Consider the following 111,779-nt stretch of genomic DNA (forward strand, 5'->3'; position numbering starts at 1 on the left):
TGCTCGCCAGTTGCGTCGCCGGCTCGGTCCAACTGGTGCTGGCCGCCCTGCTGTGGACCGACAACCTGGTGCTCTGGCACATCTACCTGCTGGTGGCGTTCAGCTCGGTGGCCGGGTCGTTCCAACGGATCGCGTTCCAGTCGGCCGTACCCCAGTTGGTGCCGAAGCGCTACCTCGGCCACGCCATTGGCATCACCCAGCTCTCCACCGGCGTGGCCACGCTGCTCATGCCCGTCTTCGCCGCCGGCCTGCTCGCCGCGATCGACCTCAAGGGCATCCTGGTCATCGACGTGGCCAGCTACCTCGTCGCGGTGCTCACCCTGGCCGTGGTCCGCTTCCCCGACCTGCTCGGTTGGCGGCCCCGGGAACGGCTGCTGGTGGCCATCGCGAACGGCATGCGCTACTCCTGGCGGCACCGCGGGTTCCGGCTGATGCTCGGCTACTTCGCGCTCGGCAACGTCTTCCTCGCCCCGGCGCTTGTGCTCACCGCCCCGCTGGTGCTGTCGTTCGGCAGCCCGACCCAGGTGGCCCAGGTCGCGCTGGCCGAGGCGGTGGGCGCGGTGCTCGGCGGCGTGCTGATGGCGCTCTGGGGCGGGCCGCGCCGGCGTCGCATGATCGGCGTGCTGATCGGCAACCTCGGCACCGCGACCGGCTGCGTGCTGATCGGCCTGGACGCCTCCGTCGCGATGATCTGCGTCGGTTTCTGCTGGCTGGCCATGGCCATGACCACCGCACAGTCGATCTACGCGACGATCGTGCAGGTGAAGGTGCCGCAGCGCTTCCACGGCCGGGTGTTCAGCCTGAACCAGACCATCTCCTGGTCCACCCTGCCGATCGGGTTCGCGGTGCTCGCGCCGGCCGCCACCGCCCTGTTCGAGCCGATGCTCGCCCCGGGCGGCACGCTCGCCGGCACCGTGGGCGAGGTGATCGGCACCGGTCCGGGCCGCGGCATCGGCTTCGCGTACGTCTGCTTCGGGGTGATCCTGATCCTGGTGACGCTCGGCGGCTTCGCGATCCGGTTGCTGCGCCGGTTCGACCTGGAGGTCGAGGACTCCCTGCCCGACGACCTGATCGGCGCCCAGGAGCGGGAGAAGCGCCTGGCCGCCACCCGCCCCTGACCCGCCCGACCCGCCCGACCCGCCCGACCCGCCCGACCCGCCCGACCCGCCCGTGCGGTTGATCAAGGAGTTCGCGTCGGTTTCCGTCCTCGGGGCCGACGCGAACTCCTTGATCGCTCTCGGTCGGTGCGGGTGTCGGACCGGGGTGGCATGGTGGGGACATGTGCCGGAACATTCGCGTGCTCCACAACTTCGAGCCGCCCGCCACCGACGACGAGATCGAAGCCGCCGCCCTGCAATACGTGCGCAAGGTCAGCGGCGCGACCCGACCGTCCGCGGCCAACGAGGAGGCGTTCGACGAGGCGGTCCGCGCGGTCACCGAGGCCACCCGGACGCTGCTGGACCAGCTCGTGACGAAGGCGCCGTCGCGCGACCGTGAGGTGGAGGCGGCGAAGGCGAGGGCGCGCGCGGCCGATCGGTACGGCCCCCGGGCGGCGACGTCCTGAGCCGAGCCGGCTCCCACCACCACCGGCGGTCCACCATCGCGTGATCGCGGTCCGCCCCTGCCCCGGGCCGTCGCGGTCCGGTCGCTCACGGGTGCGCCGGCGTCCCTCCGGTCGCTCGGCGGCTTCGCGATCCGGTTGCCGCGCCGCTTCGACCTGGCGCCTCGGCCTGGTCGCCGAAGGCCGCCGCGAACGCCTGCGTGATCAGGTCGCCCAGGTCGTCGCGGCCGTCGTCCTCCGCCCACCGGACCAGCGCGGTGTGCATGGCGGCGAGGCAGGCGCTGGCCGCCGCCGCCGCGTGGAAGGCTGCCTCCGGGTCGTCGCCCTCGCTCCCGAGGCCGTTCACGATGGCCTGTTGCAGCAGGTGGTGGTTGTCCAGGTGCCGGGCGCGCAGGGCGGGTGTCGAGATCATCAGCCGTAGGCGGGCCAGCAGGAACCGGTCGTCACCCACGGTCAGCGCGCGGGCCGAGTCGACGAGCGCGGCGCCGATGCGGCGGACCACCGGTTGCCCGGCCGGCGTCGCGGCGATCCGCTCGGCGACCAGTGGGCCGTTCTGGTCGAGCAGCACGAGATCCTCCTTCGTCGGGAAGTGCCGGTAGACCGTCATCGGTGACACGCCCGCCGCCTCGGCGACGTCGTTCACGGTCGTGCCGTCGTACCCGCGCTCGACGAACAACCGCACCGCGTGCGCCTGGATCATGCGCTGCGTCTCGGCCCGCCGTTGCTCCCGCAGGGTGGAGTGTCGCCCGTCCATGTGGTAGACACTACCACGCCGTTAGTCACTAACAGTTTGGGAGCAGCTACCATCATGAGCGACTTGAGCGGCAGGACGGCGCTCGTCACGGGTGCGTCGCGCGGGATCGGGCAGGCCATCGCGGTCCGGCTGGCGGCGCGGGGAGCGGTCGTCATCGCCCACCACGGCACCGGCGCGGGCGGCGCGACGGAGACGGTCGACCAGATCACGCGGGGCGGTGGCGCGGCGTACGCCGTCGGCGCGGAACTGGGCGTGGACGGCGACGTCGACACGCTGTTCGCGGGCGTCGAGGAGCACCTGGCCGGACGTCCGCTCGACATCCTCGTCAACAACGCGGCGGCACCACCCGCCGGCCCGCTCGGCGCCACCACGCGAGCCGCGTTCGACCACCTGTTCGCGGTCAACGTGCGGGCGCCGTACTTCATCATCGAACGTGCGTTGCCCCTGCTCCGCGACGGCGGCCGGATCATCACCCTCTCGTCCGTGGCGACCCGGATGGCGAACGCCACCCAGACCTCGTTCGCCATGACGAAGGGCGCGGTCGAGACGATGACCCTGACCCTGGCCAACCAGCTCGGCGCTCGGGGCATCACCGTGAACGCGGTCGCTCCGGGCGCCACCCGCACCCCGACGAACGGGCCCGTCTTCGAGACGCCCGGCCTGGTCGAGCTGATCACCGGCATGACGGCACTCGACCGGCTGGGCGAGCCCGGAGACGTCGCCGACGTGGTCGCGTTCCTCGCCTCCGACGCCGCACGCTGGATCACCGGCCAGGTCATCGACGCCAGCGGCGGCCTGTTCCTGGGCGTGTAAGGAGGGGGCCCCTATTAACGCCTCCGGTAGAGGCGGGGGCCCCTGTTAACACGCCCGGATCCGGCTCGATCCTTGCCCTGCTGGTTGACTGGTGTTCTACTTAAGCATCACAATCGGAGGGCCGTCAGGTGATCAACTTTCATGTCGACCGGTCCAGCAGCGTTCCCGCGTACGCCCAACTGGTGCGCCAGGTGCGCGAGGGTCTGCGGATCGGGACGCTGCGGCCCGGGGATCAACTCCCCACCGTGCGCAGCGTGGTGACCTCGTGCACGGTCAACCCGACCACCGTGCTCAAGGCCTACCGGGAGTTGGAGTTGTCCGGCCTGGTGGAGGCGCGGCAGGGTGCGGGCACGTTCGTCAGCGGCACGCTCGGCAACGCCGATCCGCACGTCATGGCCCGGCTTCGCGGCAGCCTGGCCCGCTGGCTCGACCAGGCCCGCGAGGCCGGGCTGGAGGACGAGGACGTCCAGGCGCTGCTCGCCTCGGTGATCGCGGAGAGCTCCACGCGCCGGGCGGGAGCGCCGGTTGCGGGCCCTGGAAAGAAGGAGGGCGCCGCATGACCGAGCGCACCGAGCGGAGCGAGGGCCGTGAGGGCGTGCCCGGCTGGTACGGCATGACCGAGCGCACCGAGCGGAGCGAGGGCCGTGAGGGCGTGCCTGGCGAGTACGGCATGACCGACCCGGCCGTGGCGGTGGAGGCCCGGGAGGTGGGCCGGCGCTACGGCGGTGTCTGGGCGCTACGGGAGTGCAGCTTCCGGTTGCCCGCCGGCCGCATCGTCGCGCTCGTCGGCGCGAACGGCGCGGGCAAGTCGACGCTGATGAGCATCATCGCCGGCACCTTGGCGGCCACCTGCGGCTCGCTGCTGGTCCACGGCCGGCCGGTGGCGCGGGGCAGGTCGGGCGGGGGCGGTGCGGCCGGGAGCCGGGTCGCGATCCTCGCCCAGGACAAGCCGCTCTACCGGGACTTCAGTGTGGCGGACATGCTCCGTTTCGGCAGGTCGACGAACCGGGCGTGGGACCAGCGGCGGGCGCTGTCGTGGCTGGACCGTTTCGACATCCCCCTGGACCGCCGTTGCGGCAGGCTCTCCGGCGGGCAACGGGCGCAGGTCGCGCTGGCGGTCGCGCTGGGTTCCCGCCCGGCGGTGCTGCTGCTCGACGAGCCGCTGGCGAACCTGGACCCGGTGGCGCGCACCGAGGTGACAGGCGAACTGATGGCGGAGGCCGCGGACGGTGACATGACCGTCATGCTGTCCACCCACATCATCGCCGAGCTCAGCGGTGTCGGCGACCATCTGCTGCTACTCGACGCGGGCCGGGCCGTGCTCACCGGCGACGTCGACGAGTTGCTCGGCAGCCACGTGCGGCTGACCGGGCCGCGCGCGGACCAGCCACCCGGCCCGGGCGTGATCGTTCAGGCGCGGCACACCGACCGGCAGTCCACGTTCGTGCTCCGGCAGCCGGCGGCGCCGGCGACCCACGCCGTGGTCGCGCCCGGGTGGGCGGCGCAGCCCCTCACCCTGGACGAGCTGATTCTGACCTACCTCAGGGCGTCGGCCACGGAATCCCGCAGTCTGGAGGCGGTCTCATGAACGTGGTCGTCGACACGGCCCCCGCGCTGCGCCAGGAGGATGCCAGGTCCGGCGTGGGGCTTCACGGCCTGCTGTGGCTGACCTGGCGCCAGCACCGCTGGACCCTGGTCGCCACGCTCGTCCTGGCGGGGGTCCTGGTGGGTTGGATGAGCTACCTGTCGATGGAGTTGACCGACCTGTGGCACCAGTGCCACGAGACGTTCTGCCCGGAGGCGTCCCCGCAGGGCCGGCGGCTCGGCGGGTCCGCACCCCTGAGTCTGACCCTGGCCGCCCTGGAGCGGCTGGTGCAGTACATGCCGCTGCTGGTCGGCATGTTCATCGGCGTGCCGGTGCTCAGCCGGGAGCACGAGCAGCGGACGCTGCTGCTGGCCTGGAGCCAGGACGTGTCCCCGACGCGCTGGCTGTGGACCAGGCTCGGCGCGCTCGGCCTGTTCGTGGCAGCGGTGACGGCGGTCGTCGGCGTCGTCAGCGACCATCTCCAGCGGACGACCGCCCTGGTCGCCCCGGTGCCCCTCTTCGACTATTTGCCGTTCCTGAACACCGGGATGCTGCCGGTGGCGATCAGCATCGCCTGGTTCGCGGTCGGTGTCGCGCTCGGCGCCGTGATCAGACGCACGCTGCCCGCCGTGTTCGTGGTGATCGTGGGCTTCCTCGGCCTGAACTACCTCGTCCAGTGGCGCTATCCCACCCTGATGGAGCCGATGTCCGCGCACCGACCCATCGGCGGACCGAACCTCGATGTGCTGCGCCACAACGCGCTGGTCGTCGAGGGCGGCATGATCGACTACGGCATCGACGGGCCGTCCGGCGCCTTCGACGCCGCCGGCCGCCAGCTCACCGGCGTCGAGCTGCAACGCCTCTGCCCGCCCGACAACGGCACCGGCGAGACGCTCGCCTGCTTCGCGGACAACCACCTTGAGCAGCACCTGCTGTACCAGCCGGGCAGCCGGATCCCCGACTTCCACCTGATCGTCGCGACCGGCTACCTGGGTCTGGCCGCGGTGGCTCTGCTCACCGTGTGGTGGATCGTCCGCCGCACCGACCTCAGCGCGGGCTGAGCCCGGTCCGCCGACAAAAGGGGACCCTCGCCGGGACGACGGTCTGGAATGCTTCGCTCATGCCCTCCTTTCCGCCCACCTTCGCCGACCGGGTCGTCGCGCTGCCGGCCCGTGAGCAGTTCGAGGCGTTCCTCGACGAGCACCGCGACGCGCTCGACGCCTGCCTCGACGGGTTGACCGAGGAACAGGCACGCCGATCGTTGGTGGCGTCCCGGACCACGCTGCTGGGCCTGGTGAAACACGCGACCTTCGTGGAGCAGGTCTGGTTCGACCAGGCGGTCACGTGCCGCTCGCGCGCCGAGATCGGCATCCCGGAAAACTCGGAGGAGTCGTTCGTCCTCGACGCCGACGACACGATCGCCGCCGTCCGGCGGGCGCACCGCGACGCCTGCGAGGCGTCCCGCCGGGCCACGTCCGCCCTGGGGCTGGACGACGTCCTCCGGGGGCACCGGCGGGGCCCGCTTCCGCTGCGGTGGGTGTATCTGCACGTGCTGCGCGAGCTTGCCCAGCACTGTGGACACGCGGACATCCTCCGCGAACAGATCCTCGACGGCGGTCGTCAGCCCGCCTCGTCGGCCGGCACGTCCTCCGGGTCGGCGACCCAGGCGGAATAGACCGGAAGGCCGTGCCAGGGGCCTCCCGCCGCGTCCGTGGCCACCGCGACCACCGCGTACGGGTGGCCGAAGCGCAGGTCGGCGATGCGGGCCACGCCCTCCGGCGGCAGCCCGGCCACCATCCCGAACGCGGTCACCGCGGCGGCTTCGAAGCCGTACCGGCCGAACCGCGCCATCGTGGACTGCGCCGCGGCGAACGGCGGCTCGACCAGCCCGAGCAGCTCACCCAGCGCGCGGGCCGCCGCGTCGAAGCCGAACCCGGGCGGCGTGAGGTCGTGTCGACTCCGCGCCGCCCAGCACGGCAGCACGGCGGTGGCGCGTTCCTCCCGGCCGTCCCGGGCGAACGTGCGGGTCGGCTCCTCGCGTACCGCCCACAGTGGGCTCTCGCCCAGCGGCAGGTCGAACAACGAGCGGCGGCCCGGCACCGGCCCGTCCGGCACGGTGGCGGCGGCCACGGACAGGTCCCACGCGGCGGCCAGCACCTCGCCGGCCGGCACGTCCGGCGCGGCGGCCACGGACACCACGAGCATTCCCGCCCCGTCGTCGTCCGCCCGCGCCGGCGCCACGTGCACCGCCACGTCACCGGCCCGGTCGGTCGCCGACACCCAGCAGCGGTGCCCGACCGGCGGCGTCCGGAGCACCTGTCGCAGCCGACCGGCCCAGACGCTGCCCGCGCCCAGCTCCGTGCCCGGCGCCACCTCGAACGGGTCGGCCCAGGACACGCGCGTGGCGAGCGCGCTGGCCAGCACGAGCAGCGTCTCCGGGGTGACGTCGACCGGGAACCGTTCGATCAGCCCGCCGGTGCGCTCCCGGGCCCAGGCGTCGAGCGCGGCCCGGTCGGGCAGTGGACCGCGTGCGGTGTACGCGGGGAGTGCGGCCCGCCATTCGGCCAGTTCCTCGAACGGCGTCCGCTCCCACAGCGCGGTGGCCGCCGCGACCATCGGGTGCGGCGCGGCGAGCAACGCCCGGGCCGCCGCGGCGGCGTCGTCGGGGTCGACGCCGAGTGCCTCGGCCAGCGCCGACCGGGCCGGTCCGGTGGCGGTCGGGCCGGTCAGCGCCAGCAGCAGCCAGGCGCCGAGCGGCGAGGCGACGTGGTGGGTGGCGCCGGCGGCGCGGTGCAGCCGCTCGGCGTAGCGGGCCAGGGGGGCGTGGAGAGGAGTCACCGCTCCACTCTGCCCGCTGACACGCCCACCGGCACGCCGGTCAGGACCACAGCTCGAACGGCTCGTCGATCTCCTCGCCGGCGAGGAACGCCGGCAGCAGCTCCGGCAGGCGGCCGGGATAGCAGCGCGGTCGCTCGGCGAGGACCTCGGCAAGTGGCCACCAGCGGAACCCGAAGTAGTCCTCCACCTCGTAGTCCAGCCGGTACGTCCCGTCCATCTCCGGACCGGGCCCGGGCAGCCGCACCGGCACCACCACCTCGTCCTGGAGGTGCCGCCGCTGCCGGTGCCGGAAACTGGCTCGTCGCCGCCAGTTCGGCGCGCCGATGTCGGCCGGCGTCACCACGATGCCGGTCTCCTCGCGCAGCTCGCGCACCGCCGCCTGCCGGTACGTCTCGCCCGGGTCCAGCCCGCCGCCGGGTAGCTCCCACCACACCCCCAGGTCGGGGTGTTCCGGATCGCGGGTGTGGAACAGCAGCACCCGGTCGGCGACGTCGAGCACCACCACCCGCACGGCGCTTCGCTCGAACAACGGCAGATCGTTGGGCAACTCCATGCCCGCAGCCTAAGGAGGGCCCGCTCAACGCTTCCGGTGGAGGAACGGACCCCCTTCCACTTTGGGCTCGACGACGGGCGCGACCCGCTCCGTGCCGCAGCGGGGGCAGCGCACCCGGACTCCGGCCGGGGCGCCCGGCGCGCGCAGCCACTGGCCGCACCGGCACGCGAACACCACCGACCGCACCATCCGCAGGTACTCCGCCCGGTCCCGGCGGGGCCACCGGCCGTGACAGCGCCGGCAGACCCGCGGCGGGAAGCTGTGGTACCAGGCCATCCCGGCGGCGCCCGCCACCATCACCGTGCCGGACGCCACCAGACCCAGCGGCGCGGCCAGTCCGGGCAGCGCCGCCGTCAGGTCACCCGCCCCGGCGTCACGCACCCCGAACACGACGAGGAGCACGACCACGGGTACGCCGAGCACGGTCGCGGTGAATCCCCCGACGAACCCGAGCACCGAGAGCGCGAACACCGCCGTCGCCGACGGTGGGGCCCACCGTGCCACGCCGTACCCGCCGCAGCGCGGGCAGTCCGGCGGGGCCGGCTGCGGCGCCGACCGCAGCACCTTCGGGACGACCCAGGTGAGGAGCATCTTCACCAGCTCCTCGGCGAGCTTCTTCACCAACTCCTGCGCCAGAGCACCCACGGCTGTCCTCCTCACCTGCGCCTATCGTCGCCGCCGGGCGACGGCCCGGCGGGCGCGGCGCGTGACGGGCATCCGACATCGCCCGAACCTGGGAGGATGGCGGTATGTCGCAACTGTTCGGGGAGACGGCCGACACCTACCACGAGGCGCGACCGGGCTACCCGGTCGAGGTCGCCGACGCCGTCCGTGACTACCACGGCGGGCCGCCCGACACCCTGGTCGAGGTCGGTGCCGGCACCGGCCTCGCCACCGCGGCGTTGCTCACCCTCGGCGCGGCCACCACCTGCGTCGAGCCGGACGTCCGGATGGCCCGGGTGCTCGCCGAGCGGTTCCCGGAGGTGGACGTGGTGACCGCGAGCTTCGAGCGGTGGAGCCCGCCGGCCGGTGGCGTGGCCGCGCTGGCGTGCGCGATGGCGTGGCACTGGCTCGACCCGGCCACCCGTAACCAGCGCGCCCGTGACGCCCTGCGCCCGGGCGGCACGCTCGCCGTCCTCGGCCACCGCTACGCCTACGTCGAGGCGGAGCAGGCCGAGGCGATCCGGGCCGCGTTCGCCTCCGCCGACCCCGGCGACCGGGGTGACCGGCCCGACGGCTGGTTCCACGACGACGTTGCCGACAGCGGCTGCTTCACCGACGTGCGGCGGTCCCGGTTCCGTCGCGCGGTGCCGCTGGACACCGCGGCCTATCTGCGGCTGGTCGACACGTTCTCGCCGCAGTTGCGCCGCCCGCCCGAGCTGCGCGAGCGGGTCCGCGCCGCGGTCGCCGCGGCGGTCGACGGCTTCGGCGGCACCGTCGTGCTGGACCTGCGGACGACGCTGGTCCTGGCCCGCCGTCCGGCCTGACCCGGGGTCGGCCACCCGCTGCGCCCGGCGCGGCCGGGCCGCGCCGACCCGATAGGCTGCCCGCCGTGGCAGGACTGTTTAAGAACGTGGCGTCCCGGCTCGGCCGGATCACCGGGGGCGCCGCCGCGCCGACCCGCGGCGGCCGGCCGATTCCGGCCCAGGTCGCGCGGCGACGCCAGGTCAGCGCGTTGCAGCGCCGCGAGCTGTCGTACGCCCCGGAGCCGGACGGGCAGGCGGATCCGGGCGAGATCGTGTGGACGTGGGTGCCCTACGAGGACGATCCCCGGCAGGGCAAGGACCGTCCGGTGCTCGTGGTGGGCCGGCACAGCCGCACGCTGTTCGGGCTGATGCTGTCCAGCCAGAGCGACCGGGACGGCCAGCGGCACTGGTTGTCGCTCGGCCCGGGGGAGTGGGACCGGGAGAAGCGGCCGAGCTGGGTGCGCCTCGACCGGGTGCTCACCATGCGCGAGGACAGCATCCGCCGGGAGGGCGCGGTGCTGGACCGGCCCCGGTTCGACCGGGTCGGCCAGGCGTTGCGCGCCGGCTACGGCTGGCGCTGACCGCGGCGGCGCGCCCCGGTCGAGTCAGTGCTCGGCGACGAGCTGGCGGTGCACGGGGGCGGCGCCGAGCGTCTTCGCCTCGTACATGGCGGCGTCGGCGCGGCAGAGCGCGTCGGTGAGCTGGGCGGGGCTGTGCACCGGGGCGAGCCCGACCGAGGCGGTGACCCGGATGCTGCGACCGCCCAGCGGAATCGGCGCGGCGAGCGCCTCGCAGAGCCGGCGGGTGGCGTGCTCGATCCACCACCGGTCGGCGGTCGGGCTGGCCAGCAGGCCGGCGAACTCGTCGCCGCCGAGCCGGGCCACCAGGTTGTTGCCGGCGAACGCGGCGAACCGCTGGGCCACACTGATCAACACCTGGTCCCCGGCGGCGTGCCCGAAGCGATCGTTCACCTGCTTGAACCCGTCGAGGTCGAGGATCACCGCCACCAGCGGTTGGCCGCCGGGGTCGGTGAGCAGGGTGGCGGCCAGCCGGAAGAAGGCCCGGCGGTTGGGCAGGCCGGTGAGCGGGTCGTGGCTGGCGGCGTGCCGTTCGGCGGCCAGCTCGGCCTCGAGCAGTTTGATCTCGGCCTCGGCGCGCACGGCCCGCCGACGCATCTGCCAGGCGGACACCAGGGCGCCTGCGGCGGAGACGCCGGAGGCGACGGTCATCGGATCCGGCACGCGCCCTCCTCACCGCAGTCCCCGGCCGCGCGGGGCGGCTTCCGGGGGCCGGGTTCGGGTCACCGAACGTGAGCGACCCGGCACACCGTACGTTCGGTTATCATGCTCGCAGTCCATTGCAGATGCAATAGCAGATGCACGTGCATCTCATTCCTCAGTCGACAAACGTCGCCACCCACCGCTCCTCCCCGCGGTCCCGGCTGGCCTTCCCGAAGGACGCCCATGCAACCGCCTCCCAACGGCGTACCCGTGCCACACCTGCCCCCGATGAGGTGGTTGAAGAGCCGCCGCAGCAACCCCAGCGGCAACTGTGTCGAGCTGGCCGAACTGCCCGGCGGCAGCGGCATCGCGGTGCGCAACTCCCGGCACCCCGAGGGGCCGGCGCTGATCTACACCGTCGACGAGATCGCGGCGTTCGTGCTCGGCGCCCGGGACGGGGACTTCGACCACCTGATCCCGCCGTCCCGTACACGGGACTGATTCGTCCGTCCGGGGGAGTTCACCTCACTGTCGGTCCATGGCATGCTTACTCGTCGGCCGGGGCGGGCGCCCGGTCCGGAAGCGGTCGGGATGCGAGGGGCGGTCAGGTGACGACGGTGCCTGTCGAGGGCGGACCGACAAGCGGTCCGACGGTGCTGCGCATGCTGCTCGGGGCGCAGCTGCGCCGCCTACGGGAGGGCGCCGGGGTCAGCCGGGAGAGCGCCGGCTGGGAGATCCGCTCCTCCGAGTCGAAAATCAGCCGGATGGAGCTGGGCCGGGTCGGCTTCAAGGAGCGTGACGTGGCCGACCTGCTCACGCTCTACGGGGTCACCAAGCAAGGCGACCGCGACGCGCTGCTCAAGCTGGCCCGGGACGCGAACAGCCCGGGCTGGTGGCACCGTTACAGCGACGTGCTCCCCGCCTGGTTCCAGTCCTACCTGGGGCTGGAGGCCGCCACCGCGCTGATCCGCACGTACGAGGTGCAGTTCGTGCCCGGCCTGTTGCAGACCGCCGCGTACGCGCGGGAGGTGATCCTGCTCGGGCATCGCGGCGCGACGGCGGCGGAGCTGGACCGCCGGGTCGACCTGCGGATGGAACGCCAGGGGCTGCTGCGCCGCGCCAACCCCCCGCAGTTGTGGGCGGTGTTGGACGAGGCCGTGCTGCGCCGGCCGATCGGCGGTGCCGCGGTGATGCGCGAGCAACTGGACGCGCTGATCGAGGCGACCGCCGCGCCGCACGTGCGGCTCCAGATCGTCCCGTTCACCGCCGGCGGGCACGCCGCCGCCAGCGGCGCCTTCAGCATCCTGCGCTTCGGCGACGAGGACCTGCCCGACATCGTCTACATCGAGCAGCTCACCAGCGCCATCTACCTCGACAAGCGCGACGACCTCGACTACTACGCGGAGGCGATGGAGCGGTTGTGCGTCGAGGCCGCGCCCCCGGAGCGCACCCGCGAGTTGCTGGCCCGCATCCGCGACGAGCTCTACCCGGCCTGACCGTCGCGGCGCGGGTCGTGGAGCCCGAACTGACCGCACAACCGGCACGAACCGGGTGCGGGGTTGGTGCGACCCCGGCCCCGGTGGGCAGACTGGGGAGCATCATGTCGCCGTTCACGCCCGGACTCCGGCTGCACGACCGGTACGTCCTGCGCGAGCGCATCGGGCTCGGCGGGATGTCCGAGGTGTGGCGCGCCGACGACGAGGTGCTGCACCGCCCGGTCGCGGTCAAGGCGCTCGCCGGCCGCCTCGCCGCCGACCCGCAGTTGCGCGCCACCATCCAACGCGAGGCCCGCGCGGCGGCGCGGCTCACCCACCCGCACGTGACCCAGGTGTACGACTACGGCGAGGCGACCCTGCCCGGTGGTGTGGTGACGCCGTACCTGGTGATGGAGCTGGTGGACGGGCAGACGCTCGCCGACCGGCTGGCCGGCGGGCCGCTGGCCTGGCCGGACGCGGTCCGGACCGGCGGCGAGGTGGCCGCGGCGCTGGCCGCCGCGCACCGGATCGGCGTGGTGCACCGCGACGTCAAGCCGGCCAACGTGATGCTCACCGAGACCGGCGCGAAGGTGCTCGACTTCGGCATCGCCGCGCCGGCCGGCCCGCACCAGCCGGTCACCGGTCCGGCCGGTGAGCCGCTGGCCGGCACCCCGGCATACTTCGCCCCGGAGCGGCTCGATCCCGGTCCCACCCACCCGGCCGGTGACGTGTACGCGCTCGGTGTGCTGCTCTACCGCAGCCTCACCGGCCGCCCGCCGCTGCCGGTGCGGACGTGGGACGACGTGCTCGACCTGCGGGACCGGCGACCCGCGGTGCCGCCCCTACGGGTGCCCGGGCTGCCCGCCGACGTCGCCGCCCTGGTCCTGGACTGTCTGGCCGTGGACCCGGCCCGGCGGCCCACCGCCACCCAGGTCGCCGACCGGCTCGGCGCGGGCCGACCGGTCGACCCGCCGACCGCGTTCCTGTCCGCGGTGCCCGGAGCCGAGCGCCCGGCCACGCGCGTCGAGCGGCGACCCACGCCGGCCCGTCCGGCCCGGCCGGAGGTGTCGCCGAACCGGCTGACCGGCGTGCTCGTCGCCGGCGCGGTGGTGCTGCTGCTCGGTCTGGTCGGCGCGCTTGTCTTCGAGGGCCGCTCCGGCCCGTCGCCCGCCGCCGCCCCGCCGACCGCGTCGACGAGCACCGCCCGTTCCGCCGTCCGGCCCGCGCCGACCCGCCCCGCACCGACGACCCGGTCACCCCAACCGGTCACGGCGCGTCAGCTCGCGGACCGGTTCACCGACCTGCTGGACCGGGCCGAGACGGCCCGGCTGATCGACCGCAAGACCGCCGAAGAGCTGCGGAAGAAGGCCGCCGAGCTGGGCCGGGGCAAGCCGAGCAAGCACGCCGAGCGGGTCGAGGACCTGCACGAGCGGATCGAGGACGCCGCCGACGACGACAAGATCGACGGCGCCACGGCGGCGGCCCTGCGGAAGATCCTCGACGCCTACGACCGGTTGCGCGGCGCCGCCCGCGACGAGGGCTGATCCCCACCGGCGCGGTGTCCTCCGTGCAGGGTCGCGGCGACCAGCTCGCCGGCGGCGGTGCCGGCCCGCACCACCGCCTCGCCGGCCGGCGACCAGACGCCCGAGCCGCCGGCCGCGCGCGCGTACCCGCCGCCGGTCGACCCGGCGAAGCTCGCCATCGCCACCCACACGCCGTGCGCGGTGGCGATCCGACGGGCGCGGTCGTCCGGCACCGCCGCGTCGTGCGCCGACTCCAGCACCCCGGCCAGGTAGGCGTCCGCGCCCGCGGCGACGGTCGCCGCCGCGTGCGCCGGCACGCCGGTGTCCTTGCAGACGGCCAGGCCCAGCCGCCAGCCGTCCACGGCGAGCACCGCCGGCTCCCGACCCGGGCGGAACCGCTGCGGCTCCGCGCCACCCAGCCACATCTTCCGGTACGCCACCCGCACGCCCCCGCCGTCGACCGCGAGCACCGCGATGTGCGGCCCGGCCACCGGCGCACCGGCGAGCGCCAGCGTCCCGGTGTCGGCGCACGCCGCCCGCAGCGGCGCGAGCCGGGCGTCGGACAGGTCCAGTTCGGCGGCGTCCACCTCGTACCCGGTCAGGGACAGCTCGGGGAAGACCACCACCCGGGCGTCGGCGGCCCGGACCGCGGCGGCGTGCCGTTCGGCGTTGCCGGCGACGTCGTGGGCGAGGGTGAGCGGCTGGGCGACCGCGACCCGCAGCGGCGTACGCATGCGCGGCAGCGTAACCGGCCCGGCCCTTCGTGGTCGTTGCCCACCTCGCCCCGTAACGTGGTCGGATGATCGGACACGCACCACTGCTCGCCGGGCCCCGGGCGAGCGCCGCGCGAGCCGCGGAGCCGGCCGGGGAGGGGCCCGTCGGCTGGGTCACCGGCCTGGTGGAACGGCTCGGCGGCCCGGGCGCCGGGCTCGCGGTGGCCCTGGAGAACCTGTTCCCGCCCATCCCGAGCGAGGTCATCCTGCCGCTGGCCGGGTTCACCGCCAGCCAGGGCCGGATGAGCCTGTTCGGCGCGATCGCGTGGACCACGCTCGGGTCGGTGCTGGGCGCGCTGGCGCTCTACTACGTCGGCGCGGCGCTGGGCCGGGACCGGATGCGGGCCCTGGTCGGGCGGCTGCCGCTGGTCAAGGTGGAGGACGTCGACCGCACCGAGGCGTGGTTCCTGCGGCACGGCGTGAAGGCCGTCTTCTTCGGCCGGATGATTCCCATCTTCCGGAGCCTGATCTCGATCCCGGCCGGCGTGGAACGGATGCCGCTGCCGGTGTTCCTGCTCTTCACCGCGCTGGGCAGCCTGATCTGGAACACCGCGTTCGTGCTCGCCGGCTATCTGCTGGGTGAGAACTGGCACGTGGTCGAGGCGTACGCCGGCACGTTGCAGAACGTGGTCATCGTGGCGGTGGTGGCCGGGGTGGGCTGGTTCGTGGTGAGCCGGGTCCGCCGGTCCCGCCGGTCCGTGACGCCGGACGCCCCACCCCGGCCGGGCACCGTCTACCGGGGCGGCTGGTACGGCGCCGACGAGGACTGACCGGGCCGGTCACACCACGCCGTGCGCCAGCATCGCCTCGGCCACCCGCCGGAACCCGGTGATGTTCGCGCCGGCCACGTAGTCGCCCGGCAGGCCGTACTCCTCGGCGGTCGCCCAGCACCTGTCGTGCACGTCCCGCATGATCTCGCGCAGGCGCTGCTCCGACCGGGCGAACGTCCACGAGTCACGACTGGCGTTCTGCTGCATCTCCAGCGCGCTCACCGCCACCCCGCCCGCGTTGGCCGCCTTGCCCGGCGCGAACCGCACCCCGGCCCGCCCGAGGATCCGCACCGCCTCCGGCGTGGTGGGCATGTTCGCCCCCTCGACCACCGTGCGGCAGCCGCCGGCCACCAGCGCGGCGGCCTCCGCCCCGCCGATCTCGTTCTGCGTCGCGCAGGGCAGCGCCAGGTCGCACGGCACCTCCCAGACGGTACGGCCGGCGACCGCGACGGCGTGCGGCACGTGCCGCACGTAGTCGTCGAGCCGGGCCCGGCGTTCCTCCTTCAACTCCCGTAGCAGCGCCAGGTCGATGCCCTTCTCGTCCAGCACGTAGCCGTCCGAGTCGGAGCACGCGACCACCGTGCCGCCGAGCTGGTGCACCTTCTCGACGGCGTAGATGGCCACGTTGCCGGAGCCGGACACCACCACCCGCTTGCCGTCCAGGCTGTCGCCGGTCTGCTTGAGCATCTCCTCGGCGAAGAACACCGCGCCGTAGCCGGTCGCCTCCCGGCGCACCTGCGCGCCCCCGTACGTCAGGCCCTTGCCGGTGAGCACGCCCGCCTCGTACCGGTTGGTGATCCGCTTGTACTGTCCGAACAGGTAGCCGATCTCCCGACCGCCCACCCCGATGTCCCCGGCCGGCACGTCGGTCTGCGCGCCGATGTGCCGGTGCAGCTCGGTCATCAAGCTCTGGCAGAAGCGCATCACCTCCCGGTCGGAGCGGCCCTTCGGGTCGAAGTCGGCGCCGCCCTTGCCGCCGCCGATCGGCAGCCCGGTCAGCGCGTTCTTGAAGATCTGCTCGAACCCGAGGAACTTCACGATGCCCAGGTAGACCGACGGGTGGAAGCGCAGCCTGCCCTTGAACGGGCCGAGCGCGCTGTTGAACTCGACCCGGAACCCCCGGTTGACCCGGACCCGGCCGTGGTCGTCCTCCCAGGGCACCCGGAAGATGACCTGCCGCTCCGGTTCGCAGACCCGCTCGACCACCCCGGCGTACTCCGGGTGGCGGTGCAGCGCCGGGCCGATGCTCTCCAGCACCTCCCGGACCGCCTGGTGGAACTCGGGCTCGCCCGGGTTCCGCGCGACCACCTTGGCGAACACCGTCTCGACGGTCTCCGGCATCACGGGCACGTCCCTCCGCCTCCGGCGCGGGCACCGTTGCCCGCGCCGCCCCCGGATACGGATCGTCACCGCCGTCCGGTTCACCGGCCGGGGGAACGACATGATCCGCACGCCGCCGCCCGCCGCCGGAATGAACCGCGACGGAGACGGAGACGTATGACCCGGTGGGGACCGGCGAGAGGGGACGACCATGACCGCACCGTCCGGGGACGACGCTGACCTGACCGACACACGATGGTCCGGCGCCGCGCGGCTGCTGGTGGCCGCCGCCGTGCTGGTGGTGGCGTTCGGCGCGGTGGCGGTCGCGGTGACCATGTCCAACCCGGCCCGCCTCGGGGTGGTCTTCTCCGGCGGCTCGTCCCCGCCGGCCACCGGCGGCGGCTCGGGCGGGGTGGGCGGCGCGGAGGTCGCCGCCACCGAGACCCTCACCGCCCCGCGCGGGGACCGCCGGCGGGCCGACTTCGAGCTGGCCGACGGCCTGACCAGCCTCACCGTGCGGGCCGCCGACCTCGGCGACGACCTCTACCGGATCGGCGCGCCGGACGGCGCCGGCGTGACGCCGCGCCCGCAGGTCACCGGCGACCGGGTCCGGCTGCGGATCGTCGAGAACGGCCGTCCCGGCCCGGCCGCCGTGGAGGTGGTCCTCAACTCCCGGCTGACCTGGCGACTGCGGATGGTCGGCGGCGTCCGCGAGCAGCAACTCGACCTGGGCGCGGCCCGGCTCGCCGGGATCGAGCTGATCGGCGGCGCGTCGCGTACCCGGCTGCGGCTGCCCCCGCTGGACGGCACGCTCGCCGTGCGGATGAGCGGCGGCGTCAGCGACCTCGCGGTCACCGTGCCCGGCGGGCCGCCGACCCGGGTGCGGGTGGCCGCCGGCGCGGGCTCGCTGAACGTCTACGACGAGAGCCACGGCGGGATCGCCGCCGGCGACGTGGTCAGCTCGCCGGGCTGGGACCGGGCGGGCGACCGGCTCTACCTCGACCTGGTCGCGGGCGCGAACACGGTGAGCGTCACCGCGGGCTGAGCGTACAGTTCGGGCGGTGGACCGTACCGAATCGTTGCCCGCGCAGACGCTCCCGCCCGGCGTCGGCGCCACCGACCCGGGCAGCGTGCTGCTGCCCGGGCACGACGTTCCCCTCGGCCGCTACACGACCGTGCGCCGGCTGCTGCCGCAGCGGCAGCGGCGGATGGTCGGCGCGTGGTGCTTCGTCGACCACTTCGGCCCGGACGACGTGGCCGAGCGGCCGGGCATGGAGGTGCCGCCGCACCCGCACACCGGGCTCCAGACGGTCACCTGGCTGCTCGACGGCGAGATCCTGCACCGGGACAGTCTCGGCAACGTGCAGCCGATCCGGCCCGGCCAGCTCAACGTGATGACCTCCGGGCGGGGCATCGCCCATTCGGAGCGGTCGCCGTTGGTCCATCCGCCGCTGATGCACGGCGTGCAGCTCTGGGTGGCGCTGCCCGATCCGGCCCGGGCCGGCGACCCCGACTTCGCCCACCACGCCGAGCTGCCCGCGGGGCGCGAGGGCGACCTGGACCTGACGTTGCTCGTCGGCGAGTTCGGCGGGGAACGCTCGCCCGCCGTCGCGCACACCCCGCTGCTCGGCGTGCAGGTCGAGGCGCGCGGGCCGGCGCCGGCCACGCTGCCGCTGCGCCCCGACTTCGAGTACGGGATGCTCGCCATGTCCGGGTCGGCCGAGGTGGACGGTGTGGCGCTCGCCCCCGGCGCGCTGCTCTACCTGGGCACCGGCCGGACGGCGCTGACGCTACGCGCCGCACCGGGCAGCCGGTTGCTGCTGCTCGGCGGCGCGCCGTTCGAGGAGCCGCTGGTGATGTGGTGGAACTTCGTCGGCCGCTCGCACGAGGAGATCGCCGCCGCGCGCGAGGACTGGATGGCCGGCCGCCGGTTCGGCACGGTGGCCGACGACGCGGCGCCGCCGCTGCCCGCGCCCGCGCTGCCCACCACCAGGCTCAAGGCCCGCGACCGCAGCGGTGGCGTACGCGGCTGAGACCGGCGTGCTACCCGACACACTTTCGCGAATCTCACCCGTTCGGCTGATGCCGCACCGTATGATGATCGTGGCAGTGATGCCAGCCCGGTTCGGGCGAACATCCACCGCCTGGTGATCGCGACCCGATTCGGGCGCGGACCGTCAGGCACAGGTGCTGCGTGGCGCCCCAGGTCGCGGTTCGCGACCCGGGGCGCCCGCCTGTCGACGGCAGACCCCGCCCAGCGCCGAGCCCGCCCAGCGCCGAGCCCGGCCGCGTCGGCGACCGTCGAGCCCGGCCGCGTCGGCGACCGTCGAGCCCGGCCGCGTCGGCGACCGTCGAGCCCGGCCGCGTCGGCGACCGGGCGCCCGCCACGCGGCTCAGATGCCGCGCAGGTGCTGCGCGACGCGCGTGTGGTCGTCCCTCGCCTGCGCCGCGCGCTGTGACCGATCCACCTCCGGCGCCGCCTCGATGCCGGCCGACCGGGCCACCTCGACGCCGTTGGCGTAGTCCACCGGCGGCAGCGCCCGCAACGCCCGCAACACGTCCGGTGGCGCGCCCTCCCGTTCGGCCTCGCGGATGACGTCGTCCTTCCCGGCCGGGTAGTCCAGCGCGGACAGGTACTCAAGGACGTCCGAATAGCTCGCCATGGGTCGGGCTCCTCGCGCCAGTCGTCGGGTCGTGACCGCGCGGCGGTTACCCGTCCCGTGGCGGCTCACGCCCGTGATCCTCCACCGTTTCCGCCGCGCCGGGACGGGTAGCCGCCCTGCGTGCACCGAAGGGGGTAGCAACCGATGGACCATCACACCTTCCTGGCCCGGGTCGCCCGGCTCACCGGCGCCGCCGAGGACCGGGCCGCGACGCTCACCGCCGCCACGCTTGAGACGCTCGCCGAGCGGCTGACCGGCGGCGAGGTGCTGGACCTCGCCGCGCAACTGCCCAAGCCGCTGTGGGCCATGCTGCGCCCGCACCCGCGCACCGAGGCGGCGGAACGGTTCGGGGCGGCCGAGTTCGTCGCCCGCGTCGCCCGGCGGGCCGACTGCGACGAGAACGCCGCCCGAGGCGCGGCGCGGGCGGTGTTCGCCACCCTGCGCGAGGCGATCAGCGGTGGCGAGTTCGACGACGTCGTGGTGCAACTGCCCCGCGACTACCGGGACATGGTGGAGCCGGCACTCGCGCCGGCCGCCGCCCGCCGGCGCTGACCGGAGTTGGCCGGGGTGCTCAGCCGATCGCGCCGCTGGCGCGCAGCGCGGCGATCCACGCTTCGTCCGCGCCCGCCTCGGCCAGCACCTCGTCGGTGTGCTCGCCCGGTCGCGGCGGCGGGCGGCGCACCGAGGTCGGCGTGGCCGAGAAACGCGGCGCCGGGGCCGGCTGGGTGACCCCCTCCGGCGCGACGAACACCCCACGGGCGGCCAGGTGCGGGTGGTCCGGGGCCTCGGCCCAGTCGAGCACCGGCGACACGCACGCGTCCGTACCGGCCAGCAACCGGGCCCACTCGTCCCGGGTACGGGTGCGGAACAGCCGCGCCCAGGCGGCCCGCAACGCCGGCCAGTTCGCCGGGTCGTCCCGGTCCGGGGCCTCGTCGCCGTCGAGCGGGAAACCGGTGAGCCGGACCAGTTCGGCGTAGAAGCGCGGCTCCAACGCGCCGACCGCCACGTACCGCCCGTCGGCGCACTCGTACGTGTCGTAGAACGGCGCGCCGCCGTCGAGCAGGTTCACGCCGCGCGGATCCTGCCAGAGGCCGAGTCCGCGCAGCGCGTGGATCTGGGTGGCCAGCACCGACACGCCGTCCACGATGGCCGCGTCGACCACCTGGCCGGGAGCGCCACCGCGGACCGCGTACAGCGCCGCGACCACGCCCAGGGCCAGCATCATGCCGCCGCCGCCGAAGTCGCCGAGCAGGTTCATCGGCGGCACCGGACGCTCGCCGGCCCGGCCCACCCCGTGCAGTGCGCCGGTGAGCGCCAGATAGTCGATGTCGTGGCCGGCCGTGTGGGCGAGCGGACCGTCCTGCCCCCAGCCGGTCATCCGCCCGTACACCAGGCGCGGGTTGGCGGCGAGGCACTCCCGCGGGCCGAGGCCGAGCCGCTCGGCGACCCCGGGCCGGAAGCCCTCGACGAGCGCGTCCGCGCCGGTGACCAGGGACAACGCCAGATCCCGCGCGTCCGGGTGCTTGAGGTCGAGCGCGACCGAGCGGCGGTTGCGGTTCAGCAGGTCACCGGGGAAGGCGCCGAAACCGCCGCCGCCCGGCCGGTCGATCCGCACCACGTCCGCGCCCAGGTCGGCAAGCATCATCGCGGCGAACGGCCCGGGGCCGATGCCGGCCAGCTCGATCACCCGTACGCCGGTCAGTGGTCCGGAGTTGCTCACCCGCGTCACCCTAGGGTCCTGGGCCCTCGGGGCGCCACGCCCGGTCCCGGCGCACAGCGGTTGACCAGGGCAATCATCCGTGCCCCGACTTGGCGTCCGGCCCCGGTTGGCCTAGCCTTGACCCACGAGGGGAGTACTTCCCACGAACCATTCCGGTCAGTACGGCGAGCCCCGGGGGCGAGCCTCGGGTGGTTGCCCACGAGCGGTGGGTGAAGGAGACCTCGAACATGACACGGTGTTCGAGGAGGCCCCATGACCGAGTTGTCCTACCTGTCCGCGGGTGAGCTGTCGTCGATCGGCACGCCGACGCTGTGGGCGGTGACGATCGCCGGCGTGCTCGCCCTGCTGGTGTTGGACTTCCTGGTCACCCGCAAGCCGCACGAGGTCTCCATCCGGGAGGCGCTGGCCTGGTCGGCCTTCTACATCGCCCTGCCGCTGGCCTTCGGCGCGTGGGTCTGGTCCCGTTGGGGCAGCCGGCAGGGCATCGAGTACCTCACCGGCTACCTGGTCGAGAAGTCGCTCTCGGTCGACAACCTCTTCGTCTTCATGCTGCTGCTGGCCGCGTTCGCGGTGCCGGCCGTGCTCGCCCAGCGGGTGCTGCTCTACGGCATCGCCGGCGCGCTGGTGCTGCGCGCGATCTTCATCGCGCTCGGCGCCGCGGCCCTCCAGACACTCGACTTCGCCTTCCTGCTCTTCGCCGTCATCCTGATCGCCACCGCGATCAAGCTGCTGCGCGACGCCCTCTCCGGGCACGAGCAGGAGGTCGACATCAACAAGATGCGGTCGGTGAAGCTGCTGCGCAAGGTCATGCCGGTGGTCGAGGAGTACCACGGCACCCGGATGACCATCCGCCAGCACGGCCGCCGGGCGCTCACCCCGTTCGCGCTTGTCGTGGTCGCGGTGCTGGCCACCGACATCGTCTTCGCGGTCGACTCGGTGCCCGCCGTCTACGGCATCACCGAGGACCCGTACCTCGTCTTCGCCACGAACGCGTTCGCCCTGCTGGGCCTGCGGGCGCTCTACTTCGTGCTGCACGCCGCGCTGAGCCGGCTGGTGCACCTCAGCTACGGCCTGGCCGTCATCCTGGCGTTCATCGGGCTCAAGCTCGGCCTGCACTGGGCGCACGGCATCTGGGCCGGCGTGCCGCAGATCCCCACGCTCGCCTCGCTCGGCGTCATCATCGGCGTCCTGGTGATCGTCACCATCACCAGCCTGCGCGCCACCCGCGACAGCGACCGCCCCGCCGTGCACGAGGTGCAAGGAGGGGGCCCCGCTTAACGCCTCCGGTAGAGGAGGGGGCCCCGCTTAACACTTCCGCACCGCACCGCACCGCGCCGAAGCGGTTCCTGGACGTCGCCGGGGGTGGTAGGACTGACGGGTGGGAATCGTGTCGCCGGGCTTTCAGGGCCGGCCCCGTTCGTCCGCCCCGGACCTGCCGCCGGGGCAATACCTCACCGAGGACTTCCCGGTGCTCTCCGCCGGCCCGACGCCCCGGGTGTCGCCGGACACCTGGGAGTTCGTGCTGACCAGCGAGACCGGCGCGGAACACCGCTGGTCCTGGGCCGAGATGATGAGCCTGCCGCAGGACACCCCGACGGTGGACCTGCACTGCGTCACCCGCTGGTCCAAACTCGGCACCACCTGGCAGGGCGTCTCGCTGGACACGCTGCTCGACGGCGTCGACACCGCCGCCCGCTACGCCCTCGCCCACTCGTACGGCGGCTACACCACGAACCTGCCGCTCGACGACCTGCGCGGCGGGCGGGCCTGGGTGGTGCACACGTACGACGGGGGACCGCTGCCGGCGGAGCACGGGGGCCCGGCCCGGCTGCTCGTGCCGCACCTCTACCTGTGGAAGTCCGCCAAGTGGGTGCGCGGCATCCGGTTGCTCGCCGAGGACCGGCCGGGGTTCTGGGAGACGGCCGGCTACCACGACTACGGCGACCCGTGGCGCGAGCAGCGCTACCAGGGCGACTGAGGTGACCGCGCCGGCCACCGGGAGCCGGATCGTGCCGCTGACCTGGCGGGTGGCCCGGCTGGTCGAGCGGCGGGTCGAGACGCCGACCGCGCAGACGCTCGTGCTCGACGTGCCCGGCTGGCCGGGGCACCTGCCCGGGCAGCACGTGGACGTGCGACTGACCGCCCCGGACGGCTACCAGGCGGCCCGGTCCTACTCGCTCGCCGGCCCGGCCGACGGCGAGCGGATCGCGGTGACCGTCCAGCGGGTGCGCGACGGCGAGGTGTCGCCGTACCTGGTGGACACCTGGGCCGAGGGCGACCCGGTGGAGGTCCGCGGCCCGGTCGGCGGCTGGTTCGTCTGGCGTACCGACGAGACCGCGCCGGTGCTGCTCGTGGCCGGCGGCTCCGGGGTGGTGCCGCTGATGGCCATGGTCCGGGCCCGACGGGCCGCGGGCAGCCGGACCCCGTTCCGGCTGATCTACTCGGTGCGGACGCCGGACGACGTGATCTACGCCGACGAGCTACGCCGCCGGGCCCGCGACGACCAGGGCTTGGACGTCGCGTACGTCTACACCCGGGCGGCGCCCGAGGGGTGGCGGGGTGAGCCGCACCGGATCGGGCTGGCCGATGTGAACAGTCACGGCTGGCCGCCGGACCTGGAGCCGCTCTGCTACGTCTGCGGCCCCACCGGGTTCGTGGAGACCGTGGCCGACCTGCTCGTCGGGTTGGGCCACCCGACCCGGCGGGTGCGGACCGAGCGGTTCGGTCCGACCGGCTGACGACCCGAGGAGGACGCGTGACCGACCTGTCGTACCTGGACGGCAACATGCTCGACGGACCGCTGCGGGAACTCCTCGCGGTCGACCTCAGCGCCACCACCGGGCGCTGCGACAACTGCGGCACGACCGGTCCGATGGCCGGCCTGCACGTCTACTCGCACGCACCGGGCCTGGTCGGGCGCTGCCCGGCCTGCACGGGGGTGATGGTGCGCCTGGTCCGCGCGCCGGAGCGGGCGTGGTTGGACCTGCGGGGCACCACCTACCTCCAGGTCCCCATGCCGCCGTTCGCTGACGTCGGGAAGTTCTACGGCTAGCGGGTGACGGTCAACCGTTCCACCGGGGTCGGCGCCGGCTCGACGTGGCGGCCCGGCCCGGAACGCGGCGGGGTGGCCGGGACCGGGGCCGGCCGGGGCGGAACCGTCGGCGGGCTGCCCCGCCAGCGGCGGCGCAGCCGGCCGACGAGCTGGCCCACGGTCACCGGGACCACCGACAGCACGAGTTGGCCGTTGCGCGGGTCGACGGTCGCGGCCACCCCGTACAGCCGGGCGCCGTGCCGCAGCAGGCGGGGCCGGCCGGTGGCGAGCCGGGGCGCGCGTACCGGGGCGGCGCCGCGACCGTGGTCGCCGTCCACCTCGGCGCGCACCGGGTGGCGCTGGCCGCTCGACGCGCTGGCGGCGAGGAGCAGGTCCGCCGGGAAGTCGGTGCGCACGGTCCGGCCGGTCGGGTCGCGGGCGTCCAGCCGGGTGGCGCCGGCGACCCGCCCGGCCACCAGCCGGACCGGGCCGGCCTCCGCGGCGAACCGGGGGTACGGGCTGCGCGCGGTCACCGTCACGGTCTGACCGTCGACCCAGCTCACCTCGACGGCGTCCAGCCGGGCCAGCCAGTCGGCGCGGACATCGGTGACGTCGGTCCACGCGGCCGGCGCGCCCCGGTAGCCGGCATGCCACCGGCCGCCCGTCACCACCGTGTCCGGTACGCCCCGCCGGGTGTCCTGGTCGATGACGGCGAGCAACTCGTCGACGCCGCCGCCGGTCACCGCGCCCAGGCGCAGCCGGGCCTCGATGTCGAGCCGGTTCCGCAGGCCGTCGGTGACGTGCCGCTCGACCAGCCGGCGGACCGTCGCGTGCACCCGTTCCTGCGCGGCCCGGTCCAGCCGGCGGAAGTCGTCACCGACCAGGTTCGCCAGTTCCAGCCCGACGTGGCGGCGCAGCACGGCGTCCCGCCGCGCCCCGGCCGGGATCAGTTCGGCGACGAAGGCGAACAGCCGTTCCACGCTGACCAGGCGCTGCTCGATCCGGCTGTGGTAGGTGATGTTGCCGGCGTCCAACCGGCGTACCGCGTGGTAGTAGTCGTAGTCGGCGAGCGCCGAGATCCGCCGGGCGTGGTAGCAGGCGGCGAGCGTGAACGGCTGGTCGCTGAGCACCGGCATGTCCTCCGGGAACCGCAGCCCGAGCCGGTCGACGAGGTCCCGCCGGAACAGTTTCGTGTTCGCCAGCGACCATGGCAGCGCCGAGTCGAACAGGTCCACGTCGACCGCGTTGCCGGCGGCGAACACGTCGGAAAAGACGTGCCGGCCGTTGACGCCGACGACCTTGCCGAGCACCACGTCCGAGCCGTACCGGTCGGCGGCGGCGACCAGCCGTTCCAGCGCCTCCGGGCCGAGCCGGTCGTCCGAGCCGAGAAAGAAGACGTACCGGCCGGTGGCCAGGTCCAACCCCCGGTTGCAGGGCGCGGCCGGGCCGCCCGAGTTGGGTTGGTGCACCACCCGGACGGTGCCGGGGTGCCGGGCGGCGAGCCGGTCCAGCAGGCGACCACCGCCGTCGGTGGACCCGTCGTCCACCGCCACGATCTCCATCCGGTCGAGCCCGATGGTCTGCCGCAGCAACGAGTCGAGGCAGGCCCGCAGGTAGCGCAGCGTGTTGTAGACCGGCACGATCACGCTGACGTCGGGGCGTGAGGTAGGTGGGCGGTCCGTCGCCTCCTCGGCTGCCACTGCTGCTCCTCCGCTGGTAGACCGTCCGGTGCCACCCAGCGTGGTGGGGCGAGCGGTCCGGGTGACGACGCCGACATGACCGCGAGGTGACCGGAAGGCAGCGGTTCGATGCGTGAGAGGGCCCGACCCCGGGTGGTGGGGTCGGGCCCTTGTCGTTGGTGGTGGGTTAGCTGGTGCTGTAGCCGCGGGTGGCGATCCAGTCGGCGAGGTGGTCGATGGTGATGTGGTAGGAGGCGGTGTTCGGGTTGGCGCTGTCGGCGATGGTGACGGTGTGGCCGTTGTTCTGGTAGCCGACGATGCTGATGTAGTGGCCGCCTTCGAAGGCGTGGGGGTTGCCGTCGGTGTCGGTGGTGGTGCCGGCGATGTTGGCGACCACGGCGCGGCCGTCGTCGATCGTGCGGACGATGTCGGTGCGTAGGGTGTCGGTCTGCTTGTGGTCGGCCTTGGGCGTCTTGATTTCGACGGACCGGTAGGTTTTGCCGGTTTCCTTGTTCAGGACGGGGGTGATGTCGTTGATGCTGTTGGTGCCGTTCTCGGTGGTGCCCATGTCCTTGGCCATGGTGTCGACGTCGATGTTCTTGCCGAGGACGCTGATGGCGTTGCGGGCGGCGGCGGGGCCGCAGTAGTAGAAGTTGGGTTGGGCTTCGTAGCGCACGTCGAGTTCCCGGTCGCCGTTCTTACGGTCGGCGAGCACGGCCTTGTCGGCGTGGGCGGGGGTGGCGTGGGCGGCGATGGCGGGTGCGGCGATGCCGCCGGTGGTGGCGGCGATACCGGCGGCGGTGAGCACGGTCTTACGCAGCAGGGTGGTAGCCATGACGGGTGCCTCCCAAAGGGGGGTGGGGGATGACGCGGTGGTGCCGCGTGCGGGGAAAGACTGTGGGCGGGCCCGGCGATCGGGGGGACCTGCTCGGGCGGCCCGAGGGGATGGGTAACGACGGCCGGTGGCCGGTCATTGCGACCGGGGCTGCCTCGGCGGGGGCCGGGCTCCACGCGGTCTGCCAGGTATAACGCCTGACCCCCGGCACCGATTCCGCGCCGGCGGTGGCACCCACCACGCCTCACCCTCGCGAACCGGACACGCCCGCCTCGACCGTATTCCCCAACCGGACAGAACGCCCACCGCGCTCACCCCGGAGCCACCCGGCTCGGGCTGTGCGGGGGCGGTGGTCGAGAGTGGGATTCGTGAGATATCTGCGTAGCGATGAGCGGGTCGGGATCCGCCGGCCCCGACCCGCCGACCAGGCGGAGTTTGTCGCCGCCGCCCGGCGCAGCCGGGACCTGCATCACCCGTGGCTGTCCGCGCCGGACGACGACGAGCGGTACGCGGCGTACCTGCGGAAGATGCGGCGGTGGGACAGCGAGGGTTTCCTGTTCTGCGACCGCGTCACCGGTGCGATCGCCGGGTACGCGAACATCGGTGGCATCGTGCTGGGCGCCCTGCGCGGCGGCTACCTCGGCTATGCGGCATTCCGCCCCTACGCGGGCACCGGTCACGCCTCGGCCGGGGTGCGGCTGGTGGTCGCGCACGCGTTCGACGCGCTCGGGCTGCACCGGTTGGAGGCGAACATCCAACCGGGCAACGAGCCGTCGAAGCGGCTGGCCGGCCGCCTCGGCTTCCGGTTGGAGGGCTTCTCACCCGACTACCTGTTCGTCGATGGGGCCTGGCGGGACCACGAGCGCTGGGCGCTCACCGCCCCGCCGCCGACGCCCGTGGAGGGCCGAGACGTTTGTCGGAGGTCTGTGCGGGAACGGCAGCAGACATGACGAAACCACGTGTGGTGATCGTGGGGGCCGGGTTCGCCGGGTACCACGCGGCCAAGACGTTGCGCCGACTGGCCCGCGACCGGGCCGAGATCGTCCTGCTGAACACGACCGACTACTTCCTCTACCTGCCGCTGCTGCCCGAGGTCGCGGCCGGCGTGGTCGAGCCGGCCCGGATCTCGGTGCCGCTCGCCGGCACGCTCGACGGCGTCCGGGTGGTCGTCGGCGAGGCGGACCGGGTCGACCTGCAGAACCGCTGGGTCGGCTACCGCTCCGCCGAGGGTGACCACGGGCAGCTCGCGTACGACCGGTTGGTCCTCTCCGTCGGCAGCGTCAACAAGCTGCTGCCCATCCCCGGGGTGACCGAGTACGCGCACGGCTTCCGCGGTCTGCCCGAGGCGCTCTACCTGCACGACCACGTGGTCCGGCAGATCGAGCTGGCCGAGGTGACCGACGATCCGGCCGAGCAGCGGGCCCGCACCACGTTCGTGGTGGTCGGTGCCGGCTACACCGGCACCGAGGTCGCCGCGCACGGGCAGCTGTTCACCGACCGGCTGATGGCCCAGCGTCCGCACCTGAAGGTCCGGCCGCGGTGGATGCTGCTGGACGTCGCCCCGCGCGTGCTGCCCGAGCTGGACCGGCGGATGTCCGTCACCGCCGACCGGGTGCTGCGCAGTCGCGGCGTGGACGTGCGCATGGGCACCTCGGTCGCGGAGGCGACCCCGGACGGGGTGATGCTCACCGACGGCGAGTACGTCCCGAACTGCAGCCTCATCTGGTGCGTGGGGGTGCGCCCCGACCCGTTCGTGGCCGAGCTGGGGCTGCGTACGGAGAAGGGTCGGCTGGTGGTCGACGGGTACCTCAACGTCCCCGGCTACCCCGAGGTGTTCGCGTGCGGCGACGCCGCCGCCGTCCCGGACCCGACCCGTCCCGGCCAGGTGTGCGCGATGACCGCGCAGCACGCCCAGCGGCAGGGGAAGCTGGCGGCGCACAACATCGCCGCCTCGTACGGTCAGGGCGCCCGCAAGTCGTACAAGCATCACGATCTGGGCTGGGTGGTGGATCTGGGCGGCAAGGACGCGGCGGCCAACCCGCTGAAGGTGCCGTTGGCCGGCCTGCCGGCCAAGGCGGTCACCCGTGGCTACCACCTGCTGGCGATGCCGGGCAACCGTTCGCGGGTCGCCGCCGACTGGGCGCTCGACGCGGCCCTGCCCCGACCCGCGGTGCAGCTCGGCCTCGTCCCGGCCAACGCCGTGCCGCTGGAGAGCGAGTCGCCGGAGCTGGTACGCCGGGGCACCTGACCGGCGAGAGTCACCCGCCGGCCGGCGGCGGGTCCCCGGGACCGCTGGGTCGTTCCCCGTCGGCCGGTGCGGCCAGGACCGTCCGGCCGGCGGGCATGAACTCCCGCAGCAGCACCTGCACGATGCCGGCCGCGGGGATCGCCAGCAGGGCGCCCACCAGGCCGGCCAGCTCGGCCGCGAGCAGCACGCTCACCAGCACGGTCAGCGGGTTCAGCCGGACCGCGCGGGCCATGATGACCGGTTGCAGCAGATGGTTCTCCACCTGCTGGTAGACCACGAAGAAGACAAGCACCACGATGCCGGCGGTGGGGGAGCGCGCGAAACCCGCGCCGGCCGCGACGATCGCCCCCAGCGTGGCGCCGACCAGCGGGATCAGGTCCACCACGGCGACGACCAGGGCGATCACCGCGGCGAACGGCACGCCGAGGAGGAGCAGCACGGCGAAGGTCAGGCCGCCGCAGATCAGGCTGATCACCAGGTTGCCGCTCAGGTAGCCGGTGACGATCCGGGACGAGTCGCGGCCGATGCGCCGCAACCGCTCCGCCGGGCCGTCCCCCACCAGCCGCAGCGTGGCGGCCACGATCCGGGGCGCTTCCAACACCATCAGGTACGCCAGCACCACCACCGTGACCAGCGCGGCGACGGCCTGCGCCACGCCCCGCACCAGCCCGACGGTCGGTTCGCCGAGCTGGGAGCCGTACCGGCGCAGATGGCCCGGTTCGGCGTACCGCAGGAGGTGCAGGCGGTCCAGTAGCTGGCCGATGGGCCCCTGCCCGGCCTGCGTCTCGTGCACCACCTGCGGCGCCCGGTCGGCGAGCCGGCCCAGTTCGTCGACCAAGGGCAGGACGATCAGCGCCCCCAGCGCGGCCAGGAGCACGAACGTGGCCAGGAAGACGAGCAGGGTGGCTAGCGCCCGACGGCGTAACCGCCGCTCCAACCGGTCCACGAGCGGTTTGAGGGCGACCGCGAGGAACGCCGCGACCAGTCCCCAGATGAGCACCCGCCGGGTCGCCCAGACCAGCGTCAACCCGACCACGGTGGCCAGTACCAGCACGATCACGATCAACGTCCGGCGGGCGGTGGTCCGGTCGTCGGCGACGCTCATCCGCGCGGCTACCCGCCCTACCGGCCGGAAAACCCGCGCTCACCCCAGGTCGGCGTCGGTGACCGGCCAGGCGTCGGCGGCGAACGTGTCGAGCGCCGCCCCGTGCAGCACGATGCCGGGCACCGGGTCGCCGGCGACCCGGGCGGTGAGGCGGCGTACCGGCAGCCGCCCGGCGCGCAGCGCGCCGGCGAGCACCACGTTGCCGTACCGCCGGCCGCGCAGCATCCGCCGGTCGGTGACGAGGCAGACGTCGGCGAAGACCGCGCGCAGCGTGGCCACCTGCGCGCGGGTGTGCGCCAGGGGCGGCAGGTCGGTGAGATTGACCAGGTAGACACCGTCCGGGTGGAGCACCCGGGCCACCTCGGCGGCGAACTCGACGGCCGCCACGTGCCCGGGCATCCGGGCCGCCCGGTAGACGTCGCCCACCACCAGGTCGTACGTCTGGTCCGGCGTACCGGTGACCGCGTCGCGGGCGTCGCCGAGCGTGACGACCACCTCCGGCGGCACCGGCGGCAGCTTCCGGCGGACGAGGTCCACCACGCCGGGATGGCGCTCGACCACCCGCTGCGCCGAGCCCGGGCGGGTGGCGGCCAGCCAGCGGGGCAGGGTGAGCGCGCCGCCGCCCAGGTGCAGGGCGGTCCGGGGGTGACCGGCCGGCGCGCTCAGGTCGATCACCGTGGCGATCCGCCGGACGTACTCGAAGTGCAGGTGGCGGGCGTCGGCCACGTCCACGTAGGACTGCTCCACCCCGTCGGCGAGCAGCACGCGCCCGGTGGGTCGGGCCGGGTCCACGATGATCTCCAGCACCTCGGCGTCGCTCTCCACCGCGGCAACGCTACCGTCGTGGGCGCGGTGTTAAGCGGGGCCCCCGCCTATACCGGAAGCGTTAAGCGGGGGCCCCTCCTTACACCTCAGGCGGCGGTGTTGATGGTGGCGTCGACCTGGTGGGCCAGGTCGACGTCCGCGGCGGTCACGCCGTCGGCGTGCTGGGTCCGGACGGTGAGCACGGCGTTGTCCGGATCGGGGCGGCCGATCTGCGGACCACGCCCGCCCTCGGCCCGGAGCCGGTCCAGCCGGTCCAGCAGCCGGTCCAGGTCGCCGCCGGGCAACTCGATGGTGCGCACCAGCGACCGCCTGTCGCTGGACCAGTAGGGCAGCGACGCCAGCGCGTCCCGCAGCTCCGGCTCGGTCAGCGGTGGGGTGGCCGAGGCCGTGCCCACCAGACCGCCGCCGTAGTCGGCCGGTGCGAGCAGGTCCCGCAACCCGTCGGGTACGCGCAACGAGCCGACCAGCTCGGCGTCGGCGTCGGCGAGCGCGGCCAGGGTCGCCTCGGCCTGGTAGCGGGCCTGTTCCGGGGTGAGCCGGCTGCGCCGCCCGACCTCGGCCAGGAAGCCCGGCAGGTCGTGCCGCCGCGCGATGCCGTCCACCGGCACCACGTCGTGCAGCTTCACCGGCACCGCGTCGAGCAGCCGTTCCCGTTCGCTCTCGTCGAGTGCCCAGGCCAGGGCGAGCACCGTGGCCTCCGCCGCGATTTTCGCCTCGGCGAAGTCGACGCCGGCACGTCGGCTCACGTCGTCGACGAGATCCCGGTAGCTCATCGTGGTGGCCCGGTCGGGGGGCGGATCCGGAAGCGGGCGTGGCCGCTCGGCCACCCCGACGGGGGGTGGCGCGGGGCCGCCGCGCGTGCTGTCCGGCTTGTGCCGGCCGGCCGGCGGCGGGCCGGACCGGTCGTGGCGGTCCAGCGAGGTGACCTGCTTGGTCGCGCTCAGGCTGGCGCCGGTCTGACTCGGCCGCCGCCCCTGCTCGCGGGCCTGGCGGGCGAGGGCCCGGCGGCGCTGGTTGTCGCCCTCCATCTGCTTGCGCATGGTCGCACCTCGTTCCTGGTCGGTTGCGCCTGCGCCGGTCGCCTTCCCGGCGCCGCCGGGAAGCTAACGGGCGCCGCGAAAGCGGTGCGCTTCATTCGCTGGGGGTGAGGGACGGTCACCCCGTCGGGTCGCAGGATCGGGGGTGGACCGGACAACTTCCGACGCACGCGGAAGGGTAGGTCGTGATGAAACGGATCGTGGAGATCGTCCCCGCTCGTCCCGGTTGGTATGCCCGGTGGCGCCTCGGCCCGGACGCCACCCGGTGCTACCCGGTGACCCTCTGGGCGCTGCTGGAGCACCACGACGGCAGTGGACGCGAGGTGGTCGGCGTCGACTGCGTGGGACAGTGGCCCGGCGCGGACGACGACGGCACCGTGGACTTCGTCCGTTATCTGTTTCAGACGCCCGATTCCGGGGTGCCGGCGGACGCCGAACCACCCGCGACGGGTCAGACCCGCGAGACCGGGCCGGACGTCACGGCCGTGCCCGCCGCCTGAACCACCCTCCCCGGCCCCCGACCCCTGGTCCCAGGGTCGGGGGCCACCCCCTGCCCGGGATTGTGGGGACGCCTCAGCCCACCTCACGGGCGTCGGCGGCCACCGCCCGCGAGCCGGCCACGTCGTGGGCGTCGCCCGGCGCCGCGCGGGGGGCGACGGCCAGCACCTCCGCCAGGCCGGTGCGGTCGAGCAGCCGCTGGACCCGCGGATTCAGCCCGAGCAGGTGGACCGCGCCGGTGCCGGCGCGGTGGACGACCACGAGCGCGCTCAGGCCGGAGGAGTCGCAGAGCGTCACGTCGGCGAAGTCGAGCCACAGCTCCTGGTGACCGTCGCGGCGCAACGCGGCGGCGGCCTCGACGAGGTCCGGCGCGGTGTCGAAGTCCAGCTCCCCGGCGAGCCGGAGCCGGGCGGACCCGGCGTCGATCCGGTCCACCTCGATGGACAACAGCGGTGCGCGCACGGCCTCATCGTCCCAGCCGCCCGTGCCCGGGGCCACCCCCGGGCTCACGCGGACGCGATCGAGCCGGGGGCGGGCCGGCCGCCCACCGCGGGACGGTCCAGCAGAGCGGTGACGCCGGTCATGTCGAGGATGGTCGCCAGGAAGCGCGGGACCGCGCGGAGCTCGATCGTGGTGCCGGCCTGCTGCCCCTCCCGCCAGGCGTGCACGATCACGGACAGGCCGGTGCTGTCGAGGAAGACCAGGTCGGCGAAGTCCAGCACCAGCGTGGCCGGCCGCGCCGCGAGCAGGCGGTCCACCTCGGCCCGCAGCGGAGCCGCGGTGGTGTAGGCCAGGTCACCCCCGACGCTCACCACCGGGGCGGTGGGGTCGGACCGGTCCACGGAGAGGCTCAGCGGCGTCGCGTCGGGCTTTCTCCGTTGGGGCACCACCATCACGCCTTTCCGCAGGCTGTCGATCGGGCAGGCACGTCCGGATCGTAACAACCCGGCAACCGGACCGCTCGGCGCGCGCCCGCCATTCGGCGGCGCGCTCGGGTGGCGGCGAGGCCGGACCGGCGTAGGGTGGGTGACAAGACCTGACCACAGGTGCCGGTCCCGGCACCCGACGGATGTCGACGAGGAGAGTGGGGCTCCGCTGGTGACTGCTTCCGACGTCAGGGGCTCCGACCCGGGCGACGGACGGATCTCCACGACGAGCGCCGTACGGGCTCCGGGATGGCCCGCCGCCACGGCCACGTCCGACCTGCCCCCGCTGGCCCCCGATCTCGATGTCGCCGCCGTCCCCGAGTGGTCCGAGGTGGTGGAGCACTTCCGCGAGGGCCTCATCGTCTGCGACGCCGACGGCGTGGTGCGTCAGGTGAGCCCGGTCGCGGAACGCCTCCTCCCCGAGGTGGCGCTTGGCGAGGTGCTCGCCGCCGCCGGGCTGGAGCCCCTGCGCGGTGACGGCCCGGCCGAGTTCACCCACCACGGGCGGCGGCTGCGGCTGCGCCAGGTGCCGCTCTCCCGCGCCCGGCGCTGCTGGTACGTCGAGGACGTCACCGAGAGCGTCAGCCGGGCCGACGCGCTGCTCGCCGAGCGGGCGCGTTCGCTGTTCCTCGCCGTGGTCGGCGAGAAGCTCGGCAACCCGCTGCACCCCGACCGCGCTGCCGCCGCCGTGGCGCGGCTCGCCGTGCCCGCGGTGGCCGACGTGGCGGTGCTGGTGCTGGCCCCGCGTGCCGGTCGGGCCCGCTGGTGGCGGGCGGCGCGCGCGGACGACGAGACCCCCACCGTGGACACCGGCGTGCTGCCCGCCACGGCGCTGCCCGCGGCGATCGAGACCGGTCTCGCCGGCGCCGAGCCGCACACGCTGGACTGGCTGGTCGAGCAGGCCGCCGAGGCGGGTTGGCTGCCCGGCCTCGACGTGCCCGGCGCGACCGCCCGGGTGGTGCCGCTGCCCGGCCGGGAGGCGCCGGTCGGCGTGCTGCTGGTGGCCCGCCGGGCCGGTCGCTGGTACGACGAGGCCGACATCGACCTGGTCCGGGCGTTCGCGGCCCGGGCCGGCGCGGCGCTGACCACCGCGCTGCTCTACCGCGAGCAGGCCGAGGTCGCCGACACCCTGCAGGCCAGCCTGCTGCCGGTCGAGCCGGCCCCGGTCTCCGGCGGGCAGTGGGGCACGGCCTACCGGCCGGCGCAGGCCGGGCTGCGCATCGGCGGCGACTTCTACGGCTCCCACCGGCTCGCCGACGGCGGGTCGGTCTTCTTCCTCGGTGACGTGTCGGGCAAGGGCGTGGAGGCGGCGGTCTTCACCGGCCAGCTCCGCCAGTGCCTGCACGCGCTGCACCGGGTCGAGTCGCAGCCGGGCCGGTTGCTGAAGCTGCTCAACGACGCGCTGCTGGAGACGACCCAGGCCCACGGGCAGGGTCGGTTCGCGACCATGGTGCTCGGCGTCAGCCGACCGCACCGGGACGGGGGGTTGACCCTGACCCTGGCCGGCGGCGGTCACCTGCCTCCGCTGGTGCTGCGCGAGTCTGGCGCGGTCGAGGTGGTGCCGTTGAGCGGCATGCTGATCGGCGTGGTGCCGGACCCGCGGATCGGCGAGGTGACCGTGCACCTGGCGCCGGGGGAGACGTGCCTGCTCTACAGCGACGGCGTGACCGAGGCGCGGGGCGGGCGGCGCGGCGACGAGCAGTTCGGCGCCGACCGGCTGTTCACCGCCGTGGCCGGCTGCCACCGGATGCCGGCGGCGGCGTTGGCCGAGCGGGTCGAGCAGGTGACCTGCGACTGGTTGGCCCACGGCGACCATGACGACATCGCGGTGCTCGCGCTGCGGGCGACCGGTCCGGCCGGCCGCGTGTCCCGGCACCTGCACGCGGTTCCGGGTCCGACGAACGCCGACCGAACGGGGGAGTTGCCGGCATGACCGGAACGAGCACCGGGGCCGACCCGGTCCGCGCCTTCCCCGGCTATCTGGAGTGCCTTGCCGAGGCCGACGAGCAGGGCGCCGTGTCGGTGGCCCGGGAGTTGCTGGAGGCCGGTGTGCCGGCCGAGCGGGTCCTGCTCGACCTGGTCGCCCCGGCCCAGGCCGAGGTGGGGGAGCGGTGGGCGCGCAACGAGTGGAGCGTCGCCCAGGAGCACGCCGCCACGCACATCAGCGAGCGGGTGGTGGCCGCGGTGGCCGCGTACGCCGATCCCCGCCCGACCCGCGGCCGGATCGTGATGGCCTGCATGGACGGCGAGTGGCACGCGCTGCCGGCCCGCCTGGTCGCCGAGGTGCTGCGGCTGCGCGGCTGGCAGGTCGTCTTCCTCGGCGCCAGCGTGCCGGCCGCGCATCTGGTGTCCTACCTGCACCGGTACGACGCCGACGCGGTGGCCCTGGCCTGTGCCCTGCCGATGCGGCTGCCGCACGCCCACCGGATGATCGAGGCGTGCCGCCGTTCCGACGTGCCGGTGGTGGTGGGCGGGCGCGGGTTCGGCGCGGACGGCCGTTGGGCGCGCGTGCTCGGGGTGGCGTGGGCGCCGGACGCGCCGGCCGCGGCCGATCTGGTCGCCGACGACCGGGCGCTGCGCGCGACGCCGGCCGCGCACTTGGACCACCTCGCCGACGACGAGTACGCCAGCCTGGTCAAGCGGCGCGGTGAGCTGATCGACAGCGCGCTCGCCGACCTGCGTGCGCGGGTGCCGGCGGTGGCCGACTACACCCCGGCGCAGCTCGACTCGACCGTCGGCGACCTCGGCTACATCGTGGACTTCCTGGCCGCCGCGCTCTACGTCGACGACGGGACGCTGTTCGCCGAGTTCGTCGAGTGGCTGGTGGAGATTCTCGTCAGCCGCGGCGTGCCGGCGGCTGCGGTCGGGCTCACCCTGGACCACTACGGACACGAGTTGCGCGACTTCCCGCGCGCGGCCGGTTTCCTCGACCGGGGGCGTGCCGTGGTGGGCGGCCGGTCCGCGGCGGCGGCGGGCCGCTGAGCGGCGAAACGCCGCACACCCCCTATACTTGCCGCACTGCAAGGGTTCGCCTGCGGTGGGAGCGAGAGGGGCCATGGTGACGTTCACCGTCACGCACGCCCGGCGCGGCGAGGCCGGCGCCCGCCTTCGGCTCACCGGCGAACTCGACCTGAGCACGGTCGGGACGTTGAGCACGACGATCGACCGGCTGGTCGCCGAGGGCCGTCGTGAGCTGCTGCTCGATCTCGGCGAGCTGACGTTCTGCGACTCCACCGGCATCGCCGCCTTCGTCCGGGGGGACAACCTGGTCGCCGCCGACGGTGGGTGGCTGCGGCTGACCGGGGCGACCGGCCGGGTGGCCCGGGTGCTTCAGGTGACCGGCCTGGCCGAGGTGCTGCGCCACGACCACGACCCGATCGACCCGACGCGGTCGGCCCGCGCCTGATCGGATAGATTTCCCCGCCAGCGGCCGGCCGTGCGGTCGGCGCCCTCCTCGAGACGAAGCAGGTAGCCCCATGGGTCAGCCCAGCCCGAACCCCGTTCGTATCCTGGTGGTGGACGACGACCCGGGCGACGTCCTGATGATCGAGGAAGCGCTTGAGGAGTCCGACGTCGAGAAGGTCATCGACGTGGTCGCCGACGGCGAGGAGGCGATGGAGTTCCTCCGTCGCGAGGGTCGGCACGCCGAGGCGCGGCGGCCGGACGTCATCCTGCTCGACCTCAACATGCCCCGGATGGACGGGCGGCAGGTGCTCGGCGAGGTCAAGCGGGACGAGAACCTGCGGACCATCCCGATCGTGGTGCTGACCACCTCCAACGCCGACACGGACGTGGTGAGCAGCTACACGCTCCAGGCCAACGCCTACGTGACCAAGCCGATCGACCTGGACGACTTCAACGATGTGGTGCGCCGCATCGACGAGTTCTTCGGCCGGGTGGTCGTGCTCCCGAAGCGCGCCTGACGGACGCCTCCGTCAGGCCAGCGCCGCCACCACCGTGGCGGCCCGCCTCTCGTGCTTGGCGTACGCGCCGGGGAACGCGGAGACCTGCACGGCCTGGGCCGCGCCGGTGACGCTCATGTCCTCCCAGCCGCGCACCTCGACGAGCGCGCTGAGGAACGCCCGGGCGGCGTACGCCGGCCGCATGAGTTCGGCGACCGTGCCCCAGCCGCTGCTCGGGCGCTGCTGGAACAGCCCGACCGAGTCGTGGTCGGAGCCGCTTCCCTGGTGCGGGTGGTCGAAGGACGCGGGCACCACGTCGCTGGCCAGGTTGTAGAGGTCGCTCTCCTGCATGGCGGTGGCCACCGCCACCACCATCGCCCGGCGCGGCAGCCTCATGTCCCGTCCGACGTCGACGATGGCCTTCGCGTTGTCCATCTGCCGCTGGTCCAGGCCGGCGACGGGCCGCGGGTGCCGGGGGCGGACGACCTCCTTCGGCGTCTTCGTCGGTGTCGGCGTCGGGCTGGACGTGGCGACCGGCGGGACCGCGCGGGTGTGGTCCCGGGAGGCCCGCTGCTCGACGGCGGCCCGGTCGGCGAGCGCCTCGCGTACGTCCGGGTGCGGCTGCCGGGCCTCGCCGACCCCGGCCACGCCGACCAGGCCGAGGCAGCAGGTGATGCCGGTGGTCACCGCGATCCGGCCGGGGACGGACCGGACCGGGCCGCGTCGGGGCGGCTCCGCGGCGCGATGACGCCCCACCCGCCGTCCGGCCGATGCCGGGTCGATCGTTCGGCCGGGCGGGCGCTTCGCGGGCGGGGGCGGGACGTCGGCGTGGTCGGCATGCACCCGCCGAGGTTAGAGATCTTCCGGGTGCTTGCCATCGGGCTGGTTGGTGGCATGCGCCACAATGTGCCGGAATTGGCCTCCACGTTTACCGTCAAGCCGGAGGGAAAGCGGCTTTCCGCGCGTGTCCGTCAAAGGATTGATGTCGGATTGGACGTGGGAAATCGGGCGCGAACGGGGACTGTGCCGACCCGATCGACCGCATCGTCCGTTCAGCCGAGGCCGCGCCGGTCGCGCGGCCCACGGCCGGCGGCGTCGCGGCGGACCGGTCCGGGTACCGGAATCGGGTCCACCGACGGCCGGGCCGCTCGATACGATGCGGGCGGTGACGGAGCAGATGGTCGACGAGCGGGCCGGCGGAGAGTCCGCCGGCCGCCGGGGGCGGCGCGGCACGGTCGTCATCGCCTGCGCCCTGCTGCTGGCCGTGCTCCTCGCCGGACACCGGGCGGTGCCCAACGTGCGCGGCCTGGGCAGCCTGGTCGACAGCGCCGTCCCGCTGCTGGGTCTCGGCGTACCCCTGCTCGGGCTCGCGGCGCTGCTGCGCTGCTCCCGGCGGGCGCTGCTCGTCGTGCTGCTGCCGGCGTTGGTCTGGGCCGGTCTCTACGGGCGCGCCTGGCTGCCCCCGCCCGCCGTCGCGGACGCCGCCGCGGTCCGGGTGGCCAGCCAGAACCTGCGGGCCGGCAACCCCGACCCGGCCGCCACCGTCGGCGCGCTGGCCGGGGACGCGCCGGACCTGATCGGGTTGCAGGAGGTCGACGACGACGCGCGGGTGGCGCCCGCGCTGGCCGGCCGCTACCCGCACCGGACGGCGGTCTCCACGGTCGCGCTGTGGAGTCGCTGGCCGATCCGCGAGGCCCACGGCGTGGACACCGGGCTGGGTTGGGACCGGGCCCTGCGCGCCGTGGTGGCGGCCCCCGAGGGCGACCTGACCGTGTACGTCGTCCACCTGGGCTCCGCCCGGGCCGGCCACACGGCCACCCGGGACGAGACCGTCGCGGCGCTGGCCGGCACCGTCCGCGCCGACCCGGCCGGCCGGCTGGTGGTGCTCGGCGACCTCAACACGGCCACCACCGACCGGGCCCTCGACCCGCTGACCCGGCTGCTCGGCGACGCGCAGGCCGAGGCCGGGCAGGGTTTCGGCTTCACCTGGCCGGCGGAGGTGCCGGTGACCCGCCCGGACCACGTCCTCTACCGGGGGCTCACCCCGACCCGGGCCGGCGTGGTGCACACGCCGGACACCGACCACCGCGCGGTGACCGCCGGCTTCCGCTGGTGAACCGGCCGCTCAGTGCCGGCCGTTCTCGGCCGGCGTGACCGTGAGCCGGTGGCGGCTCGGGTCGCCGCTGGAGAACGGCCAGAGCCGGTCGGCGTACGCGACCAGGTCGGCGAGCTGCTCGCGGCTGAGTCCGGCCGAGGAGATCTCGGCGTGCACGTCGGCCCGGTAGCGGCCGTCGTCGTCGCGGCCCAGCCGCGCCTCGGCGGTCACCTGCACGGTGTGCGCCTCATCGGTGATCTTGCCGGCCGCCTCCACCGCGGCGTGGTGCAGGCAGGAGGCGAACGCGGCGGCCAGGAGCTGCTCCGGCGTCAGGCCGGTGCAGTGCGGCGCCAGCGGGGACGCCAGGGCGGAGGAGAGACCGCCGTCGTCGGTGCGTACGTGACCGCCCGCCGCGGTCGCCGTGGCCGTCTCGGCCAGCCAGGAACTCGGATCCGGCATCGCGTTCCTCCCGTCACTCACCGGCAGGCGTTCCCGGCCGCCGACCGGCGAAACCGCGGCCGATCAGGGAGTACGCTCAGCGCACCCGACCGCTCGTGGCCGCCTCCAGGGCCATCGCCTCGGTCGTCTCCGCGGCGGCCCGGCGGGTCCACGGCGACACCTGTGGGGCGGGTTGGCGGGGGAGCAGCACGGTCATCGGCACGTAGACGCGGGCGTCGACCGCCTCGGCCAGCAGCAGCGCGGCCATCGCGCTCGTCGGTCGCGCCGTCGGATCGGAGTCGAGGCAGCGCGCGCACAGCTCGGCCACCTCCGACGGCAGCCCGGGGATCTCCGGCAGCGGCCGGGGCGGCCGGCGGCGGCGTACGCCGAGCAACTGGGTGGCGCTGTCGGCGTCGTAGGGCAGGCGGCCGGTCAGGCAGTAGTAGAGCAGCACGCCCAGGGCGTACATGTCGGCGGCGGGGGTGGCCGGTTGCCGGTCGAGCTGCTCCGGGGCCAGGTACGCCGGGGTGCCCACGACGATCCCCTCCGGCGTGTGGTCCGGCGCCCCGGCCGGGGTGGCGATGCCGAAGTCGAGCACCTTCACGCCGGACGGCGTGAGGATCACGTTCGCCGGTTTCACGTCCCGGTGCACGATGCCGTGGCCGTGCGCGGCGGCCAGCGCGGCGCACACCTCGGCGCAGACCCGCACCGCGATGCGCCAGTCCAGCGGGCCGGCGCGCAGGTGCGCGGCGAGCGTCTCACCCTCGGCCAGCTCCATCACGATGTACGGGACCGCCCGCCCGTCGGGCAGCGTTGCGGTGCCGAAGTCGTGCACGCTCGCGACGTTGGGGTGCACCAGTCGCGCCGCCGAGCGGGCCTCGGCCCGGATCCGCTCCACCGAGCCGGCGTCGCCGTCCAGGCCGGGTGAGATCAGTTTGATGGCGACCGTGTGGTCCAACACCCGGTCGTGTGCCCGCCACACCTCGGACATGCCACCCAGTGCGGCTCGCTGTTCGAGCTCGTACCGCCCGCCCAGCGTCCTCATCGACCACTCCCTGCCCTCGTCCCATCCCCCCGCATCCGCTACCCGGGCCCCGAGCTGTGCAAACCGCCCGGGGTGTACGGCGTTCCGGGGTAGCTTCGCGGCGGAGGACGTCGAGGACGGGACGGAGGCGCGGCATGGACGTGGTGCGCGTGCGGTTCGTCGGCGGCCCGGCCGGCGGCCTGATCCGGGACCTGCCGGCCGGGCCGGACGGCTCGCCGCCGCCCCGGTGGATCCTGCGCCACCCCGATCAGCCGGCCGCCGGGGTGGCCGACCATCTCTACGAGCGCGGCGACCGGGTCGGCCCGGACGGGTGGACGATGCGTTACGTGCGCAGCGACCCGTTCGGCGTCACCGAGTGAGCCCGGATCCACCGCGCGCCGCGCGCACAGCTGGTACACAGGATCGGGACAGCGACGGTACAGCGGGTGCGCCCACGATGGGGAGCATGGTCATGAACGGGCAGGCCGCGCAGGGCCGCATCGAGCTGCGCCGACCCGACGGCGAGCCGGTGCGGGTGCTGGTGGTCGACGACGAGCCGACGCTCACCGACCTGCTCTCGATGGCCCTGCGCTACGAGGGCTGGCAGGTGGCCGCCGCCGGCAACGGGATGGCGGCGATCAGCACGGCCCGCCAGTTCCGGCCGGACGCCGTCGTGCTCGACGTGATGCTGCCGGACCTGGACGGCTTCCAGGTGCTGCGCCGCCTACGGGAGCAGGCACCGAGCGTGCCGGTGCTGTTCCTGACCGCCCGGGACGCGGTGGAGGAGCGCATCGCCGGGCTCACCGTCGGCGGCGACGACTACGTGACCAAGCCGTTCAGCCTGGAGGAGGTGATCGCCCGGCTGCGCGCCCTGCTGCGCCGCACCGGTTTCGCGGTCGCCGCGCGGGAGGAGGCGGTCCTCACCGTCGGCGACCTCAGCCTCGACGAGGACAGCCACGAGGTACGCCGCGGCGACGACCTGATCACGCTCACCGCCACCGAGTTCGAGCTGCTGCGCTACCTGATGCGCAACCCCCGCCGGGTGCTCAGCAAGGCGCAGATCCTGGACCGGGTGTGGAACTACGACTTCGGCGGCCAGGCGAACGTGGTCGAGCTGTACATCTCGTACCTGCGCAAGAAGATCGACGCCGGCCGGACACCCATGATCCACACGCTGCGTGGCGCGGGTTATGTCCTCAAGCCCGCGCAGTGACGTCGCGGGGCGGCTGCGGGGGCGGCTGGCCGGCTGGTCGCTGCGCCGCCGCCTGGTGCTCTCCGTGGTGGCGCTGCTGGCGCTGGTGAGCGTCGGCATCGGCGGCCTCACCACGGTGGCCCTGCGACACTTCCTGATCGGCCAGATCGACAACCAGCTCACCTTCGGCGACCGCCGCCCGGCCGACCTGGAACACTGGGTCCGCCGCGGCGGTGATCCGCCCCGGCCCAACCAGGCGAGCCCGCCCGTCCCGCCCGCGGGCGAGGCGGCGCCGGCACCACCGGGAGGCTTCCCGCCCGGCTCGATCGCGGCCCGGGTGCCGCCCACCGGCGCTGCCTCCGGGCAGGTCCGGACCGAGAGCGGCGCCACCGAGGCGGTGTCCGCGGCCGATCTGGCCGACCTGGCCGGGGTGACCCCGGACGACCGTCCCCGGACGGTCGACGTCGGGGACCGGGGAGACTTCCGGGCGATCGCGGTGACCTCCCCACGCGGCGACGGCGACGTGCTGGTCCTGGCGATCCCGACGGCCCGGGTCGACGACACCGTGATGTGGATGCTCGTGGCCCAGGCCGGGGTCATCGGCGCCGGGCTGGTCATCGCCGGCGGCCTCGGCGCCCTGATCGTCCGCGGCACGCTCCGCCCGCTGAACCGGGTCGCCGCGACCGCCGCCCGGGTCACCGAGCTGCCACTGGACCGGGGCGAAGTGGCCCTGTCGGTCCGGGTGCCCGCCGCCGACACCGACCCGCGCACCGAGGTCGGGCAGGTCGGCGGCGCGCTCAACCGGATGCTCGGCCACGTCGCCGCCGCGCTCGCCGCCCGGCAGGCGAGCGAGACCCGGGTACGCCAGTTCGTCGCCGACGCCAGCCACGAGCTGCGCACGCCGCTGGCCGCGATCCGGGGCTACGCCGAGGTGGCCCGGCGCGGACGGCAGGAGGTGCCACCGGACGTGGCGCACGCGCTGCGCCGGGTCGAGTCGGAGAGCACCCGGATGACGAGCCTCGTCGACGACCTGCTGCTGCTCGCCCGACTGGACTCCGGCCGCCCGCTCACCGCCGAGCCGGTCGACCTCACCGCGATGGCGGTGAACGCGGTCAGCGACGCGCACGTGGCCGGGCCGGAGCACCGCTGGCAGCTCGAACTGCCCGACGAGCCGCTCACCGTCACCGGCGACCCCCACCGGCTGCACCAGGTGGTGGCGAACCTGCTGGCCAACGCGCGGGTGCACACCCCGGCCGGCACCGCCGTGACCACCCGCCTCGCGGCCGTCCCGGACGGCGTCGAACTCCGTGTCACCGACGACGGACCGGGCATCCCGGCGGACCTACAGGCGGAGGTGTTCGAGCGGTTCGCCCGGGGGGACAGCTCCCGCTCGCGGGCACACGGCAGCACCGGCCTGGGCCTGGCCATCGTGGCCGCCGTGGTGGAGGCCCACCACGGCCGGGTCGAGGTGGCCAGCCGTCCCGGCCGCACCGCGTTCACGGTGTGGCTGCCGCGATCCACAGCGGACGCATAGGTCGTTCACGGGGGCGGGTCAGCGGGCTCTCCGAAGCTTGCCGGCATGGACAGAACCGAGAGCCTGCTGACCGGTGGCCCGGCCGCGACCGGTCCCGAGACCGGTCCGCCCGAGACCGATCCGGCCGCCCACCCCGTACCCCGGCCGACGCCGGCCCCGGCGGGCCCGCCGGCCGGCCGTGACCCGCGCTGGGCCCGCCCGGCCCTACTCGCCCTCCTGGTGGCGACCGGGCTGCTCTACCTGTGGGGCCTGGGCGCCTCGGGATGGGGCAACGCGTTCTACTCGGCCGCCGTGCAGGCCGGCTCGGAGAGCTGGACGGCGTTCCTCTACGGCTCCTCGGACGCGGCCAACTCGATCACCGTCGACAAGACGCCGGCCTCGCTCTGGTTGATGGCTCTCTCGGTGCGCGTCTTCGGGCTGAGCGCCTGGTCGATCCTGGTGCCGCAGGCGTTGCTCGGCGTCGCGTCGGTCGGCGTGCTGTACGCCTCGGTGCGCCGCTGGTACGGCCCGGCCGCCGGGTTGCTCGCCGGTGCGGTCCTCGCGCTCACCCCGGTGGCGACGCTGATGTTCCGGTTCAACAACCCCGACGCGCTGCTGGTGTTCCTGCTGGTGGCCGCCGCGTACGCGACGGTGCGGGCGGTCGAGACGGCGAGCACCAGGTGGCTCGTGTTGGCCGGCGTGCTTGTCGGCTTCGGCTTCCTCACCAAGATGCTCCAGGCGTTCCTGGTGATCCCGGTCCTCGCCGGGGTCTACCTGCTGGCCGCGCCGACCGGCCCGGGACGACGGATCCGCCAGTTGCTGCTGGCCGGTCTGGGCGTGCTGGTCTCCGCCGGCTGGTGGGTGGCGCTCGTGGAGCTGGTGCCGGCGAGCGCCCGCCCGTACATCGGCGGCTCCCAGCACAACAGCATCCTGGAGCTGACGCTCGGCTACAACGGCCTGGGCCGGATCACCGGCGACGAGGTGGGCAGCGTCGGCGGGGGCGGCCGACCGGGCGGCGGAGGCGGGGGACCGTTCTCCGGGCAGACCGGCCCGCTGCGGATGTTCGACACCGAGGTCGGCGGGCAGATCTCCTGGCTGCTGCCGGCCGCGCTGATCCTGCTGGCGGCGGGCCTGTGGCTGGCCGGGCGGGCGGCGCGTACCGACCGGCGGCGGGCCGGCCTGCTGCTCTGGGGCGGCTGGCTGCTGGTCACCGGGTTGATCTTCAGCTTCATGTCCGGCATCTTCCACGCCTACTACACGGTGGCCCTCGCGCCGGCCGTCGGCGCGCTCGTCGGCATCGGGGTCACCATGCTCTGGCGGGCCCGGACCGCGCCCGGCCGGTGGCGTGGACACGCCGCCACGCTGATCCTGGCCGGCACGCTCGCGGCCACCGTCTGGTGGTCGTGGCGCCTGCTCGACCGCACCCCCGACTGGCACCCGTGGCTGCGCCCCACAATCCTGGCCACCGGCCTGACGGCCGCGCTCCTCCTGATCCTCCTCGACCTCCGCACCCCCCGGACCCGTCCAGTGATCAAGGAGTTCGCGTCGGGCAGCGGGTCGCACGGCGACGCGAACTCCTTGATCACCCCGGGTCGGGGCGCGCGGCGGTGGACGCGGTGGGGGGTGGCCGTGGTTGCGGTGGTGGGGGTGGTGGCGGGGATGGCGGGGCCGGCGGCGTACGCCTGGCAGACCGCGTCGACACCGCACACCGGTTCGATTCCCAGCGCGGGTCCCGTCGTGGCGGGCGGCTTCGGTCCCGCCGGCCGGGGCGGCTTTCCCGGTGGGCGGAGCCCGGGCGGCGGGGAGTTCCCCGGCTTCCCGGGCGGCTTCCCTGGCGGCGGCAACGGCGCGTTCCCCGGCTTCCCCGGTGGTCAGAACAGCGCCGGTCAGAACGGTGCGGGTCAGAACGGCGCGGGTCAGAACGGCGGGTTTCCCGGCTTTCCGGGCGGCGGCCAGGCGCCGGGCGCCCCCGGTGGCCGGGACGGCGGCACGGGCCAGGACGGGGGTCGCGGCACGCGCGGCGGCGGCATGGGTGGACTGCTCGACGCCCGTGAGCCGAGCGCCGAGATGACGGCGCTGCTCAAGGCCGACGCGACGGACTACACCTGGGTCGCGGCCACGGTCGGTTCGAACAACGCGTCCGGCTACCAGCTCGCCACCGGCGAACCGGTGATGCCGATCGGCGGCTTCAACGGCAGCGACCCGTCGCCGACGCTCGAACAGTTCCAGCGGTACGTCGCCGCCGGGAAGATCCACTACTTCATCGGGGGCGGCGGGTTCCGGGCCAACGGCGGCAGCAGCGCCTCGGCCGAGATCGCCGCCTGGGTGGCCGAGACCTTCACCGCGACCACGGTCGACGGGGCCACCGTCTACGACCTGAGCAGCGAGGGCTGAGCCATGACCCGTACGCCTGAGCCCCGGGCCGCGGTGCACGCCCGGCCCACCGCCGCCACCGCCGTGTTGGACGTGGTGGTGCCGGTCCACAACGAGGAGGTCGACCTCGGCCCCTGCGTGCGGCGGCTGCACGCGCACCTGACCGCGCACTTCCCGTACCCGTTCCGGATCACGGTGGCCGACAACGCCAGCTCCGACGGCACCTGGGCGGTGGCCGAGGCGCTCGCCGCCGAACTGCCCGAGGTGGGGGTGCTGCGCCTGGCCGAGAAGGGGCGCGGACGGGCGCTGCGGGTGGCCTGGTCCGCGTCGCCCGCGCCGGTGCTCGCGTACCTGGACGTGGACCTCTCCACCGACCTGGCCGCGCTCCTGCCGCTCGTCGCCCCGCTCCTGTCCGGCCACTCCGACCTGGCCATCGGCACCCGGCTGGCGCGGGCCAGCCGGGTGGTCCGGGGCGCCAAGCGGGAGGTCATCTCACGGGGCTACAACCTGCTGCTGCGTGGTGCGCTCGCGGCGCGCTTCTCCGACGCGCAATGCGGCTTCAAGGCGATCCGCGCCGACGTGGCGGCCGAGCTGCTGCCGCTGGTCCAGGACACCGGCTGGTTCTTCGACACCGAGCTGCTGGTCCTGGCGCAGCGGGCCGGGCTGCGGATCCACGAGGTGCCGGTGGACTGGGTGGACGACCCGGACAGCCGGGTCGACATCGTCGCCACCGCCCTTGCCGACCTGCGGGGCATCGGACGGCTGGGCCGGGCGCTGCTCACCGGCGCGTTGCCGCTGGCCCGGTTGCGCTCCCAGCTCGGCCGCGCGCCGCTTCCGGCGCCGCCGGCGCAGGTGCCGGTCGGGCTGCCCGGTCAGCTCGCCCGCTTCGCCGCCGTCGGGGTGGCCAGCACGCTGGCGTACCTCCTGCTCTTCGTGGCGGCCCGCGGACCGCTCGGGGCGCAACCGGCGAACCTGCTGGCGCTGCTGCTGACCGCGGTGGCCAACACGGCGGCCAACCGGCGGCTCACCTTCGGGGTCACCGGCCGCCGGCACGCCGGGCGGCACCACCTCCAGGGGATGCTCGCGTTCGCGCTCGGCCTGGCCCTGACCAGCGGGGCCCTGGCCGTCCTGCACGCGACCACGACCGCGTCCCGGGCCGCCGAGGTGGCCGTGCTGGTGACGGCCAACCTGGCCGCCACCGCGCTGCGCTTCCTCCTGCTCCGCCTGGCCATGCACCACCGCCGCTGACCGGCCCGGCGCGTGCCCGCCAGCCTCATGATCGACGTGAGGTGGCAGGGTGGCGATGGTGTACCGGGAACGGGAGGCGGTGGGGGTCCGGCGGGCCGTGCGATGGGCGAGCGTCGCGTCCGGCGACGGGCCGGTGCGGGTGCTGCCGGACGGGTGCCTGGACCTGCTCTGGTCCAGCCGGGTGGGGCTGCTCGTGGCGGGACCGGACCGCACCGCGCAGGTGGGCCGTTCGGTGCCGGGGGAGCGGTGGATCGGGTTGCGCCTGCCCCCGGGTGTCGGGCCGGCCGTGTTCGGGCTGCCCGCCGAGGAGTTGCGGGACCGCCGCGTCCCGCTCGCCGACCTGTGGGGTCGCGCCGCCGCCGACCTGGCCGAACGGATCGAGGCGGCGGCGGCCGACCCGACCGGTCCGGCCGCCGTGCTGACCGTGGCGGGCTGGTCGGCGGCGGGCGCCGCGATCCTGGAGGAGGTGGCGTGCGCGCGGCTGCGGGCGGCCGGCGGGCCGGACCCGCTCGGCGTCCGGGTGGCCGCCCGGCTGGCCGCCGGGGCGACGGTCGCCGCGACCGCCGCCGAGGTCAACCTCGGCCCGCGTGCCCTGCACCGGCGCAGCCGGGCCCTCTTCGGGTACGGCCCGAAGACGCTCGCCCGGATCCTGCGGATGGGCCGCGCGCTGGGCCTGGCCCGGGCCGGCGTGCCGCTCGCCGAGGTCGCCGTGCGGACCGGGTACGCCGACCAGGCCCACCTCACCCGTGAGGTGCGGGAGTTGGCCGGGGTGCCGCCGACCCGCCTGCTCACCCCGCCCGTCGACTGACCGGTGCGGCCCCGGCTCAGTCGGTGGCCAGCGGCGCGAACAGGTCGACGCCGTTGCCGTCCGGGTCGTGCAGGACCGCGTACCGCTGCCCCCAGAAGGCGTCCCACGGCGGCAGCTCCCCGTGGTGGCCGGCGGCGGTCAGCTCGGCGTACCAGCGGTCCACCTCGGCCGGGTCGGCGCAGCGGAACGCGAGGCTCATCCGTGGGCTGCCGGTGGGCGGCGTGAAGCCGGGATGGAAACTCCGGATCGTCTCGACGGTGTCCCAGGCCAGCCGGACGCCGTTGGGCAGGGTGATCTCCACGTGCGGTTCCGTCTCGGCGCCGGCCGGGACCGGCAGCCCCAGGCGGCGGTAGAAGTCGAGGGTGCGGGCCATGTCGGTGACGACCGTCCCGACGAGGTCGAACTGCGCTGTCATGTCCGCCACGGTAGGCCCACGCGACGCCGGCCGTCTTGAACGGATCGGACGGGCGAGGAGTGCCCGGTGTGCCCGCGCGTATCCGGTCGACCGCGTACCGTAGGGGACGGGTCCGCCTTTGGCGTAAAATAACTCGCATACCGGGCGGACAGCGATGAACCGGCGAAGGAAGGGAAAGCAGCCGTGACGCACCTGGCCTACCTGGACGCGGGATCCGGCAGTCTCATCGTGCAGGCGGTGGTCGGCGGGGTGGCCGGAGTGGCGGTGACCGCCAAGCTCTACTGGCGGCGCCTGGTGACCCGGTTCCGTCGCCAGCCCACCGACCAGGGCTGACGGCGTGACGGTCCCCGACACCGGAGTCCGCGTCGACCCCGGCTCCTTCCGCGACCCCGGCAACCGGGTCTACCACCGGGGCGCGGAGGTGCTGCGCGGGCTCGACGAGCGGTCCGCCCGCGACTGGCGGGCGCTGTCCGCCACCGACTTCTTCCGCGACCTCACCGCCGCCGGCCACGTCGTCGGCACCGAGGAGCTGACGCCGACCCCGGTCGACGCGCCCTGGGCCGCGGTGCTGCGCCACGACCGGATCCCGTTCGTCTCGCACCCCTACGAATGGTCGTACGCGATGCTGCGGGACGCGGCGCTGCTGCACCTGGACGTGCTGCGCGCCGCCCTGGACGCCGGCTTCACCACCAAGGACGGCTCGGCCTACAACGTGCAGTGGCGCGGCGCCCGGCCGGTCTTCATCGACGTCGGCTCGTTCGAGGCGCACCGCGACGGCGAACCCTGGGCCGGCTACCGGCAGTTCTGCCAGAGCCTGCTCTACCCGCTGCTCATCCAGGCCCACCTCGGGCTGGACTTCCAACCGTTCCTGCGGGCCCGCGTCGACGGCGTCGAACCGGACCAGATGCGCCGGCTGTTCGCCGGGGTCCGCCGCTGGCGCGCCGGCGTGCCCACCCACGTGCACCTGCACGGCGCCATGCAGGCCCGCAATTCCCGGGCCAGCACCAGCGACGTCCGCGCCCAACTGCGCGCCGCCGGGTTCTCCCGCGAGCTGGCCCTGGCCACGGTACGGGGGCTGACCCGGCTGATCCGCCGGCTCGACCACCGGCCCGGCGACAGCCACTGGTCGGACTACCAGCGCACCTGCGCCTACTCGGTGCCGGACCGGCAGGTCAAGGAGGCGTTCGTCGACCGGGCGGTGGCCGCCACCGCGCCCGGCTCGGCCCTGGACCTGGGCGCCAACGACGGCCGGTACGCCCGGATCGCCGCCCGGCACGCCGCGCACGTGGTCGCCGTCGAGCAGGACCCGGCCGTGGTCGACGTCCTCTACCGCGCCCTGCGCGACGAGGGGGAGCAGCGGATCCTGCCGCTGGTGATGGACCTGGCGGATCCGTCGCCAGGTGGCGGCTGGCGCGGCGTCGAGCGGGCCGCGTTCGTCGACCGGGCCCGCGCCGACGTGGTGCTCGCCCTCGCCGTCGTGCACCACCTGGCGATCGGCCGGAACGTGCCGCTGCCCGAGGTGGTGGACCAGCTCGCCGCGCACACCGAGACCGGCGGCAGCCTGGTGGTCGAGTTCGTCCACCCGGACGACCCGATGGCCCGCCGGTTGCTGGCCAACAAGCCCGACGGCCTCTTCCCGGACTACCGGCCGGAGGTGTTCGAGGCGCTGCTGGCCCGGCACGGACGGGTGGTCGCCCGCGCCGAGCTGCCCTCCGGCACCCGCACCCTCCACCAGGTGGTGGTGGGTGGCTGAGGGCACCCTCGCGCCACCGCGGGCACGCTCCGCCGGCACCGGGACGCTCCGGCGGCGGGTCGCCTGGCGGGCCGAGGCGGCACGGCTGGCGGAGGTGGTGGCGCTGATCGGCCTGGTGGTCACCCAGCCGCTGCTGGACGTGCTCGGCCGCAGCCCCGACTTCTTCCTGTTCCACCGGGCCACCCGGGGCGACGTGCTGCTCCTGGTCGCCCTGATCGCGGTGGCGCCCACGCTGCCGGTCGCGGCGCTCGGCGCGTTGTCCCTGCTCGGCGGCCGGGCCACCCGCGCCGCGGTGCACACCACGCTCGTCGGGCTGCTGCTCGCCGCGCTCGCCGTCCAGGTCGGCCGGCACCTCACGCCGCTGCGGGGCGTACCGCTGCTGCTCGCGGCCGGCGGCGCCGGCGCCGCCGCGGCGGTCGCGCACCGGCGGTGGCGGGCGCTGCGCCGGGTGCTGCGGGTGGCCGCGATCGGCCCGGCGGTCTTCGTCGGACTGTTCCTGTTCGCGTCGCCGGCCTCCGCGGTGGTGCTGCCGAGAGGGGACGGCGGCACGGCCGGCGTGGCCGGGGCGGGCACCCACCCGCCGGTGGTCATGATCGTGCTGGACGAGCTGCCGCTGGTGTCGCTGCTCGGCCCGGACGGGCGGATCGACGCCACCCGCTACCCGAACTTCGCCGCGCTGGCCGACGGATCGACCTGGTACCGCAACGCCACCGGGGTCAGCGGCTGGACGCCCTACGCGCTGCCGGCGATGCTCAGTGGCCGCTACCCGGAGCGGGGCGTCGCGCCGCACTACTCGCAGTACCCGGACAACCTGTTCACCGCGCTCGGCGGCCTCTACCAGATCAAGGCGGAGGAGAGCATCACCCGGCTCTGCCCGCCCAGCCGTTGCGAGCAACCGGCCAGCCCGCCACAGGGCTTCGGGGCGCTGGCCCGGGAGACCGGCACACTGCTGCGCCAACTCGCCGCGCCGGTGGACAGCCGGATCGACCCGGAGGACTCCTACCGGGAACAGACCGCCGCCGAGGCCGGACTGGACGCCGCCGAGCCGGTGCCCGACGACCCGAAGTTCCGCTGGGACACCCTCGACGACAACCAGCCCGCCCGGTTCACCTCCTTCCTCGCCGGGCTGCGCCCCGCCGACCGCCCCACGCTGCACTTCCTGCACCTGCTGATGCCGCACTCGCCGTGGGCGTACCTGCCGTCCGGCGCGCACTACGACGCCCCGGAGGACCTGCCCAACGACGGCGCCGGCTGGGTGGACCTGGCCCGGGCCCGGCACCTGGCCCAACTCGGCTACACCGACCGGCTGATCGGCGAGACGCTGCGTACGCTGCGCGCCACCGGCCTCTACGACCAGGCGCTGGTGATGGTCACCGCCGACCACGGGGTCAGCTTCCGCCGGGACTGGCAGGGACGCGGGATGGGCGCCATCGACCACGCCGCCGACCAGGTGGCGTGGGTGCCGATGTTCGTCAAGGAGCCCGGCCAGCACGCCGGCCGGGTGGACGACCGCAACTGGGAGCACGTCGACCTGCTGCCCACCATCGCCGACGAGACCCACGTCCGGGTGCCGTGGCGGATGGACGGCGTCTCGGCCGAGGCCGCCCCGCGCCAGCGCACCGACAAGCGCTTCTACGACCGGCCCGGCCAGCCGGTGACGATCACCGGCGGGGTGCCCGCGCCGCTGCCGCCGCCCCCCGCCGACCCGCTTGTCGGCACGCGCGTCGGGACCGTGCCGGCCGGCGGATCGGCCACCGTGGCGAACCGCGCCGCGTTCGACGCGGTCGACCCGTCGCGCGGGCTGCCCGCGCTGGTCTGGGGGACGGTGCCCGACTCGGTGCCGGACGGCACCCGGCTCGCGGTCGCGGTCAACGGGACGGTCGGCGCGGTCGTGCCGGTGGTGCCACCGGACGCCGGCGGGCGGCGGTTCGCCGCGTTCCTCCCCGACGACCGGCTCTTCGCCGCCGGCGCCAACCGCCTCGACCTCTACCGGGTCGACGCCGGGGGCGCGTTGCGCCAGCTCACGCTGTCCTGACCGCGTCCCCGCCGGTTTCCGGCCCGGCCCCTGTCGGTTTCCGGCCCGGCAAGTCGGGAATGAGGTGACGCATACCTCACCGCGAAACCACGCCGGGCGTTGTCCCCCGCACCGTGATTACGGTAGAAGCGAAGGCAATTCAACGAAGATCTTGCCGGCGAAGCGAGGAACAGATGACGGAAGTCAAGCTCGACCACCCCGGTGGGCAGCTGTCGATGCCGGTGCAGTCCGCGGTCGAAGGCCCCGCCGGCATCGGGGTCAGCAAGCTGCTCAAGGAAACCGGGATGACCACGTACGATCCCGGGTTCGTCAACACCGCGTCCTGCTCGTCCGCGATCACCTACATCGACGGTGACGCCGGGATCCTCCGGTACCGCGGCTACCCGATCGACCAACTGGCCGAGAAGTCCTCCTTCCTGGAGGTCTCCTACCTGCTGATCTACGGTGAACTGCCGACCCAGACGCAGCTCACCGAGTTCAGCGAGCGGATCCGGCGGCACTCGCTGCTGCACGAGGAGATGCGCCGCTTCTTCGACGGATTCCCCCGCGAGGCGCACCCGATGGCCGTGCTGTCCTCGGCCGTCAGCGCCATCTCGACCTTCTACCAGGACAGCCTGGACCCGTTCGACTCCGAGCACGTGGAGATGTCCACCGTGCGGCTGATGGCGAAGGTGCCCACCATCGCCTCGTACGCCTACAAGAAGTCGATCGGCCAGCCGCTGCTCTACCCGGACAACTCGCTCGGCTACGTCGAGAACTTCCTGCGGATGACGTTCGGCGTGCCGGCCGAGGAGTACGAGGTCGACCCGGTGGTCGCCCGGGCGCTGGACATGCTGTTCATCCTGCACGCCGACCACGAGCAGAACTGCTCCACCTCGACCGTCCGGCTGGTCGGTTCCAGCAACGCCAACCTGTTCGCCTCGGTGTCGGCCGGCGTGAACGCGCTGTTCGGCCCGCTGCACGGCGGCGCCAACCAGGCCGTGCTGGAGATGCTCCAGAAGATCCAGGCCGACGGCGGCGACGTCCGTTCCTTCGTGCAGAAGGTGAAGGACAAGCAGGACGGCGTGAAGCTGATGGGCTTCGGGCACCGGGTCTACAAGAACTACGACCCGCGCGCGGCGATCGTGAAGAAGGCCGCCCAGGACGTGCTCGGCCGGATGGCCAAGCCGGACCCGCTGCTGGACCTCGCGATGCAGTTGGAGGAGATCGCGCTCGACGACGACTTCTTCGTCTCCCGGCGGCTCTACCCGAACGTGGACTTCTACACCGGCCTGATCTACAAGGCCATGGGCTTCCCGACGAAGATGTTCACGGTGCTGTTCGCCCTGGGCCGGCTGCCCGGATGGATCGCGCAGTGGCGCGAGATGATCAACGACCCGGAGACCAAGATCGGCCGTCCGCGGCAGCTCTACACCGGCGCCCCCGAGCGGCAGTACCTCCCCGCCACCAACCGCTGAGGTGTAAGGCGGGGGCCCCGCTTAACGCTTTCGGTATAGGCGGGGGCCCTTCTTAACCACCGCCGACGAGTGAGGCCGCCGACCCTGTGCAGGGGTCGGCGGCCTTTCCCGTGCTCCGGGGCGTTGGGTGTTAAGCGGGGCCCCCGCCTCTACCGAAAGCGTTAAGCGGGGCCCCCGCCTTACCGCAAACCGGCGGCGGTGAGGAGGTTGCCGGGCGAGATGGCCGGCAGGGTGTGGCCGGCGGCTGCCATGCGCTGTTCGGCGCGGGCGGCGGTGAACGCCGGGTCGGCGGCGATGGCGGCGGCGTACGCGGCGGCCGTGCGGGACGCGATCGCCGACCAGCCGTACTTCTCGTGCACCAGGGTGCGGGCGCGGCGGGCCAGCGCGCGGGCCCGGTCGGTGTCGGCGAGCAGCGCGTGCACCGCCTCGGCGAGCGCGTCCGGGTCCTGCGGGGTGAACGTCATCCCGGTGCCGTCGGGCTCGACGATCTCGGCCAGCCCGCCGGTGCGTGACACCGCGAGCGGCGCGCCGGCGGCGGCGCCCTCCAGCGCGACCATCCCGAACGGCTCGTAGATACTGGGCACCACGAAGCAGTCCGAGGCGGCCATCACCGCGGGCAGGTCGGTGCCGCCGAGGAACCCGGGCATGCGGACCGTGTCGCCCAGCCCGAGCCGGCGCACCTCGGCCTCCAGCTCGGCCCGGTACGGGCCGTCGCCGACGATCACCGCGCGCAGCCCGGGGTGCCGGTCCCGGAGCCGGGGCAGCGCGGCCAGCAGGTGCTGCACGCCCTTCTCGTAGACGAGCCGGCCGGCGAAGGTGACGAGCGGGCCGTCGGCGGCGAAGCGGGCCCGGGCGGCGGCGACGGCCGACGCGGGCGCCCGCCAGCGGTGCGCCTCGACGCCGTTGGCGACCACGTCGACGCGGGACGGGTCCACGCCGAACAGCGCGCCGACCTCGTCGCGCATGTATCCGGAGCAGACGATCAGCCGGCCGGACTCGCCGGTCAGCCACTGCTCGACGCCGTGGATGGTGCGGTTCATCTCCCCGGGCAGCCAGCCCTGGTGCCGGCCCGCCTCGGTGGCGTGGATGGTGGTCACCAGCGGCACGTCCAGGTGCTCGCGCAGGGTCACCGCGGTGTGCGCGACGAGCCAGTCGTGGGCGTGGATCACGTCGTACGCGCCGGACTGGGCGGCGCGCAGGGCGGCCCGGGTGAGGGTGTGGTTGAACGCCATGGTCCAGGCCAGCAGGGAGTCGGTGGCGAGGGGGAAACGCACCGGGTCCTCGGCGGCGCGGACGATCCGCACGCCGTCGGCGTACTCCTCAAGCGGCGCGCCCTCGGCGTGCCGGGTGACGACGGTGACCTCGTGCCCGGCGGCGGCCAGGGCGACGGAGAGCGCGTGCACGTGGCGGCCGAGGCCACCGACGAGCACCGGCGGGTACTCCCACGACAGCATCAGGATGCGCCGGGTCCGGGGCGCGACGCCGGGCTGCGGCGGCGCGGTCGGGCGGGAGGTGAGGGTGGGCCGGTGGCGCCGGTCCGTCGCGGCGGCGGCCTGCGCGCCGACCCGCAGAGAGGTCACGTCGATCTCCGTCCATGCATGGGAGGACACGCCGGCGTCGGTGACGGCGGGGGACAGCGGTGAGGGTGGCCGAACGGCCGGGCGCGGACCCGCGCGGGCGCGGGTCCGCGATCCAGGAAAGTGCATCGGCGGCGCGGGCGCATCTCGAAAGGGACGATCGTGACGGACGACACCCGGGGTGTTTCGGTTTACCGTCCGAACGGGTGGATTGGTGGCGGGTGCGGCGGGGCATCATCGGCGTGCGTGCCGGCCGCCCGTCCGGTCCGCCCACGATCATGGCCCGAAGGAGCGACATGCAGGTCTGGCCGGGCGACAGCTACCCCCTCGGCGCCACCTACGACGGGATGGGCACCAACTTCGCGATCTTCTCCGAGGTGGCGGAGCGGGTCGAGCTGTGCCTGTTCGACGAGTGGGACATCGGCACCGAGCGGCGGGTCGAGTTGCGTGAGGTCGACGCGTACGTCTGGCACGCCTACATTCCGGGCGTCGAGCCCGGCCAGCGCTACGGCTACCGGGTGCACGGGCCGTGGGACCCCGCCAACGGGCTGCGGTGCAACCCGCACAAGCTGCTGCTCGACCCGTACGCGAAGGCGGTCGACGGCGAGGTCTCCTGGGACCCGGCGGTCTACGACTACGAGGTGGGCGGCGACCCGGACCGGATGAACACCGCCGACTCGGCGCCGCACATGCCGAAGTCGGTGGTGGTGAACCCGTACTTCGACTGGGGCAACGACAAGCCGCCGCGCACGCCCTACCACCACTCGGTGATCTACGAGGCGCACGTGCGCGGGCTGACCATGCGGCATCCGGACATCCCGGAGGAGCTGCGCGGCACGTACGCGGCGATCGCCTCGCCGGTGATGATCGAGCACTTCCAGCGGCTCGGGGTGACGGCGGTCGAGCTGATGCCGGTGCACGAGTTCGTACACGACCACCGCCTGGTCGACCTGGGGCTGCGCAACTACTGGGGCTACAACACGATCGGCTTCTTCGCCCCGCACCACGGCTACTCGGCGTTGGGCCGGCTCGGCCAGCAGGTGCAGGAGTTCCGCGGCATGGTCAAGGCGCTGCACGCGGCCGGCATCGAGGTCATCCTCGACGTGGTCTACAACCACACCGCCGAGGGCAACCACCTCGGGCCGTCGCTGAGCTTCAAGGGCATCGACACGCCGAGCTACTACCGGTTGTCGGAGGAGGACCGGCGTTACTTCGTCGACTACACCGGCACCGGCAACAGCCTCAACGTGCGCAGCCCGCACTCGCTCCAACTGATCATGGACTCGCTGCGGTACTGGGTCACCGAGATGCACGTCGACGGCTTCCGGTTCGACCTGGCCGCCACGCTCGCCCGCGAGTTCTACGAGGTGGACCGCCTCTCCACGTTCTTCGAGGTGGTGCAGCAGGATCCGGTGGTCGGCCGGGTGAAGCTGATCGCCGAGCCGTGGGACATCGGCCCCGGCGGCTACCAGGTGGGCAACTTCCCGCCGCAGTGGACCGAGTGGAACGGAAAATACCGCGACACCGTACGCGACTTCTGGCGCGGGGAGCCGGCCACGCTCGCCGAGTTCGCGTCCCGCATCTCCGGCTCCGCCGACCTCTACCAGGACGACGGCCGCCGCCCGTTCCACAGCATCAACTTCGTCACCTGCCACGACGGGTTCACGCTCACCGACCTGGTCTCCTACAACGACAAGCACAACGACGCCAACGGCGAGGACAACCGGGACGGGGAGAGCCACAACCGGTCCTGGAACTGCGGCGTCGAGGGCGACACCGACGACCCGGGCGTACGGGCGTTGCGGGCCCGGCAGCGGCGCAACTTCCTGGCCACGCTGATCCTGTCGCAGGGCGTGCCGATGCTTGGACACGGCGACGAGCTGGGCCGCACCCAGCGCGGCAACAACAACGCCTACTGCCAGGACAGCGAGCTGGCGTGGGTGGACTGGGACCGGGCCGACGACGAGCTGCTCGCGTTCGTGCGGCGGCTCACCGACTTCCGCAACCGGCACCAGGTGTTCCGCCGCCGCCGGTTCTTCACCGGCCTGCCGGTCGGCGGCCGGGCCGCCGGCTCCGGCCTGCCCGACCTGGCCTGGTACACGCCGGACGGCCGGGAGATGACCGGCGAGGACTGGGGCAACGACTTCGGTCGTTCGGTGGCCCTGTTCGTCAACGGCGACGGCATCCCGGAACGCGGCCAGTACGGCCAGCGCCACCGGGACAGCTCCTTCCTGCTGCTGTTCAACGCGCACGACGCGCCGCTGGACTTCACGCTGCCCGGCGAGGAGTTCGGCCCCGGGTGGGAGCTGGTGATCAGCACCGCGGAACCGGATCCGGAGAAGACGACAGTGGTGGAGGCGGGCGGCACGGTCTGCGTACCGGACCGTTCGCTGCTGGTCCTGGAGAGGACGCCCTGACCATGCCCGACACCCCCCGCTCGACCTACCGGGTGCAGGTGCGCCCCGGCTTCGACCTGGCCGCCACCGCCGACCTGGCCGACTACCTGGCCGCGCTCGGCGTGACCCACCTCTACACCGCGCCCCTGCTCACCGCCACCCCCGGCTCGCCGCACGGCTACGACGTGGTCGACCACCGCGCGGTCAACCCGGAGCTGGGCGGCGAGGCCGGCCGGCAGCACCTGGTCCGGGCCCTGCGCGCGGCCGGGCTGGGGCTGGTCGTGGACATCGTGCCCAACCACGCCGGGGTGGCCCGGCCGGCGGCCAACCCGGCCTGGTGGGACGTGCTGCGGCGGGGGCGCGACTCGGCGTACGCGCACTGGTTCGACATCGACTGGGACCGGGGCCGGCTGCTGCTGCCGGTGCTCGCCGACGCCCCCGACGCGCTCGACGACCTCAAGCTCGTCGACGGGGAGCTGCGCTATCACGAGCACCGGTTCCCGGTCGCCGACGGCACCGGCGACGGCACACCCCGGCAGGTGCACGACCGGCAGCGCTACGAGCTGGTGAACTGGCGGCGCGGCGACACCGAGCTGACGTACCGCCGGTTCTTCGCCGTCTCCGACCTGGCCGGGCTGCGGGTGGAGGACCGGGGCGTCTTCGACGCCACCCACGCGGAGATCCTGCGCTGGGTCGACGCCGGGGACGTCGACGGCATCCGGGTCGACCACCCGGACGGGCTGCGCGACCCGGCCGGCTACCTGGCCTGGTTGCGCGCCGCCGCGCCGGACCGCTGGCTGGTGGTGGAGAAGATCCTGGAGTACGGCGAGGAACTGCCGGACTGGCCGGTCGACGGCACCACCGGCTACGACGCCCTGGCCGCCGTCAGCGGGCTCTTCGTCGACCCGGCCGCCGAACCGGACTTCACCACGCTCGACGGTCGGCTCACCGGCCGACACACCTCCTGGGAGGACCTGACCCACGCCACCAAGCTGGAAGCCGCCACCCGGCTGCTCGCCGCCGAGCTGACCCGCCTCGCCGCGCTCGTGCCCGAGCTGCCCGGCGAGCAGGTCCGCGCCGCCCTGGCCGAGCTGGCGGCCTGCTACCCGGTCTACCGCGGCTATCCGCCCGAGGGCGCCCGGCACCTCGCCGCCGCCCGCAGCGAAGCCGGCCGCCGCCGCCCCGACCTGGCGGGCGTGCTGGACCAGGTCACCGCCCGGCTCCGCGAGCCCGGTCACGAGCTGGCCGCCCGGTTCCCGCAGTTGACCGGCGCGGTGATGGCCAAGGGTGTGGAGGACACCGCCTACTACCGGTGGAGCCGGTTCGTGGCGCTCAACGAGGTCGGCGGCAGCCCGGCCCACTTCGGCGTGCCGCCGGCCGAGCTGCACCGGTTCGCCACCGCTCGCCAGGTGCGCTGGCCGGCGAGCATGACCACGCTCTCCACCCACGACACCAAACGCGGCGAGGACGTCCGCGCCCGGCTGGCCGTGTTGAGCGAGACGCCCGGCCGCTGGGCCGAGCGGGTCGCCGACTGGATGTCCCGGGCGCCGCTGGCCGACCCGGCACTGGCCCACCTGCTCTGGCAGACCGCCGTCGGGGCCTGGCCGATCGAGCGGGACCGGCTGCACGGGTACGCCGAGAAGGCCGCCCGGGAGGCGTCGGTCAGCACGAGCTGGGCCGACCCGGACCCGGCCTTCGAGCACGAGATGCACGCCCTGGTCGACCGGATGTACGACGACCCGGAGCTGCACGCCCAGATCACCGCGTTCGCCGCCGAGATCACCCCCGCCGGCTGGTGCAACGCGCTCGGACAGAAGCTGGTCCAGCTCGCCATGCCCGGTGTGCCGGACACCTACCAGGGCACCGAGCTGTGGGAGAACGCGCTCGTCGACCCGGACAACCGCCGTCCGGTCGACTTCGCCGTACGCCGGGACGTGCTGGCCCGGCTCGACGCCGGCTGGCAGCCGGCGGTGGCCGCCGACGGCGCGGCCAAGCTGCTCGTGGTCTCCCGCACGCTGCGGTTGCGGCGCGACCACCCGGAACTGTTCACCGGCTACCGGCCGGTGCCGGCGCACGGCCCGGCCGGCCCGCACGCGGTGGCGTTCGACCGGGGCGGCGCGGTCGCGGTGGCGACCCGGCTGCCGCTGCGGCTGGCCCGCGCCGGCGGCTGGCGGGACACGGCCCTGTCACTTCCCGTTCACGGTGTGACGGACGTGTTCACCGGTCGGGTCTACAGTGGTGGTGAGCTGCTCCTGGATGATCTGCTGAGCACCTATCCCGTCGCCCTCCTCGCACCCACCGACCCAGCGGAGGTCGCCGCATGACCGAGTTCACGGTGTGGGCGCCCGAAGCCGCCCGGGTGCGGCTGCGCCTGCCCGGCGTCGCCGACCACGACATGCGTCCCGGGCGCGAAGGCTGGTGGCGGGTCGAGGCGTCCGACGCCGGGCCGGGCACCGACTACGCCTTCCTGCTCGACGACGACGAGCAGGCGCTGCCCGATCCCCGCTCGGCCTGGCAGCCGGCCGGCGTGCACGGCCCCAGCCGGGTGTACGACCAGTCGGCGTTCGCCTGGACCGACCGCGCCTGGACCGGCCGGCAACTGCCCGGCAGCGTCCTCTACGAGCTGCACGTCGGCACGTTCTCCCCGGAGGGCACGTTCGACGGCGCGATCGCCCGGCTCGACCACCTGGTCGACCTCGGTGTCGACCTGATCGAGCTGCTGCCGGTCAACGCGTTCAACGGCGAGCACAACTGGGGCTACGACGGGGTCTGCTGGTATGCGCCGCACGAGCCCTACGGCGGGCCGGACGGGCTGAAACGGTTCGTCGACGCCGCCCACGCCAAGGGCCTGGGGGTGATCCTCGACGTCGTCTACAACCATTTCGGGCCCTCCGGGGCCTACGCGCCGCGGTTCGCGCCCTACCTCACCGAGCAGAGCAACACCTGGGGCCGCACGGTCAACCTGGACGGCCCGCACTCCGACGGGGTACGCCGCTACATCGTCGACAGCGTGCGGATGTGGCTGCGCGACTACCACGTCGACGGGCTGCGGCTGGACGCCGTGCACGCGATGCCCGACGGCCGCGCCACCCACTGGCTGGCGGAGGTGGCCGCCGAGGTCGAGGCGCTGTCCACGGCCCTGGGCCGGCCGTTGTCGCTGATCGCCGAGTCCGACCTGAACGACCCGACCCTGATCACCCCGCGCGAGGCCGGCGGGTACGGCCTGCACGCCCAGTGGAACGACGACGCCCACCACGCGCTGCACACGCTGCTCACCGGAGAGCGGCAGGGCTACTACGCCGACTTCGGCTCGCTGGAGTGCCTCACCGACGTGCTGACCGGCGCGTTCTTCCACGCCGGCACGTGGTCGAGCTTCCGCCACCGCAGCCACGGCCGCCCGGTCGACCGGCAGCGCACACCCGGTCACCGGTTCGTCGCCTACCTCCAGAACCACGACCAGATCGGCAACCGGGCCACCGGCGACCGGATCTCCGCCACCCTCTCGGCCGGGATGCTGCGGGTCGGCGCCACGCTGCTGATGACCGCGCCGTTCACCCCGATGCTGTTCATGGGGGAGGAGTGGGCCGCGACCACGCCGTGGCAGTTCTTCACCAGCCACCCCGAGCCGGAGCTGGCGGTCGCGGTCGCCACCGGCCGCCGGCGCGAGTTCGCCGCGCACGGGTGGGCCACCGACGACGTACCCGACCCGCAGGACCCGCAGACGTTCGCGCGGTCCCGGCTGGACTGGGCCGAGCTGGACAAACCCGAACACCGCGAGATGTACGAGTTCCACCGGCGGCTGATCGCGCTGCGCAAGTCGCGGCCCGACCTGTCCGACCCCCGGCTGCACCGGGTGGAGGTGCGTCACGGCGACCAGTTCCTGGTGCTGCGGCGCGGCGACACGCTGGTGGTGGCCAACCTGGCCGACCGGCCGCAACGGGTCAACCTGCCCGGGGTGGTGCGCCGGGTGCTGCTCGCCACCTCCGAGGGGGTCACGGTGATGCGCGACGGCCTCCAACTGCCGGCCGAGAGCGCGGCGATCGTCTCACTCTGACCGCCGCTCGCCCGGCCCGGTGATGCCATCCCGCTACTGCGGTGGTTTGCCGTGGGGGAGGTATGCCGGGGTCCGCCGAGCGCGGGCGATCAACGCCGCCCTAATGCGTGGAGCGACGTTGTCGGGAAGGCAGTTCTCGGCCCCGTCGGGGGAGAAGAAGGCGACATCTTCAAGCTCCTGGCCGGGCAGGGTAATGCCATCCGTGTCCGCCCGGCTGCCGCAGTCGAACGTGAAACTGATGATCGCCCGTGGCCTGCTTCCGCTGGGAGGTGCCCAGTCCACGACCAGGAGCTCCCTCACTGGTACGGCAAGGCCCAACTCTTCCCGCACCTCGCGCCCGCAGGCATCGTGCGGGAATTCGCCCTCCTCCACGTATCCCCCGGGGAACGCCCAGTGATCGCGGTACGTGGGCTTGACGAGCAGAACCCGGCCCGCCGGATCGGTGATGAGGGCGGCTGCGGCTGCGTGGAAGGCGGGCAGAGCGGCGTACCAGGTGGCGGGATCCGTCCAGGTCACATCGACGACGGTAGCCGACACGTCCAGACGTGACCTCGCATTGGTCAACCGGGGACGCCTGTCAGGGTCAGGAGGAAATCCTCGAGTCCCGGGGCTTTCCGGTACTGACCCAAGACGTATGAAAGCTCGCGGACGCGACGTGCGACACGGGCGGAGCGGATGTTCTGTGCCTGCTGCGGCAGGTCTCGACCCCAGTCGCAGGCCGCGTCAACATCTCCGGCGCGCGCATGGATGGTGGCGATGAGAGCGGTGTGCAGCGCGCGGGTGCGAGTGTTGTGCGCGGCGAGGGCGATCGCATTCGGGGCGTGCCGCAGTGCCTGCTGGTGCAGGTTGAGATCGCTCAGGCAGCGGAGCGCAGTGCCGGCGAGGTGGGCATGACTGAAGTAGCCGACCCAGTGGGGTTCGGCAGCGGTGTTCGCCCGATCGATGGCGCGTTCGGCCTTGGCAAGCGCGTTCTGGCAGGCTCGCCTTTCCCCGGACCGACCGTATGCTCCAGCAGCCGTGGTGTAGAGCCGTGCGCGGACGGAAGCAGGGGCACGCCCGGCACCGTCGATGGCTGCTTCGGCGAGTCGGGCGGCGTCCTGAGCATGTCCGAGATAGACGGCCTGGGTGGCGAGGTTCGCGAGGAGGTGGGCACCCAACAGCCGGTCGTCGATGGCCTTGCCAGCCGGAGAGCGATGGTGAGGTGCTGCTGGGCGACGCCGTGGTCACCGGCGTCGTAACACATGAACGCGAGCTGCCCGGAGAGGATGGCAACAGCCTGCATGAGGTCGCGTCCGATCGCGTCGGTGTAGGTGCCGTGCAACAAGGGGATGACCTGACGGATGAGCAGATCGGCCATGAGAGCGCGGGCGTTGCCGGAGTCGCCACCATGGCGACGATCAAGGTCAAGAAAATGAGCGGCGAGTACGTGAAGTGTCTGGATATCGGCCGTCGTGACCGGCTGTCGCCCAGTGCCGGTAACGATCCGGTCAGGCAGGTCGTATCGCCAGGCGAGTGCGGCCTGGAGGGCGAGACCGCCCTCGAACGTCTCGTCGGGTTGACGCTCGGTTCGCCGAGCAAGGACCGTCCAGACCCGTTGGGCGGCATCGATCGCAGACCGGGCAGATTCGGGATAGGCGGTCTTCGCGGCGAAGGGGCCATCGGCGAACCCCAATTCCGTGAGTGCCACGGGGCGGCCGAGCTTCCGGGCGATCGCCTTGGCCATGGTTGCTTGGACATGGTCAGCGGGGCGACGGCCACGCAACCACCAGTAGACGCTCGCGGCACCGTAGCGCCAAGTGCCGTACCGCTGGCCTGCGTGATTGAGTTGGCGCGCAAAGGCTGCATGAGCATGGCCGTAGCCGGCGGCATGCAGCAGCGCGTCTAGTGCGGCATTGGTGACCGGCCGCGCCATGGGCATACCTCCAGGTATCGAGCGACTACCACCGGTGATAACCCTATGGGCTCGTGCTGCCGATGTCGGTCCCGCGCAACGGTGCGCAACCTCGTGGTTGGGCAGCGCAACGCGGCACATGTACCGCCATCTGTTCCAGCTATCGGTTGTCGACTTCGCTGGCGTCGGATGCGACGGCGACCGATTCTCGTGAGGTCTCCATCGCCTGTCGACGGAGGTGGGAATGCGAATTCGGTCCGGTGAGCCGACGAGTCAGGGTGAGCAGATTCAGGAGGCGGAGCGGGAAGCGGCGAGGCGGCGACTGCTGGAACAGGCCGAGGCGGAGCGCGTACCCGTGGAGGACACCACGCGGGCGGTGCCGGACCGGCGGTGGCGGCGTGGCCGGTGAACCGATCGGCCGGCGGGTCGCCCGGTGGCGGGTGCGCCGCCGGCTGACCCAGCAGATGCTCGCCGACCGGCTCGGCAGGTCCAAGAGCTGGGTGGACAAGGTGGAACGGGGCGTGCGCCGCCTTGACCGGTACTCGATGATTCGGCAGATCGCCGACGTGCTGCGGGTCGAACCGTCCGCCCTGCTCGGTGAGCCTGCCGCCCCGTCGGTGGGAATGTTGGACGGGGTGGACGGGATCCGGGCGGCTCTCGCCAGCTACGACGCCGGCCGGAACACCCTGTCGCCTGCTCAGGTGCGGCGGCAGGTGACGTACACCTGGCTCACCTACCAGCACGCCAACTACCCGCAGGCGGTGCGACTCCTGCCGGGGCTGCTCGACGCCGCACGGGGTCTACATGGTGCCGGGCCGGAGCTGCTGGTGCAGGCGTACCGGGCCGCTTCGTCGGTGCTGGTCAAGCTGGGGGAGGCAGACCTGGGCTGGCTGGCCGCCGACCGGGCGGTGGCCGGGGCGGGTGACGACCCGGTGCTGGTGGCAACGGCCGTCGCGTCGGTGGGGGAGGCGCTGCGGGCGTTGGGCCGGGACCGGCTGGCACTGGCCGTGACGGAATCTGCCGTGCCTGTGGGTGCGGCGTGCGGGCCGTTGCTGATCCAGGCCGCGCTTGCCGCCGCCGGTTGTGGCGAGGCCCGTCGCGCGGACGAGTTGCTGGGCCGAGCCGCCGAGGTGGCCGCGCGGCGCACGTTCGGGGACGAGCCGCAGCGGGCCGGATTCGGGCGGATGGCCGTCGAACTGGCGCGGACGGCGGCGGCGATGACGTCGGGCGACGCCGGGGAGGCGGTGTGCCGGCACGAGCGGATGCTCCGGGGGGACGCGTGGCGGCGTCTGCCGGCCGAGTTCAGGGCCGCCTATCTGTTGGACGCCGCGCGGGCGTACCTCCAAGTGGGTGACGTTCGGCGAGCCGGCCGGGCGGTGGTGGAGGCGGACGGCGTCGCACCGGCCGAGATCCGATTGAGGCCGGCGGCGCGTACCGTCGTCGCCGAGATCACCCGTGCCCGCCCGGCGCTGCCCGACGTGGCGCGCCTGGCGACCCTGGTCGGCCTGACCCGTTGAACGACTCGCGTCGACCTTGAACTCGTGGCAGGTTGCAGAGCCGACATCTGAACCGCGATGAGTTCGCCGGACGGGGGCGGTCTGAGGGGGACGGAACGACAACTGGGGGTTCCATGTCCGAGACGCTGACCCGAGACGAACTGTGGGGGCTCGCGCACGCCGAGCGGGCCGCCCTCGCCGAGGACCTGGGCGGGCTCGACGCGGCACAGTGGGCGCGGCGCTCGCTGTGCGGCCGATGGACGGTGGAGGAGGTGGTGGCGCACTTGACCGCGGCGGCGAGCCTCGGCCGGGTCCGCTGGCTCGCAAGCGTGCTGGGCGCGCGGTTCGACTTCGACCTGCACAACGACCGCCGGCTGGCCGAGCACCGGGGCGCCGACCCGGGGGAGACGCTGGCCCGGTTCCGCCGGATCGTGCGCAGCAGCACCTCGACGTTCGGCCCGACCGAGGCGTGGCTCGGTGAGGTGGTCGTGCACGCGCAGGACATCCGGCGTCCGCTCGGCCTCGACCGTACGCCGCCGGTGGCGGCCGTCACGCCGGTCGCCCGCCTCTTCGTGGCGCGGGACTTCACGGTGGCCGGGCGTACCGCCGTGGCGGGGCTGCGGGTGGAGGCGACCGACGGGCCGTTCCGCGCCGGGGCTGGTCCGCTCGTCAGCGGCACCACGCTGGCGTTGACCATGGCGATGGCCGGGCGGGTCGCGTACTGCGACGACCTCGCCGGGCCCGGCGTGCCCACCCTGCGGGAGCGCTGCGCGCCGGCCTGACCGTGTTGCCGGGGTCCGCCGTCGCCCAGGGGAACATACTGAGTATGCTCGCGGTCATGCCACCCGCCCGTCGCCTCTTAGTGCTCGTCGCCCCCGTCGCCGGTTTCCTGCTCGGCTTCCTCGACTTCGTCTGGATCACGCGGGTGCCGTACCCGTTCGCCGAACTCGGCAACTCCACCGCCACCTGGGCGGTTGCCGCGTTCGCGCTCGGCTGGTGGGTCCGGGCGGGCGCGCTGCGGGCGGCCGTGGCAGGCGTGGTCCTGCTCGTCGTCGCCGTGCCCAGCTACTACCTGGCGGCGACGCTGCTCCAGGGCGACGACCTGTCCGTGATCGGGGCGCCCAGTTCGCTGGTCTGGATGGTGTTCGGCGTGGTCGCGGGCGTGGTGTTCGGCGTCGCCGGCGTCTGGGCGCGGTCGGCCGGGTGGCGTCGGGTGGTGGCGGTCGCGCTGCCGGCGGCCGTGTTCGTCGAAGAGGCGCTGCGCTTCGCCGACCGGGCCCGGACCGGCTACTACCCCGGGGCGTGGTGGAACGTGGCCATCGACCTCGGGCTCGCCGCGCTGGTGGTGGTGCTGGTCGGCCGCTCCGCCCGGGTGCGGCTGCAAGCGGCGGCGGTGGCGCTCCCGCTCGCAGCCCTGGGCGCGGTGGCGTTCGGCGCCGTCGGCGGCTGACCTTCACCCCGCCCGAAGGGTACGCGCGGGGCAGGCGATGGTATGCCGGTTATTCCGGATACGGAAGGGCGCTGTCGATTACTTAGCGTGGTCGGATCGCCGGTAATGCCTGGTCGCGCCGTTACTTACCGTATGGAGGTCATTTCGACAGCTACCTGAACAGGAGCACACCCATGTCAGAGCACAACAGACCCTGGCGGCACGCCATGACGGCCCTCGCCCTCTGCGGCGCCACCGCGGTCGCGGTGGTCGCCCCCGCCACCCCGGCCTCCGCCGCCGTCCCCGGCCTGGTGCGGATCTCCGCGGTCAGCGCGAGCAACTCCAACGATTTCCGGACGGTCACCGCGACCTGCCCGGCGGGCAAGGTCCTCCTCGGCGCCGGCTACGAACTCAACGGCGCCACGGGTGAGGCCATCGTCGACGACCTCCGGCCCAACGGCGGCGTGGCCACCGCGCCCACCGCGGTCACCGTCGGGGCGTACGAGGCCGACCCGTTCGCCGGCAACTGGAACCTCACCGCGTACGCCGTCTGCGCGAACCCGCTGGCCGGGCTGGTCCGGGTCACCGCCAGTAGCGTCAGCACCTCCGACGACTTCCGGACGGTCACCGCGACCTGCCCGGCCGGCAAGGTGCTCACCGGCACCGGCTACGAACTCAACGGCGCCACAGGTGAGGCGGTGGTCGACGACTTCCGGCCCAACGGCGGCGTGGCCACCGCGCCCACCGCGGTCACCGTCGGGGCGTACGAGGCGGACGCCTTCGCCGGCAACTGGAGCGCCACCGCGTACGCGATCTGCGCCAACCCGGTCGCCGGGCTGGTCCGGACCACCGTCACCGGCCCGAGCAACTCCAACGACTTCCACAGCACGGGCGCGACCTGCGCGGCGGGCAAGGTGCTCACCGGCGCCGGCTACGAGGTCAACGGCGCGACAGGTGAGGCGGTGGTCGACGACTTCCGGCCCAACGGCGGCGTGGCCACCGCGCCCACCTCGGTCACGTCGGGCGCCTACGAGGAGGACGCCTTCGCCGGCAACTGGACCCTGACGTCGTACGCGATCTGCGCGACCGCGTAGCCCACGACGCCGGATGCGGGCCGTCCCCGGGAGGGGGCGGCCCGCTCACGGGATCGGCCACTCGTGCACGGGGCGGTTGCTGTGCATCAGGTCGACGTAGTGGTGGACCACCTCGCGCAGCGCGTCCGGCCGATCCAGGTGATCGGCGGACTCCAACCGGTGCAGCGTCTCCACCTGCCAGGTCGCGCCGTTCCGGCCGGTCAGGCAGCGCTGCTCGATGATGCCGAGCAGCCGGTCCCGCTCGGCCGGGTCCAGGCCCCACCGGTCGAGCCCGTGATGGGCCATCGGCAGCAACCGGCGCAGCACCAGCTCCGTCACCGGCAGGTAGCCCAACCCGGGCCAGAACACCTGGGCGTCGATGCCGTGCCGGGCGCACACGTTGAAGTTCTCCTCGGCGGCGCTGAACGACATCTGCGACCACAGCGGACGGTCCGACTCGGCGAGCGCCCGGACCAGGCCGAAGTAGAACGCGCCGTTCGCCACCGTGTCCAGCACGGTCGGACCCGCCGGCAGCACCCGGTTCTCCACCCGCAGGTGCGGCCGGCCGCGCAGCACGTCGTAGACCGGCCGGTTCCAGCGGTAGATGGTGCCGTTGTGCAGGCGCAACTCGGCGAGCTTCGGCACGTCGCCGCTGGCGAGCGCCACCGCCGGATCCTCCGGGTCGCACACCGGCAGCAGCGCCGGGAAGTAGCGGACGTTCTCCTCGAACAGGTCGAACACCGACGTGATCCAGCGTTCCCCGAACCACACCCGCGGGCGTACCCCCTGGGCCTTGATCTCCTCCGCCCGGGTGTCCGTGGCCTGCTGGAACAGTGGGACGCGGGTCTCCCGCCACAACTCCCGGCCGAAGAACAGCGGCGAGTTCGCGCCGAGCGCCACCTGGATGCCGGCGACCGCCTGGGCCGCATTCCAGTAGTCGCCGAACTGCGGCGGACTGACCTGGAGGTGGAACTGGGTGCTGGTGCAGGCGGCCTCCGGCGTGATCGAGTCGGCGGTGGTGGCCAGCCGCTCCACCCCGCTTATCGCGATCGGCAGGTCCTCCCCTCGGGCGGCGAGGATCTGCTCGTTGAGCAGCGCGTACCGGGGGTTGGTGGAGAGCGTGGCGGCGGTCAGGTGCGCCGGACGCAACGTCGGCAGGATGCCGATCATCACCATGTGCGCGCCCACCGTGCGGGCCTTGTCCTCGGCCGCGTTGAGGCTGGCCCGGACGTGCTCCTCGAACTGGGCCGTGCCGGTGCCGGCCAGCCGGCGCGGCGCGACGTTGATCTCCACGTTGAACCGGCCCAGCTCGGTCTGGAACGCCTCGTCGGCGATCGCCTCCAGCGCGTCGGCGTTGCGCATGGCCGGATCGAAACTGTCGTCGACCAGGTTCAGCTCGATCTCCAGCCCGGTCATCGGCCGCTCCACGTCGAACCGGGACTCCCGCAGCATCTCGGCGAAGACGTCCAGGCACCGCCGGACCTTTTCCCGGTAGCGGGCCCGATCCTCCCGGCTGAAGGTGCGTACGCCGACGTCCTCGCCCATGGTCACCGCCCTGTCACCGTTGGTTCCCCCAACCTCGCACGCAGTGGCCGGTGGGAAAAGGTCCGAAGGGCCTTTCCTGTACCCCGTCCCCGCCCCACTGATGTAAGGAAGGGGCCCTTATTAACGCCTTCTGCATAGGCGGGGCCCCTTTTTAACACCTGGTGGCCGGCGGGCCGGCAGGACGGTCACGTACGGCCCGCCGCGCAACGAGGTCGCACCGCACAGGTGTTCGGCCCGATCCACGGCGCGCTCTTCGTGGCGTACGGGCTGCTCGCCCTCGTGGTGGCGCGGCGCGGAGTCCGCGCGCCGGTGCCGATGGTTAAGAAGGGGCCCCTCCTCTACCGGAGGCGTTAACCGGGGGCCCCTCCTTTCACGTCAGCGCGGAGCAGGCGGCGACGCCGAGCAGCAGGACGGCGCCCAGCATCGCCTGGAGCAGCAGCGCCGGGCCCAGGTGCGACCAGAGCGTCGCGGTACGCGGGGTGAGCAACTGTCCGGTGGTCAGGTTGACGATCCGCTCGATCCGGGGCGGCAGGTCCGCGTCCCGCTGCGCCCGCAGTGTGAGCTGGACGTGGTCGCCCGGGTGCAGGGCGCTCTGCGGCAGGTGGCCGTGCAACTCCACCTCGACCAGCCGGTCGCCGGCGTCCCGGACCCGCACCGGGGTCACCAGGAACTCGGGCCCCTTCTTCAACTCCTTGAAGCTGCGCTTCGCGCCCCCGCCGCCGCTGCTGAGCAACGCGCGGACCACCCGCAGCAGCAGCCCCACCACGCCCGCGGCGGTCAGCACCGCTACCAGCACGGGCTGGCCCACCCGTACCTCCCGGGCGTAGCCCTCCATCAGCCGGACCAGGCGCCCGGTGACGATGCGTTCGTGCCGTAGCTCCGTGTCCATGTTCACCACCGAGAGTTCTGTTACGTGCACAGATGGTATCGATCCTTCGGGTTGAACGACGTGAATGAACGGTGGTCACGCCCCGGCGCGCGGAAGGTGACATCGGCCGGGGCGCGGGTATGCGTGCGGCCGAGCTGGAAAGGGGTCGAGCATGCAGCTGTCCTTCCTGCGCCCGCTCTACGACCGTCCCGGGCCCTGGTGCTCGGTGTACCTGGACGCCTCCCGGGACACCCACGACTCCCGTCCGCAGGTCGACCTGCGCTGGCGGGCAATCAAGGGCGACCTGCTGGCCCAGGGCGCCGACCAGGTCACCGTGGAGGCGGTGGAGGAGGTGGTCCGCCGGCACGAGCCGATGCCCGGCGACTACGGCATCGCCGTCTTCGCCAGCCGGGGCCGGGTGGTGCTGACCGAATACCTCTCCGCGCCGCCGCTGCGCGACCTGGGCACCTGGGCGGCGCTGCCGCACACCATGCCGCTCGTCGCCCAGCGCGGCGAGCAGGTGGCCTGGGTGCGGGTGCTGGCCGACCGGACCGGCGCGGACGCGATGGCGGTCAGCGCCGGCGGAGTGCCCCGGCGGGCCACGGTGAAGGGCCGGCAGACCCGCCAACTGCGCCGGGTGCAGCCGGGCGGCTGGTCGCAGTCGCGCTACCAGCGCGCCGCCGTGGAGGCGTGGCACCAGAACGCCGGCGACGCCGCCGCGGCCACCGCCGACCTGGCCGAGCGGGTCGGCGCCGACGTGGTCGTGGTGGCCGGCGACATCCGGGCCACCGGCATGATCGCCGCCCAGTTGCCGGAGCGCTGGCAGGACGTGCTGGTCCGTACCGACGCCGGCTCCCGGGCCGGCGGCGCGGAGGACACCCTGATGGACGACCTCACCGTGCAGACCGTCGCCGAGGTCGCCGACCGCCGCGTCGCCGCCGCGCTGGACCGGTTCGGCGTGCAGGAGGACGTCGGCGCCGGGCTCGACGCGGTGGTCGCCGCGCTGCAACGCAACCAGGTCGACACCATGCTGCTCGTCGACGACCCGTCCGCCGACGGCGAGCTGTGGGTCGGACCGGAGCCGACCGAGATCGCCACCGACCGGACGCAACTGGCGGACATGTCGGTGGCCGACCCGCAGCGGGTACGCGCCGACGCGGCGCTGCTGCGCGCGCTGATCGGCACCGACGCGGACCTGACCGTGCTCGCGCCGGAGGAGGCGCCGGAGCTGACCGACGGGGTGGGCGCGGTGCTGCGCTACGTCGACGCCGGCACCCCGGGGCGGAGCGATGGCTGACCGTACCGTCGCCGATCTGGTGGTCGAGCGGCTGCGGGCCTGGCGGGTGCCGCGGGTCTTCGGCTACCCCGGCGCGGCGCTCGCGCCGCTGGTGGGCGCGCTCCTCGACGCGGGTGGCGATCCGGCGTTCGTGCCGGCCCGGCACGAGGAGACCGCCGCCTTCATGGCCACCGGGCACGCCAAGTTCACCGGCGGCATCGGGGTGTGCCTGGCCACGCAGGGTCCGAGCGCGGTGCACCTGCTCAACGGTCTCTACGACGCCAAGCTGGACAACAAGCCGGTGGTGGCGATCATCGGCGAGGACGTCGACGGCCCGCTCGGCGGGGCGCACGAGGAGATCGGGCTGAGTCGGCTCTTCGGCGACGTGTGCAACCAGTTCATCCGCTACGGTCGCCGCCCGGATCAGGTGCCGGTGCTGCTGGACCAGGCGTTCCGCACCGCGGCGGCGACCCGCAGCCCGACGTGCGTGGTGCTGCCGCGGGCGTTGCAGGTGACGTCCGTGCCCGATCTGCTGCCGCAGACCGCCGGGGTGGTCACCGCCACGCCCGGCGCGCCGCTGGCCCGGGTACTGCCGCACGCCGCCGACCTGGACGCCGCCGCCTCGCTGCTCGGCGCCGGACAGCGGGTGGCCATGCTTGTCGGCCAGGGCGCGCACGGCGCGGCCGGGGAGATCGTCGCGCTCGCCGACCGGCTCGGCGCGGGCGTCGCCACGTCGCTGCTCGGCAAGCCGGTGCTGGACGAGCGGTTGCCGTTCCACACCGGTGTGCTCGGTGCGGTCGGCACCCCGGCCGCCGCGCAGCTCATGGGTGGCTGCGACACCCTGCTGCTGGTCGGCACCAACGACCCCTGGACCGACTGGTTCCCGATGCCGGGGCAGGTGCGCACCGTCCAGATCGATGTCGACGGCCGGCGCATCGGCGCCCGCTATCCGGTGGACGTGCCGCTCGTCGGCGACGCCGCCGAGACGCTGCGGGCGCTGCTGGCCCGGGTGCCGGAGCGGCCGAACGCCGCGTGGCGCCGTGTGGTGCGGAGCACGGTGGACCGGTGGCGGACCGTCGCCGCCGACCGCGTCGCCGCGCCGGCCGAGCCACTCAACCCGCAGTTGGTGCTCCGCGAGCTGTCCGCCCGGCTGCCGGCGCGCGCCGCGGTCGCCGTCGACATCGGTTCGGTCGTCTACTGGTACGCGCGGCACCTGGAGCTGCCGCCCGGGGTGCAGGCCCGGCTCTGCGGCACGCTCGGCTCGATGGGCTGCGCCCTGCCGTACGCGGTGGCCGCCAAGCTGGCCGAACCGGACCAGCCGGTGCTCGCGCTGCTCGGCGACGGGGCGATGCAGCTCAACGGTCTCGCCGAGCTGATCACCGTGGCGCACCACTGGACCGAATGGCCCGATCCCCGGCTGGTCGTGCTGGTGCTCAACAACCGGGACCAGTCCGGCGTGGGCGACGGCCGTCCGCCCGGCCTCCCGGTCGGCCGGCGACCCGACGTGCCGTACGCCGGATGGGCCCGGCTGCTCGGGCTGCACGGCGTCCGGGTGGACCGGCCGGACCTTGTCGGCGCGGCCTGGGACGAGGTGCTCGCGGCGGACCGGCCCAGCGTGCTGGAGGCGGTGGTGGACCCGACCGTGCCGCTGGAGGTGCCCGAGCCGGCGCTGGCCGACCTGCGCGGCCTGCTCGTCGACGGGGAGGCGGCCCGCCGGGTGCGGGAGCGGGTGAGCCAGACCGAGGCCATCGCGGCGGAGGACCTCGTCTAGCCGGACCCGGGGGCCTCCTTTCCGTCACGTCCCGCCTCGACCCGAACCCGCACCGCCGTGCCGTTGCGCCCGCGACGGCGGTTCAGCGGCGCGACGGCACCCGACCGGGCGTTGGTCCGCGACGTGGGGAGATGCCCCGTTTAGACCCCAGAGGGACGGGAAGCCGGGCCGCGTGGTGAGCGAACGAGGCAAGCGAGCGCCGGCGGTCGACGCCGGGCTGCCCGGGGAGCGGGTGGTGACGGCGGGCAGCGCCGCCCGGATCCTGGTCGCCGCGACCGCCCGGGCGCTGCGCGGCGACGACTGCGGCGACCTCGGCCACCCGGGTCCGCTGTCCCGGCTCGCCGGTACGCCGGAGCCGGTGCGCCGCGCCGCCACCGCCCGCGCCGCCGGTCGGGCCGCGCTCACCGCGGCCCAGGTCGCCCGCGTCGACGCCGAGCGGGTGGCCGGATGGTTCGTCGGCCAGTATCCGGAGCGACACTGGCCCGGAGCGGTGCTCGGCTCGCCGCACGGCGCGGCGGCCCACCTCGCGGTGGCGCTCGGCGTGCCCTGGCTGCCCGCCGGGTTCGAGGTGACCGCGCAGTGGGGCGGGGGTGTGGTGGACCGCCCCGACGCCGCGCTGGACCACGGGGCGGCGCTCGCCGGCCGGCTGCTCGCCGGCAACCCCCTGGTGCACGTGCGGCAGGTGCACTGCCCGGCCAGCCGGGGCGTGGCGTCCGGCGCCACGGTGACCCTCACGGCACGCTGGCGGGCCCTGCCCGGGGCGTACGCGCGGTTCCTGGCCGACCGGCTGGAGCCGGCGGCGCCGGTGCTGCTGCTGCACGACGCGCGCACGTGGCCGGTGCGGGACGACGGCGCCGGGCACAGCTTCCAGGCCGGCTGCCCGGCCAGCGGCCTCGACCCGGTCGATTTCCACCCGGACGCCCGCGCGCTGCGCCACGTGCTGCGGGCGGCCGGCGGCGACGAGACGCGCTGGGCGTCGCCCGAGGTCACGGTGTCGGCGGCGTTCGCCGAGCACGGCGTGGAGTCCGGTTTCGAGCACGGCGCGCGGGAGTGGGGCGACGTGCACGGGCATCCCCTGCACCGGGTGGTCGTTCCGCAGCCGGACGCGCTGAGCGCGGCCACCGCCGACCTCTACCGGCGTTGGCTGCGCCGGGCCGGCAAGACCGGGAACCGGCTGGTGGTGGAGTGTGGCCGGCTGCTCGACCCGGGGCAGGTGCTGCGCGCCGGCCTGGTGCCCTACTGGTGCGAGAACGCCACCCGGCGTCGGGTGGAGGGGGCCGAGTGGTGGCTTGCCGGCAGCGAGCCCTTCAGCTCGGTGGACGTACTGCCCGAACCGCCCGGGCTGCGCTCGCCGGCGCTCGCCGGCCTGCCCCAGTGGCTCGCCGTGGCCGGGTTCGGGCGTCGACGGCGGGCGTTGGACCGGGGCGCGGCGCGCGGTTACCCGGTCGCCTCGGTTCCGACCCGACGTGCCACGGAGGTGTTGCGCAACCAGCCCTGTGACCTGCCCGTACCGCCGCCGCTGCGGATGGCCGAGGCGTTGGCCGCGCTCCGTGACGCGGGCGCCCACCAGGGGCTGCTGGTCTGCTGACCCGGTCGGCCGGGCAACCTGGCGAAACATCCTCGCGATCCGTCGGACCGTGATTGAGTACCTACGGAGCGGGAAGACCGCTCGCCGCGGAACGGCCCACGACGCCGCGCGGCGGGCAGCCACCGCTTCCGACGTATTCCGTCACGTAACCCAACTTCCTCACCCGGTGCGTGGTCCGACCACGCGCGTAACCGGTTCCGACCGGGCGGGGACTTCGGCGAGGGAGGCGCGGATGTTCGGACAGACCACCACACCCACCCCACCGACCACCGAGCGGGGACTGGAGGACCTGGACGCGGCGGCGCTCGCGTACGCGGCCCGGATCGCGGGGCTGCCACCCGAGCGGCGGCAGGAGGCGCGGGACGACCTGGTCCGTTTCGCGTTGCCGTTCGCCGGCCGGCTGGCCCGCCGTTACCGGGGCCGCGGGGAACCGCTCGAGGACCTGGAGCAGGTGGCGCGCCTCGGCCTGGTCAACGCCGTCGACAGGTACGACCCGGAGCGCGGCTCGTTCACCGCGTACGCGGCGATCACCATCGTCGGCGAGATCAAGCGGCACTTCCGCGACCGCACCTGGGGCGTGCACGTGCCGCGCCGGCTGCGCGACCTGATCCTCGAGGTGGGGCAGGCGACGGCGACGCTGACCAGCGAGTTGTCCCGGGCCCCCTCGGTCGCCGAGTTGGCCGCGCGGCTGGAGACACCGGAGGAGGAGATCCTCGCCGCGCTGGAGTCGGCCGCCGGCTACAGCCCGGCCTCGCTGAACGCGCCGGTGGGCGGGGAGAGCTCGGCCGAGTTCGGCGACCTGGTGGGGGAGTCCGACAACGCGCTGGAGTCCGTCGACGACCGGGTCACGATCAGCGGCCTGCTGCACCGGCTGCCGTGGCGGGAGCGGCGGATCCTGGCCATGCGCTTCTACGGCAACCAGACCCAGGCGGAGATCGCCGCCCGGTTCGGCATCTCGCAGATGCACGTCTCCCGGCTGCTGTCGCGGGCGCTGACCTGGCTGCGCCAGGCGATGCTCGCCGACGCGCCGCCGCCGTGGCAGAACGGCGCCGCCGAGACCGAGCCGGCCAAGGCCCGGATCTCGGTGAAGCAGAACGGCGACCGGGTGGTCGTCGAGGTCGGCGGGGAGGTCGACCGGGCCGGCGCGGACCAGTTGCGCCGGGCGGTGCTGGAGGCGGTCACCGGGCAGCCCCGCGAGGTGGTGGTCGACCTCGTCGGCGCCGGCGGCTTCGACGCCGGCGGGATCGCCGCGCTGATGGCCGGCCGGGATGCCGCGGCCCGGACCGGGGTGCCGCTGCGGCTGACCCGGGTGCAGCCGGCGGTGCGCCGTTCGCTGACCGCGGCGGGTCTGCCGGCCGCCGACTGAGCGGTCCGCGCCCCGCCGCCGCGTCGCCCCGCCGCCCCGCCGCCCCGCCGCCGCGTCGGCGCGGGCGCCCCGGTGCCGATGTTAAGCGGGGCCCCCTCCTCTACCGCAGGCGTTAAGCGGGGGCCCCTCCTTTCAGTTCTCCGGGGTGTCGCCGTGGCCGCGCGGGTGCCGCCAGCGGTCGTTGGGTTGGTCCTCGCGCTGGGCGCCGAGGATCGTCTCCTCCGGCTCGTCGGTCTCGTCGAAGCTGGCGCGGCGGATCTCCTCCGGCTCCGGCACGTCCACCGGGCGGGCGCCGGACTGCGGCGCGGGGTGGTATTCCACCGCCTCGCGGGCGCCGTGCGCGCCCTCGGCGGCCGGCGACTCCGGCGCCAGCGTGACGTGGTGGAACTCCTCGCTGAGGCGCTGCGGCGGCTTGGTGGTGCGTTGCGGCAGGTCGCGGCCGAGGTCGGAGACGAGCGGGCCGTACTTGGCGTCGAACGCCGGGCGCTCGGACCGGATCCGCGGCATCCGGTCGAAGTTGCGCAGCGGCGGCGGGCAGGTGGTGGCCCACTCCAGCGAGTTGCCGAAGCCCCAGGGGTCGTCCACGGTGACCAGCGCGCCGTAGCGCCACGACCGCCACACGTTGTAGATGAAGAAGAGCGTGGACGCGCCGAGCACGAACGACCCGATGCTGGAGATCTCGTTCAACCCGGTGAAACCGTCGCCGGGCAGGTAGTCCGCGTACCGGCGGGGCATGCCCTCGCCGCCGAGCCAGTGCTGCACCAGGAAGGTGGCGTGGAAGCCGACGAACATGGTCCAGAAGTGCATCTTGCCCAGCCGCTCGTCGAGCAGCCGGCCGGTCATCTTCGGGAACCAGAAGTAGACCCCACCGAACGCCGCGAACACGATGGTGCCGAAGAGCACGTAGTGGAAGTGCGCGACCACGAAGTACGAGTCGGTGACGTGGAAGTCGACCGGCGGGCTGGCCAGGAGCACCCCGGTCAGGCCGCCGAGCAGGAACGTGACCAGGAAGCCGAGCGCGAACAGCATCGGCGTCTCGAACGTGAGCTGACCCTTCCACATGGTGCCGATCCAGTTGAAGAACTTCACCCCGGTCGGCACCGCGATCAGATAGCTGAGGATGCTGAAGAACGGCAGCAGCACCTGGCCGGTGGCGAACATGTGGTGCGCCCAGACGGCCATCGACAGCACCGTGATGGCGAGCGTGGCCAGCACCAGCCCGGTGTAGCCGAAGACCGGCTTGCGGGCGAAGACCGGGATGATCTCGGTGATGATGCCGAAGAACGGCAAGGCGACGATGTAGACCTCGGGGTGCCCGAAGAACCAGAACAGGTGCTGCCACAGCATCGGCCCGCCGGTCGTCGGGTCGTAGACGTGCGAGTGCAGGAGCCGGTCCGAGGTGAGCGCGAACAACGCGGCGGCCAGCAGCGGGAACACGAAGATCACCAGGACGCTGGTGAGCAGCAGGTTCCACGTGAAGATCGGCATCCGGAACAGCGTCATGCCGGGCGCGCGCAGGGTCAGGACCGTGGTGATCAGGTTGACCGCGCCGAGGATGGTGCCCAACCCGGAGAGCGCCAGGCCGACCACCCACATGTTGGCGCCGACGCCCGGGCTGTGCTGGGCCGTGCTCAACGGCGTGTAGGCCGTCCAGCCGAAGTCCGCCGCCCCCTGGGGCGTGACGAAGGCGGCCACCACCATCGTGCCGCCGAACAGGTACAGCCAGTAGGCGAACGCGTTGAGCCGCGGGAACGCCACGTCCGGCGCCCCGATCTGCAACGGCACGATGTAGTTGCCGAACGCGAAGACCAGCGGGGTGGCGAACAGCAGCAGCATGATCGTGCCGTGCATGGTGAACATCTGGTTGTACTGTTCCGGCGAGAGGAACTGCATGCCGGGCCGCGCCAGCTCGGCCCGCAGCACCAGCGCCAGCACGCCGCCGACCAGGAAGAACAGGAACGACGTGCCCAGGTAGAGCAGGCCGATCAGCTTGGCGTCGGTGGTCCGCAGCAATCGCCACAGCGAGTTGCCCTTCGTCGCCTCCCGGACCGGGCCGGGATACCCCCCGAACCGGGCCGGCGCGAGGATCGCGGGCCCTCGGTCTCGTGCCGGATCCGTGACTACCCGCTTGGGCATGGCATCTCACCCCGTGTGACGACAGACAGGACGGGCGCGCGTACCCGACCCCGCTGCCCATGAAACCAGGCGAGAGCGGAGAATTCGGTCAGTTCGCCGGGAGCATGGCCCAGACGACCTTGCCGGCGCCGACCGGCGTGCTGCCCCACCGCTGGGTCAGCTCCCGCACCAGCATCAACCCGCGGCCCCCCTCCGCCGCGAGGTCGGGGCCGTCCGCCGCCCGCGCGGCGGCCGGGCTGCCGTCCATCACCGCCACCCGCAGGTACGGCCGGCGGAGCGTGAGCGTGACATGCATGGGCGTGCCGGCGTGCCGGACCACGTTGCCGACCAGCTCGCTGAGCACCAGCGAGGCCGGCCCGGCCAGCTCCGGCACGTTCCACCTGCCGCACGCCTCGGTGACCAGCTCCCGGGCCCGCCGGCAGGCCCCGGCGACCGGCTCGAACCGGGCCCGTAGCCGGGGCGACGCGGCCGTGCCGGCCAGCGCGGTCGCCTCGGTGCAGTCCCGGCGCACCGGCACCACCCGGCAGGCGATCGTCTCGTTCAACCGGGCCGCCGCCGACGGCGGGGCGGAGAGCACGAGCGGCACCGCCGGCCAGTCGGCGGCCCGCCGGCAGGCCGCCGCGAAGACGGACAACGCCAGCGGGTCGAGGACGTCGAGCTTCTCCAGGTCGACCACGAGCGCGTCCGGCTGCGCGGAGAGGCAGCGGTCCAGCACCTCGTGCACGGAACGCGTCGTGCTCAGGTCGAGCGCGCCGGACAGCCGCACGACCGTGACCGGAGACTCGTCGCGGACCTCGCACCAGATCCGGGTCGACATCGGGCGGCCCTCGTTTCCCACTCGTCGGAGGACTACCGACGTACCCGGGCCCCGGACCACCGAAACAGACCTGACCCCTGCCCCGCAGGTCAGCCCCGTGCCGTGCGAGGGGATCGCGTGGGCCGGCTCACCCCCGGGCACGGACACGCGAGGGCGACCGGGCCGGCTACGGCGTCGCCGGATCAGGCGGGCTGCAGCGGCTTCGTGGCACCCTGGCGGACCCGCTCGTACAGCTCGACGTACCGTCGGGCCATCCGGGCCGGGGTGAACCGCTCGACCGCCTCGCGCCGGCACTCGCCAACCTCCAGGAGGCCGGCGGCGAGCACCAGGTCGCCCAGTTCCTCCTCGTCGGTGGTGAGCAGGCCGGTGCGGCCGTGCTCGATCAGCTCCGGCAGGCAGCCGCGGGCGGTGGCCACCACCGGGGTGCCCAGGGACAGCGACTCGACCACCGCCGTGCCGCCCGGCTCCTCCCAGCGCAGCGGGAACAGCGACGCCCGCGCGGAGGCGACCAGGTCGTCGCGGTCCGGCCCGGCCACCGTGCCGACCCAGCGCACCAGGTCGCCGTCGACGTACGGCGCGACGTGGTCGTGGAAGAACCGCACGTCCGGGTTCTGCCGCGCCTCGTCGCCGGCCGCGGCCAGGTCCGCCGGCCGGTGGTACGGGCCGACCGGTCCGGCCAGCACCAGCGGGAAGCCGACCTCCCGGGCCAGCCGGGCGCCCAGGTCCTGCCCCTTGCCCGGGTTGATCCGGCCGAGGATCACCACGTGGTCGCCCTTGTCGACCGCCGGGCGGCGGTCCGCGTCGACGGCGAGCGGGGTGGCCAGGTGCACGTGGCCCACCGAGTGTTCCCGCAGCGCGCGGGGCGCGCGGGCCAACTGCGACGCGGACACGCCGTTGACCCGGACCCGGTCGCCGCCGTCCAGGTTGCCGTACAGCTCCGGGTGTTTGGCCAGGTCCCAGTGCAGCGTGTGCAGCACCGGCGGCGCGTCCGGCCCCATCGCGGTGAGGGTGGCCAGCCCGACCGCCTCCACGTGGTCGTGCACCAGGTCGATGTCGTCGCGGGCGTGCAGCGCCCGCACCACGCCGGCCAGGTGCGCCTGGGAGACGCCGCAGACCTGGTTGTACGGCCGCTGCAACGCGGGGAACTGTCCCTCCGGGAAGACCGCGATCCTCTCGTCCACCGGCAGCGTGCTGCTCTCCACCGAGGCGAGCACCACCCGCACGCCGAGGCGGCGCAGCTCCGGCACCAGCGTCGCGACCACGTTCTCGATCCCGCCGTAGCCCGGCGGCGGCACGGACAGCCACGGACCGGCGTTCATCAGCACGGTGAGCGTCATGCGTCGCCTCTTCCTCGTTCGGACGTCGTGGTCACGCGGGCACGCGCCGGCGGGGCACCCGGTGGCGCAACTGCGCCAGCGGCGGGCGTTCCTCGACCGAGACGTCGGTGACGACGATCTCCCGGTCCAGGTGGGGCAGCGTCTCCGAGCCGCCTCGGCGGAACTGGGTCAGCAGCGGGGTCGGCGCCGTGCCGGAGGCCGCCCAGCCGCGTCGCTGGAGCCGGGACCAGGCGGTCAGCATGATCTGCGCCGACATCCGGCCCAGCGCGGCGGTGTCCTGGTGCCGGTGCTTGCGCTCGCCCAGGTCGACCTGGGCCAGGGCGTCCAGCCCGACCAGTTCCAGCAGGTCGATGAGCATCGCCGTCTCGACGCCGTACCCGGTGACGAACGGCACCCGCTCCAGCACCGCGCGGCGGCCCGCGTACTCGCCGGCCAGCGGCTGCACGAAACCGGCCAGGTCCGGCCAGAACAGGTTGAGCAGCGGGCGGGCCATCAGCTCCGTCACCCGGCCGCCGCCGTCGGGTTCCACGCTCGTCGCGCCGACAAGCGGGCGGTGGTAGAAGCCCTTGACGAAGTCCACGCCCGGATCGGTGAGCAGCGGCCCCAGCAGGCCGGTGACGAAGTGCGGGCGGAACTCGCGCAGGTCGGCGTCGACGAACGCGACCACGTCCCCCTCGGCCGCGGCCAGGCCGGCCCAGAGCGCGTCGCCCTTGCCGGTCAGCCGCGGCAAGCCGCGGGTCATCGCGTCCTGACCGACCACCTCGGCGCCGGCCGCGCGGGCCACCTGGGCGGTCCGGTCGGTGGACCGGGAGTCGACCACGATCAGCTCGTCGACGAGCGGCACCCGGTCCATCAGGTGCTCGCGGATGGTCGACACGATCGCGCCGACCGTCGCCTCCTCGTTGCGTGCCGGCAGCACCACGCTGACCCGGCTGGTGCCCTTGGCCCGCACCAGTCGGCGGGCCGGCCAGTCGTCGGCCGTGCTGGTCCGGTACGTGGCCCACGCCTCCACCACAGGTGAGACGGTTGAATCTGATTCCCGCACGGGCACCCCCATCAGTGGCGGAATCGCGGGCTCCTGTTTTCCCGGTTCCGGACCCGCGCTAACCGGATCCTGCCCAATCTCGTGATCAAGCGGATGAACGTCACGTTGCGCCCCCGGTCGCGTTTGCCGGGACACCGGTCGGGGGAGTGCTCTGCGCGGTGTCGAGGTCACGGTGAGGAGCGGTCGGATGCGGGTGGGACTGGTCGGGGCGGGCGGGGTGGCGCAACGCCATGCCCGCGTGCTCACCGGCTTCGACGACGTGGCACTGCTCGGCGTGACGGATGTCGCCCCGGACGCGGCGGAGGCCCTCGCCGGGGCGTACGGCAGCCGGGTCTTTGGGAGCCCCGACGAGCTGCTCGCCGCCGGCCCGGACGCGGTGTACGTGTGCGTGCCGCCGTTCGCGCATGGTCCGGTGGAGGAGGCGGTGATCGCCGCCGGTGTGCCGATGTTCGTGGAGAAGCCGGTGGCGGTGGACCTGGAGACGGCCGAGCGGATCGCCGCCCTGGTGCAACGACGCGGGCTGCTCACCGGCGTCGGCCACCACTGGCGCTACCTGCACGTGGTGGCCGAGGCCCGGCGGCTGCTCGGCGACCGCCCGGTGCGGATGGTCAACGGGGCCTGGCTGGACAAGGTGCCGCCGGTGGCCTGGTGGGCGCGGCGGGACCGGTCCGGCGGCCCGGTGGTGGAGCAGGCCGCGCACGTGCTGGACCTGGTCCGGTTGCTGGCCGGCGAGGTGGCCGAGGTGACCGCGTACGGCGACGGCAGCCCGCCGACGGTCGCCGGCGCCGACATCGACTCGGTGACGGCGGCCACGCTGCGGTTCGCCTCCGGCGCGCTCGGCACGCTCGCCGCGGCCTGCGTGCTCACCTGGAAGCACCGGGCCGGCCTGGAGGTCCTCGCCGACGGGTTGGCCCTGTCGCTGACCGAGGACGGACTGACGGTCCGGGACGCCGACGGCGAGCGGCATCTGCCCGCCGACCCGGACGCCGCCCGGGTCGCCGTCGACCGGGCCTTCGTCGACGCGGTCCGGGGCGTCGGCGACGACGTGCGGGTTCCGTACGCCGAGGCGCTGCGTACCCAGCGGCTCGCCGTCGCGGTGGCCGAGTCGGCGCGGACCGGCCGGCCGGTGGCGCTGCCGACCGGCCCGGCGGCCCGGGTCGCGGTCGCCGACGCGGGGGCGGCGGCCGTCGATGCGTGACCGGGTGGTGGTGGTCCGCGGACCCGGCCGGGTCGAGCTGGTCGAGATGGACGCGCCCGAGCTGCGCGAAGGCACGTTCCGGGTGGAGACGCTCTACAGCGGCGTCTCCGCCGGCACCGAACTGAGCTACGTCAAGGGCACCAACCCCTACCTGCACGTCACCTGGGACCCCGGCCTCGGGCTGTTCCGGCCGGGGGCGGCGAGCACCCCGTACCCGGTGACCCGGCTCGGCTACATGCAGGTCGGCCGCGTGGTGGACAGCCGCACCCCGGCGGTCGCGGTGGGCACGGTCGGCGCGATGACGTACGGGCACCGCAGCGGTTGGGTCGCCGACCCGGTCGCCGAGCGGTTCGTCCCGCTTCCCGACGACCTCGACCCGCTGCTCGGCGTCTACGTCGCGCACATGGGGCCGATCTGCGCCAATGGGCTGCTGCACGCCGCCGCGGACCTGTGCGGCACGGACGTGCGTACCCTCGACGACGGGGTCCGCGGACGCCGGGTGGCGGTGGTCGGCAGCGGGGTGGTCGCGCTGCTCACCGCCCTGTTCGCCCGCCGTCACGGTGCCGCCTCGGTGGTCGTGGTGGATCCGACCCCGGCCCGCCGGCGGGTGGCCGAGGCGCTCGGCCTGGCGACGCTCGACCCGGACGCGGGCGACCCGGCGGTGGTGCTGAAGACCCGGTGGCACCACGCCGCCGGGGACCGGGGCGCGGACGTGGTCTTCCAGTGCCGCGGCCAGGACTGGGCGTTGCAGCTCGCGCTGCGGCTGCTGCGGCCCCAGGGCACGGTGGTCGACATGGCGTTCTACCAGGGCGGCGCGGAGGCGGTACGGCTCGGCGAGGAGTTCCACCACAACGGGCTGTCGCTGCGCTGCGCGCAGATCGGCCGGGTGCCGCGCGGTCTCGCCCCGACCTGGGACCGGGAGCGGCTCTCCGCGGCGACCATCGAGCTGCTGCGGCAGGACGGCGCGGAGATCCGCGAACATCTCGTCTCCGCCGTGGCGCCGCTTGACGAGGCGCCCGCCCTGCTCACCGACCTGGCGCAGCGACGCCGGTCGGAGTTGCAGGTCGTGCTGACCGCCTGACCCGGCGGCGCGGGGGCGCCGAAGCCGTGCGGCGCCCCGCTACCGTTTCCGTCATGACCGTCGAAGCCGGCCCGATGCCGGGGCTCGCCGCGCTGCTGCCCTACCTGCGTGCCCACCGTGGCACCCTCGCCGGGGTGGGCGCGCTGTCGCTCGCCGGGTCCGTCGCCGCGCTGACCCAGCCGCTGCTCACCCGCACCGTGCTGGACCGGATCACCGCCGGCCAGCCGGCCGCGTTGCTCGTGGTCGCGCTCGTCGCCCTGGTGGTGGTCGCCGCGCTGCTCGGCGGGCTCCGGGACTATCTCCTCCAGCGCACCGCCGAGGGGCTCGTGCTGGGCGTCCGCCGGCGCCTGGCCGGGCACGTGCTGCGCCTGCCGATCGTCGAGTACGACAGGCGTCGCACCGGCGACCTGCTGTCCCGGGTGGGCGCGGACACCACGCTGCTGCGGGCGGTGATCACGTCCGGCCTCTTCGAGACCGCCACCGGCGCGGTGATGGTGGTCGGCGCGGGCACCGCCATGCTGCTGCTGGACCCGCTGCTGTTCGGGGTGACGCTGGCCGCGGTCGCGGTCGGCGTGGTCTTCGCGATCACCGTCGCCCGCCGGGTGCGCGGCCTGGCCCGCCGGGCGCAGGAACGGGTCGGCGAGATGACCTCGGCCGTGGAGCGGGCGATCTCCGCGGCGCGCACCATCCGGGCCAGCCGCGCCGAGGGCCGCGAAACCGACACGGTGGTGACGAGCGCGACCGCGGCGTACCAGGCCGGGCTGGGGGTGGCCCGGGCCGAGGCGCTCGTGGGGCCGGCGAGCACGATCACCGTGCAGGGCGCGTTCCTGCTGGTGCTGGCCGTGGGCGGGGCCCGGGTGGCGTCGGGGGCGATCAGCGTGGGTGACCTGGTCGCCTTCGTGATGTTCCTGTTCTTCCTGGTGATGCCGCTGGGCCAGGGCGCCCGCGCGTACACGCAGTTGCAGAGCGGGTTGGGCGCGCTGGCCCGGATCGAGGAGATCCTCGCCGTGCCGGGCGAGGGCGCGGACGACCGTCCCGCCGCGGCGGGCACGCCGTCCGTGGACGTCCCGGCCCGGGTCGAGTTCGACCGGGTCAGCTTCGGCTATCCCGGCGGTCCGCCGGTGTTGCGCGGGGTGAGCTTCACCGTGCCGGCCGGCACCCGGACCGCCCTGGTCGGCCCGTCCGGCGCCGGCAAGTCCACCGTGCTGGCGCTCGTCGAGCGCTTCTACGAGGTGGGCGAGGGCGCGATCCGGCTGGACGGGGTGGACGTGCGGGAGCTGCCCCGGGACGCGCTGCGCGCCCGGCTCGGATACGTCGAGCAGGAGGCGCCGGTGCTCGCCGGCACGCTGCGGGACAACCTGCTCATCTCCGCCCCGGACGCCACCGACGACCGGCTGCGCGCGGTGCTCGACGAGGTGAACCTGACGCACCTGGGCGACCGGACCACCGACGGGCTGGACGTGCAGGTCGGGGAGGGTGGCGTGCTGCTCTCCGGCGGGGAACGGCAGCGGCTGGCCATCGCCCGGGCGCTGCTGGCCGGGGCGCCGGTGCTGCTGCTCGACGAGCCGACGAGCAACCTCGACGCGCGCAACGAGGCGGCGCTGCGCCGGGCGATCGACGCGGTGGCGGTGCGCCGCACCCTGTTGATCGTGGCGCACCGGCTCTCGACGGTGGTGGACGCCGACCAGATCGTGGTGCTCGACGGCGGTCGGGTGGCGGCGGTCGGCACCCACGACGAGTTGACCACGGTCAGCCCGCTCTACCGCGAGCTGGCCGCGCACCAACTGCTCGTGGACTGATACCACCCGGACCGGTCCTGACCTGGGGTGACCGGCGGGAACCAGGACACGTTCCGGCCGCCGTGCCGGGCGGGGGTCACAATCGGCTGCGGTTCGCGTACCGTTGCGGCTCATGGGTGTGTCGCAACGGTTGAAGACCAGGCTCCGCCAGTTCCTCCAGCGCCCGGGGACGACTGTCGACCTGGCCCCGCTGGAGAAGCTGCTGCCGGCGATCGAGGCTCGCGAGGCCGAGCTGGAGAAGCTCTCCGACGCCGAGCTGACCGAGGCCGCCGGCCGGGCGGAGAAATACGAGGAGATCTGCGCCGTCGGCCGTGAGGCGGCCCGCCGCGGGCTCGACCAGCGTCCCTACGACGTGCAGTTGCTCGGCGCGATGGCGCTGCTCTCCGGCAAGGTCGCCGAGATGGCCACCGGTGAGGGCAAGACGCTCACCGCGACCGTCGCCGCGTACGGGCACGTGCGGCTGGGCAACGGGCCGGTGCACGTGCTCACCGTCAACGACTACCTGGCCCGCCGGGACGCCGAGTGGATGGAGCCGGTCTACACCCTGCTCGGGCTCACCGTCGGCTGGGTCAACGAGGCGTCCACCCCGGAGGAGCGGCGCGCCGCGTACGGCTGCGACGTCACCTACGTCGCGGTCAGCGAGGCCGGCTTCGACTACCTGCGCGACCAGCTCGCCACCGACGTCGCCGACCGGGTGCAGCCCGTGTTGAAGACCGCGATCGTGGACGAGGCCGACTCGATCCTCATCGACGAGGCGCGGGTGCCGATGGTGCTCGCCGGCGCGGTCCCGGGCGAGCAGGATCCGGTGCACGCCGCCGCCGCGCTGGTGCGCGGGCTGCGCAAGGGCCGGCACTACACCGTCGCCGAGGACGGCCGCAGCGTCGCCTTCACCTCGCTCGGCCTGGCCACCGTCGAGGCCAAGCTCGGCGGCATCGACCTCTACGACGCCGAGCACGTCGGGCAGCTCTCCGCGGTGAACGTGGCGTTGCACGCGCACGCCCTGCTGCACCGCGACGTCGACTACATCGTGCGGGACGACTCGGTCGAGCTGATCGACGAGATGCGCGGCCGGGTCGCCCAGCGGCGGCGCTGGCCGGACGGGCTCCAGGCGGCCGTCGAGGCGAAGGAGGGGCTGGACGCCACCGCCGAGGGCGAGGTGCTGGGCACGGTGACCGTGCAGGCGTACATCGCGCTCTACCCGACGGTCTGCGGGATGACCGCGACCGCGGTGCTCGTCGGCGACCAGCTCCGGGAGTTCTTCGGCCTGGAGGTGGCGGTGATCCCGCCGAACACGCCGTGCGTCCGCGAGGACGAGCCGGACCGGATCTACGCCACCCGCGCCGAGAAGGACGAGGCGCTCGTCGACGAGATCACCCGTTGCCACGAGGCGGGGCGTCCGGTGCTCGTCGGCACGCTCGACGTCAAGGAGTCCGAGGCGCTGGCCGCCGCGCTGGGCGAGGCCGGGGTGCCGAGCGTGGTGCTCAACGCCAAGAACGACGACGAGGAGGCCGGCATCATCGCCGAGGCCGGCGCGTACGGCGCGGTGACGGTCTCCACCCAGATGGCCGGCCGGGGCGTGGACATCCGGCTCGGCGGCAGCGACCAGTCCGACCGGGAGCGGGTGGCCGAGCTGGGTGGCCTCTACGTGATCGGCAGCGGCCGGCACGACAGCCGCCGGGTCGACGACCAGTTGCGTGGGCGGGCCGGCCGGCAGGGCGACCCGGGCGGGTCGGTCTTCTTCGTCAGCCTGGAGGACGACCTGGTGGTGCGGCACGCCGGCGACACCGTGCCGGCGTCGCCCCGGATGAACGCCGACGGCCTGGTCACCGACCCGGTGGTCGACTACGCGGTGGAGCACGCCCAGCGGGTCGCGGAGGGTGTCAACCACGAGATCCACCGCAACACCTGGCGCTACAGCCACGTGATCGAGCAGCAGCGCAAGGCCCTCGCCGAGCGGCGGGAGCGGCTGCTGACCACGGACATCGCCGCGCTCATGCTGCTGGAGCGCGTGCCGGAGAAGGCCGGCGAGATGGATGAGGACCTGCTCGCCGACGTGGCCCGCAAGATCGCCCTCTACCACCTGGACCGGCTCTGGGCCGAGCATCTCGCCGAGCTGTCCGAGGTGCGCGAGGGGGTGCACCTGCGGGCGCTGGGCCGGCTCGACCCGCTTGACGAGTTCCACCGCAGCGCGGTGCCGGCGTTCAACGCCCTGGTGCCCGAGATCGAGACGCGGACCGTCGCCACGTTCGAGGAGACCGAGTTCGACGAGGGCTGGGAGCCGGATTCGTCCAAGCTGGTGCGACCCACCGCCACCTGGACCTACCTGGTGCACGACAACCCGTTCGGCTCGGAGCTGGACCGGCTGATCGCCTCGGTGGGGCGGCGGCTCATCTCCGGGTCGCGCTGACCCCGGGCGCAGGGCCCCTTCCGCCGATCCGGCCGGAAGGGGCCTTTTTGCGCGGTTTCGCCGGCGGTCTGGGAGGGTAGTAGGCCGAGGCTCGGCCAGAGAGAGGGCGGACATGGCACAGGCGACGACGCCGGACAGGGACACCGCGCGGGCGGTGGGGGCCGCGACGCGGTGAACCTCGACACCTGTCATCCGATGACCGAGGACCTGGGCGTGCTGGAGACCGCCGCGCTGCTGCGCGAGCTGACCGCCGGCCTGATCGCCGTGACCGGGTTCGACGAGGCGCTGGACCGGCTGGTCCGGATCGCCCGGGCCGCCGTGCCCGGGGTGGACTGCTGCGGCTTCACCGCGTTGCGCGCCGGTGAACCCGCCGGGGTGGCCGCCTCCGACGCCCACCGGGCCGAGCTGGACGACCTGCGGCACGGCCCGGACACGCCGGCCCTGAGCGCCATCCGCCGCCGGGAGATGACCATCGCGGGCGCGTTGGCGACGGAGACGCGCTGGCCGGCCTGGTGCGCGCGCGCCCGGGCGCTCGGCGTGCACGGCGTGGTCTCCGCGCCGGTCGACGTGGACGACCAGGTCATCGGCGCGATCAACCTGTACGCGGAGTCGCCCGGCGCGCTCACGCCGAGCCACCAGCTCACCGCGATGCTGCTGGCCGAGCACGCCGGGCTGCTGCTGGCCGCGGTCCGCGACCGGGAACGGGTGGCCGCCCGGGCCGGTCAGCTCGACGGCGCGTTGCTTGTCGAGGGCGTGCTCGGGCAGGCGGTCGGCGTGATCATGACGCAGCGGGGCTGCCCCGCGCCGGAGGCCCTGGACGTGCTGCGCAGCGCCGCCTCCTCGTTGGACATTCCGCTGCGCGAGGTGGCGGAGCGGCTCGTGCGCACCGTCTCCCGTCCCCGGGACAACTGAGCGACAGTCGTTTCGCTCCACGGGGCGTCGGGTAGCACCCTGGACTGGTGATCTGCGCCGAGGTGGGGAGGACGCGATGGAGAGCCGACTTCGGGTGCAGGGGCATCCGATCCAACCGATGCTTGTGACGTTCCCGTTCGGGCTCTTCGTCAGCGCCGCCGTGTTCGACCTCGCCGACGTCGTCGGCGGGCCGGCGTTCCTCGGCGAGGTGGGCTACTGGACGGCGGTCGCCGCGCTTGTCGCCGCCGCGCTCACCACGGTCGCCGGTATGGTCGACCTCTGGGACGTACGCGCCGGCCGGGCCGACCGGACCGCGCTCACGTTCAACGTGGTGAACGCGGTGATGGCCGGGCTGTTCCTGCTGACCTGCCTGGTGCGGGCGCAGGCGCCGCAGCGGGGCGCGACCACCGGCCAGCTCGTCACCGAGCTGGTGGCGCTGGTCGTGGGCGCGGTCGGGGTGGCGCTCGGCGCCCGCTTGATGCAGCGGTCCGACCGGAGCCACGCCGCCGAGCCGACCGGGCTGGAGGCGCTCGCCGAGATCCCCGGCGCGACCGTCGAGATCTCCCGTCCCCGGCCGTTCTGACCGACCCTCCACAGCCCGCTCGCCGCGGTCCGTCCGTGCTTCGCGGTCCGTCCGTGCTTCGCGGACTGCTCGCTACGGGCCGTCCGTTCCCGCGGTTCGATCCGCCGGATGCCCCCGGGTCGGCGGCTCGCGGCGTTCTGCCTCTTGATCAAACCCACCCGGGCGAACAGGCGGCATCCAGGGTCTTGAGATCGACTCCATTTCGCCGAGGTGGCGGTATCGGAGTGCGCGCGACCCCGCCGTTTCGGCGAGATGGAGTCGATCACGCCCGCTTTCCCAGTCTTCGGAAGTAATCTTCCACGTTCCGGGAGCCTTCGGGCCTTGGTGGCGACATCCCAACGATTCATCCGGTGCCCGTGTCCGTAGTCGTGGCCGTGACAACGGCGCCCGAGGTGCCCTGCGAACACCTTTCGAGCTGAGTCGTCGGTGGTATCGCGCTTGCCAGCGCCGAAGCGCCGAGAGCGCCGCGAGCGCGAGCGACAGCCAACTCGGCCGACCGACACGTATGCCTGCTCAGGCCGACAGAGGCTCGGTCTGGCTGCCCGCCGCGGCCGGGTAAAGGCGTTGCCAGTCGTCGGCGCCGGCGGCAGGCTGCGTCCATGACGATCGGGCGGGGGTTCGACGAGCTGGTCGCCGAGGCCGCGACCGCGCCGGTCGAAGGTTGGGGCTTCTCCTGGCTGGCCGGTCGCGCCACCGAGGAGCGCCCGCCGTGGGGTTACGCGCGACTGGTCGGCGCCCGGCTGGCCGCCGCCCGGGCCGCGCTGGACATCGACACCGGCGGCGGTGAGGTGTTGGCCGAGGCGCCCGCGCCACCGCCGCTGCTGGTCGCCACCGAGGCGTGGCCGCCGAACGTGCCGGTGGCCCGGCGTAACCTGCGCCGCGTCGGCGCGTCCGTGGTGCGGGTGGCCGACCGGCCGCCGCTGCCGTTCCGGGACGCCGTGTTCGACCTGGTGGTCAGCCGGCACCCGGTGGACACCTGGTGGGACGAGGTGGCCCGGGTGCTGCGCCCCGGCGGCAGTTACCTGTCCCAGCAGATCGGCCCGGGCACCGTGCGGGAGCTCAGCGAGGCGATTCTCGGGCCGCTGCCGCCTCCGGCGCACCGGCACCCGGAGCGCGCGGTGGCCGACGCCGAGGCCGCCGGGCTGACCGTGGTGGACCTGCGCACGGCCACGCTGCGTACCGTCTTCCACGACATCGGCGCGGTGGTCTGGTTCCTGCGCAAGGTGGTCTGGACCGTGCCCGGCTTCACCGTCGAGCGGCACCGCCCGGCGCTGCGCCGGCTGGACGAGCGGATCCGGGCCGAGGGGCCGTTCGTCGCCCACGCCCGGCGGCTCCTCATCGAGGCGCGTCGCCGGTGACCGGGCGGTGCGCGGCGGCGTGGTGCGCGGCCAGCACGTCGCCGCCGAAGTCGCCGGCCGGGCGGCGCAGCACGGTGTGCGCGTGGTTGCCGTCGTCGGTGGTGTTGTCGTATTCGATCAGCAGGTCGTCGCCCTGCACCCGGTAGTAGTGCCGCCGGCCCGGCTCGACCGGGCCGGCCCAGGCGAAGTGCAGCTCGCCGCCGTCGAGCCGGGCCGCCTCCCGGGCCGCCAGGTCGGTCGGGAGCCGGTCCAGGTAGAGCGCGACGAGGCGGTCGAGCAGCGCGCGGCCGGTCGGCCCGAGCCGCCCCCGCGGTACGCCGAGCGGGTCGAGTCGCCCGGGCGCGGTGGCCCGGGTGGCGCTGATGATGTCGTCCGGCGCCTCCTCGGCGATCAGCGCGGCGGCCCGTCCGGCCGGGCCGAGCGCGTCCAGCAGCTCGCGGGCCAGGTCCTCCTCCGGGCCGAGCGGCCGGGAGACCGGGCGGCCGGCGTGCCGGACGGTGGCGGGGTTCGCGCCGAGGAAGATCGGGGCGGGGGAGACCTGGTCGTCGGCCACGGTGATGCTCACCGACAGGTGGTGTCCCTCGAACCGCCAGGCCCAGCGGTCGTCGCGCGCCGGGTCGCCGAAGACCGCCACCCAGTAGTCGCCGCTGTGCCGGCCGCGCCGCCAGCCCTCGGCGCGGTCGAGCACCTCCTCCAGCGCCACCACGGCCATCGCCTGGGCGTACGCGGGCGGGCTCAGCGCGGTGGCGAGCAGCCGGTGGGCGGCCTTGCGGGCGGTGACGTCGAGGTCGGCGACCGGAACGCCGGGCCGGGGGCGGGGCCGGTACTCCAGCCACCGCCGGGCCGGCTCGTCGTCGAAGTCGTGCCGGGCGCGCCGGCGGGCCGGCTCGTCGAGCGCCGCCAGCAGGGCGGTGGCCGCGCTGCGCATCTGCTCGGGTACGGGTTGCTCCACCGGCCCTGTATACCGCAGGTCAGTCCCGGCCGAGCAGCGTCAGCATCTCGGGCAGCGCGAAGAACCGGGCGGTCTCGACCGCGGAGGGGCCACCGTGGTCCGGGTCGGCGCCGGCGTCGAGCAGCGCCCGGACCGCCGCCGCGTTCTGCCGGAACACGGCCGCCGCGAGCGCGGTCTGCCCCCGGTCGTTGACCCGGGCCGGGTCGGCGCCGCGGGCGAGCAACGCCGAGACGGTCTCCGGGTGGCTGTGGTACGCGGCCAGGATCAGCAGCGTGTCGCCCTTGGCGTTGGTGAGGTTGACCGGCAGCCCGCCGTCCACGTTGGCGGCCAGTTCCTCGGTGGCCCCGCTGCGGGCGAGGTCGAACATCCGGTGCGCGAAGGCGATCGTCTCGCCGTCCAGGTCGTCGGGCATCCGCCCAGCCTAGGTCATCCCAGCATCTGGTATTACCTACTAAACCTATAGGGTATGCCGTCTAAAGTACGGGGGCACGCGCCGATCCGCACCGTGAGGACGTCCCGCCGATGACCCGCACCGACCCGACCGACCTGCGCACCGTCGCCGCCCACTGGGCCGACCCGACCGACTGGCCGGTGCCGCTGCGCTTCGACCGGTCCGAGCGGTGGTACGCGCGGCTGCACGCCGACGGAGAGCACGAGGTGTGGGCGCTGAGCTGGTTGCCGGGGCAGGGGACCGACCTGCACGACCACGGCGGCTCGTCCGGCGCCTTCCTGGTCGTCGCCGGCGTGCTCACCGAGGAGACGGTGAGCGGCAGCCGGCTGCGTCCGCACCGGCTCGCCGCCGGCGCCGGCCGGTGCTTCGGCGCCCGCCACGTGCACCAGGTCACCAACCGCGCCGACCGGCCCGCGGTCAGCGTGCACGTCTACCGGCCCGCGCTGCGCCGGATGACCCGCTACCGCCTCGACGCCGGGCGGCTCCGGGTCGCCGAGGTGGCCGAGGCCGGCGTCGCGTGGTGAGCCGGTCGGCCACCCCGATCCCGATCCCGCCGAACGGAAGGACGCCGCCATGGCGCTGAACCCCGCCCTCGCCGAGAGCTGTCCGGTCCCCCCGCCCGGCTCCCGGGGCATCGACGACCTGCTCACCGCCGCCCGCGCCCGGCTGCGTCGCCTCGACCCGGAGCGGGCGCACCTGGCCCACCGGGGCGGTGCGTTGCTCGTCGACATCCGCCCGGTCGGCCAGCGGGCCGCGCACGGCACCGTGCCCGGCGCGCTCAGCGTCGAACGCAACGTCCTGGAGTGGCGGTTCGACCCGCGCTGCCCGGCCCGGCTGCCGCAGGCGGTCGACTACGACGTGCCGGTGGTCGTCCTCTGCCAGGAGGGCTACACCTCGTCGCTGGCCGCCGCCGCGTTGCAGGACATCGGCCTGGGCCGCGCCACCGACGTGGTGGGTGGCTTCGCCGCCTGGCGCATCGCCGGCCTGCCCACCCTCGGTCCCACCCCGCCGCGATCCCCGTCCACCGCGCCCCCGGTCACCGCCGGCCGGGCGCTCCGCTGACCGTCCCGCCGCACCCGGCGGGGCGGGGCGACCGCCCGCACAGGAGGCACCCATGTCCGTCGTCGCCCGCACCACCCGTCCGGCCCGACCGGGCCGTACCGACCGGGCCCTGCCGCCCCGGCCGCGTAGCGGACCGACCCTGACCGTCACCCTCGACCTGGGCGCCGGCCCGCCGACGCCCGGCCTGGCCCGGCTGGTCGAGCTGCTGGACGAACTCGCCGCGGCCGGCGAGAACCTGGTCCCCGACGAGCACCGCGCCGCCCGGGCCGTGCTCGACCTGCGTCGCGTCGCGGCCCCGCCGGCCGAGCCCCGGGAGGCGCCGGCCGAGCCGCGACCGGCGACGCCGGCCGTGTCCGGCGGCCTGCGCATCCTCACCGGCACCCGGCGGGTCCGGCACGGCGGCGTCGAGGTCGCCCTCACCCGGATCGAGTACGACCTGCTGCTCTTCCTCGCCGAACATCCACGCCGGGTGTTCACCCGGCGGCAACTCCTCGCCAACGTGTGGGGCTACGAGCACGCGGTGGCGCGCACGGTGGACGTCCACGTCCGCCGGCTGCGGGCGAAGTTCGGCCCGGACGCGCCGCTGGTGACCACCGTGTACGGCGTCGGCTACCGGCTCGCCGACGACGCCCCGATCGAGGTGGACCGCGACGCCTGAGCCGCCGCCGGCCGACACGCGGCGCACCCGAACCTCCGGGTGCGCCGCGTTCACGTTCCGGGCCCTACCGGCCATTGTGAACCGGTCGGGGACCCCCCGTAACACCGTGTTTCGTCGCTCTGCTGTAATCAACGGGCCTCGTACGCAGAGCGAGCACTCCGCTCCGGTGTGTTCGTCAATTGTCACATTCATGCAACGCAGTGGCCCCTTGACCCCCACGCGAGGGCCGGGAAGCATCGATGAAGCGGTGTCCCGGGCCGCGGGGAGATACCCGGACCAGCCAAGGAGGACCATGTCGGTCAGCCCCGCCTCGCCGCGCGCCGGATGGCATACGTCCCAACCCGCGGTCCCCGGTCGTCCGCCCGGCGGTCAGCGTCGCCCCGCCAACACCGCCACGCCCGTGCTCACGGTGACCCTGAACATTCCGCTGGCCTGCGAGGAGTCGCTCACCCCGGCCGCCCGCCGGCTCCTCGACGCCGCTCGTGAGCTGCTCGAACGCGGCGACGCGGTGATCAGCACGGGCACCGTCGCGGCGGAACGCCGCCCCGAGGTGCCGACCGGCCGGGCCCCCTCGCGCCCACTCGCCTCGACGATGACGACCCTGCACATCCTGGCCTCCTCCCGGTCGGTGCTGCGCGACGGCGAGCCGTTGCCGCTGACCCGCCTGGAGTTCGACCTGCTGCTGCACCTGGTCGCCCACCCGCGCCGCGTCTTCACCCGACTTCAACTGCTCAACGCCGTCTGGGGGTACGAGCACGCCGGCGTCCGCACCGTCGACGTGCACGTGCGCCGGCTGCGCGGCAAGGTCGGCGTGGACGTGCCGCTCGTCACCACCGTCTACGGGGTGGGCTACCGGCTCGCCGACGACGCCCGGGTGACCATCGACCGCACCGGCTGACCCGCACGCCACCCCCGCGGGAGCCCGCTCGCCGGACGGAGCCCCGACCGCCCGGACGCGCAGTCCTTCCGGGTGGGCGCGGCCGGCCGGGCAGGATGGACGGATGCGTGTCCGTCCGATCAGCCCCGACCGCCTCGTCGCCGAACTGGTCGCGCGTCTCACCTCCGCCGAGACACCCGGGCGGCTGCGGGTGGCCGTCGACGGGCCGCCGGCCGCCGAACCGGACGCCCTCGCCGCCGCCCTCGTCGACCCGCTGCGCGCCGCCGGACGGCCGGTGCTGCACGTCCGGGCCGCCGACTTCCTCCGCCCCGCCTCGGTACGCCTGGAACAGGGACGCACCAACCCGGACGCGTACTACGAGGGCTGGCTCGACGAGCCGGGCCTGCGCCGCGAGGTGCTCGACCCGGCCGGCCCGGCCGGCAGCGGCCGGCTGCTGCCCTCGCTCTGGGACGCCGACGCCGACCGGGCCAGCCGGGCCACCTACCGGCGGCTGCCGGCCGGCGGCGTGGTCCTGGTCAGCGGCGCGTTGCTGCTCGGCGGCACGCTGCCGTTCGACGTCGCCGTGCACCTTGTGCTCTCCCCGGCGGCGCTGGCCCGGCGCACCGACCCGGCGTGGCGCTGGACCCTGCCGGCCTTCGCCCGCTACGCCGACGAGGTCGCCCCGGACTCCTTCGCCGACGTGGTGGTCCGCGCCGACGACCCCCGCCACCCGGCCATCGTGGAGGCCGGCTGACCCGACCGGCGCACCCGGGCACGAACTCACCGGAAAGTGCCAGGAAATCTCTGGTTTGGCTCGCCGGGGGCAGGGGTATTCGCCCGGCTCACAGGGCACGGGTGAGCGCGCCCGCCCATAACGTCCCGAACCGGTTCCTCCGGCGCTCGTCGCTCCGGAAGACCGGTATGAGACCGCAGGAAAGGCAGGCAGCGATGCTCGTCCACGACACGACAGCCACGGGCCGCTCCCAGGCGGAGGTCGACCAGATCCGGCAGTCCCTGCGGTCCCGGTACGACGAACTGACCGCGGAATACGACCACGCCGTCGCGCAGAGCCAGGTGCTGCGCCTGGTCGAGGTCGGCGACACCGCCGGTGACGACCAGGCCGACAGCGGCACCAAGACCGCCGAGCGGGACACCGCGCAGTCCCTGCTGCGCACCATCCTGGAGCGGCGCGCACAGTTCGAGCGCGCGCTGACCCGCCTCGACGAGGGCACGTACGGCTACTGCGAGGGCTGCGCCGCGCCCATCCCGGTGGAGCGGCTGGAGATCTTCCCGTCCGCCACCTCCTGCGTGGCGTGCAAGCAGACCCGGGAGCGGCGGGCGGCCTGAGCGCGCGCCGGTCGCGGTCGGTCCCATGGGTCAGATCGAGGTGGGCACCGCGTCGTGGACCGACCGGACCCTGCTCGACTCCGGCTGGTATCCGGCGGACGCCGACACCCCGGAACGCCGGCTGTCCTACTACGCCCGGCGGTTCCCGCTGGTCGAGGTGGACGCCACCTACTATTCGCCGCCGGCCGAGCGGACCGCCCGGCTGTGGGCGGACCGCACGCCACCCGGCTTCACCTTCAACGTCAAGGCGTTCAGCCTGCTGACCGGCCACCCCACCCGGGTCTCCGCGCTCTACAAGGACCTGCGTCCGGCCACGGAGAAGCGCACCGTCTACCCGGGTGACCTGCCGGCGCAGGCGTACGAGGAGGTCTGGACCCGGTTCCTGTCCGCCCTCGACCCGCTGGTCTCCGCCGGCAAGCTGGGCGCGCTGCTGTTCCAGTTCCCACCCTGGTTCACCCTCCGGCGGGACAACAAGCAGTACCTGCTCGAGGTGGCACGGCGGTGCGCCCCGCTGCGCCCGGTCTTCGAGTTCCGGAACGCCTCCTGGTTCGACGGCGACAACGCCGACGAGACGCTGGAGTTCCTGCGCGGGCACGAACTGCCGCTCGTCTGCGTGGACATGCCGCAGGGCCACCGGTCGTCCGTACCGCCGGTGCTGGCCGCCACCGCGGACCTCGCGGTGGTCCGGTTCCACGGGCACAGCGACAAGTGGACGAGCAAGGACATCCACGAGAAGTTCGGCTACGACTACTCCGACCGGGAGCTGCGCGACTGGGCGCCGAAGCTGCGTGAACTGTCCGGGCAGGCCGAGCGGACGCACGTGCTGATGAACAACTGCTACCGCGACCACGCCCAGCGCAACGCCGCCACCCTCATCGACCTGCTGGCGGACTGAGGGCGCTTCACCCGCACCGGGTGAGGCCGGCTCACCCGGCCGCCGCGCAGCATGGGCGGTGCGCGCGGCCCGCCGGACCGCGTGCGGCGACGAGGAGGTGGGTCATGACGGTACGGGTGGTGGCGGATCGACGCCGCGGCGGCGTCCTGCACGTGGTCGGCGACACCGGTGTGCCGCGCGGGCGTGCCGGGCGGCCCGGCCGCTTCAGCCCGACCCGGCTCTGGCGGGGGCCGAGCGGGCCGCCGCGACGCGCCGACGACCGACGCTGGGAAACCGACGCCCGGGGGTGAGCCGGATGGCTGAGCAGTTGATGTCCGCGTTCGAGTCCTCGCTGGACAAGACGAACGTGATCCTCAAGGAGATCGAGTCGGCGTACGGCTGGCCGGCGGATCGCCGCAACCAGTCCTACGCCGCGCTGCGCACGGTGCTGCACCTGCTGCGCGACCGGATGCCGGTGGGGGAGAGCGCCGAGTTCGCCCAGCAGTTGCCGGTGCTGCTGCGGGGCATCTACTTCGACGGCTGGCAGCCGGAGAACGTGCCGATCAAGCTCAACCGTGACGACTTTCTGTACGAGGTCCGCCAGGGCTTCCCGTACGACACCGACGGCGGCCCGCGACGGGTGGTGCAGGTCGTGCTGGACACGCTGCGCCGGCACGTCACGCAGGGCGAGTGGCAGGACGTGAAGTCGAACCTGCCGCGCGACCTCGGTCAGCTCATCCCCTGACCGGCCGGTGGCGTCCGGGAGACCGACAGCCCGGCCCGCCGGGCCAGCCCGGCGAACGCGACCGCGTCGACGATCGCCGCGCCGCCCGGGTCGTTGTTGAAGTAGACGTACGCCGGCTCGCCGTCGCCGAACGCGGCGGCGAGCCGGCCCACCCAGCCGGCCAGCGCGGCCCGTCCGTAACGGGGCCACGGCCGTGCCCGGCCCTCGTGCAGCCGCAGGTAGCCGAAGTCGGTGGTGCGCCACAGCGGGGTGATCGGCCGGCTGCGCCGGTCGGCCCAGACCAGCGCCGCCCGGTGACGCTCCAGCACCCGCCGGGTGTCGTCGGTCCACCAGGACGGGTGCCGCGGCTCCACCGCCACCCGCACGTCGGCGGGAAACCGGCGCAGCACGGCGGCCAGCGCCTCCGGGTCGGCCCGCAGCGTCGGCGGGAGCTGCACCAGCACCGGCCCCAGCCGGTCGCCGAGCCCGGACGCCCGGTCGAGGAAACGGGCCACCGGCTCGGCCGGATCGCGCAGCCGCTTCACGTGGGTCAGGTAGCGGCTCATCTTCACCGCCACGCAGAAGTCGCCCGGCGTCCGCTCGCGCCAGGCGACGAACGTGTCCCGCTCCGGCAGCCGGTAGAACGCGTTGTTCACCTCCACCGTGGCGAACCGCTCGGCGAAGTGCTCCAGCCAACGCCGCTGGGGCACACCGGCCGGGTAGAACCGCCCCCGCCAGTCCGCGTACTGCCAACCCGACGTGCCGACCAGGACCATGCGGACACCTAGGCCAGGTCGATCCGGAACACCTCGAACGCGGCGCCGTACCGCACGCCGCACTCCAGGTCGTCCGGGTGGGCCACCACGGCCAGGGCCCGCTGCCAGTCCTCGGCCAGCGGCGTGAGCGGTTCGGGCTGCCCCACGTGCGTACCTCCTCGCGTGTCCTTCCCGTCATCCTGGCACCGACCGGGTCCGCCCGCCGTGCCGGCGCGAACCGTCCGCGCGTGCCGGTCCGGACGTCTACGGTGTGTTAGAGAAGATCGAGTGTGGGGTACCACCCGCTGCACACGGTCCCCGGGAAACACGCGGGGCGGCACACCGAGGGAGCACCCATGGCTTTGAACGACGACGACATCCAGACCAGCGGCGGCGGCGGGCTGGAGGGTCCGGCCGACGGTGGCGCGACGCCGGGTCAGCACGACGGTGGCGCGGACGGCGGCGCGGAGGGTCCGGCCGACGGCGGCGCGACGCCGGGTCAGCACGACGGTGGCGCGGACGGCGGCGCGGAGGGGCCGGCCGACGGCGGCGCGACCCCGGGTCAGCACGACGGCGGCGCCGACGGCGGCGCGGAGGGGCCGGCCGACGGCGGCGCGACCCCCGGCCAGCACGACGGCGGCGCCGACGGCAGCGCCTGAGCGATGACCATGACGCACGTCGACCCGCCGGGTGGCCACGGCCATCCGGCGGGTCCGTCTCTCGCCGCCGCGGCGCTGGCCCGCTGCGTGGCCGTCGAGCCGGCCAAGTTCGTCGCCGACCACTGGGGCCGCGGCCCACTGCTGTCCCGGGCCGCCGACCTGCCCAACCCGGACGGCTTCGCCGACCTGCTCAGCCCCGCCGACGCCGACGAGTTGCTCAGCCGCCGCGGCCTGCGTACCCCGTTCCTGCGGGTGGCCAGGGACGGGCAGCTCGTGCCGGCGGCGCGGTACACCGGCGGCGGTGGCGCCGGCGCCGAGATCGGCGACCAGGTGCGCGACGACCAGGTGCTGGCGCTCTACGCCGACGGCGCCACGCTCGTGCTCCAGGGTTTGCACCGCACCTGGCCGGCGCTCGTCGACTTCGCCCGCGACCTGGGCGCCGCGCTGGCCCAGCCGTTGCAGGTGAACGCCTACCTGACCCCGGCGGGCAGCCAGGGGTTCGCCACCCACTACGACACCCACGACGTGTTCGTGCTCCAGGTCGACGGCCGCAAGCACTGGCGTGTCCACCCGCCGGTGCTCACCGACCCGCTGGAGCGCCAGCCCTGGGGCGGCCGGGCCGACGAGGTCGCCGCCACCGCCGACGGCCGGCCCGCGCTGGACGTGGTGCTCGAACCGGGCGACGCGCTCTACCTGCCGCGTGGCTGGCTGCACAGCGCCCAGGCGCAGGAGTCCAGCTCGCTGCACCTGACCGTGGGGATCCGGGCGCTGACCCGCTACGCCATGGTCGAGGAGCTGCTGGCGCTGGCCGCCGAGGACGCCCGGCTGCGCGCCGGCCTGCCGTTCGGCCTCGACCTGGCCGACGCCGACGCGATCGAGCCGGAACTCACCGAGACCGTCGAGGCGCTGCGCGACTGGCTGCTGCGGGCCGACCCGGCGGCGGTGGCCGCGCGGCTGCGGGACCGGGTGTGGCCGGCCGCCCGCCCGGCGCCGATCCGGCCGCTCGCCCAGGCCGAGGCGCTGGCCCGGCTGAGCCCGGACAGCCGGGTCGCGGTCCGGGACGGCCTGCGCTGGCAGCTCACCCCGACCCGCGACGGTCGCGTCGCGCTGCGCCTGGTCGACCGCACACTCACCCTGCCCGGCGCCTGCGAGGCGGCGCTGCGCGCGCTGCTGGCCGGCGAGGTCACCCGGGTCGGCGACCTGCCCGGCCTGGACGACGACGCCGACCGCCTGGTCCTGACCCGCCGCCTCCTGAAGGAAGCCGTCCTAACCCCCGCCTGACGCGGCTCCGGGTCTGACCGGGGCGGGGCGGAGGTCAGCGGGTGTAGGTGACCGCCAGGAGCAGCAGCGTGGTGGCCAGGCCGCTGGCGGCGACCAGGATCATCGGGCGCGGCGTCAGCACCGCGTGCCGGCGGTCCGCCAGCAGCCGGGCCGGCGCCAGCCCGACCAGCGGACCGAGCAGCGTGAGCACCAGCGCCAGCACGGGCAGGCCCACCGCCAGGTCACCCCCCGAGCCGGCGCCGAGCGCCCGCACGCCGATCCCCAGCAGGTACGCCACGAGCGCGCCACCCACCCCGCACGCGATCAGCAGCGGGTTCACCGAACCGGGCAGCTCACCCGGCGTTCCGGTGCGCTCCAGCAGCTCCCGTACGCCGCGCAGCAGCGGCACCGGGTCACCGGCGACGTCCCGGGCCGGGCCGGGCGGATCACCCAACCGCCGCACGCTCATGCCGAGCCGGCCGCGTAGCTGCGCCCACAGGTGGGTGACCTCGCCGTCCACCCGGTCCACCATCCGCTGGGCCTCGGTCACCTCCGCCTCGGCCCGCCGGACCGCCTCGGCCGCCTCGGCCACCGCGCGGTCGGCGGCGGACACCTGCTGGGCGTACCAGGTGTGCGCCTCGGACCGCTGGGCGGACACCCGGGCGGTCAGTTCGGCGAGCCGGCGGATCTGGGCGCTGTACGTCTCACTGGAGACCGGTTCGTTCATCGCGAAGGACCATAAGGGATGATCACCTGCCCGGTGCGGTGCACCGCGCGGTCGAAGAAGAGACCGCGCCACGGCCGGGGATACCAGTCCGGCCCGCCGCTGCCCGGGTAGAGCGACGAGCCCAGCTCACCGCCCTGCACGTCGAGCGCCACCCAGGCGCCGATCTGGTCCGTGCGGGCGCCGGCGCCGCCCAGGTCGGCCCGCATCCGGGCCACTCCGCGCCACCACGCCAGCACGTGGGTGCGGCGTTCCGGCCCGTCGTGCAGGATCCGGCGCAACTGCGCCAGCCCGGTCCGGCTGCCGGCCTTGCCGGCCAGCGACCCGGCCGCCGCGTCCACCGCGTACAGCAGCAGGAAGTGCGGGGTACGCGGAGTGCCCGGCGCGGCCAGCCCGTCACCCACCTCGGCCATCAGCTCGGGCACCGTCTCCTCGTCGTACCAGGAGGCGTCGCCGGGCAGATCCTCGTAGAGCGCCCGGGCGGCCGGGTCGGCGTCCGGGTCGAGGCAGGCGATGGAGAAGCGGGCGGCGCCGGGGCGGTACTGCCGGGCCAGCGAGCGGGCGGCGGCGTCGAGCACCGCGCACGCCTCGTCCACCCGGGTGCCCAGCACGGCCAGGTTCCGGCCCGGGGCACGGGGCAGCCGCAGCGCCGCCGAGCGGGACTGCACGTCGATGATCTCCCCGAGCACCGCCACCGGGTTGCGCGGCACGCCCTGGTCGGGGGCGGTCAGGGCGCGGAAGTCCGGCGCGTCGGTCAGCCGGGGGATCGCGTCGCCGTCGAAGAGCCGGGCCGGCGCGGCGTCCTGCGGGCGCATCCGCCACAACCGGTGCTGCAACTCGCTCCAGGTCTCCCAGTCGCTCGCGGACGGGATCCGGGCGATCTCGTTGCCCTCGGTCAGGCCCGACTCGGCGTTGACCACCGCGTGGTGGCGGGGCAGCGACTGCGCGGCGTCGTTGCGTTCGGCCAGGATGCGCAGCGCCTTGGGCAGCGCGATGCGCAGGGTGAACTGGGCGACCAGGGCGGGCCGGCCCCACAGCGCCTCGATGCCCCGTACGTCCTGGGAGGCGAGCACCAGGTGGATGCCCTGCGACCGGCCCCGCCGGGCCAGGTCCTCCAGCAGGTCGGCGGCCTCCCGGGCGACCACGTCCCGGCCGGCGAGCAGCGCCTGGAACTCGTCGACCACCGCGACGATCCGGGGCCAGTGTCCGGTCGGGTCCACCGCGCGCAGCTCGGCCAGCTTGGTGACCTCGTGCTTCTTCGCCGCGTCGGCCCGCCGGCGCAGCTCCTCGGCGAGGAACCGGAGCAGGGCCAGGCCGAACTCCCGGTCGGTGTTGACGTTGATCCCGACCAGCCGCATGTGCGGCAGCCAGCTCGGGTCGCGCCGGCCCTTCGCGAACCGGGCGAAGGACACCCCCTCCTTGAAGTCGAGCAGATAGAACTCCAGCTCGGCGGGGGAGTAGCGGGCGGCGAGCGCGCCGATCCAGGCGAAGATCAGGTTGGTCTTGCCGGTGCCGGACGGACCGCCGATCAGCGCGTGCGGCGGGTAGTCGCCGAGGGTGAGCAGCACCGGGCGTCCGTGCGGGCCCTCGCCGATCGGGGCGCTGAGCCCGTGTGCCGAGTCGTCCCGCCAGTATTCGTCCGGCGCGGGCAGCAGGTCGGTGAAGGGCGTCGGCGGCGGTCCGGCGTTGACCCGGGAGGCGAGCGTGCGGCAGGTCTCGGTGACCAGGGCGGGCGGCGGCGGGTCGTCGAGCGCCACCGGCAGCCCGGCGATCCGGGCGTCGTCCTCCTCGACCACGATCCGGGTGACGGTCCGGTCGTCGGGCAGGTCGATGCCGCGGACCACCAGGTGCACCCCGCAGGCCGCGCCGGTGCGCACCACCCGGTCGAGCTGGCCGCGCTCGTGCCGGGACAGCTCGTCGCCGCCGAGCAGCACCGCCACCCGCCACGGCTCCGGACGGCGGCCGGTGGCGGCGGCCAGCTCCCGCAGCGAGCCGTACTCGCCGGCCAGCACCGTGGCGTTGATCCGGCGGATCTGCTCCACCAGGTCGTCGAGGAGCCGGCCGAGACCACCCGGGCCGACGAACGTGAGCAGGCCGGCGGTGCCGAGCGGCGCGAACCCGGCCAGCCCGCCGCCCAGGTGCTCCGGGTCGTATCCGAACAGGTGGACCCCGCCCGGGTCGGCCCGGCCGACGGAACGCAGCAGCAGCGCCGGCACCACCGCGGCGAGGCCGTCCCGGTCGCCCCCGGCCAGGTGTGCGTGCCCGGCGTCGAGCAGCGGCACCAGCGCGGGCACCGGCGCGGCGCCGGGGATGCGTACCGTGCCGATCCGGACCGCGCCCGGTGGCTCGCCCCGACCGGCGGGCGCGGCCTGCCAGTGGTCCCACGGCGTGGACGCCGCGCCCGGCGCCTCCCGCCGCGCGGCGGCGGCGGCGTGGCCGGCCAGCTCGGCCAGCCGGGCGGTGTGCCGGGCGTCGATCTCGGCGAGCCGCCGGTCGCGCGCCGCGCCGACCCGCGCCGGTACGGCGGCCGCGGCACGTCGGGTACGGTCCAGCCGCTCCCGGCCGGCGGCCAGCTCGGCGTCGGCGGCGGCGAGCCGGGTGCGGGTGGCGCCCAGGGCGTCGGAGAGCATCCCCCGGACCCGCGTCACCAGTTGGGCGCGGACGTCAGCCACGCGACGGCTCCCGTTCCTCGGTGTCGTTGGGCAGGTCCCGGCCGAGTCGCTGCAGGAGCACACCGGTCACCACCCCGGCGGTGACCGCCGGGTCGGCGGCGTGTGGCTGCTCCTGCCCGTCGTCGCGGCGCGGCGGTGGCATCCGGCAGACCCGGGTGAGCAGCGTGTCCAGCACCGGCGGTGGCAGGCCGGGCAGCAGGTCGCGGACCCGCCCGTCCAGCTCGCGGCGCAGCCGGGCCAGGTCGTCCGCGCGGGGCGGGTGGCCGAGCAGTTCCCCGGCCAGGTCGCGCAGCATCGGCGGGGCGATCGCGGCCAGCCCGAGCCCGACGTCGGCGTGGGCCCGGCGCAGCTCGCGGTGCAGCCGGTCCCGGTCGCCGGAGCGGATTCCGACGACCACCCGGCGCAGCAGCTCGCGGGAGTCCTCGATCCGCTCGTCCGGCTCGTCGGGGGCGCCCTCCCGCCCGCCGGTCAGCTCGGCCACCCGGACCGCCCACCACCGTTTCACCGCGGGTTGCTCGTCCGGCTCGGCGTCCGGACCCGGCGCGGGTGGCCCGTCGCCGCGCGGCGTGTCGTGCCGGGGCCGGCGCTCGCCCGGTGGCGGGGCCGGCGCGCCGTCCGGGGACAGCCCGATCGCGGCCAGGTACGCGGTGAGCTGCTCCTGCGCCACGCGCAGCGCGTAGCCGGTGGTCTCGGCGTGCTCGATCGCGGCGGACAGCTCCGGCACACCCATCGGGTCGGCCGACTCCTGGCGGACCCAGCGCAGCCGCTCCTGCGCCTGGCCGAGCTTCTCCAGCGCGGCGGCGAGCTGCGCCAGCGGCAGCTCGTCGGCGGCGGCGCGGACCTGCGCGCCGATGTCCTCGACGATGGACACGGCCGGCCCTCAGAGCGTCGACACGTAGAGCTGGGCCTGCTCGACCGCCACGAGCGTCGCCGCGAGGCAGTCCTCCAACCCCTGGCTGGCCTGGGTCAGCGAGGACTGGGCCGCCTCGACGGTCTCGTGGCCGCTGCCCTCCAGCGCGCCGGCCAGGGTCTGCTGCGCCTCGGCCAGCTTCTCGCCGGCAGCCTGGACCGCTGTCTGCCCGTCACCGATCTGCTGGAGTGCGACATCGATGGCGGCCTTCAGCTCGGCGACGCTCGCCACGTGGACCTCCAGGGGGCAGGGGAGATCTCCATTACAACCCATCCCACCGGATGGGCGTACATCCGCCCTCGCGTCGTTCCTGCCCGGGTGTCCGATTAGGGCACTGACGTGCGCGAAGGCCGCGCCGCCCGGCCTCCGCCGGTCCTACCGGCGGGCGGGTCGGTCCCACCGACGGGACCCCTGGCTCAGCGGCCCAGCCACCGCGGGCCGCGTACCTCCGCGCCGAGCGCGGTGACCCGGGCACGCAACTCCCGGTCGGCGGTCACCACCACCCGGCGCCGGTCCGGCGCGGCGGCGACCAGCTCGACCACGGTGTCGTCGCCGGACCCGGAGGCGGACACCACGTCGACCCCGGGTGACGGCGCCACCCGGCGGGCCGCGCCCTCCACCACCAGCACCACCTGCACCGGTGGTGGCAGCTCCGGCGGCACCCCGGCGTCGGCGAGCGGCGCCAGGGCGTCGCGCAGCCGGACCGCCGCGCCGGCCCGGTCGCGCCACCAGCCGTCCGGCCGGGAACCCACCACGTTCGCGCCGTCGACGACAAGCAGCGGCCTGCTCTCCATGCCCCCAGCCTGCCACCCGGTCGCGTTTGTCGCGCACCCCGCCGGGTAGCCACCGCCGACCGTGCCGTGTCGTGTCGCGTCCCGGTCGTGCCGACCGACTGCGGAGGACGAAAAATGATGGGACCCGGTGACTTCGGCAACGACCCGTGGGACGAGTTCCTGGCCCGCTACTTCGGCCGGGGCGAGGGGGGCCGCCGGCCGGCCCACCGGGTCGACATCACCCGCCTGATGACCGCCGACGCCCGGGAGATGCTCGCGGACGCCGCCCGGCGGGCCGCCCAGAAACACAGCACCGACCTGGACACCGACCACCTGCTCTGGGCGGCGTTGCAGCGCGCGCCGCTGCGGGACCTGGTCCGCCGTGCCGGCGCCGACCCGGACGCGCTCGTGAACGCGCTCGGCGGGCGGGCCGAGGGCGCTCCCGGCGGGGAGGTGCCGCCGAACCTGTCGCTCACCCCGGCCGCCAAGCGGGCGCTGCTCGACGCCCACCAGCTCTCCCGGGCCATGGGCGCCAACTACATCGGTCCCGAGCACATCCTGATGGCGTTGCCGCTGAACCCCGAGTCGCCCGCCGGCCGGATGCTCGCCGCCGGCCGGATCCAGCCGGAGTCGTTGCAGGCGGCCAGCGCCGAGCGCGGCGCCGCGAACGGCCCGCGTCCGGACCACGGCACCCCCACCCTGGACCAGTACGGACAGGACCTGACCGAGCTGGCCCGGATGGACCAGATCGACCCGGTGATCGGGCGCGCCGACGAGATCGAGCAGGCGGTCGAGATCCTGTCCCGGCGGACCAAGAACAACCCGGTGCTGATCGGGGAGGCCGGCGTCGGCAAGACCGCCATCGTGGAGGGGCTGGCGGAGCGGATCTGCGACGGCGACGTGCCGCAGACGCTGATCGGCAAGCGGGTCATCCAGCTCGACCTGTCCGGCCTGGTCGCCGGCACCCGCTACCGGGGCGACTTCGAGGAACGCCTGAAGAAGGTGATCGACGAGATCCGGGCCCACCGCGACGAGCTGATCATCTTCCTGGACGAGATCCACACCCTGGTCGGCGCCGGTGGCGCCGGCAGCGAGGGCGGGATGGACGCGTCGAACATGCTCAAGCCGGCGCTCGCCCGCGGCGAGCTGCGGGTGATCGGCGCGACCACGCTCGACGAGTACCGGCGCAGCATCGAGAAGGACGCCGCCCTGGCCCGCCGGTTCCAGCCGGTGCTGGTGCCCGAGCCGAGCGTCGAGGACACCGTCGCCATCCTGCGCGGCCTGCGCGACCGCTACGAGGCGCACCACCAGGTCCGGTTCACCGACGAGGCGCTCGTCGCCGCCGTCGAACTCGCCGACCGGTACGTCACCGACCGGTTCCTGCCGGACAAGGCGATCGACCTGATCGACCAGGCCGGCGCCCGGGTGCGGCTGCGCACCCGTACCCCCGACTCCGACGTGCGCGACCTGGAGCGGCAACTCGACGAGGTGCGCCGGGACAAGGAGCAGGCGGTCTCCGACGAGCAGTACGAACGGGCCTCCGCGCTGCGCGACCGGCTGGCCGAGCTGGAGGACCAGATCCGCCGCGCCCGTGGCGACGAGGGGTCCAGCCAGGTGCCCGCGGTCGGGCCGAAGGAGATCGCCGAGGTGGTGTCCCGCGCCACCGGCATCCCGGTCAACCAGCTCACCGAGGAGGAACGCGACCGGCTGCTGCGCCTGGAGGGACACCTGCACGAACGGGTGATCGGGCAGGACGACGCGGTCGGCGCCGTCGCCGAGGCGGTGCGCCGCTCCCGCACCGGGCTGGCCGACCCGAACCGGCCGATGGGCAGCTTCCTGTTCCTCGGCCCCACCGGCGTCGGCAAGACCGAGCTGGCCCGCGCGCTCGCCGAGGCGCTCTTCGGCGAGGCCGACCGGATGGTCCGGGTGGACATGAGCGAGTTCCAGGAGCGGCACACCGTCAGCCGGCTGGTCGGCGCCCCGCCCGGCTACGTCGGCTACGAGGAGGCCGGCCAGCTCACCGAGGCGGTCCGCCGCCGCCCGTACGCGGTGGTGCTGCTGGACGAGATCGAGAAGGCGCACCCCGACGTGTTCAACGTCCTGCTCCAGGTGCTCGACGACGGCCGGCTCACCGACAGCCAGGGCCGGACGGTGAACTTCCGGAACACCGTACTGATCATGACCAGCAACCTCGGCTCGGAGCTGATCACCGGCACCCAGCGCACGGTCGGCTTCGCCACCGGCGAGCCGGGCCAACAGGAGGCCACCGAGCTGCGGGAGCGGCTGATGCGCCGGCTGCAGGAGAACTTCCGACCGGAGTTCCTCAACCGGATCGACGAGGTCATCATCTTCCAGCGGCTGGAGGCCGAGCAGCTACGCCAGATCACCGGCCTGCTGCTGGAGGAGACCCGCCGCCGGCTGCACGCCCAGGACATCCAGGTCGAGATCAGCACCGCCGGGGTGGACTGGCTCGCCGAGCACGGCTACCAGCCGGAGTTCGGCGCCCGGCCGCTGCGCCGGGTGATCCAGCGCGAGCTCGACAACCGGCTGTCCCGGATGCTGCTGGAGAACGAGATCTCACCGGGGCAGAAGGTCACCGTCGACGCCCGCGACGACCAACTCGTCTTCGACGTGTCCGCCGGCGAACGCGGCTACTCGGCCGCCACCACGTCCCACCCCCGGTGACCCGCCACCGGGGGCCGGCCCGGCACGTGAGGATCGGAGGGCGGACATGACCGAACCCGAGGAGACCCGGGAGGACGCCGCAGCCGGCGAACCGATCGAGGTCGCGCCGACGGCCAACCCGTCCCGGGTGCGGGTGCCGCCGGAGGGCCTGACCCCGAGGACACCGACGAGCGAGGGCGAACCGGAACCGTCCGGGCCGCCACCGGAGGAGGAGGCGTGATGGCACGCGAGGCGCGACTCGACCCCGAGGTCGAGGTGATCTGGGACGACTTCCACGCCGAGGTGAACGTGCCCTCCGAGCAGTTGCGACAGTGGCTGCTCACGCGCGGGTCGGGGGAGGAGGCGTTCGGTCCGGACCCGGACCTGGACCTGCCCGAGCCGGGCCGGCAGATCCTCGCCGTGCTGCGCAAGCGCAAGGTCGACCTCACGCCGGAGGACATCGAGGTGATGCGCGACGCGATCACCCGGATCCGGGACCTCACCGCCGAGCGGCCGGACCGGGGCACCGCCGACGACGAGTGGCGGCACGCGCTGCTCGACCTCGGCCACGACGTGCTGGTCGAGCGCTGAGCCGCCGCCCGGGCTACTCGGACTCCACGCTGGGCAGTCGCAGGCCGGCGGCGTCGGCCGCGGCCTGCCGGTCCGCCCGGGCCCGCTCCTCGCGGCTGAGCAGGTCGGCGTACTCGGTGATGTCCGCCGGGTCCGGCACCTCCGGCAGGCGGCGTAGGAACGCCTCCACGTCGGCGGCGGCGGTGGTGTGCGCGGAGGCCGCCCGACGCAGCAGCTCCCGCTCGTCGGCGGCGGGATACAGATCAGTCATGTCGTCGGTGATACCCGCGTTCAGCCGGTTCGCACCCCGCCCGCGCCGTGGGCCTGCGCCCCGAAGTCCGGGTGGGCCGGCAGCCAGGACAGATAGTCCGGGTGGTGGGCCAGCGCGTCGGTGTACGCGGCCACCGCCGTCCGCAGCACCGGCTCCGCGACCGCCGCCGCCGGCGCCTCCGGGTGCCAGCCGAACAACAGCCGCCAGCGCAGCGGCGCGCCGGCCAGCCGGCGGGTGACCAGCCCCGCCACCGGGCGGAACGTGGCCTGGCACAGCGCCACCGCGGCGCCCGCGTCCACCAGGTCCAGCGCGGCCCGCACGTCCGCCTCGTACACCTTGCGGGGGGTGAAGCCGGCGCGCGCGCAGGTGGCGGCGAAGCAGTCGCCGAAGCACCCGTCGCCCGGCGCGGCCACCCACTGCTCCCGCCGCAGCTCCACCAGGTCGATCTCGTCCCGCCCGGCCAGCGGGTGGGTCTGCGGCAGCAGCACGAGGACCGGGTCGACGGCCACCTCCCGCCAGCTCAGCCCGAACACCGGCGACGGCGCGGCGTCGCCGCACACGCCCGCGAGGGCGAAGTCGAGCCGGCCACCGGCCACCATCTGCGCCAGCTCGTCCACCGACCAGGACGCGTACGTGGTGATCTGCGCGTCCGGGTGCTCCGCGGCGAGCCGGTGCACCAGCCGGCCCAGGATCGGGCTGTTCACCCCACCGAACCGGTAGCGGCGCAGCGGGTCGCCCGCGCCGGCCATCCGGGCCGCCTCGTCCTGGAGGCCCTTCATCGCCGGCAGCAGCACCCGGGCCCGGTCCAACACCAGCTCGCCGAGCGCGGTGGGCCGGGCGCCCCGGCGGTCCCGCTCGAACAGCGGCCCCCCGAGGACCCGTTCGATCCGCTGGAGCTGGGCGGTCAGCGCCGGCTGGGCCAGGCCGAGCAGGGAAGCCGCCTTGGTGACGCTGCCGGTCTCGGCGATCGCGCACACCACCCGCAGGTGTCGCAGCTCCAGGTTCATACCGTGACGGTAGGACCACGAACGGGTGTCCGGGAAGAGGCGGATCGGCTCAGGCGTCCCGGCGATGCTCCAGGTCGGCCAGGCGGGTACGCCGCCCGCTGACCACGTCGCGCACCTTGTCCAGCACACCCACCGCCGGCTCGACGATCTTGTTCCAGGGCGGCCGGGCCGGAGTGCCCGGATGCGGCCGGGTGGGCGCCGCCTCCTCGGCGATCTCCCACCGGTTGCCCAGCCGGATCAGCTCCGCGTCGCTGGCCACCTCCCGCAACGGCGTGACGAGCGCGGCGACCCGGCCCACGTGCCGGCGTACCCGCTCGGCCACGTCGGCGACCGCCGCGTCGTCCGGACCGGACAGTCCCTTCAACGCGGCCAGCAGCGCGGCGTCCGCCTCGATCTCGCGGGCGACCAGCTCGCCGCTCTCCGGCACCGCGGCCCGGGCGGCGGGGAACAGGTACTGCTCCTCGGCGGAGAGGTGCCGGGACACGGCGGCGGTGAGCACGTCGAGCACCCGGCGGCGGCCGGTCGGGTCCAGCCCCGGCTCGGTCACCCGGTCGGCCAGGTCGAGCAGGGTACGGTGCTCGGCGTCCACCAGGTCGGCCATGCTCCGCCCACCCGGCCGGTAGGCGTCGTCGGCGGCGGGCGGTAGCGGCGGCAGGGGGACGGACACGGTGCCCTCCTCGTGGCGGCCGGCGTGGTGCCGGGATCGATGTTCGGCGTTACCCGCCCACGCGGCCCGCGAAACCGGTCCGCACCGCGCCCGCCGTCGCGACCCGCCCGGCTGGTATAAGGAAGCGATGACGACCTCCGCCCCGCCCCAGCCCGCCGACGAGGTCGTGGGCCTCTGCCGGGACCTGCTGCGCATCGACACCACGAACACCGGGGACAACGACACGAGCGCGGGGGAGCGACGCGCCGCGGAGTACGTCGCGGAGAAGCTCGCCGAGGTCGGTGTCGACGCCGAGATCCACGAGTCGGCGCCGGGCCGGGCCAACCTGGTGGCCCGGATCCCGGGTCACGAGCCGGGCCGGGACGCGCTGCTGGTGCACGGTCACCTCGACGTGGTGCCCGCCGACCCGGACGAGTGGTCGGTGCACCCGTTCTCCGGCGAGATCCGCGACGGCTACCTGTGGGGCCGCGGCGCGATCGACATGAAGGACTTCGACGCCATGGTGCTGGCCGTGGTCCGCGACTGGCAGCGCACCGGCGTCCGGCCCCGCCGCGACATCGTGCTCGCCTTCACCGCCGACGAGGAGGCCGGCAGCGACTACGGCGCGCACTTCCTGGCCCAGCGCCACCGGGGGCTCTTCGACGGCTGCACCGAGGCGATCGGCGAGGTGGGCGGCTTCTCCTACTCCGTCGACGAGTCCCGTCGGCTCTATCTGATCGAGACCGCCGAGAAGGGCATCGACTGGTTGCGCCTGCACGCCCGGGGGCGGCCCGGCCACGGCTCGATGGTGCACGACGACAACGCGGTCACCGCGCTCGCCGAGGCGGTCGCCCGGATCGGCCGGCACCGGTTCCCGGTGGTGATGACCGACACCGTGCGCGCGTTCCTGGCCGAGGTCGGCGACGTGCTCGGCATCGAGATCGACCCGGACGACCCGGAGACCGCGATCGCCAAGCTCGGCCCGATCGCCAACATCATCGGCGCCACGATCCGCAACACCGCCAACCCGACCCGGCTGGCCGCCGGCTACAAGGACAACGTCATCCCCGGCCGGGCCGCCGCCACCATCGACTGCCGCAGCCTGCCCGGGCAGAGCGAGGAGCTGGAGCGGCAACTGCGGGAGCTGGTCGGACCGGACATCGCCATCGAGTACGTCCAGCGCCAGCCGGCCCTGGAGACCACGTTCGACGGTGAGCTGGTGGCACAGATGTCCGCCGCGCTGCGCGCCGAGGACCCGGGCGCGCACCCGGTGCCGTACATGCTCTCCGGCGGCACCGACGCCAAGGCGTTCTCCGCACTCGGCATCCGCTGCTTCGGCTTCGCGCCGCTGCGACTTCCCGCCGATCTCAATTTCTCCGGCCTGTTCCACGGCATCGACGAGCGGGTCCCGCTGGACGGACTACAGTTCGGCGTGCGGGTTCTCGACCG

Annotated in this window: 114 protein-coding genes (2 of these 114 running past the window's edge); 73 read left to right on the top strand and 41 right to left on the bottom strand. The window is 74.3% G+C overall.

Annotated features, from left to right (window positions below; genetic code table 11):
* A protein-coding gene (locus O7619_RS16905) for a non-ribosomal peptide synthetase/MFS transporter (RefSeq protein WP_282281891.1) crosses the window boundary here: on the top strand, positions 1–1,118 show its end. The gene continues 4,351 nt to the left of window position 1, outside the view; the window shows 1,118 of its 5,469 coding nt (coding positions 4,352–5,469); its start codon lies beyond the left edge, outside the window; its stop codon occupies positions 1,116–1,118.
* Positions 1,119–1,279: 161 nt separating this feature from the next.
* Positions 1,280–1,564 (top strand): DUF2277 domain-containing protein, encoded by a 285-nt coding sequence (locus tag O7619_RS16910; RefSeq protein WP_282281892.1) that lies wholly within the window; start codon positions 1,280–1,282, stop codon positions 1,562–1,564.
* Between the two features lie 85 nt (positions 1,565–1,649).
* Here O7619_RS16910 and O7619_RS16915 read toward each other — a convergent pair whose 3' ends face one another.
* A complete protein-coding gene (locus tag O7619_RS16915) occupies positions 1,650–2,315 on the bottom strand; it encodes a TetR/AcrR family transcriptional regulator (RefSeq protein ID WP_282281893.1) in 666 nt (221 codons plus the stop codon).
* A 54-nt stretch (positions 2,316–2,369) separates the two neighbouring features.
* On the opposite strand from O7619_RS16915, the gene O7619_RS16920 reads away from it, so the two are divergent.
* The 5 genes from O7619_RS16920 (at position 2,370) to O7619_RS16940 (ending at position 6,388) form a co-directional block, all read left to right on the top strand.
* On the top strand, positions 2,370–3,128 hold the full coding sequence (locus O7619_RS16920; RefSeq protein WP_282281894.1) for an SDR family oxidoreductase: 759 nt from the start codon (positions 2,370–2,372) through the stop codon (positions 3,126–3,128).
* A gap of 128 nt (positions 3,129–3,256) precedes the next feature.
* Entirely contained in the window at positions 3,257–3,688 is a 432-nt protein-coding gene (locus O7619_RS16925) for a GntR family transcriptional regulator (RefSeq protein ID WP_282281895.1), read from the top strand.
* The gene (locus O7619_RS16930) at positions 3,685–4,716 is read left to right on the top strand and encodes an ABC transporter ATP-binding protein (protein WP_282281896.1); all 1,032 of its coding nucleotides are present in this window, start codon (positions 3,685–3,687) and stop codon (positions 4,714–4,716) included. The genes O7619_RS16925 and O7619_RS16930 overlap by 4 nt, the downstream gene beginning before the upstream one ends.
* Positions 4,713–5,774: an ABC transporter permease gene (locus tag O7619_RS16935; RefSeq protein ID WP_282281897.1), complete on the top strand. Its 1,062-nt coding sequence runs from the start codon at positions 4,713–4,715 to the stop codon at positions 5,772–5,774. Before O7619_RS16930 ends, O7619_RS16935 begins: the two co-directional genes overlap by 4 nt.
* A 59-nt stretch (positions 5,775–5,833) precedes the next feature.
* Positions 5,834–6,388, top strand: coding sequence for a DinB family protein (locus O7619_RS16940; RefSeq protein ID WP_282281898.1), 555 nt, complete (start codon positions 5,834–5,836; stop codon positions 6,386–6,388).
* Here the strand turns inward: O7619_RS16940 and O7619_RS16945 are convergent.
* The 3 genes from O7619_RS16945 to O7619_RS16955 are packed head-to-tail and all read right to left on the bottom strand — an operon-like array spanning position 6,334 to position 8,749.
* Positions 6,334–7,551 carry a serpin family protein gene (locus tag O7619_RS16945; RefSeq protein WP_282281899.1) on the bottom strand — a complete coding sequence of 406 codons (1,218 nt, stop codon included), beginning with the start codon at positions 7,549–7,551 and terminating at the stop codon, positions 6,334–6,336. The genes O7619_RS16940 and O7619_RS16945 overlap by 55 nt on opposite strands.
* Before the next feature lie 40 nt (positions 7,552–7,591).
* A complete protein-coding gene (locus O7619_RS16950; RefSeq protein ID WP_282281900.1) occupies positions 7,592–8,104 on the bottom strand; it encodes an NUDIX domain-containing protein in 513 nt (170 codons plus the stop codon).
* Between the two features lie 24 nt (positions 8,105–8,128).
* On the bottom strand, positions 8,129–8,749 hold the full coding sequence (locus O7619_RS16955; protein ID WP_282281902.1) for a hypothetical protein: 621 nt from the start codon (positions 8,747–8,749) through the stop codon (positions 8,129–8,131).
* 104 nt (positions 8,750–8,853) lie between these two features.
* On the opposite strand from O7619_RS16955, the gene O7619_RS16960 reads away from it, so the two are divergent.
* The gene (locus O7619_RS16960; RefSeq protein ID WP_282281903.1) at positions 8,854–9,591 is read left to right on the top strand and encodes a class I SAM-dependent methyltransferase; all 738 of its coding nucleotides are present in this window, start codon (positions 8,854–8,856) and stop codon (positions 9,589–9,591) included.
* A gap of 65 nt (positions 9,592–9,656) precedes the next feature.
* Complete coding sequence (locus O7619_RS16965; RefSeq protein ID WP_282281904.1) at positions 9,657–10,151, top strand: type II toxin-antitoxin system PemK/MazF family toxin; 495 nt, start codon at positions 9,657–9,659, stop codon at positions 10,149–10,151.
* A gap of 24 nt (positions 10,152–10,175) precedes the next feature.
* Here O7619_RS16965 and O7619_RS16970 read toward each other — a convergent pair whose 3' ends face one another.
* Positions 10,176–10,811, bottom strand: a complete 636-nt coding sequence (locus O7619_RS16970; protein ID WP_282281905.1) for a GGDEF domain-containing protein — start codon at positions 10,809–10,811, stop codon at positions 10,176–10,178.
* A gap of 222 nt (positions 10,812–11,033) precedes the next feature.
* On the opposite strand from O7619_RS16970, the gene O7619_RS16975 reads away from it, so the two are divergent.
* The 3 genes from O7619_RS16975 to O7619_RS16985 all read left to right on the top strand — a co-directional run bounded on the left by O7619_RS16975 (position 11,034) and on the right by O7619_RS16985 (position 13,809).
* Positions 11,034–11,291, top strand: a complete 258-nt coding sequence (locus O7619_RS16975) for a DUF397 domain-containing protein (protein WP_282281906.1) — start codon at positions 11,034–11,036, stop codon at positions 11,289–11,291.
* A gap of 107 nt (positions 11,292–11,398) precedes the next feature.
* Complete coding sequence (locus O7619_RS16980; RefSeq protein WP_282281908.1) at positions 11,399–12,286, top strand: helix-turn-helix transcriptional regulator; 888 nt, start codon at positions 11,399–11,401, stop codon at positions 12,284–12,286.
* 104 nt (positions 12,287–12,390) lie between these two features.
* Entirely contained in the window at positions 12,391–13,809 is a 1,419-nt protein-coding gene (locus O7619_RS16985; RefSeq protein WP_282281909.1) for a serine/threonine-protein kinase, read from the top strand.
* Here O7619_RS16985 and O7619_RS16990 read toward each other — a convergent pair.
* Positions 13,770–14,522, bottom strand: a complete 753-nt coding sequence (locus tag O7619_RS16990) for a nitrilase-related carbon-nitrogen hydrolase (RefSeq protein WP_282281911.1) — start codon at positions 14,520–14,522, stop codon at positions 13,770–13,772. The two genes, O7619_RS16985 and O7619_RS16990, sit on opposite strands and share 40 nt — an antisense overlap.
* A 65-nt stretch (positions 14,523–14,587) precedes the next feature.
* Here O7619_RS16990 and O7619_RS16995 point away from each other — a divergent pair, with 65 nt between their 5' ends.
* On the top strand, positions 14,588–15,331 hold the full coding sequence (locus O7619_RS16995; RefSeq protein WP_282281913.1) for a DedA family protein: 744 nt from the start codon (positions 14,588–14,590) through the stop codon (positions 15,329–15,331).
* A 9-nt stretch (positions 15,332–15,340) separates the two neighbouring features.
* Here O7619_RS16995 and gdhA read toward each other — a convergent pair whose 3' ends face one another.
* Positions 15,341–16,672 (bottom strand): NADP-specific glutamate dehydrogenase, encoded by a 1,332-nt coding sequence (gene gdhA / locus O7619_RS17000; protein WP_282281915.1) that lies wholly within the window; start codon positions 16,670–16,672, stop codon positions 15,341–15,343.
* A 190-nt stretch (positions 16,673–16,862) separates the two neighbouring features.
* Between gdhA and O7619_RS17005 the strand changes: the two genes are divergently transcribed.
* On the top strand, positions 16,863–17,696 hold the full coding sequence (locus tag O7619_RS17005) for a hypothetical protein (RefSeq protein ID WP_282281917.1): 834 nt from the start codon (positions 16,863–16,865) through the stop codon (positions 17,694–17,696).
* Between the two features lie 16 nt (positions 17,697–17,712).
* Positions 17,713–18,684, top strand: a complete 972-nt coding sequence (locus O7619_RS17010) for a pirin family protein (protein WP_282281918.1) — start codon at positions 17,713–17,715, stop codon at positions 18,682–18,684.
* Positions 18,685–19,044: 360 nt separating this feature from the next.
* On the opposite strand, the gene O7619_RS17015 is transcribed toward O7619_RS17010, so the two are convergent.
* Complete coding sequence (locus O7619_RS17015; protein ID WP_282281919.1) at positions 19,045–19,314, bottom strand: DUF2795 domain-containing protein; 270 nt, start codon at positions 19,312–19,314, stop codon at positions 19,045–19,047.
* A gap of 144 nt (positions 19,315–19,458) precedes the next feature.
* Here O7619_RS17015 and O7619_RS17020 point away from each other — a divergent pair, with 144 nt between their 5' ends.
* Positions 19,459–19,866, top strand: a complete 408-nt coding sequence (locus O7619_RS17020) for a DUF2267 domain-containing protein (RefSeq protein ID WP_282281920.1) — start codon at positions 19,459–19,461, stop codon at positions 19,864–19,866.
* Positions 19,867–19,885: 19 nt separating this feature from the next.
* Here the strand turns inward: O7619_RS17020 and O7619_RS17025 are convergent, their stop codons facing one another.
* Positions 19,886–21,043, bottom strand: coding sequence for a CaiB/BaiF CoA-transferase family protein (locus O7619_RS17025; protein ID WP_282281921.1), 1,158 nt, complete (start codon positions 21,041–21,043; stop codon positions 19,886–19,888).
* A gap of 243 nt (positions 21,044–21,286) precedes the next feature.
* Between O7619_RS17025 and O7619_RS17030 the strand changes: the two genes are divergently transcribed.
* From O7619_RS17030 to O7619_RS17045, 4 genes are all read left to right on the top strand, one after another.
* Positions 21,287–22,312, top strand: coding sequence for a TerC family protein (locus O7619_RS17030; RefSeq protein WP_282281922.1), 1,026 nt, complete (start codon positions 21,287–21,289; stop codon positions 22,310–22,312).
* A 100-nt stretch (positions 22,313–22,412) separates the two neighbouring features.
* The gene (locus tag O7619_RS17035) at positions 22,413–23,012 is read left to right on the top strand and encodes a sulfite oxidase-like oxidoreductase (RefSeq protein WP_348774323.1); all 600 of its coding nucleotides are present in this window, start codon (positions 22,413–22,415) and stop codon (positions 23,010–23,012) included.
* A gap of 1 nt (position 23,013) precedes the next feature.
* Positions 23,014–23,772, top strand: a complete 759-nt coding sequence (locus tag O7619_RS17040) for a ferredoxin reductase (RefSeq protein ID WP_282281924.1) — start codon at positions 23,014–23,016, stop codon at positions 23,770–23,772.
* A 17-nt stretch (positions 23,773–23,789) separates the two neighbouring features.
* A complete protein-coding gene (locus O7619_RS17045; protein WP_282281925.1) occupies positions 23,790–24,086 on the top strand; it encodes a DUF6510 family protein in 297 nt (98 codons plus the stop codon).
* Here the strand turns inward: O7619_RS17045 and O7619_RS17050 are convergent.
* Both O7619_RS17050 and O7619_RS17055 read right to left on the bottom strand, forming a co-directional pair.
* Positions 24,083–25,765, bottom strand: a complete 1,683-nt coding sequence (locus O7619_RS17050) for a glycosyltransferase (RefSeq protein WP_282281927.1) — start codon at positions 25,763–25,765, stop codon at positions 24,083–24,085. The two genes, O7619_RS17045 and O7619_RS17050, sit on opposite strands and share 4 nt — an antisense overlap.
* Before the next feature lie 166 nt (positions 25,766–25,931).
* On the bottom strand, positions 25,932–26,579 hold the full coding sequence (locus O7619_RS17055; RefSeq protein WP_282281929.1) for a C39 family peptidase: 648 nt from the start codon (positions 26,577–26,579) through the stop codon (positions 25,932–25,934).
* A gap of 368 nt (positions 26,580–26,947) precedes the next feature.
* On the opposite strand from O7619_RS17055, the gene O7619_RS17060 reads away from it, so the two are divergent.
* Complete coding sequence (locus O7619_RS17060; protein WP_282281930.1) at positions 26,948–27,529, top strand: GNAT family protein; 582 nt, start codon at positions 26,948–26,950, stop codon at positions 27,527–27,529.
* A complete protein-coding gene (locus O7619_RS17065; protein ID WP_282281931.1) occupies positions 27,526–28,827 on the top strand; it encodes an NAD(P)/FAD-dependent oxidoreductase in 1,302 nt (433 codons plus the stop codon). Before O7619_RS17060 ends, O7619_RS17065 begins: the two co-directional genes overlap by 4 nt.
* A gap of 10 nt (positions 28,828–28,837) precedes the next feature.
* Here O7619_RS17065 and O7619_RS17070 read toward each other — a convergent pair whose 3' ends face one another.
* The 3 genes from O7619_RS17070 to O7619_RS17080 form a co-directional block, all read right to left on the bottom strand.
* Positions 28,838–29,932, bottom strand: coding sequence for an AI-2E family transporter (locus O7619_RS17070; protein WP_282281933.1), 1,095 nt, complete (start codon positions 29,930–29,932; stop codon positions 28,838–28,840).
* A 39-nt stretch (positions 29,933–29,971) separates the two neighbouring features.
* Positions 29,972–30,757, bottom strand: coding sequence for a fused MFS/spermidine synthase (locus O7619_RS17075; RefSeq protein ID WP_282281934.1), 786 nt, complete (start codon positions 30,755–30,757; stop codon positions 29,972–29,974).
* Positions 30,758–30,843: 86 nt separating this feature from the next.
* On the bottom strand, positions 30,844–31,797 hold the full coding sequence (locus tag O7619_RS17080) for a DUF2267 domain-containing protein (RefSeq protein ID WP_282281935.1): 954 nt from the start codon (positions 31,795–31,797) through the stop codon (positions 30,844–30,846).
* A 185-nt stretch (positions 31,798–31,982) separates the two neighbouring features.
* Here O7619_RS17080 and O7619_RS17085 point away from each other — a divergent pair, with 185 nt between their 5' ends.
* The gene (locus tag O7619_RS17085; RefSeq protein ID WP_282281936.1) at positions 31,983–32,294 is read left to right on the top strand and encodes a hypothetical protein; all 312 of its coding nucleotides are present in this window, start codon (positions 31,983–31,985) and stop codon (positions 32,292–32,294) included.
* A gap of 73 nt (positions 32,295–32,367) precedes the next feature.
* On the opposite strand, the gene O7619_RS17090 is transcribed toward O7619_RS17085, so the two are convergent.
* Positions 32,368–32,754 (bottom strand): STAS domain-containing protein, encoded by a 387-nt coding sequence (locus O7619_RS17090; protein ID WP_282281938.1) that lies wholly within the window; start codon positions 32,752–32,754, stop codon positions 32,368–32,370.
* A 44-nt stretch (positions 32,755–32,798) separates the two neighbouring features.
* Positions 32,799–33,179: an STAS domain-containing protein gene (locus tag O7619_RS17095; RefSeq protein ID WP_348774324.1), complete on the bottom strand. Its 381-nt coding sequence runs from the start codon at positions 33,177–33,179 to the stop codon at positions 32,799–32,801.
* A 211-nt stretch (positions 33,180–33,390) separates the two neighbouring features.
* Between O7619_RS17095 and O7619_RS17100 the strand changes: the two genes are divergently transcribed.
* The 4 genes from O7619_RS17100 to O7619_RS17115 all read left to right on the top strand — a co-directional run bounded on the left by O7619_RS17100 (position 33,391) and on the right by O7619_RS17115 (position 37,141).
* On the top strand, positions 33,391–35,151 hold the full coding sequence (locus O7619_RS17100; protein WP_282281939.1) for a PP2C family protein-serine/threonine phosphatase: 1,761 nt from the start codon (positions 33,391–33,393) through the stop codon (positions 35,149–35,151).
* On the top strand, positions 35,148–36,200 hold the full coding sequence (locus tag O7619_RS17105) for a cobalamin B12-binding domain-containing protein (RefSeq protein WP_282281941.1): 1,053 nt from the start codon (positions 35,148–35,150) through the stop codon (positions 36,198–36,200). The genes O7619_RS17100 and O7619_RS17105 overlap by 4 nt, the downstream gene beginning before the upstream one ends.
* Positions 36,201–36,273: 73 nt before the next feature.
* Positions 36,274–36,624, top strand: a complete 351-nt coding sequence (locus O7619_RS17110; RefSeq protein WP_282281943.1) for an STAS domain-containing protein — start codon at positions 36,274–36,276, stop codon at positions 36,622–36,624.
* Between the two features lie 70 nt (positions 36,625–36,694).
* The gene (locus O7619_RS17115) at positions 36,695–37,141 is read left to right on the top strand and encodes a response regulator (protein WP_282281944.1); all 447 of its coding nucleotides are present in this window, start codon (positions 36,695–36,697) and stop codon (positions 37,139–37,141) included.
* Between the two features lie 12 nt (positions 37,142–37,153).
* On the opposite strand, the gene O7619_RS17120 is transcribed toward O7619_RS17115, so the two are convergent.
* Complete coding sequence (locus O7619_RS17120; protein WP_282281945.1) at positions 37,154–37,876, bottom strand: hypothetical protein; 723 nt, start codon at positions 37,874–37,876, stop codon at positions 37,154–37,156.
* Between the two features lie 409 nt (positions 37,877–38,285).
* Between O7619_RS17120 and O7619_RS17125 the strand changes: the two genes are divergently transcribed.
* Positions 38,286–39,236, top strand: coding sequence for an endonuclease/exonuclease/phosphatase family protein (locus tag O7619_RS17125; protein WP_282281947.1), 951 nt, complete (start codon positions 38,286–38,288; stop codon positions 39,234–39,236).
* 9 nt (positions 39,237–39,245) lie between these two features.
* Here O7619_RS17125 and O7619_RS17130 read toward each other — a convergent pair whose 3' ends face one another.
* Entirely contained in the window at positions 39,246–39,674 is a 429-nt protein-coding gene (locus tag O7619_RS17130; RefSeq protein ID WP_282281948.1) for an OsmC family protein, read from the bottom strand.
* 76 nt (positions 39,675–39,750) lie between these two features.
* Positions 39,751–40,698, bottom strand: a complete 948-nt coding sequence (locus tag O7619_RS17135) for a serine/threonine-protein kinase (protein ID WP_282281949.1) — start codon at positions 40,696–40,698, stop codon at positions 39,751–39,753.
* A gap of 134 nt (positions 40,699–40,832) precedes the next feature.
* Here O7619_RS17135 and O7619_RS17140 point away from each other — a divergent pair, with 134 nt between their 5' ends.
* The 6 genes from O7619_RS17140 (at position 40,833) to O7619_RS17165 (ending at position 47,811) form a co-directional block, all read left to right on the top strand.
* A complete protein-coding gene (locus O7619_RS17140; RefSeq protein ID WP_282281950.1) occupies positions 40,833–41,057 on the top strand; it encodes a hypothetical protein in 225 nt (74 codons plus the stop codon).
* Between the two features lie 77 nt (positions 41,058–41,134).
* Positions 41,135–41,890, top strand: coding sequence for a response regulator transcription factor (locus O7619_RS17145; protein ID WP_282281951.1), 756 nt, complete (start codon positions 41,135–41,137; stop codon positions 41,888–41,890).
* Positions 41,868–43,403 carry a HAMP domain-containing sensor histidine kinase gene (locus O7619_RS17150; protein ID WP_282281952.1) on the top strand — a complete coding sequence of 512 codons (1,536 nt, stop codon included), beginning with the start codon at positions 41,868–41,870 and terminating at the stop codon, positions 43,401–43,403. Before O7619_RS17145 ends, O7619_RS17150 begins: the two co-directional genes overlap by 23 nt.
* 45 nt (positions 43,404–43,448) lie before the next feature.
* Complete coding sequence (locus tag O7619_RS17155) at positions 43,449–45,776, top strand: glycosyltransferase family 39 protein (RefSeq protein WP_282281953.1); 2,328 nt, start codon at positions 43,449–43,451, stop codon at positions 45,774–45,776.
* Positions 45,777–45,779: 3 nt separating this feature from the next.
* Positions 45,780–47,003 carry a glycosyltransferase gene (locus O7619_RS17160; RefSeq protein WP_282281954.1) on the top strand — a complete coding sequence of 408 codons (1,224 nt, stop codon included), beginning with the start codon at positions 45,780–45,782 and terminating at the stop codon, positions 47,001–47,003.
* Between the two features lie 55 nt (positions 47,004–47,058).
* Positions 47,059–47,811, top strand: a complete 753-nt coding sequence (locus tag O7619_RS17165) for a helix-turn-helix domain-containing protein (RefSeq protein WP_282288854.1) — start codon at positions 47,059–47,061, stop codon at positions 47,809–47,811.
* Positions 47,812–47,827: 16 nt separating this feature from the next.
* Here the strand turns inward: O7619_RS17165 and O7619_RS17170 are convergent, their stop codons facing one another.
* Positions 47,828–48,226: a VOC family protein gene (locus O7619_RS17170; RefSeq protein ID WP_282281956.1), complete on the bottom strand. Its 399-nt coding sequence runs from the start codon at positions 48,224–48,226 to the stop codon at positions 47,828–47,830.
* 183 nt (positions 48,227–48,409) lie between these two features.
* Between O7619_RS17170 and O7619_RS17175 the strand changes: the two genes are divergently transcribed.
* The 4 genes from O7619_RS17175 to O7619_RS17190 all read left to right on the top strand — a co-directional run bounded on the left by O7619_RS17175 (position 48,410) and on the right by O7619_RS17190 (position 53,471).
* On the top strand, positions 48,410–48,559 hold the full coding sequence (locus O7619_RS17175) for a hypothetical protein (RefSeq protein ID WP_282281957.1): 150 nt from the start codon (positions 48,410–48,412) through the stop codon (positions 48,557–48,559).
* A gap of 4 nt (positions 48,560–48,563) precedes the next feature.
* Positions 48,564–49,979 carry a methyltransferase domain-containing protein gene (locus O7619_RS17180; protein ID WP_282281960.1) on the top strand — a complete coding sequence of 472 codons (1,416 nt, stop codon included), beginning with the start codon at positions 48,564–48,566 and terminating at the stop codon, positions 49,977–49,979.
* Complete coding sequence (locus O7619_RS17185) at positions 49,972–52,014, top strand: sulfatase-like hydrolase/transferase (protein ID WP_282281963.1); 2,043 nt, start codon at positions 49,972–49,974, stop codon at positions 52,012–52,014. The genes O7619_RS17180 and O7619_RS17185 overlap by 8 nt, the downstream gene beginning before the upstream one ends.
* 173 nt (positions 52,015–52,187) lie before the next feature.
* Complete coding sequence (locus O7619_RS17190; protein ID WP_282281964.1) at positions 52,188–53,471, top strand: citrate synthase; 1,284 nt, start codon at positions 52,188–52,190, stop codon at positions 53,469–53,471.
* Between the two features lie 179 nt (positions 53,472–53,650).
* Here the strand turns inward: O7619_RS17190 and O7619_RS17195 are convergent, their stop codons facing one another.
* The gene (locus O7619_RS17195) at positions 53,651–55,051 is read right to left on the bottom strand and encodes a glycosyltransferase family 4 protein (RefSeq protein WP_282281965.1); all 1,401 of its coding nucleotides are present in this window, start codon (positions 55,049–55,051) and stop codon (positions 53,651–53,653) included.
* A gap of 293 nt (positions 55,052–55,344) precedes the next feature.
* Between O7619_RS17195 and glgX the strand changes: the two genes are divergently transcribed.
* Genes glgX through treZ form a run of 3 tightly spaced genes read left to right on the top strand, consistent with a single transcriptional unit; the run spans position 55,345 to position 61,498 of the window.
* Positions 55,345–57,465: a glycogen debranching protein GlgX gene (gene glgX, locus O7619_RS17200; RefSeq protein WP_282281966.1), complete on the top strand. Its 2,121-nt coding sequence runs from the start codon at positions 55,345–55,347 to the stop codon at positions 57,463–57,465.
* Between the two features lie 2 nt (positions 57,466–57,467).
* Entirely contained in the window at positions 57,468–59,768 is a 2,301-nt protein-coding gene (treY, locus tag O7619_RS17205) for a malto-oligosyltrehalose synthase (RefSeq protein ID WP_282281967.1), read from the top strand.
* Positions 59,765–61,498: a malto-oligosyltrehalose trehalohydrolase gene (treZ, locus tag O7619_RS17210; protein ID WP_282281968.1), complete on the top strand. Its 1,734-nt coding sequence runs from the start codon at positions 59,765–59,767 to the stop codon at positions 61,496–61,498. Before treY ends, treZ begins: the two co-directional genes overlap by 4 nt.
* Before the next feature lie 33 nt (positions 61,499–61,531).
* On the opposite strand, the gene O7619_RS17215 is transcribed toward treZ, so the two are convergent.
* Both O7619_RS17215 and O7619_RS17220 read right to left on the bottom strand, forming a co-directional pair.
* Complete coding sequence (locus O7619_RS17215; RefSeq protein ID WP_282281969.1) at positions 61,532–62,035, bottom strand: NUDIX hydrolase; 504 nt, start codon at positions 62,033–62,035, stop codon at positions 61,532–61,534.
* A 23-nt stretch (positions 62,036–62,058) separates the two neighbouring features.
* Positions 62,059–62,655, bottom strand: coding sequence for a hypothetical protein (locus O7619_RS17220; RefSeq protein WP_282281971.1), 597 nt, complete (start codon positions 62,653–62,655; stop codon positions 62,059–62,061).
* 44 nt (positions 62,656–62,699) lie between these two features.
* Here O7619_RS17220 and O7619_RS17225 point away from each other — a divergent pair, with 44 nt between their 5' ends.
* The 6 genes from O7619_RS17225 (at position 62,700) to O7619_RS17250 (ending at position 67,408) form a co-directional block, all read left to right on the top strand.
* Complete coding sequence (locus O7619_RS17225) at positions 62,700–63,383, top strand: hypothetical protein (protein ID WP_282281972.1); 684 nt, start codon at positions 62,700–62,702, stop codon at positions 63,381–63,383.
* A 250-nt stretch (positions 63,384–63,633) separates the two neighbouring features.
* On the top strand, positions 63,634–63,798 hold the full coding sequence (locus O7619_RS17230; RefSeq protein WP_282281973.1) for a hypothetical protein: 165 nt from the start codon (positions 63,634–63,636) through the stop codon (positions 63,796–63,798).
* Entirely contained in the window at positions 63,788–64,906 is a 1,119-nt protein-coding gene (locus O7619_RS17235; protein ID WP_282281974.1) for a helix-turn-helix transcriptional regulator, read from the top strand. Before O7619_RS17230 ends, O7619_RS17235 begins: the two co-directional genes overlap by 11 nt.
* Positions 64,907–65,019: 113 nt before the next feature.
* Positions 65,020–65,667 carry a maleylpyruvate isomerase family mycothiol-dependent enzyme gene (locus O7619_RS17240; protein WP_282281975.1) on the top strand — a complete coding sequence of 216 codons (648 nt, stop codon included), beginning with the start codon at positions 65,020–65,022 and terminating at the stop codon, positions 65,665–65,667.
* 56 nt (positions 65,668–65,723) lie between these two features.
* Positions 65,724–66,335, top strand: coding sequence for a DUF6518 family protein (locus O7619_RS17245; protein ID WP_282281976.1), 612 nt, complete (start codon positions 65,724–65,726; stop codon positions 66,333–66,335).
* A gap of 173 nt (positions 66,336–66,508) precedes the next feature.
* Positions 66,509–67,408 carry a hypothetical protein gene (locus tag O7619_RS17250; RefSeq protein WP_282281977.1) on the top strand — a complete coding sequence of 300 codons (900 nt, stop codon included), beginning with the start codon at positions 66,509–66,511 and terminating at the stop codon, positions 67,406–67,408.
* A 45-nt stretch (positions 67,409–67,453) separates the two neighbouring features.
* Here O7619_RS17250 and O7619_RS17255 read toward each other — a convergent pair whose 3' ends face one another.
* Together O7619_RS17255 and O7619_RS17260 are read right to left on the bottom strand one after the other, a co-directional pair.
* On the bottom strand, positions 67,454–68,932 hold the full coding sequence (locus tag O7619_RS17255; RefSeq protein ID WP_282281978.1) for a glutamate--cysteine ligase: 1,479 nt from the start codon (positions 68,930–68,932) through the stop codon (positions 67,454–67,456).
* 370 nt (positions 68,933–69,302) lie between these two features.
* Positions 69,303–69,821, bottom strand: a complete 519-nt coding sequence (locus tag O7619_RS17260) for a hypothetical protein (protein WP_282281979.1) — start codon at positions 69,819–69,821, stop codon at positions 69,303–69,305.
* A gap of 151 nt (positions 69,822–69,972) precedes the next feature.
* Here O7619_RS17260 and O7619_RS17265 point away from each other — a divergent pair, with 151 nt between their 5' ends.
* From O7619_RS17265 to O7619_RS17280, 4 genes are all read left to right on the top strand, one after another.
* Entirely contained in the window at positions 69,973–71,097 is a 1,125-nt protein-coding gene (locus O7619_RS17265; RefSeq protein ID WP_282281980.1) for a Vms1/Ankzf1 family peptidyl-tRNA hydrolase, read from the top strand.
* Positions 71,090–72,847, top strand: coding sequence for a thiamine pyrophosphate-binding protein (locus O7619_RS17270; RefSeq protein WP_282281981.1), 1,758 nt, complete (start codon positions 71,090–71,092; stop codon positions 72,845–72,847). Before O7619_RS17265 ends, O7619_RS17270 begins: the two co-directional genes overlap by 8 nt.
* A 172-nt stretch (positions 72,848–73,019) precedes the next feature.
* Complete coding sequence (locus tag O7619_RS17275; protein WP_282281982.1) at positions 73,020–74,435, top strand: hypothetical protein; 1,416 nt, start codon at positions 73,020–73,022, stop codon at positions 74,433–74,435.
* Between the two features lie 232 nt (positions 74,436–74,667).
* Positions 74,668–75,801, top strand: a complete 1,134-nt coding sequence (locus O7619_RS17280) for a SigB/SigF/SigG family RNA polymerase sigma factor (protein ID WP_282281983.1) — start codon at positions 74,668–74,670, stop codon at positions 75,799–75,801.
* A 132-nt stretch (positions 75,802–75,933) separates the two neighbouring features.
* Here O7619_RS17280 and ctaD read toward each other — a convergent pair whose 3' ends face one another.
* The 4 genes from ctaD to O7619_RS17300 form a co-directional block, all read right to left on the bottom strand.
* On the bottom strand, positions 75,934–77,937 hold the full coding sequence (gene ctaD / locus O7619_RS17285; RefSeq protein WP_282281985.1) for a cytochrome c oxidase subunit I: 2,004 nt from the start codon (positions 77,935–77,937) through the stop codon (positions 75,934–75,936).
* An 88-nt stretch (positions 77,938–78,025) separates the two neighbouring features.
* Positions 78,026–78,754 carry an ATP-binding protein gene (locus tag O7619_RS17290; protein WP_282281986.1) on the bottom strand — a complete coding sequence of 243 codons (729 nt, stop codon included), beginning with the start codon at positions 78,752–78,754 and terminating at the stop codon, positions 78,026–78,028.
* 182 nt (positions 78,755–78,936) lie between these two features.
* Positions 78,937–80,091, bottom strand: coding sequence for a glycosyltransferase (locus O7619_RS17295; protein WP_282281987.1), 1,155 nt, complete (start codon positions 80,089–80,091; stop codon positions 78,937–78,939).
* A 31-nt stretch (positions 80,092–80,122) separates the two neighbouring features.
* Complete coding sequence (locus O7619_RS17300) at positions 80,123–81,136, bottom strand: glucosyl-3-phosphoglycerate synthase (protein ID WP_282288855.1); 1,014 nt, start codon at positions 81,134–81,136, stop codon at positions 80,123–80,125.
* 187 nt (positions 81,137–81,323) lie between these two features.
* On the opposite strand from O7619_RS17300, the gene O7619_RS17305 reads away from it, so the two are divergent.
* The 7 genes from O7619_RS17305 (at position 81,324) to O7619_RS17335 (ending at position 90,474) form a co-directional block, all read left to right on the top strand.
* Positions 81,324–82,334, top strand: coding sequence for a Gfo/Idh/MocA family oxidoreductase (locus O7619_RS17305; RefSeq protein ID WP_282281988.1), 1,011 nt, complete (start codon positions 81,324–81,326; stop codon positions 82,332–82,334).
* On the top strand, positions 82,327–83,415 hold the full coding sequence (locus tag O7619_RS17310; protein WP_282281989.1) for a zinc-binding dehydrogenase: 1,089 nt from the start codon (positions 82,327–82,329) through the stop codon (positions 83,413–83,415). The genes O7619_RS17305 and O7619_RS17310 overlap by 8 nt, the downstream gene beginning before the upstream one ends.
* Before the next feature lie 53 nt (positions 83,416–83,468).
* Positions 83,469–85,214, top strand: a complete 1,746-nt coding sequence (locus tag O7619_RS17315) for an ABC transporter ATP-binding protein (protein ID WP_282281990.1) — start codon at positions 83,469–83,471, stop codon at positions 85,212–85,214.
* A gap of 112 nt (positions 85,215–85,326) precedes the next feature.
* Entirely contained in the window at positions 85,327–87,621 is a 2,295-nt protein-coding gene (secA2, locus tag O7619_RS17320) for an accessory Sec system translocase SecA2 (RefSeq protein WP_282281991.1), read from the top strand.
* A 171-nt stretch (positions 87,622–87,792) separates the two neighbouring features.
* Positions 87,793–88,533 carry a GAF and ANTAR domain-containing protein gene (locus O7619_RS17325; protein ID WP_282281992.1) on the top strand — a complete coding sequence of 247 codons (741 nt, stop codon included), beginning with the start codon at positions 87,793–87,795 and terminating at the stop codon, positions 88,531–88,533.
* A 76-nt stretch (positions 88,534–88,609) separates the two neighbouring features.
* Positions 88,610–89,116, top strand: coding sequence for a DUF2231 domain-containing protein (locus O7619_RS17330; RefSeq protein ID WP_281589879.1), 507 nt, complete (start codon positions 88,610–88,612; stop codon positions 89,114–89,116).
* 599 nt (positions 89,117–89,715) lie between these two features.
* A complete protein-coding gene (locus tag O7619_RS17335; RefSeq protein WP_282281993.1) occupies positions 89,716–90,474 on the top strand; it encodes a class I SAM-dependent methyltransferase in 759 nt (252 codons plus the stop codon).
* Here the strand turns inward: O7619_RS17335 and O7619_RS17340 are convergent.
* Positions 90,452–91,426, bottom strand: coding sequence for a DUF3500 domain-containing protein (locus O7619_RS17340; RefSeq protein ID WP_282281994.1), 975 nt, complete (start codon positions 91,424–91,426; stop codon positions 90,452–90,454). The genes O7619_RS17335 and O7619_RS17340 overlap by 23 nt on opposite strands.
* 19 nt (positions 91,427–91,445) lie before the next feature.
* Positions 91,446–91,838 carry an ankyrin repeat domain-containing protein gene (locus tag O7619_RS17345; protein ID WP_282281995.1) on the bottom strand — a complete coding sequence of 131 codons (393 nt, stop codon included), beginning with the start codon at positions 91,836–91,838 and terminating at the stop codon, positions 91,446–91,448.
* Positions 91,839–91,948: 110 nt separating this feature from the next.
* Between O7619_RS17345 and O7619_RS17350 the strand changes: the two genes are divergently transcribed.
* From O7619_RS17350 to O7619_RS17390, 9 genes are all read left to right on the top strand, one after another.
* Complete coding sequence (locus O7619_RS17350; RefSeq protein WP_282281996.1) at positions 91,949–92,401, top strand: cysteine dioxygenase family protein; 453 nt, start codon at positions 91,949–91,951, stop codon at positions 92,399–92,401.
* Between the two features lie 49 nt (positions 92,402–92,450).
* Positions 92,451–92,939, top strand: a complete 489-nt coding sequence (locus O7619_RS17355) for a rhodanese-like domain-containing protein (protein WP_282281997.1) — start codon at positions 92,451–92,453, stop codon at positions 92,937–92,939.
* Positions 92,940–92,991: 52 nt separating this feature from the next.
* Positions 92,992–93,597, top strand: coding sequence for a winged helix-turn-helix domain-containing protein (locus O7619_RS17360; protein WP_282281998.1), 606 nt, complete (start codon positions 92,992–92,994; stop codon positions 93,595–93,597).
* Positions 93,598–93,889: 292 nt separating this feature from the next.
* The gene (locus O7619_RS17365; RefSeq protein ID WP_282282000.1) at positions 93,890–94,495 is read left to right on the top strand and encodes a winged helix-turn-helix domain-containing protein; all 606 of its coding nucleotides are present in this window, start codon (positions 93,890–93,892) and stop codon (positions 94,493–94,495) included.
* Between the two features lie 103 nt (positions 94,496–94,598).
* On the top strand, positions 94,599–95,228 hold the full coding sequence (locus tag O7619_RS17370) for a uridine kinase (protein ID WP_282282001.1): 630 nt from the start codon (positions 94,599–94,601) through the stop codon (positions 95,226–95,228).
* Between the two features lie 194 nt (positions 95,229–95,422).
* Positions 95,423–95,821, top strand: a complete 399-nt coding sequence (locus O7619_RS17375) for a TraR/DksA C4-type zinc finger protein (protein ID WP_282282002.1) — start codon at positions 95,423–95,425, stop codon at positions 95,819–95,821.
* 25 nt (positions 95,822–95,846) lie between these two features.
* On the top strand, positions 95,847–96,716 hold the full coding sequence (locus O7619_RS17380) for a DUF72 domain-containing protein (RefSeq protein ID WP_282282003.1): 870 nt from the start codon (positions 95,847–95,849) through the stop codon (positions 96,714–96,716).
* Positions 96,717–96,820: 104 nt separating this feature from the next.
* Positions 96,821–97,006 carry a hypothetical protein gene (locus O7619_RS17385; protein ID WP_281589860.1) on the top strand — a complete coding sequence of 62 codons (186 nt, stop codon included), beginning with the start codon at positions 96,821–96,823 and terminating at the stop codon, positions 97,004–97,006.
* 5 nt (positions 97,007–97,011) lie between these two features.
* Positions 97,012–97,440 carry a DUF2267 domain-containing protein gene (locus O7619_RS17390; RefSeq protein ID WP_281589858.1) on the top strand — a complete coding sequence of 143 codons (429 nt, stop codon included), beginning with the start codon at positions 97,012–97,014 and terminating at the stop codon, positions 97,438–97,440.
* Here O7619_RS17390 and O7619_RS17395 read toward each other — a convergent pair.
* Complete coding sequence (locus tag O7619_RS17395; RefSeq protein WP_282282004.1) at positions 97,425–98,195, bottom strand: DUF72 domain-containing protein; 771 nt, start codon at positions 98,193–98,195, stop codon at positions 97,425–97,427. The two genes, O7619_RS17390 and O7619_RS17395, sit on opposite strands and share 16 nt — an antisense overlap.
* An 8-nt stretch (positions 98,196–98,203) precedes the next feature.
* Positions 98,204–98,341 (bottom strand): hypothetical protein, encoded by a 138-nt coding sequence (locus O7619_RS17400; protein WP_282282005.1) that lies wholly within the window; start codon positions 98,339–98,341, stop codon positions 98,204–98,206.
* A gap of 189 nt (positions 98,342–98,530) precedes the next feature.
* On the opposite strand from O7619_RS17400, the gene O7619_RS17405 reads away from it, so the two are divergent.
* Together O7619_RS17405 and O7619_RS17410 are read left to right on the top strand one after the other, a co-directional pair.
* Entirely contained in the window at positions 98,531–98,833 is a 303-nt protein-coding gene (locus O7619_RS17405; protein WP_091575306.1) for a hypothetical protein, read from the top strand.
* Positions 98,834–98,842: 9 nt separating this feature from the next.
* The gene (locus tag O7619_RS17410) at positions 98,843–100,114 is read left to right on the top strand and encodes a cupin domain-containing protein (protein WP_282288856.1); all 1,272 of its coding nucleotides are present in this window, start codon (positions 98,843–98,845) and stop codon (positions 100,112–100,114) included.
* Positions 100,115–100,148: 34 nt separating this feature from the next.
* Here O7619_RS17410 and O7619_RS17415 read toward each other — a convergent pair whose 3' ends face one another.
* The 5 genes from O7619_RS17415 to O7619_RS17435 all read right to left on the bottom strand — a co-directional run bounded on the left by O7619_RS17415 (position 100,149) and on the right by O7619_RS17435 (position 105,193).
* Complete coding sequence (locus tag O7619_RS17415; RefSeq protein WP_282282006.1) at positions 100,149–100,820, bottom strand: hypothetical protein; 672 nt, start codon at positions 100,818–100,820, stop codon at positions 100,149–100,151.
* Positions 100,817–103,489 (bottom strand): FtsK/SpoIIIE domain-containing protein, encoded by a 2,673-nt coding sequence (locus O7619_RS17420; protein ID WP_282282007.1) that lies wholly within the window; start codon positions 103,487–103,489, stop codon positions 100,817–100,819. The genes O7619_RS17415 and O7619_RS17420 overlap by 4 nt, the downstream gene beginning before the upstream one ends.
* Positions 103,482–104,360 carry a hypothetical protein gene (locus O7619_RS17425; protein WP_282282008.1) on the bottom strand — a complete coding sequence of 293 codons (879 nt, stop codon included), beginning with the start codon at positions 104,358–104,360 and terminating at the stop codon, positions 103,482–103,484. The genes O7619_RS17420 and O7619_RS17425 overlap by 8 nt, the downstream gene beginning before the upstream one ends.
* A gap of 9 nt (positions 104,361–104,369) precedes the next feature.
* The gene (locus O7619_RS17430; protein ID WP_281589849.1) at positions 104,370–104,630 is read right to left on the bottom strand and encodes a hypothetical protein; all 261 of its coding nucleotides are present in this window, start codon (positions 104,628–104,630) and stop codon (positions 104,370–104,372) included.
* Positions 104,631–104,815: 185 nt separating this feature from the next.
* Positions 104,816–105,193 carry a hypothetical protein gene (locus O7619_RS17435; protein WP_281589847.1) on the bottom strand — a complete coding sequence of 126 codons (378 nt, stop codon included), beginning with the start codon at positions 105,191–105,193 and terminating at the stop codon, positions 104,816–104,818.
* Positions 105,194–105,307: 114 nt separating this feature from the next.
* Between O7619_RS17435 and O7619_RS17440 the strand changes: the two genes are divergently transcribed.
* From O7619_RS17440 to O7619_RS17450, 3 genes are read left to right on the top strand one after another with little or no spacing between them, the layout of a single operon-like run.
* Positions 105,308–107,857 carry an ATP-dependent Clp protease ATP-binding subunit gene (locus tag O7619_RS17440; RefSeq protein WP_282282009.1) on the top strand — a complete coding sequence of 850 codons (2,550 nt, stop codon included), beginning with the start codon at positions 105,308–105,310 and terminating at the stop codon, positions 107,855–107,857.
* 46 nt (positions 107,858–107,903) lie between these two features.
* Positions 107,904–108,077, top strand: coding sequence for a hypothetical protein (locus tag O7619_RS17445; protein WP_282282010.1), 174 nt, complete (start codon positions 107,904–107,906; stop codon positions 108,075–108,077).
* Positions 108,077–108,427, top strand: coding sequence for a DUF3140 domain-containing protein (locus O7619_RS17450; protein WP_282282011.1), 351 nt, complete (start codon positions 108,077–108,079; stop codon positions 108,425–108,427). The genes O7619_RS17445 and O7619_RS17450 overlap by 1 nt, the downstream gene beginning before the upstream one ends.
* A gap of 13 nt (positions 108,428–108,440) precedes the next feature.
* On the opposite strand, the gene O7619_RS17455 is transcribed toward O7619_RS17450, so the two are convergent.
* From O7619_RS17455 to O7619_RS17465, 3 genes are read right to left on the bottom strand one after another with little or no spacing between them, the layout of a single operon-like run.
* Positions 108,441–108,677, bottom strand: a complete 237-nt coding sequence (locus tag O7619_RS17455; RefSeq protein ID WP_282282012.1) for a hypothetical protein — start codon at positions 108,675–108,677, stop codon at positions 108,441–108,443.
* A gap of 20 nt (positions 108,678–108,697) precedes the next feature.
* A complete protein-coding gene (locus O7619_RS17460) occupies positions 108,698–109,684 on the bottom strand; it encodes a LysR family transcriptional regulator (protein WP_282282013.1) in 987 nt (328 codons plus the stop codon).
* A gap of 49 nt (positions 109,685–109,733) precedes the next feature.
* Entirely contained in the window at positions 109,734–110,351 is a 618-nt protein-coding gene (locus O7619_RS17465; RefSeq protein WP_282282014.1) for a hemerythrin domain-containing protein, read from the bottom strand.
* A gap of 127 nt (positions 110,352–110,478) precedes the next feature.
* Between O7619_RS17465 and O7619_RS17470 the strand changes: the two genes are divergently transcribed.
* A protein-coding gene (locus tag O7619_RS17470; protein ID WP_282282015.1) for a M20/M25/M40 family metallo-hydrolase crosses the window boundary here: on the top strand, positions 110,479–111,779 show its 5' portion. 19 nt of this gene lie beyond the right edge of the window; only the first 1,301 of its 1,320 coding nucleotides appear in the window; its start codon is at positions 110,479–110,481; the stop codon falls past the right edge of the window.

Source organism: Micromonospora sp. WMMD998 (assembly GCF_029581235.1).
Taxonomy (GTDB): domain Bacteria; phylum Actinomycetota; class Actinomycetes; order Mycobacteriales; family Micromonosporaceae; genus Micromonospora.

Bases quoted from the DNA above. Each gene is read 5' to 3' on its own strand.
- secA2 (WP_282281991.1), top strand. From the start codon at position 85,327: ATGGGTGTGTCGCAACGGTTGAAGACCAGGCTCCGCCAGTTCCTCCAG.
- O7619_RS16930 (WP_282281896.1), top strand. From the start codon at position 3,685: ATGACCGAGCGCACCGAGCGGAGCGAGGGCCGTGAGGGCGTGCCCGGC.
- O7619_RS17240 (WP_282281975.1), top strand. From the start codon at position 65,020: ATGTCCGAGACGCTGACCCGAGACGAACTGTGGGGGCTCGCGCACGCC.
- O7619_RS17065 (WP_282281931.1), top strand. From the start codon at position 27,526: ATGACGAAACCACGTGTGGTGATCGTGGGGGCCGGGTTCGCCGGGTAC.
- O7619_RS17020 (WP_282281920.1), top strand. From the start codon at position 19,459: ATGGACCATCACACCTTCCTGGCCCGGGTCGCCCGGCTCACCGGCGCC.
- O7619_RS16940 (WP_282281898.1), top strand. From the start codon at position 5,834: ATGCCCTCCTTTCCGCCCACCTTCGCCGACCGGGTCGTCGCGCTGCCG.
- O7619_RS17165 (WP_282288854.1), top strand. From the start codon at position 47,059: ATGGTGTACCGGGAACGGGAGGCGGTGGGGGTCCGGCGGGCCGTGCGA.
- O7619_RS16910 (WP_282281892.1), top strand. From the start codon at position 1,280: ATGTGCCGGAACATTCGCGTGCTCCACAACTTCGAGCCGCCCGCCACC.
- O7619_RS17130 (WP_282281948.1), bottom strand. From the start codon at position 39,674: ATGCCGGATCCGAGTTCCTGGCTGGCCGAGACGGCCACGGCGACCGCG.
- O7619_RS17365 (WP_282282000.1), top strand. From the start codon at position 93,890: ATGTCGGTCAGCCCCGCCTCGCCGCGCGCCGGATGGCATACGTCCCAA.
- treZ (WP_282281968.1), top strand. From the start codon at position 59,765: ATGACCGAGTTCACGGTGTGGGCGCCCGAAGCCGCCCGGGTGCGGCTG.
- O7619_RS16920 (WP_282281894.1), top strand. From the start codon at position 2,370: ATGAGCGACTTGAGCGGCAGGACGGCGCTCGTCACGGGTGCGTCGCGC.
- O7619_RS17305 (WP_282281988.1), top strand. From the start codon at position 81,324: ATGCGGGTGGGACTGGTCGGGGCGGGCGGGGTGGCGCAACGCCATGCC.
- O7619_RS17310 (WP_282281989.1), top strand. From the start codon at position 82,327: ATGCGTGACCGGGTGGTGGTGGTCCGCGGACCCGGCCGGGTCGAGCTG.
- O7619_RS17270 (WP_282281981.1), top strand. From the start codon at position 71,090: ATGGCTGACCGTACCGTCGCCGATCTGGTGGTCGAGCGGCTGCGGGCC.
- O7619_RS16935 (WP_282281897.1), top strand. From the start codon at position 4,713: ATGAACGTGGTCGTCGACACGGCCCCCGCGCTGCGCCAGGAGGATGCC.
- O7619_RS16995 (WP_282281913.1), top strand. From the start codon at position 14,588: ATGATCGGACACGCACCACTGCTCGCCGGGCCCCGGGCGAGCGCCGCG.
- O7619_RS17070 (WP_282281933.1), bottom strand. From the start codon at position 29,932: ATGAGCGTCGCCGACGACCGGACCACCGCCCGCCGGACGTTGATCGTG.
- O7619_RS17290 (WP_282281986.1), bottom strand. From the start codon at position 78,754: ATGTCGACCCGGATCTGGTGCGAGGTCCGCGACGAGTCTCCGGTCACG.
- O7619_RS17015 (WP_282281919.1), bottom strand. From the start codon at position 19,314: ATGGCGAGCTATTCGGACGTCCTTGAGTACCTGTCCGCGCTGGACTAC.
- O7619_RS17150 (WP_282281952.1), top strand. From the start codon at position 41,868: ATGTCCTCAAGCCCGCGCAGTGACGTCGCGGGGCGGCTGCGGGGGCGG.
- O7619_RS16985 (WP_282281909.1), top strand. From the start codon at position 12,391: ATGTCGCCGTTCACGCCCGGACTCCGGCTGCACGACCGGTACGTCCTG.
- gdhA (WP_282281915.1), bottom strand. From the start codon at position 16,672: ATGCCGGAGACCGTCGAGACGGTGTTCGCCAAGGTGGTCGCGCGGAAC.
- O7619_RS17405 (WP_091575306.1), top strand. From the start codon at position 98,531: ATGGCTTTGAACGACGACGACATCCAGACCAGCGGCGGCGGCGGGCTG.
- O7619_RS17295 (WP_282281987.1), bottom strand. From the start codon at position 80,091: ATGACGCTCACCGTGCTGATGAACGCCGGTCCGTGGCTGTCCGTGCCG.
- ctaD (WP_282281985.1), bottom strand. From the start codon at position 77,937: ATGCCCAAGCGGGTAGTCACGGATCCGGCACGAGACCGAGGGCCCGCG.
- O7619_RS17445 (WP_282282010.1), top strand. From the start codon at position 107,904: ATGACCGAACCCGAGGAGACCCGGGAGGACGCCGCAGCCGGCGAACCG.
- O7619_RS17390 (WP_281589858.1), top strand. From the start codon at position 97,012: ATGGCTGAGCAGTTGATGTCCGCGTTCGAGTCCTCGCTGGACAAGACG.
- O7619_RS17230 (WP_282281973.1), top strand. From the start codon at position 63,634: ATGCGAATTCGGTCCGGTGAGCCGACGAGTCAGGGTGAGCAGATTCAG.
- O7619_RS17245 (WP_282281976.1), top strand. From the start codon at position 65,724: ATGCCACCCGCCCGTCGCCTCTTAGTGCTCGTCGCCCCCGTCGCCGGT.
- O7619_RS16960 (WP_282281903.1), top strand. From the start codon at position 8,854: ATGTCGCAACTGTTCGGGGAGACGGCCGACACCTACCACGAGGCGCGA.
- O7619_RS17005 (WP_282281917.1), top strand. From the start codon at position 16,863: ATGACCGCACCGTCCGGGGACGACGCTGACCTGACCGACACACGATGG.
- O7619_RS17255 (WP_282281978.1), bottom strand. From the start codon at position 68,932: ATGGGCGAGGACGTCGGCGTACGCACCTTCAGCCGGGAGGATCGGGCC.
- O7619_RS17265 (WP_282281980.1), top strand. From the start codon at position 69,973: ATGCAGCTGTCCTTCCTGCGCCCGCTCTACGACCGTCCCGGGCCCTGG.
- O7619_RS17370 (WP_282282001.1), top strand. From the start codon at position 94,599: ATGCGTGTCCGTCCGATCAGCCCCGACCGCCTCGTCGCCGAACTGGTC.
- O7619_RS17155 (WP_282281953.1), top strand. From the start codon at position 43,449: ATGGACAGAACCGAGAGCCTGCTGACCGGTGGCCCGGCCGCGACCGGT.
- O7619_RS17085 (WP_282281936.1), top strand. From the start codon at position 31,983: ATGAAACGGATCGTGGAGATCGTCCCCGCTCGTCCCGGTTGGTATGCC.
- O7619_RS17135 (WP_282281949.1), bottom strand. From the start codon at position 40,698: ATGAGGACGCTGGGCGGGCGGTACGAGCTCGAACAGCGAGCCGCACTG.
- O7619_RS16950 (WP_282281900.1), bottom strand. From the start codon at position 8,104: ATGGAGTTGCCCAACGATCTGCCGTTGTTCGAGCGAAGCGCCGTGCGG.
- O7619_RS17355 (WP_282281997.1), top strand. From the start codon at position 92,451: ATGGCGCTGAACCCCGCCCTCGCCGAGAGCTGTCCGGTCCCCCCGCCC.
- O7619_RS17330 (WP_281589879.1), top strand. From the start codon at position 88,610: ATGGAGAGCCGACTTCGGGTGCAGGGGCATCCGATCCAACCGATGCTT.
- O7619_RS17145 (WP_282281951.1), top strand. From the start codon at position 41,135: ATGGGGAGCATGGTCATGAACGGGCAGGCCGCGCAGGGCCGCATCGAG.
- O7619_RS17385 (WP_281589860.1), top strand. From the start codon at position 96,821: ATGACGGTACGGGTGGTGGCGGATCGACGCCGCGGCGGCGTCCTGCAC.
- O7619_RS16990 (WP_282281911.1), bottom strand. From the start codon at position 14,522: ATGCGTACGCCGCTGCGGGTCGCGGTCGCCCAGCCGCTCACCCTCGCC.
- glgX (WP_282281966.1), top strand. From the start codon at position 55,345: ATGCAGGTCTGGCCGGGCGACAGCTACCCCCTCGGCGCCACCTACGAC.
- O7619_RS17105 (WP_282281941.1), top strand. From the start codon at position 35,148: ATGACCGGAACGAGCACCGGGGCCGACCCGGTCCGCGCCTTCCCCGGC.
- O7619_RS17170 (WP_282281956.1), bottom strand. From the start codon at position 48,226: ATGACAGCGCAGTTCGACCTCGTCGGGACGGTCGTCACCGACATGGCC.
- O7619_RS17410 (WP_282288856.1), top strand. From the start codon at position 98,843: ATGACGCACGTCGACCCGCCGGGTGGCCACGGCCATCCGGCGGGTCCG.
- O7619_RS17335 (WP_282281993.1), top strand. From the start codon at position 89,716: ATGACGATCGGGCGGGGGTTCGACGAGCTGGTCGCCGAGGCCGCGACC.
- O7619_RS17315 (WP_282281990.1), top strand. From the start codon at position 83,469: ATGACCGTCGAAGCCGGCCCGATGCCGGGGCTCGCCGCGCTGCTGCCC.
- O7619_RS17080 (WP_282281935.1), bottom strand. From the start codon at position 31,797: ATGCGCAAGCAGATGGAGGGCGACAACCAGCGCCGCCGGGCCCTCGCC.
- O7619_RS17360 (WP_282281998.1), top strand. From the start codon at position 92,992: ATGTCCGTCGTCGCCCGCACCACCCGTCCGGCCCGACCGGGCCGTACC.
- O7619_RS17455 (WP_282282012.1), bottom strand. From the start codon at position 108,677: ATGACTGATCTGTATCCCGCCGCCGACGAGCGGGAGCTGCTGCGTCGG.
- O7619_RS17160 (WP_282281954.1), top strand. From the start codon at position 45,780: ATGACCCGTACGCCTGAGCCCCGGGCCGCGGTGCACGCCCGGCCCACC.
- O7619_RS17350 (WP_282281996.1), top strand. From the start codon at position 91,949: ATGACCCGCACCGACCCGACCGACCTGCGCACCGTCGCCGCCCACTGG.
- O7619_RS17395 (WP_282282004.1), bottom strand. From the start codon at position 98,195: ATGGTCCTGGTCGGCACGTCGGGTTGGCAGTACGCGGACTGGCGGGGG.
- O7619_RS17415 (WP_282282006.1), bottom strand. From the start codon at position 100,820: ATGAACGAACCGGTCTCCAGTGAGACGTACAGCGCCCAGATCCGCCGG.
- O7619_RS17450 (WP_282282011.1), top strand. From the start codon at position 108,077: ATGGCACGCGAGGCGCGACTCGACCCCGAGGTCGAGGTGATCTGGGAC.
- O7619_RS17345 (WP_282281995.1), bottom strand. From the start codon at position 91,838: ATGCCCGACGACCTGGACGGCGAGACGATCGCCTTCGCGCACCGGATG.
- O7619_RS17250 (WP_282281977.1), top strand. From the start codon at position 66,509: ATGTCAGAGCACAACAGACCCTGGCGGCACGCCATGACGGCCCTCGCC.
- O7619_RS17440 (WP_282282009.1), top strand. From the start codon at position 105,308: ATGATGGGACCCGGTGACTTCGGCAACGACCCGTGGGACGAGTTCCTG.
- O7619_RS17190 (WP_282281964.1), top strand. From the start codon at position 52,188: ATGACGGAAGTCAAGCTCGACCACCCCGGTGGGCAGCTGTCGATGCCG.
- O7619_RS17260 (WP_282281979.1), bottom strand. From the start codon at position 69,821: ATGGACACGGAGCTACGGCACGAACGCATCGTCACCGGGCGCCTGGTC.
- O7619_RS17140 (WP_282281950.1), top strand. From the start codon at position 40,833: ATGGACGTGGTGCGCGTGCGGTTCGTCGGCGGCCCGGCCGGCGGCCTG.
- O7619_RS17110 (WP_282281943.1), top strand. From the start codon at position 36,274: ATGGTGACGTTCACCGTCACGCACGCCCGGCGCGGCGAGGCCGGCGCC.
- O7619_RS17115 (WP_282281944.1), top strand. From the start codon at position 36,695: ATGGGTCAGCCCAGCCCGAACCCCGTTCGTATCCTGGTGGTGGACGAC.
- treY (WP_282281967.1), top strand. From the start codon at position 57,468: ATGCCCGACACCCCCCGCTCGACCTACCGGGTGCAGGTGCGCCCCGGC.
- O7619_RS17280 (WP_282281983.1), top strand. From the start codon at position 74,668: ATGTTCGGACAGACCACCACACCCACCCCACCGACCACCGAGCGGGGA.
- O7619_RS16975 (WP_282281906.1), top strand. From the start codon at position 11,034: ATGCAACCGCCTCCCAACGGCGTACCCGTGCCACACCTGCCCCCGATG.
- O7619_RS17030 (WP_282281922.1), top strand. From the start codon at position 21,287: ATGACCGAGTTGTCCTACCTGTCCGCGGGTGAGCTGTCGTCGATCGGC.
- O7619_RS16915 (WP_282281893.1), bottom strand. From the start codon at position 2,315: ATGGACGGGCGACACTCCACCCTGCGGGAGCAACGGCGGGCCGAGACG.
- O7619_RS17460 (WP_282282013.1), bottom strand. From the start codon at position 109,684: ATGAACCTGGAGCTGCGACACCTGCGGGTGGTGTGCGCGATCGCCGAG.
- O7619_RS17435 (WP_281589847.1), bottom strand. From the start codon at position 105,193: ATGGAGAGCAGGCCGCTGCTTGTCGTCGACGGCGCGAACGTGGTGGGT.
- O7619_RS17375 (WP_282282002.1), top strand. From the start codon at position 95,423: ATGCTCGTCCACGACACGACAGCCACGGGCCGCTCCCAGGCGGAGGTC.
- O7619_RS17055 (WP_282281929.1), bottom strand. From the start codon at position 26,579: ATGGCTACCACCCTGCTGCGTAAGACCGTGCTCACCGCCGCCGGTATC.
- O7619_RS17380 (WP_282282003.1), top strand. From the start codon at position 95,847: ATGGGTCAGATCGAGGTGGGCACCGCGTCGTGGACCGACCGGACCCTG.